This is a genomic window from Streptomyces sp. NPDC056061 (assembly GCF_042266885.1).
Lineage (GTDB): Bacteria > Actinomycetota > Actinomycetes > Streptomycetales > Streptomycetaceae > Streptomyces.
Genome location: NZ_JBHJWQ010000002.1, coordinates 372,874 through 468,514 on the forward strand (window position 1 = coordinate 372,874; position 95,641 = coordinate 468,514).

The 95,641-nt window shown below is 71.7% G+C and carries 74 protein-coding genes, 1 tRNA gene and 1 pseudogene (1 of these 76 cut by a window edge); 44 read left to right on the forward strand and 32 right to left on the reverse strand.

Annotated elements, in window-relative coordinates:
- The 4 genes from pepN (ACFC79_RS05705) to pepN (ACFC79_RS05720) form a co-directional block, all read left to right on the forward strand.
- A protein-coding gene (pepN, locus tag ACFC79_RS05705) for an aminopeptidase N (protein ID WP_376235610.1) crosses the window boundary here: on the forward strand, positions 1–1,152 show its 3' portion. The gene continues 1,464 nt to the left of window position 1, outside the view; 1,152 of the gene's 2,616 nt are visible here — the last part of the coding sequence; its start codon lies off the left edge, out of view; the stop codon is at positions 1,150–1,152.
- 558 nt (positions 1,153–1,710) lie between these two features.
- Positions 1,711–5,037, forward strand: a complete 3,327-nt coding sequence (locus ACFC79_RS05710; protein WP_376235613.1) for a S8 family serine peptidase — start codon at positions 1,711–1,713, stop codon at positions 5,035–5,037.
- A gap of 313 nt (positions 5,038–5,350) precedes the next feature.
- The gene (locus ACFC79_RS05715) at positions 5,351–6,379 is read left to right on the forward strand and encodes an aspartate-semialdehyde dehydrogenase (RefSeq protein WP_376235616.1); all 1,029 of its coding nucleotides are present in this window, start codon (positions 5,351–5,353) and stop codon (positions 6,377–6,379) included.
- Positions 6,380–6,531: 152 nt separating this feature from the next.
- Positions 6,532–9,108 carry an aminopeptidase N gene (pepN, locus tag ACFC79_RS05720; RefSeq protein ID WP_376235619.1) on the forward strand — a complete coding sequence of 859 codons (2,577 nt, stop codon included), beginning with the start codon at positions 6,532–6,534 and terminating at the stop codon, positions 9,106–9,108.
- 145 nt (positions 9,109–9,253) lie between these two features.
- On the opposite strand, the gene alc is transcribed toward pepN (ACFC79_RS05720), so the two are convergent.
- From alc to ACFC79_RS05745, 5 genes are all read right to left on the reverse strand, one after another.
- Positions 9,254–10,405: an allantoicase gene (alc, locus tag ACFC79_RS05725; RefSeq protein WP_376235622.1), complete on the reverse strand. Its 1,152-nt coding sequence runs from the start codon at positions 10,403–10,405 to the stop codon at positions 9,254–9,256.
- Positions 10,406–10,451: 46 nt separating this feature from the next.
- Positions 10,452–11,387 carry a LysR family transcriptional regulator gene (locus ACFC79_RS05730; RefSeq protein WP_376235624.1) on the reverse strand — a complete coding sequence of 312 codons (936 nt, stop codon included), beginning with the start codon at positions 11,385–11,387 and terminating at the stop codon, positions 10,452–10,454.
- A 228-nt stretch (positions 11,388–11,615) separates the two neighbouring features.
- Positions 11,616–11,846, reverse strand: a complete 231-nt coding sequence (locus ACFC79_RS05735) for a hypothetical protein (protein ID WP_376235627.1) — start codon at positions 11,844–11,846, stop codon at positions 11,616–11,618.
- Between the two features lie 92 nt (positions 11,847–11,938).
- Positions 11,939–14,122: a 4-alpha-glucanotransferase gene (gene malQ, locus ACFC79_RS05740; protein ID WP_376235629.1), complete on the reverse strand. Its 2,184-nt coding sequence runs from the start codon at positions 14,120–14,122 to the stop codon at positions 11,939–11,941.
- Entirely contained in the window at positions 14,123–14,386 is a 264-nt protein-coding gene (locus ACFC79_RS05745; RefSeq protein WP_376235632.1) for a hypothetical protein, read from the reverse strand.
- A 425-nt stretch (positions 14,387–14,811) separates the two neighbouring features.
- Between ACFC79_RS05745 and ACFC79_RS05750 the strand changes: the two genes are divergently transcribed.
- Positions 14,812–17,910 carry a beta-N-acetylglucosaminidase domain-containing protein gene (locus ACFC79_RS05750; protein WP_376235634.1) on the forward strand — a complete coding sequence of 1,033 codons (3,099 nt, stop codon included), beginning with the start codon at positions 14,812–14,814 and terminating at the stop codon, positions 17,908–17,910.
- A gap of 151 nt (positions 17,911–18,061) precedes the next feature.
- Here ACFC79_RS05750 and ACFC79_RS05755 read toward each other — a convergent pair whose 3' ends face one another.
- Positions 18,062–18,598 carry an HNH endonuclease gene (locus ACFC79_RS05755; RefSeq protein ID WP_376235637.1) on the reverse strand — a complete coding sequence of 179 codons (537 nt, stop codon included), beginning with the start codon at positions 18,596–18,598 and terminating at the stop codon, positions 18,062–18,064.
- A 325-nt stretch (positions 18,599–18,923) separates the two neighbouring features.
- On the opposite strand from ACFC79_RS05755, the gene ACFC79_RS05760 reads away from it, so the two are divergent.
- From ACFC79_RS05760 to ACFC79_RS05840, 17 genes are all read left to right on the forward strand, one after another.
- Positions 18,924–19,988: a mechanosensitive ion channel family protein gene (locus ACFC79_RS05760; protein ID WP_376235640.1), complete on the forward strand. Its 1,065-nt coding sequence runs from the start codon at positions 18,924–18,926 to the stop codon at positions 19,986–19,988.
- Positions 19,989–20,185: 197 nt separating this feature from the next.
- Positions 20,186–21,409 (forward strand): ROK family protein, encoded by a 1,224-nt coding sequence (locus ACFC79_RS05765; protein WP_376235642.1) that lies wholly within the window; start codon positions 20,186–20,188, stop codon positions 21,407–21,409.
- 65 nt (positions 21,410–21,474) lie between these two features.
- Positions 21,475–22,812, forward strand: coding sequence for an ABC transporter substrate-binding protein (locus ACFC79_RS05770; RefSeq protein ID WP_376235645.1), 1,338 nt, complete (start codon positions 21,475–21,477; stop codon positions 22,810–22,812).
- A 97-nt stretch (positions 22,813–22,909) separates the two neighbouring features.
- Positions 22,910–23,791 carry a carbohydrate ABC transporter permease gene (locus ACFC79_RS05775; RefSeq protein WP_376235835.1) on the forward strand — a complete coding sequence of 294 codons (882 nt, stop codon included), beginning with the start codon at positions 22,910–22,912 and terminating at the stop codon, positions 23,789–23,791.
- A gap of 1 nt (position 23,792) precedes the next feature.
- A complete protein-coding gene (locus tag ACFC79_RS05780) occupies positions 23,793–24,695 on the forward strand; it encodes a carbohydrate ABC transporter permease (RefSeq protein WP_376235648.1) in 903 nt (300 codons plus the stop codon).
- Between the two features lie 2 nt (positions 24,696–24,697).
- Entirely contained in the window at positions 24,698–25,963 is a 1,266-nt protein-coding gene (locus ACFC79_RS05785) for a 6-phospho-beta-glucosidase (protein ID WP_376235650.1), read from the forward strand.
- The gene (locus ACFC79_RS05790; protein WP_376235653.1) at positions 25,954–26,928 is read left to right on the forward strand and encodes an N-acetylglucosamine kinase; all 975 of its coding nucleotides are present in this window, start codon (positions 25,954–25,956) and stop codon (positions 26,926–26,928) included. Before ACFC79_RS05785 ends, ACFC79_RS05790 begins: the two co-directional genes overlap by 10 nt.
- Before the next feature lie 353 nt (positions 26,929–27,281).
- Positions 27,282–28,679 (forward strand): hypothetical protein, encoded by a 1,398-nt coding sequence (locus tag ACFC79_RS05795; RefSeq protein WP_376235655.1) that lies wholly within the window; start codon positions 27,282–27,284, stop codon positions 28,677–28,679.
- 11 nt (positions 28,680–28,690) lie between these two features.
- Entirely contained in the window at positions 28,691–29,710 is a 1,020-nt protein-coding gene (locus tag ACFC79_RS05800) for a glutamate ABC transporter substrate-binding protein (RefSeq protein WP_376235658.1), read from the forward strand.
- Between the two features lie 208 nt (positions 29,711–29,918).
- Positions 29,919–31,241, forward strand: coding sequence for a hypothetical protein (locus tag ACFC79_RS05805; RefSeq protein ID WP_376235660.1), 1,323 nt, complete (start codon positions 29,919–29,921; stop codon positions 31,239–31,241).
- Positions 31,242–31,302: 61 nt separating this feature from the next.
- A complete protein-coding gene (locus ACFC79_RS05810; protein ID WP_376235663.1) occupies positions 31,303–33,924 on the forward strand; it encodes a tetratricopeptide repeat protein in 2,622 nt (873 codons plus the stop codon).
- Complete coding sequence (locus ACFC79_RS05815; protein ID WP_376235665.1) at positions 33,921–35,231, forward strand: protein phosphatase 2C domain-containing protein; 1,311 nt, start codon at positions 33,921–33,923, stop codon at positions 35,229–35,231. Before ACFC79_RS05810 ends, ACFC79_RS05815 begins: the two co-directional genes overlap by 4 nt.
- 177 nt (positions 35,232–35,408) lie before the next feature.
- On the forward strand, positions 35,409–36,767 hold the full coding sequence (locus ACFC79_RS05820; RefSeq protein ID WP_376235668.1) for a VWA domain-containing protein: 1,359 nt from the start codon (positions 35,409–35,411) through the stop codon (positions 36,765–36,767).
- Positions 36,768–36,869: 102 nt separating this feature from the next.
- The gene (locus ACFC79_RS05825; RefSeq protein WP_376235671.1) at positions 36,870–38,090 is read left to right on the forward strand and encodes an FHA domain-containing protein; all 1,221 of its coding nucleotides are present in this window, start codon (positions 36,870–36,872) and stop codon (positions 38,088–38,090) included.
- Between the two features lie 236 nt (positions 38,091–38,326).
- Complete coding sequence (locus tag ACFC79_RS05830) at positions 38,327–38,731, forward strand: globin (RefSeq protein WP_376235673.1); 405 nt, start codon at positions 38,327–38,329, stop codon at positions 38,729–38,731.
- Positions 38,732–38,924: 193 nt separating this feature from the next.
- A complete protein-coding gene (locus ACFC79_RS05835) occupies positions 38,925–40,481 on the forward strand; it encodes an alpha/beta hydrolase (protein WP_376235676.1) in 1,557 nt (518 codons plus the stop codon).
- Positions 40,478–41,746, forward strand: a complete 1,269-nt coding sequence (locus ACFC79_RS05840) for a serine hydrolase domain-containing protein (RefSeq protein WP_376235678.1) — start codon at positions 40,478–40,480, stop codon at positions 41,744–41,746. The genes ACFC79_RS05835 and ACFC79_RS05840 overlap by 4 nt, the downstream gene beginning before the upstream one ends.
- Positions 41,747–41,968: 222 nt before the next feature.
- Here ACFC79_RS05840 and ACFC79_RS05845 read toward each other — a convergent pair whose 3' ends face one another.
- The 5 genes from ACFC79_RS05845 to ACFC79_RS05865 all read right to left on the reverse strand — a co-directional run bounded on the left by ACFC79_RS05845 (position 41,969) and on the right by ACFC79_RS05865 (position 47,449).
- Positions 41,969–42,667: a hypothetical protein gene (locus tag ACFC79_RS05845; RefSeq protein WP_376235681.1), complete on the reverse strand. Its 699-nt coding sequence runs from the start codon at positions 42,665–42,667 to the stop codon at positions 41,969–41,971.
- Positions 42,664–43,086: an acyl-CoA thioesterase gene (locus tag ACFC79_RS05850; RefSeq protein ID WP_376235684.1), complete on the reverse strand. Its 423-nt coding sequence runs from the start codon at positions 43,084–43,086 to the stop codon at positions 42,664–42,666. Before ACFC79_RS05850 ends, ACFC79_RS05845 begins: the two co-directional genes overlap by 4 nt.
- A 6-nt stretch (positions 43,087–43,092) precedes the next feature.
- A complete protein-coding gene (gene ettA, locus ACFC79_RS05855; protein WP_376235686.1) occupies positions 43,093–44,757 on the reverse strand; it encodes an energy-dependent translational throttle protein EttA in 1,665 nt (554 codons plus the stop codon).
- A 1,146-nt stretch (positions 44,758–45,903) separates the two neighbouring features.
- On the reverse strand, positions 45,904–46,596 hold the full coding sequence (locus ACFC79_RS05860; protein ID WP_376235689.1) for an HAD family hydrolase: 693 nt from the start codon (positions 46,594–46,596) through the stop codon (positions 45,904–45,906).
- Positions 46,583–47,449 (reverse strand): GntR family transcriptional regulator, encoded by an 867-nt coding sequence (locus ACFC79_RS05865; RefSeq protein ID WP_376235692.1) that lies wholly within the window; start codon positions 47,447–47,449, stop codon positions 46,583–46,585. Before ACFC79_RS05865 ends, ACFC79_RS05860 begins: the two co-directional genes overlap by 14 nt.
- Positions 47,450–47,601: 152 nt before the next feature.
- Between ACFC79_RS05865 and ACFC79_RS05870 the strand changes: the two genes are divergently transcribed.
- The 12 genes from ACFC79_RS05870 (at position 47,602) to ACFC79_RS05925 (ending at position 54,359) form a co-directional block, all read left to right on the forward strand.
- The gene (locus ACFC79_RS05870; protein ID WP_376235695.1) at positions 47,602–47,931 is read left to right on the forward strand and encodes a hypothetical protein; all 330 of its coding nucleotides are present in this window, start codon (positions 47,602–47,604) and stop codon (positions 47,929–47,931) included.
- A 2-nt stretch (positions 47,932–47,933) separates the two neighbouring features.
- Positions 47,934–49,289: an FtsK/SpoIIIE domain-containing protein gene (locus ACFC79_RS05875; protein WP_376235697.1), complete on the forward strand. Its 1,356-nt coding sequence runs from the start codon at positions 47,934–47,936 to the stop codon at positions 49,287–49,289.
- Positions 49,290–49,376: 87 nt separating this feature from the next.
- Positions 49,377–50,078 (forward strand): DUF2637 domain-containing protein, encoded by a 702-nt coding sequence (locus ACFC79_RS05880; RefSeq protein ID WP_376235699.1) that lies wholly within the window; start codon positions 49,377–49,379, stop codon positions 50,076–50,078.
- Between the two features lie 19 nt (positions 50,079–50,097).
- On the forward strand, positions 50,098–50,280 hold the full coding sequence (locus tag ACFC79_RS05885; protein WP_376235702.1) for a hypothetical protein: 183 nt from the start codon (positions 50,098–50,100) through the stop codon (positions 50,278–50,280).
- A gap of 3 nt (positions 50,281–50,283) precedes the next feature.
- Complete coding sequence (locus ACFC79_RS05890) at positions 50,284–50,472, forward strand: mobile element transfer protein (protein WP_376235704.1); 189 nt, start codon at positions 50,284–50,286, stop codon at positions 50,470–50,472.
- A gap of 12 nt (positions 50,473–50,484) precedes the next feature.
- Positions 50,485–50,826 carry a SpdD protein gene (locus ACFC79_RS05895; protein WP_376235706.1) on the forward strand — a complete coding sequence of 114 codons (342 nt, stop codon included), beginning with the start codon at positions 50,485–50,487 and terminating at the stop codon, positions 50,824–50,826.
- A 1-nt stretch (position 50,827) separates the two neighbouring features.
- Complete coding sequence (locus tag ACFC79_RS05900) at positions 50,828–51,064, forward strand: hypothetical protein (protein WP_376235708.1); 237 nt, start codon at positions 50,828–50,830, stop codon at positions 51,062–51,064.
- Between the two features lie 92 nt (positions 51,065–51,156).
- The gene (locus ACFC79_RS05905) at positions 51,157–51,336 is read left to right on the forward strand and encodes a hypothetical protein (protein ID WP_376235711.1); all 180 of its coding nucleotides are present in this window, start codon (positions 51,157–51,159) and stop codon (positions 51,334–51,336) included.
- A gap of 5 nt (positions 51,337–51,341) precedes the next feature.
- A complete protein-coding gene (locus ACFC79_RS05910) occupies positions 51,342–51,512 on the forward strand; it encodes a hypothetical protein (protein ID WP_376235714.1) in 171 nt (56 codons plus the stop codon).
- On the forward strand, positions 51,509–52,918 hold the full coding sequence (gene repSA / locus ACFC79_RS05915; protein ID WP_376235716.1) for a replication initiator protein RepSA: 1,410 nt from the start codon (positions 51,509–51,511) through the stop codon (positions 52,916–52,918). The genes ACFC79_RS05910 and repSA overlap by 4 nt, the downstream gene beginning before the upstream one ends.
- Positions 52,915–53,112: a helix-turn-helix transcriptional regulator gene (locus tag ACFC79_RS05920; RefSeq protein ID WP_376235719.1), complete on the forward strand. Its 198-nt coding sequence runs from the start codon at positions 52,915–52,917 to the stop codon at positions 53,110–53,112. The genes repSA and ACFC79_RS05920 overlap by 4 nt, the downstream gene beginning before the upstream one ends.
- Positions 53,112–54,359, forward strand: a complete 1,248-nt coding sequence (locus ACFC79_RS05925) for a tyrosine-type recombinase/integrase (protein ID WP_376235722.1) — start codon at positions 53,112–53,114, stop codon at positions 54,357–54,359. The genes ACFC79_RS05920 and ACFC79_RS05925 overlap by 1 nt, the downstream gene beginning before the upstream one ends.
- Before the next feature lie 296 nt (positions 54,360–54,655).
- On the opposite strand, the gene ACFC79_RS05930 is transcribed toward ACFC79_RS05925, so the two are convergent.
- The 4 genes and pseudogenes from ACFC79_RS05930 to ACFC79_RS05945 form a co-directional block, all read right to left on the reverse strand.
- Positions 54,656–56,110, reverse strand: a complete 1,455-nt coding sequence (locus tag ACFC79_RS05930) for an LAETG motif-containing sortase-dependent surface protein (protein WP_376235724.1) — start codon at positions 56,108–56,110, stop codon at positions 54,656–54,658.
- A gap of 831 nt (positions 56,111–56,941) precedes the next feature.
- Positions 56,942–57,322: pseudogene (locus ACFC79_RS05935) on the reverse strand (single-stranded DNA-binding protein); the annotation flags it as partial.
- Positions 57,323–57,418: 96 nt separating this feature from the next.
- A complete protein-coding gene (locus ACFC79_RS05940) occupies positions 57,419–59,470 on the reverse strand; it encodes a GTPase (protein WP_376235726.1) in 2,052 nt (683 codons plus the stop codon).
- Positions 59,467–61,152, reverse strand: a complete 1,686-nt coding sequence (locus tag ACFC79_RS05945; RefSeq protein WP_376235837.1) for a dynamin family protein — start codon at positions 61,150–61,152, stop codon at positions 59,467–59,469. The genes ACFC79_RS05940 and ACFC79_RS05945 overlap by 4 nt, the downstream gene beginning before the upstream one ends.
- 328 nt (positions 61,153–61,480) lie before the next feature.
- Between ACFC79_RS05945 and ACFC79_RS05950 the strand changes: the two genes are divergently transcribed.
- Both ACFC79_RS05950 and ACFC79_RS05955 read left to right on the forward strand, forming a co-directional pair.
- Positions 61,481–61,553 (forward strand) — tRNA-Arg (locus tag ACFC79_RS05950).
- 475 nt (positions 61,554–62,028) lie between these two features.
- Positions 62,029–62,985, forward strand: a complete 957-nt coding sequence (locus ACFC79_RS05955) for a hypothetical protein (RefSeq protein ID WP_376235728.1) — start codon at positions 62,029–62,031, stop codon at positions 62,983–62,985.
- 123 nt (positions 62,986–63,108) lie between these two features.
- Here the strand turns inward: ACFC79_RS05955 and ACFC79_RS05960 are convergent, their stop codons facing one another.
- From ACFC79_RS05960 to ACFC79_RS05985, 6 genes are all read right to left on the reverse strand, one after another.
- Positions 63,109–63,831: a type I-E CRISPR-associated protein Cas6/Cse3/CasE gene (locus ACFC79_RS05960; RefSeq protein ID WP_376235730.1), complete on the reverse strand. Its 723-nt coding sequence runs from the start codon at positions 63,829–63,831 to the stop codon at positions 63,109–63,111.
- Complete coding sequence (cas5e, locus tag ACFC79_RS05965; protein ID WP_376235732.1) at positions 63,828–64,712, reverse strand: type I-E CRISPR-associated protein Cas5/CasD; 885 nt, start codon at positions 64,710–64,712, stop codon at positions 63,828–63,830. Before cas5e ends, ACFC79_RS05960 begins: the two co-directional genes overlap by 4 nt.
- Positions 64,709–66,040 carry a type I-E CRISPR-associated protein Cas7/Cse4/CasC gene (locus ACFC79_RS05970; protein ID WP_376235734.1) on the reverse strand — a complete coding sequence of 444 codons (1,332 nt, stop codon included), beginning with the start codon at positions 66,038–66,040 and terminating at the stop codon, positions 64,709–64,711. The genes cas5e and ACFC79_RS05970 overlap by 4 nt, the downstream gene beginning before the upstream one ends.
- Complete coding sequence (gene casB / locus ACFC79_RS05975) at positions 66,037–66,597, reverse strand: type I-E CRISPR-associated protein Cse2/CasB (RefSeq protein WP_376235737.1); 561 nt, start codon at positions 66,595–66,597, stop codon at positions 66,037–66,039. The genes ACFC79_RS05970 and casB overlap by 4 nt, the downstream gene beginning before the upstream one ends.
- Positions 66,594–68,180: a type I-E CRISPR-associated protein Cse1/CasA gene (locus ACFC79_RS05980; protein ID WP_376235739.1), complete on the reverse strand. Its 1,587-nt coding sequence runs from the start codon at positions 68,178–68,180 to the stop codon at positions 66,594–66,596. Before ACFC79_RS05980 ends, casB begins: the two co-directional genes overlap by 4 nt.
- 808 nt (positions 68,181–68,988) lie before the next feature.
- Positions 68,989–69,168 carry a hypothetical protein gene (locus ACFC79_RS05985; protein WP_376235742.1) on the reverse strand — a complete coding sequence of 60 codons (180 nt, stop codon included), beginning with the start codon at positions 69,166–69,168 and terminating at the stop codon, positions 68,989–68,991.
- 159 nt (positions 69,169–69,327) lie between these two features.
- Between ACFC79_RS05985 and ACFC79_RS05990 the strand changes: the two genes are divergently transcribed.
- The 3 genes from ACFC79_RS05990 (at position 69,328) to ACFC79_RS06000 (ending at position 76,046) form a co-directional block, all read left to right on the forward strand.
- A complete protein-coding gene (locus ACFC79_RS05990; RefSeq protein WP_376235745.1) occupies positions 69,328–73,176 on the forward strand; it encodes a hypothetical protein in 3,849 nt (1,282 codons plus the stop codon).
- Between the two features lie 279 nt (positions 73,177–73,455).
- Complete coding sequence (locus ACFC79_RS05995; RefSeq protein WP_376235839.1) at positions 73,456–74,784, forward strand: phosphoribosyltransferase family protein; 1,329 nt, start codon at positions 73,456–73,458, stop codon at positions 74,782–74,784.
- A 116-nt stretch (positions 74,785–74,900) separates the two neighbouring features.
- Entirely contained in the window at positions 74,901–76,046 is a 1,146-nt protein-coding gene (locus tag ACFC79_RS06000; protein WP_376235747.1) for a CapA family protein, read from the forward strand.
- 263 nt (positions 76,047–76,309) lie between these two features.
- On the opposite strand, the gene ACFC79_RS06005 is transcribed toward ACFC79_RS06000, so the two are convergent.
- The 4 genes from ACFC79_RS06005 to ACFC79_RS06020 form a co-directional block, all read right to left on the reverse strand.
- The gene (locus ACFC79_RS06005; protein ID WP_376235750.1) at positions 76,310–77,890 is read right to left on the reverse strand and encodes an FG-GAP repeat protein; all 1,581 of its coding nucleotides are present in this window, start codon (positions 77,888–77,890) and stop codon (positions 76,310–76,312) included.
- 228 nt (positions 77,891–78,118) lie between these two features.
- A complete protein-coding gene (locus tag ACFC79_RS06010) occupies positions 78,119–78,574 on the reverse strand; it encodes a DUF1772 domain-containing protein (RefSeq protein WP_376235841.1) in 456 nt (151 codons plus the stop codon).
- Positions 78,575–78,785: 211 nt separating this feature from the next.
- A complete protein-coding gene (locus ACFC79_RS06015) occupies positions 78,786–79,658 on the reverse strand; it encodes an ABC transporter permease (protein ID WP_376235843.1) in 873 nt (290 codons plus the stop codon).
- A 146-nt stretch (positions 79,659–79,804) separates the two neighbouring features.
- A complete protein-coding gene (locus ACFC79_RS06020; RefSeq protein ID WP_376235845.1) occupies positions 79,805–82,423 on the reverse strand; it encodes an alpha/beta fold hydrolase in 2,619 nt (872 codons plus the stop codon).
- A 405-nt stretch (positions 82,424–82,828) separates the two neighbouring features.
- Between ACFC79_RS06020 and ACFC79_RS06025 the strand changes: the two genes are divergently transcribed.
- Positions 82,829–83,356, forward strand: coding sequence for a hypothetical protein (locus ACFC79_RS06025; protein WP_376235753.1), 528 nt, complete (start codon positions 82,829–82,831; stop codon positions 83,354–83,356).
- Between the two features lie 97 nt (positions 83,357–83,453).
- Here ACFC79_RS06025 and ACFC79_RS06030 read toward each other — a convergent pair whose 3' ends face one another.
- The 7 genes from ACFC79_RS06030 to iolC all read right to left on the reverse strand — a co-directional run bounded on the left by ACFC79_RS06030 (position 83,454) and on the right by iolC (position 91,710).
- Positions 83,454–84,176: a DUF981 domain-containing protein gene (locus ACFC79_RS06030; RefSeq protein ID WP_376235755.1), complete on the reverse strand. Its 723-nt coding sequence runs from the start codon at positions 84,174–84,176 to the stop codon at positions 83,454–83,456.
- 58 nt (positions 84,177–84,234) lie between these two features.
- Entirely contained in the window at positions 84,235–84,840 is a 606-nt protein-coding gene (locus ACFC79_RS06035) for a DUF4291 domain-containing protein (protein ID WP_376235757.1), read from the reverse strand.
- A 217-nt stretch (positions 84,841–85,057) separates the two neighbouring features.
- Positions 85,058–85,537: a transglycosylase SLT domain-containing protein gene (locus ACFC79_RS06040; protein ID WP_376235759.1), complete on the reverse strand. Its 480-nt coding sequence runs from the start codon at positions 85,535–85,537 to the stop codon at positions 85,058–85,060.
- 773 nt (positions 85,538–86,310) lie between these two features.
- Positions 86,311–87,810, reverse strand: a complete 1,500-nt coding sequence (locus tag ACFC79_RS06045) for a CoA-acylating methylmalonate-semialdehyde dehydrogenase (protein ID WP_376235761.1) — start codon at positions 87,808–87,810, stop codon at positions 86,311–86,313.
- A gap of 61 nt (positions 87,811–87,871) precedes the next feature.
- Positions 87,872–89,755 (reverse strand): 3D-(3,5/4)-trihydroxycyclohexane-1,2-dione acylhydrolase (decyclizing), encoded by a 1,884-nt coding sequence (iolD, locus tag ACFC79_RS06050; protein ID WP_376235764.1) that lies wholly within the window; start codon positions 89,753–89,755, stop codon positions 87,872–87,874.
- Positions 89,752–90,633, reverse strand: coding sequence for a 5-deoxy-glucuronate isomerase (iolB, locus tag ACFC79_RS06055; protein WP_376235766.1), 882 nt, complete (start codon positions 90,631–90,633; stop codon positions 89,752–89,754). The genes iolD and iolB overlap by 4 nt, the downstream gene beginning before the upstream one ends.
- A 9-nt stretch (positions 90,634–90,642) precedes the next feature.
- On the reverse strand, positions 90,643–91,710 hold the full coding sequence (gene iolC / locus ACFC79_RS06060; RefSeq protein WP_376235769.1) for a 5-dehydro-2-deoxygluconokinase: 1,068 nt from the start codon (positions 91,708–91,710) through the stop codon (positions 90,643–90,645).
- A gap of 176 nt (positions 91,711–91,886) precedes the next feature.
- Between iolC and ACFC79_RS06065 the strand changes: the two genes are divergently transcribed.
- From ACFC79_RS06065 to ACFC79_RS06080, 4 genes are all read left to right on the forward strand, one after another.
- The gene (locus ACFC79_RS06065; protein ID WP_376235771.1) at positions 91,887–92,843 is read left to right on the forward strand and encodes a sugar phosphate isomerase/epimerase family protein; all 957 of its coding nucleotides are present in this window, start codon (positions 91,887–91,889) and stop codon (positions 92,841–92,843) included.
- A 120-nt stretch (positions 92,844–92,963) separates the two neighbouring features.
- Positions 92,964–93,380 (forward strand): peptidoglycan-binding protein, encoded by a 417-nt coding sequence (locus ACFC79_RS06070; protein ID WP_376235774.1) that lies wholly within the window; start codon positions 92,964–92,966, stop codon positions 93,378–93,380.
- Between the two features lie 329 nt (positions 93,381–93,709).
- On the forward strand, positions 93,710–94,012 hold the full coding sequence (locus ACFC79_RS06075; RefSeq protein ID WP_376235777.1) for a heavy-metal-associated domain-containing protein: 303 nt from the start codon (positions 93,710–93,712) through the stop codon (positions 94,010–94,012).
- Between the two features lie 262 nt (positions 94,013–94,274).
- A partial coding sequence (locus tag ACFC79_RS06080) for a heavy metal translocating P-type ATPase (protein ID WP_376235779.1) occupies positions 94,275–95,641 on the forward strand: 1,367 nt, incomplete at its 3' end.

The window sequence follows — 95,641 nt, forward strand, 5'->3', positions numbered from 1 at the left end:
GAGGCGGCCGAGTCCCACCCGGAGCTGCGCCCGCACCGGGTCGCGGTCGGCCTGTACCGGCGGACCGCGGACGGCGAGCTGGTGCGGTACGCCCGCGCCGAGGTGGACGTGGCGGGCCCGCGCACCGTGGTCGGGGAGCTGGCCGGGGCGGAGCGCCCCGAGCTGATCCTGGTCAACGACGACGACCTCACCTACTGCAAGGTCCGCTTCGACGAGGTGTCGCTGGCCACGCTGCGGGAGCACCTCGGCGACCTGACCGATCCGCTGGCGCGGGCGCTGTGCTGGTCGGCGCTGTGGAACATGACGCGTGACGGGCTGATGCCGGCCCGGGACTTCGTCTCCCTGGTGCTCGCCTTCTCCGGCCGCGAGTCCGACATCGGCGTCCTCCAGATGCTGCACGTCTGGACCCGGACCTCGCTCACCCAGTACGCGGAGCCGCGGTGGCGCGAGGAGGGCGGCCGGGCACTGGCCGAGGGCGCGCTGCGGGAGCTGCGGGTCGCCGAGCCGGGCAGCGAGCACCAGCTCGCCTGGGCGCGGTTCTTCGCGTCGGTCGCCGACGCGGACACCGACTTCCAGCTGTTGAAGGGGCTGCTCGACGGCTCGGCCGGGATCGACGGGCTCGACGTCGACCAGGAGCTGCGGTGGGCTTTCCTGTCGCCGCTGGCTGCGCACGGAGCGGTCGACGAGGCGGTGCTCGACGCCGAACTGGCCCGCGACGACACGGCGTCCGGCGAGCGGCACCACGTGCGGTGCCTTGCCTCGCGGCCCTCGGCCGAGGTCAAGGCGCGCGGCTGGGCGGACGTCGTGGAGTCGGACGCGCTGTCCAACGCGCTGGTGGAGGCCACGATCACGGGTCTCGTGCAGCCGTCGCAGCGGGAGTTGCTGGCTCCGTACACCGAGAAGTACTTCGCCGCGATCGAGCGGGTGTGGGCCGAGCGGTCGATCCAGATCGGGGTGGTCGTGGTGCGGGGGCTCTACCCCTCGCTCCAGGACGACCCGTCGACGCTGGCGGCGACGGACGCGTGGCTGACCGCGCGCCCGGAGGCCGCGCCGGCGCTGCGCAGGCTGGTGCTGGAGTCGCGGGACGACCTGGCGCGGGCGCTGCGCGCCCAGGCGTGCGACGCGGGCACGACCGCGCCGACCGGGATCTGACGCGACCGCCCCCGCCCGCCCGCCCGGCTCCGGCCTCCGACCGGGCGGGCGGGGGCGCAGGGCCGCCCCGGTGGATGTTTCCACCGTGGCGGCCCTTTTCCGGTCGCGGAACCGCGCAGGCCGGTCGCGGGACGAGCGTGGGACGGGCGTGGCGCGCACGGCATCGCACGTACGGCATCGTGCCTATGGCACAGCGCGTACGGCATCGCATATACGGACCCGAACCGACCATCGGCATCGCATCGCATCGCACGGGCGGACCGGAACGGCCGGTCGTTCATGGCTCGATCACGCCGCATCCAGCACCGGTCGACGGAAAGGCCGTTTCGCGCGGGACCCGCCGGATGCATGCCGGTTCGCCGAGAACGTCCCTGCGGAAAACCTGTCACAGCAGCCACGTATCCACCGCTTCGTCCCTGATGACGCATCGTCCTCGGTGGCGGGATTCTGCCATGTACACATCTCGCCCCCCACAACTCTCCACAAACCCCTGTCATTTGCGAAAGGGTGAGCGGTCATCCGGTACCGAATTCCGGACTGTCTCTTTCACATGCAGGGATGCTGATGACCTCCGAGTCCTCCAGTCTCATACCCGGGGCGAGACGCGCGGCCCGCGTCGCGGCCGCCGCCGGCCTGGTGGCCGCGCTGGCCGCCACCAGCGCGGCCCCCGTCTTCGCCGTCGACAACCCCGCGCCCAGCCCGCTCAAGGCCGCCGCCGAGGGCACCTCCGCCAAGGGCGCCTCGCCCGACAAGCTCGGTGCGCACGACGCCGAGGTACTGGCGAAGGCCAAGGCCAAGGGCGAGAAGAACATCACGATGATGGTCGCCACCGCTCCCGGCGCGACCGCCCAGGTCAGCAAGCAGCTGAACGCCGTCGAGGGCTCCGTGATGGGCCGCGCGTACGACAAGCTCGGTTACGTGCGGGCGACCGTGCCGACCGCGACCGCCGACGCGACCATCAAGGCGGCCTCCAAGCTGTCCTCCGTCCACGGCATCGATCTCAAGCAGGAGATCAAGCTGGACGACCCGACGCCCGCGGGCGACCGCGCCACCGGGAACAAGGTCAAGGCCAAGTCGACGGGCACGTACCCGGCGCCGGGCAAGAAGACCCCGGCGAAGAACCCGTACAACCCGTCGTTCGAGACGGGCGCCGTCGACTTCGTCAAGCAGAACCCGAAGGCCGACGGCCGCGGCGTGACCATCGGCATCCTCGACTCGGGTGTCGACCTCGGCCACCCGGCGCTGCAGAAGACCACCACGGGCGAGCGCAAGATCGTCGACTGGGTGACCGCCACCGACCCGGTCAGCGACGGCGACGGCACCTGGCTGCGGATGACGGACGCCGTGTCCGGCCCGACGTTCACGTACCAGGGCCGCACCTACAAGGCGCCCAAGGGCGACTTCCGGATCAAGCTGTTCGCCGAGGCCGCCACCAAGGGCGGCGACATGGCGGGCGACCTGAACCGCGACGGCGACACCACCGACGTGTGGGCCGTGCTCTACGACCCGGTCACCGGCACCGTGCGCGTCGACCTGAACGACGACGCCGACTTCACCAACGACACCGCCCTGAAGCCGTACAAGGAGAAGCACCAGGTCTCCTACTTCGGCAAGGACGACCCGCGGACCGATGTCGTCGAGCGCGTCCCGTTCACCGTCGAGTCGCGCAAGAACGTCGTCTACAACGCGGCGGGCGACAAGGCCGACTTCGTCAACATCGGCGTCATCGAGAGCGAGCACGGCACCCACGTCGCGGGCATCACCGCGGCGAACGGCCTGTTCGGCGGCGCGATGAACGGCGCCGCGCCCGGTGCGAAGATCGTCTCCTCGCGTGCCTGCACCTGGGACGGCGGCTGCACCAACATCGCGCTCACCGAGGGCATGATCGACCTCGTGGTGAACCGCGGCGTCGACGTCGTCAACATGTCGATCGGCGGCCTGCCGCCGCTGAACGACGGCAACAACGCCCGCGCGGAGCTCTACAAGCGCCTCATCGACATCTACGGCGTCCAGCTGGTCATCTCGGCCGGCAACGACGGCCCGGGCGTGAACACCATCGGTGACCCCGGCCTCGCCGACCACGTCATCTCCGTCGGCGCGTCCATCTCCAAGGAGACCTGGGCCGCCAACTACGGGTCGAACGTCACCAAGAAGTACGACATGATGCCGTTCTCCTCGCGCGGTCCGCGTGAGGACGGCGGCTTCACGCCGACCCTGACGGCCCCGGGTGCCGCGATCAACACCACCCAGACCTGGCTGCCGGGCGGCCCGGTCAAGGAGGCGGGCTACAACCTGCCGGCCGGTTACTCCATGCTCCAGGGCACCTCGATGGCATCGCCGCAGGCCGCGGGCGCGACCGCGCTGCTGCTGTCGGCCGCGAAGCAGAAGAACATCGAGCTGCCGCCCGCCGATCTGCGCACCGCGCTGACCAGCACCGCCGGCCACATCAAGGACGTGCCCGCGCACGCCCAGGGCGCCGGTCTGATCAACATCGTCGACGCCTGGAAGCTGATCAAGAAGCAGGGCACCCCGGCGCACGAGTACACGGTGAAGGCCCCGGTCGACACCGCCATCGACTTCGCGCTGAAGACCCCCGGCTTCGGCACCGGCCTGTACGACCGCGAGGGCGGTCTCAAGGTCGGCCAGAAGAAGACGTACGACGTCACGATCACCCGCACCACGGGCCCGGACGACGCCGTCAAGCACAAGCTGTCGTGGAAGAACAACGACGGCACCTTCAAGCTGGTCGGATCGTCCACGGTCGCCCTGCCGCTCGACGTGCCGGTCACCGTCAAGGTGCAGGCCGAACCGGGCAGCACGGGCGTGCACAGCGCGATCCTGGAGGTGGACGACAGCAGGACCGCCGGTGTGGACCAGCAGATCCTCACCACGGTCGTCGTCTCCACCGACCTGGTGAAGCCCGCCTACGCGTTCAAGGCGTCCGGCTCGGTGCAGCGCAACAGCAGCGACTCGTACTTCCTGACCGTCCCGGAGGGCGCCAAGACCCTTGAGGTCTCCCTCGGCGCGCTGCGCTCGGGCAGCCAGACCCGCTTCATCTCGATCCACCCGTACGGGGTGCAGATGGAGGACAGCTCCACGATCTTCTGCTACCCGAACTACGAGAACCCGGCCAACACCTGCCGCCCCGACGTGCGCTCCTACAAGGACCCGCAGCCGGGCGTCTGGGAGATCGAGGTCGAGGCCCGCCGCACGTCGCCGCTGCTGGACAACCCGTACAAGCTGGACGTCTCGCTGCTCGGCGCGACCTTCGACCCGGCGGTGCAGACCATCGCCGAGGCGAAGGTCGGCACCCCCGCCTCGGTGACCTGGAAGGCCACCAACGAGGCCGGTGACCTGGCGGGCTCGCTCAAGGGCGGCTCGCTGGGCTCGGCCAAGGTCGACAAGCCGTCGGTCAAGACGGGTGACGAGCAGGAGTACACGGTCACCATCGGCGAGGGCGTCGAGAAGCTGGACGTCGCCATCGGCGGCACCTCGGACGCCAACGCGGACCTGGACCTGTACATCTTCAAGGGCACCACCCAGGTCGGCAAGTCGACGACGGCCGGGTCCGAGGAGTCGGTCAGCCTGGTGAAGCCCGCCGCCGGCACGTACACCGTCGTCATCGACGCCTACGACGTCCCGGCCGGGACCACCACGTACGACTACCGCGACGTGTACTACGCGCCGTCGCTCGGCACGATCAAGGTCGACGAGTCGAAGGCCGTGAACCTGGCCAACGGCGCCTCGGCCCAGATCACCGCCGAGGTCGCGGTCGCCGGGGCGGCCCCCGAGGGCCGGCAGTTCTTCGGCGAGGTGCACCTGGTGAACGGCCGCGGGACCGCGGCCGGCACCGGCAGCGTCGTGATCGAGAAGGTCACGCAGTAGAACGAGCGGGTCACGCGGCAACGAACCGCTCCGTGGGCGCGTGCACCGCGCGGTGACCGCACCGCCCGCCCGCACCGCCCGCGGCGTGTGATCCGTACGACAGTGGGGCGGGGGCTCGTCAGAGCTCCCGCCCCACTGCCATGCGCCCCGGACCGGGCTGCCCGGGGCACGCCCGCCGTGCGCGGTACGGGCCGCGGGCGGCCGTCCGGGCGGGCGCTGTCCGCAGAGCGGACAATGGATTGGACAAGGAAGCCGTGGACATACGCATCATGGAACGGCAACCGCGCCAGCTCGTACGCTCGAAGGAGTTCCTGTGAAGGTCGGAATCGTCGGCGCCACCGGTCAGGTCGGCACAGTCATGCGCAGGATCCTGGCCGAGCGGAAGTTCCCGGCCGACGAGCTGCGGCTGTTCGCCTCCGCACGCTCCGCGGGCTCCACCATCGAGTGGGAGGGCCGGGAGATCACCGTCGAGGACGCCTCGACGGCCGACTACACCGGACTGGACATCGTGCTGTTCTCGGCGGGTGGCGCGACCTCGAAGGCGCTTGCCGAGAAGGTCGCCGCGCAGGGCGCCGTCGTGATCGACAACTCCTCCGCCTGGCGCAGGGACCCCGAGGTCCCGCTGGTGGTCTCCGAGGTCAACCCGCACGCGATCGCGAACCGTCCCAAGGGCATCATCGCCAACCCGAACTGCACCACGATGGCCGCCATGCCCGTGCTGCGCCCGCTGCACGACGAGGCCGGGCTCCAGGCACTGACCGTCGCCACCTACCAGGCGGTGTCCGGGTCGGGGCTGGCCGGCGTCGCCGAGCTGCACGGCCAGACGTCCAAGGTCGTCGCCGAGGCCGACCGGCTCACCCACGACGGCGGGGCCGTCGACTTCCCCGAGCCCGGCGTCTACAAGCGCCCGATCGCCTTCAACGTGCTGCCGCTGGCCGGCTCGATCGTCGACGACGGCTCCTTCGAGACCGACGAGGAGCAGAAGCTCCGCAACGAGTCCCGCAAGATCCTGGAGATCCCGGAGCTGAAGGTGTCCGGCACCTGCGTCCGGGTGCCGGTCTTCTCCGGCCACTCGCTCCAGGTCAACGCGCGCTTCGCCCGCCCGATCGGCGTCGAGCGCGCCTACGAGCTGCTGAAGGACGCCCCGGGCGTCGAGATCTCCGAGATCCCCACCCCGCTCCAGGCGGCCGGCAAGGACGCCTCGTTCGTCGGCCGCATCCGGGTCGACGAGACCGTGGACAACGGCCTCGCGCTCTTCGTCTCCAACGACAACCTCCGCAAGGGCGCCGCGCTGAACGCGGTACAGATCGCGGAGCTGGTCGCGGCCGAGCTGAACGGCTGATACCTGCGCGTACGGAAGGGGCGGTCGCCGCGGACATCCACCGCGGCCACCGCCCCTTCCGCGCGCCGGCGACAGGACGGCTCCGGCCGCCTCGCTCCGGGGGCCGACGTGGAAGGATGACCGAAAACGTCGCATACCAAGGAGATGACCGCGTGCCTGGCACGAATCTGACCCGCGAAGAGGCACAGGAGCGGGCGCGCCTGCTGACCGTGGACGCGTACGAGATCGATCTCGACCTCTCGGGAGCGCAGGAGGGCGGCACCTACCGGTCCGTGACCACCGTGCGCTTCGACTCCGCCGAAGCCGGTGCGGAGACCTTCATCGACCTGGTCGCCCCGGCCGTGCACGAGGTCGAGCTGAACGGCACGGCGCTGGACGTCGCCGCCGTGTTCCGCGACTCGCGCATCGCGCTGCCGGGCCTCGTCGCCGGCTCCAACGAGCTGAAGGTCGTCGCCGACTGCGCGTACACGAACACCGGCGAGGGCCTGCACCGCTTCGTCGACCCGGTCGACCAGCAGGCGTACCTGTACACCCAGTTCGAGGTGCCGGACGCCCGGCGCGTCTTCGCCAGCTTCGAGCAGCCCGACCTGAAGGCGACGTTCCAGTTCACCGTGAAGGCCCCGGAGGGCTGGACGGTCATCTCGAACTCGCCGACGCCCGAGCCGCGCGACGACGTCTGGTCCTTCGAGCCGACCCCGCGCATCTCGACGTACATCACCGCCCTGATCATCGGCCCGTACCACGCGGTGCACAGCAGCTACGAGAAGGACGGCCGGACCGTCCCGCTCGGCATCTACTGCCGCCCGTCGCTCGCCGAGTTCCTGGACGCGGACGCCATCTTCGACGTGACCCGGCAGGGCTTCGACTGGTTCCAGGAGAAGTTCGACTACGCCTACCCGTTCGCCAAGTACGACCAGCTCTTCGTCCCGGAGTTCAACGCGGGCGCGATGGAGAACGCGGGCGCGGTCACCATCCGCGACCAGTACGTCTTCCGCTCGAAGGTGACGGACGCCGCGTATGAGACGCGGGCCGAGACCATCCTGCACGAGCTGGCCCACATGTGGTTCGGCGACCTCGTCACGATGGAGTGGTGGAACGACCTGTGGCTGAACGAGTCGTTCGCCACGTACACGTCGATCGCCTGCCAGGCGTACGCGGAGGGCTCGAAGTGGCCGCACTCCTGGACCACGTTCGCCAACTCCATGAAGACCTGGGCCTACCGCCAGGACCAGCTGCCCTCCACGCACCCGATCATGGCGGACATCCGTGACCTGGACGACGTGCTGGTCAACTTCGACGGCATCACCTACGCCAAGGGCGCCTCGGTCCTGAAGCAGCTGGTGGCGTACGTCGGCATGGACGAGTTCTTCAAGGGCGTCCAGGCGTACTTCAAGGCGCACGCGTTCGGCAACACCCGGCTGTCCGACCTGCTGGGAGCGCTGGAGGAGACCTCCGGCCGCGACCTGAGGACCTGGTCGAAGGCGTGGCTGGAGACTGCGGGCATCAACATCCTGCGTCCGGAGATCACCACGGACGAGAACGGGAACGTCACCTCGTTCGCGGTCCTCCAGGAGGCGCCCGCCCTGCCCGCGGGTGCGAAGGGCGAGCCGACGCTGCGTCCGCACCGGATCGCGATCGGCTGCTACGACCTCGACGGCTCCGGCAAGCTGGTCCGCACGAACCGGATCGAGCTGGACGTCGACGGCGAACGCACCGAGGTCCCGTTCCCGGCCGGCACCGCCCGCCCGGCCGTGATCCTGCTCAACGACGACGACCTCTCGTACGCGAAGGTCCGGCTCGACGAGGAGTCGCTGCGCGTCGTCACCGAGCACCTCGGCGACTTCACCGAGTCGCTCCCCCGCGCCCTGTGCTGGGCCTCCGCGTGGGACATGACCCGCGACGGCGAACTGGCGACCCGCGACTACCTCTCGCTGGTGCTCTCCGGCATCGGCAAGGAGTCGGACATCGGCGTCGTCCAGTCGCTGCACCGCCAGGTGAAGCTCGCCCTGGACCAGTACGCGGCGCCGGAGTGGCGCGAGGCCGGGCTGACCCAGTGGACCGAGGCGACGCTCGCGCACCTGCGCGCGGCGGAGCCGGGCAGCGACCACCAGCTGGCCTGGGCCCGCGCCTTCGCGGCGACGGCCCGCACCCCGCAGCAGCTGGACCTGCTGGAGTCGCTGCTCGCCGGCAAGGAGACCATCGAGGGCCTCGCCGTCGACACGGAGCTGCGCTGGGCGTTCGTCGAACGGCTCGCCGCGACCGGCGTGTTCGAGGAGGACGAGATCGCCGGCGAGTACGCGCGCGACCGCACGGCGGCGGGCGAGCGCCACGCGGCGACCGCCCGCGCGGCCCGCCCCACCGAGGCGGCGAAGGCGGAGGCGTGGGCCTCGGTCGTCGAGTCCGACAAGCTGCCGAACGCCGTCCAGGAGGCGGTCATCGTCGGCTTCGTCCAGACCGACCAGCGCGAGCTGCTGGCCCCGTACACGGAGAAGTTCTTCGCGGCGGTGAAGGGCGTCTGGGAGTCGCGCAGCCACGAGATGGCGCAGCAGATCGCGGTCGGCCTCTACCCGGCCGTCCACGTCTCGCCGGAGACCCTGGACGCCACGGACGCCTGGCTGGCCTCGGCGAAGCCGAACGCCGCCCTGCGCCGTCTGGTCTCCGAATCCCGTTCGGGCGTGGAGCGCGCCCTGAAGGCCCAGGCCGCCGACGCGGCGGCGGCCACGGCCTGACGGCTGCCAAATGACGGGGGCGCCCCCGGACCGTTCGCACGGTCCGGGGGCGCCGCTGTTTCGCGGGACCGCGGAAAACTCGGCCGTACCCGGGAGTCGGGGCCGCGGGGCGTCCGGAGCCCGCCCCTCATTGCTCACCGGGTCGTTACACCCCCGCCTCCTGGTGGCGGCGGGCCAGGTCGGCCGCGCCGCTCTCGGTGAGGCTGCCGTGCAGGCGCATGCGGGCGACGCCGCCGTCCGGGAAGGCGTCGAGGCGGACGTGGGTGACGACCGCCGGGACGCGGAGCGGGAAGCGGTGGGGGGTGTCGGGCTGGAGGCGGGTGCGGGGGATGATCTCGAACCATTCGCCCGTCTCGCCGTCGCGGCCGTGGAGGGCGATCCAGCCGGCGGCGTTGCCCTTGAGGTAGGCGGTGTCGATCTCGACCGCGCGGACCGCGCCCTGGGCGGGGAGGCGGAAGCGCACCCAGTCGTTGGTGTCGCGGACCCGGCGGCGGCGGTTCTCCCACCCGTCGTCCATCTTGCGGGAGGTGCCGGGCAGGATGATCTGGGTCGGCGAGGAGTAGAAGCGGTCCGAGGCGTCCTCGCAGCTGCCGCCGTTCAGGACCGAGAGCAGGTCGAAGGTGCCGAGGGTGGCGAGCCAGGTCGGGTCGGGCAGGACCTCGCCGTGGACGCGGAGACGGGCGATGCCGCCGTCGGGGTGCTGGCAGAGGCGGACGTGGGTGAAGCGGCGGCCGCAGATGATCTCGAAGCCGTTGGCGGCGTGGCCGCGCACGGGGGTCGGCGGGACGATCTCCTCCCACTTCACGTCGTCGGTGAGGAGGTCGGCGGGGCCGGGCGAGCCCTCGGCGGTCGCGGCCTGGATCGAGACGCGCTGCGGGTAGTTGCCGCGGAAGTGGGCCGTGTCGACGACGACGCCGCGGATGATGCCGGGGGCGCCGAGGCGGATCAGGGCCCAGTCGTGTTCCTCGGGGGCCGGAAACGGGTGGGCGGCGTCCGCGCCGCGTCGGCGGCGGGTCTCCCAGCCGTCCATGACCTTGCCCTTGTGGCCGAAGCGCTCGGGGTCGAAGACCGCGCGCTCCCGGACGAGGAGGTTCTCCCGCTGGGCGAAGAACTCGTCGTTGGCGGCCATCACGCCCGCGCCGAGGCGGCGGTCGGCGAGGTCGACGAGGTCGGTGAAGGGGAGGTCGGTGGTGCGGTAGTCGGCGTAGGGGTCGCCGCCGCCGTACGGGGCCGCGTCGTTGGCGTGGGGATCGTCGTGGTGGCTCTCGTTCCGGTGCTCGTTCTGGTCGAAGGTCATGGGGCCACTGTCACGACCGGGCACCCATCAGGTCCAGTGAAAGTTTTTACAGTCTCTGTTCAGCGGAAGTGAAGGAATCGGCGGCCGCGCCCAGTGCGCCGAGGACCCGGGCCACCGCGGGTGCACGTTCGGCCCCCCGCCGCACCGCCGCCACCACGTGGCGGCGCGGCCGGTCCGCCTCCAGCACGCGCAGCACCACGCCGTCCCGGCCGCCGCGCCGCTCCGCCGACGCCATGCGCGGGATCAGCGCGACACCCAGCCCCGCCTCGACCATGGCCAGGATCGCCGTCCAGCCACAGGCGCTGTGCGCCTGCTCGGGCACGAATCCGGCGGCCTCGCACGCCGCCCTGGTGATCTGCGACCAGGGACCGGAACCGCCGAAGATCCAGGGGTCGTCGGAGAGTTCCGCCAAGCGGAGCGCGGGGGCGGCGGCGAGGCGGTGGCCGACGGGCAGCGCCACGTCCAGCGGGTCCGCGAGCAGCGGTCGCACGGTGAACCGGGGATCGTGGGCGGTCGGGGCGTGCGCGGTGAGGGACAGCGCGAGGTCCGCGTCGCCCGCGGCCAGCAACTCGTAGGCCCGGGCGGCCTCCGCCTCCCGTACCCGCACGTCCGGCCCGGGACGGTCCTCGGCGCGCAGGCGCCGGATCGCCGGGACGACGAGTGCGGGCACCGCCGTCGAGAACGCCGCGACCCGCACCTCACCCGCCTCGCCGCGCAGGTAGTCGGTCAGCTCCGCGTCGGCGCGCTCCAGCTGGGCGAAGACGGCTTCGGCGTGGCGCAGTACGAGATGGGCGGCGGCGGTGAGGCGGACGCGTCGGCCCCGGGCCTCCAGGAGCGGCACGCCGAGTTGCCGGGACAGGTTGGACAGTTGCTGCGAGACCGCCGACGGGGTCATGCGCAGGGCCTCCGCCGTCGCGGTGACCGTGCCCCGGTCGCGCAGCGTGCGCAGGATGCGGAGCTTCTTGACGTCCCACTCGGTCATGGCGGCAACTTAGCGGCAAGTCATCCGGGGTCCCGCGACGGCCGCCCGGGCCGGGCACGTGTGTGTGCCGCCCGGGTCCGGACATGCGCGTGCGCCGCCCGGCACGGGGTACCGGCGGCGCACTCGGCGGGCCTGCGGTCGGGACCGTCCACCGGGTCTGATCCGCCCGGTTCCCGGGCCGATCAGACCCTGATTCCCGGGTGGATCAGGCCGTGCTTCCCGACTCGGTCAAACCTGCTTCTTGGACTTGTCGAAGATCATGACCAGGCCCATGATGACCACGAACAGGGCGATGGGGGCCACGACGTACAGGCCGATGGTCTCCATCACGCTCAGGCCCGGACCGGGGTCGTCACCGTCGTCGCGGGTGAGCGCGAGCGCGGGGGACGTCATGAGCAGCATCATCAGCGTCGTTCCGGCCGTGACGGCGCCGGCGCGCATAGCGTTCTTCTTGTCCACGGTGCAAACGTAGCGAACGCCCACGACGTGCGCGCGCCCGGGGTGCCGTACGGGGCCGGGGCGGGGCGGCGGGACGGGATCCGGGCCGGTGCTCAGCGGCGTTCGAAGACCTCCATCAGCCGGTGCAGGCGGGGCGCGGCGGCCAGCTCCTCCAGGGTGACCGGGTTGCCCTCGGCGTCGGCCGTCGGCAGGCGCCAGTTGGGGTACTGGTCCCAGGTGCCCGGGACGTTCTGCGGGCGGCGGTCGCCCAGCGCGTCGGGCAGCCAGACGCCGACCATGCGGGCCGGGGTGCGCAGCAGGAAGCGGTGCACGGCCCGCACGGCGCCCTCCTCGTCGCCCTCGCCCTCCGGGAGCAGGCCGAGCCGGGCGAGGAGCCCGAGCCATTCCGCGGTGTCGTGGGCGTCGGCGGCCAGTTCCTCCGCGAGGGGGCGGGCGAGCAGCCCGAGCCGGTCGCGCAGGAGCACGTGGTCGCCGTCCAGCCGGGCGGCCGTGGGCGGCAGGTCGTGCGTGGTGGCCGTGGCCAGGCAGCTCTCGCGCCACTGTTCGGCGGCCAGCGGCCGGCCGGTGCCGTCCCAGTCCCGCTCGAACCAGAGCACGGAGGTGCCGAGCACGCCCCGGCGGGCCAGTGTTTCGCGCACCCGTGGTTCGACGGTGCCGAGGTCCTCCCCCACGACCACGGCACCGGCCCGGTGCGCCTCCAGGACGAGGACGGCGAGCATCGCCTCGGCGTCGTGGCCGACGTAGGTGCCCTCGGTGGGCGGGCGCCCCCCGGGCACCCACCACAGCCGGAACAGGCCCATGACGTGGTCGATGCGCAGGGCGCCCGCGTGCGCGAACAGCGCGCGCAGCAGCCCGCGGTACGGGGCGTAGCCGGACGCGGCGAGGGCGTCGGGGCGCCACGGGGGCAAGCCCCAGTCCTGACCGCGGGCGTTGAAGGCGTCGGGGGGCGCGCCGACGGACATGCCTCGGGCGAGGGCGTCCTGCTGGGCCCAGGCGTCGGAACCGCCGGGGTGCACACCCACCGCGAGGTCGTGGACGATGCCGACGGCCATCGAGGCGTCCAGGGCGGCACGCTGGGCTGCGGCGAGCTGCTCGTCGGTCAGCCAGGCGAGCCGGCAGTGGAAGTCGACCCGGTCGCGCAGGGTGTGGCGGGCGCGGGCGGCTTCCTCGGAGCGGGGGTCGCGCAGGGCGGGGGGCCAGGTGTGCCAGTCGGGGCCGTGCTCCTCGGCGAGGGCGCACCACAGGGCGTGGTCCTCCAGCGCCTGCCCCTGTGCGGCGAGGAAGTCGCAGTAGGCGGCACGGCGGCCGGGGGTGAGGGGGACGTCCCGGATGAGTTCGAGGGCCTGGCGCTTGAGCTCCCAGACGGCGTCCCGGTCGATCGGGGCGCCCTTGTTCAGCACGGTGTCGCCGAGTGCGGCGGCGCTCTGGCGCAGGTCGTCGAGGGCTGACCGGTCCGGGACGTGGCCGTACTCGGGGACGGACTCGACGCGCAGGTGGACGGGGTCGGGGAAGCGTCGCGACGAGGGCCGGTACGGGGACGGGTCGGTGGGGTCGCCGGGCACCGCGGCGTGGAGCGGGTTGATCTGGACGAATCCGGCGCCGAGGGTGCGCCCGGACCAGGCGGCGAGGTCGGCGAGGTCCCCGAGGTCGCCCATCCCCCAGGAACGGGCGGAGAGCAGGGAGTAGAGCTGCACGAGGAAGCCGTGGCAGCGCGCGGCCGGCCGGGGCGCCCGGGGCGGGGCGACGACGAGGATGGCGGACGCGCTCCGGCCGCCCGGGGCGCGCACGGCCAGCCGGTGCACGCCGAGCGGCGGTTCGGTCCACCAGGGCGGGGTGGGCGGCGTCCCCGGACCGGCCTCCCCGTCCGCGCCGGATTCCGCGCCCGCGCCCGGCTCCGGGGTCGCGCGCGTTCCCGCGTCCGCGTGTCCCGGCGCGGCCGGGTGCGGGCGGTCCGCCGGGACCCGCAGGGCCGGGAACGGGGGTGCTCCGGCGTCCTCCAGGGCCACGTCCAGGGTGGCGCCCGGGGGCAGGGCCGCCAGCGCCGGGGGCAGCGGCTCCCCGGCCCACACCACCACGGTCGGCGGGAGCAGTCCGGACCGGGCGGCGGACTCGGCGGTGGCGAGCGACTCCCGTACCGCCTCGGGCCCGGCGGCGTCCACGCCGAGCGCGGCGAGCACGGCGACGACCGTGTCGTCCGGGACGGGCACCGTGACGCCGGGGGACGGGGAGTGGGAGGTGGCGACGCCGTGCAGTGCGGCGAGCCGGGACAGGCCCATTCAGACTCCTGGGGACTCCATGCCCCACGTGCCGCCGGTGGTGGCCGGCTCGCTGGTCAGCGGGGCATTGACGGCGAGCGGGGGTTCGCTGGTCAACGGGGTGGCCTCGGCGAGCGGCGGCTCGCTGGTCAGGGGTATCGCGTCGGCGAGCGGAGTCTCGCTGGTCAACGGACCGGGGCCGGGCGCGGGGACGCGCGGCAGCGGGCCGGGACCGGATGCCTGTGAGGCGGGAGCGGGGAGCAGCGGATGCGCGACGGTGGACATGGTGGCCTCCTGGCCGTGGCGGAACAGGACACAGCGGGCCTACCCGGCGGTCTCGCTCGCAGACGTAGGCGTTTTCGGCCTCGCCCACGATCGCCGGCGGCGTCGCGGCGTCCGGGGCCTCCGCCTTGGATCCGTAAGGCCCCGGACGCCGCTCCTTCTCCCACTGCCCGTCGTGGACGAGGTCGTCATCACAACGAGTTCAACGTGCCCCGGGTCACAATCCGTTCCGCCGGGGCCGGTTCTCCGCAAGTCGTCCGTCGATTTCGGCCATTCGGCGCCATCCCTGGCGTCGCCGGCCCTCTGCCGACCACCACTCACCACACCCGCCATATCGGGCATTTACGGCACACCACCCCGGCACATTGACACCCTCGCGCGCGGATGGTGGGCTCGGAGACCATCGGCGGGAGCGAAGGAGACGGGCGATGCGGCTCGGACGCAGGAAGCGGGCAACGGCCGTCGCGGTCGCCGTGCTGGGCGGGCTGCTCTCCGCGGGCGCCCCGGCCGTCGCCGCGCCCTCCGCGCCCGGCTCCCCCGCCCTCACCACGCCCGACCGCACCGGCGACGGCGCGCCGCCCGCCGTATGGCCGCGCCCCCAGTCCATCGAGGCATCCGGGACGGACGTCCCGCTCTCCGCCGAAGTCACCCTCGTCGCCGACGCGCAGGCCGATCCGTACGCCGTCGGCGCGCTGCGGGACCTCCTGCGGGGGGCGGGGGTGCGCACGGTCCACGAGGGGCTGCCGGGCCGCGGCCCGGTCGTCCGCCTCGGCGGCGCCGGTGCCGCGGACGCCCTGCGCGCGCTGCGCGTTCCCGCCCGCGGCGACCTGCCCTCCGGCGGCTACCGGATCGCGGTCGGCCGGGTCGCGGGGCGGGACACCGTCGCCGTGGACGGAGTCGGCGACGACGGCCTGTTCCACGGCGTCCAGACGCTGCGTCAGCTGATCCGGGACGGCGCCGTCGCCGGGGTCGCCGTGCGGGACTGGCCGGGCACCGCCGTGCGCGGGATGACGGAGGGCTTCTACGGGCAGCCGTGGACCCGTGCCGAACGGCTCGCGCAGATCGGCTTCATGGGGCGCACGAAGCAGAACCGCTATCTGTACGCGGCGGGCGACGACCCGTACCGGCAGTCCCGTTGGCGCGATCCGTACCCGGCCGAGCGGCGGGCCGAGTTCCGGGCGCTCGCCGAGCGGGCCCGGGCCGAGCATGTGACGCTCGGCTGGGCCGTCGCCCCCGGACAGACCATGTGCATGGCGTCGGACGACGACGTGAGGGCGCTGACGCGGAAGCTCGACGCGATGTGGGCGCTGGGCGTGCGGGCGTTCCAGCTCCAGTTCCAGGACATCAGCTACAGCGAATGGCACTGCGACGCCGACGCCGACACCTTCGGCCGCGGTCCGGAGGCTGCGGCGCGCGCGCAGGCGCGGGTGGCGAGCGCGGTGGCCCGGCACCTCGCGGCGAGGCATCCGGACGCGGAGCCGCTGTCGGTGATGCCGACGGAGTTCTACCAGGACGGGACGACCGCGTACCGCACGGCGCTCGCGAAGGAGCTCGACGACCGGGTGCAGGTCGCCTGGACCGGGGTCGGGGTGGTGCCGAGGACCATCACCGGCGGCGAACTGGCGGGGGCGCGGGCCGCGTTCCGGCATCCGCTGGTCACCATGGACAACTACCCGGTCAACGACTACGCGCAGGACCGGATCTTCCTGGGCCCGTACACCGGACGGGATCCGGCGGTGGCGGCCGGGTCCGCGGCGCTGCTCGCGAACGCGATGGAGCAGCCGTCCGCGTCCCGCATCCCGCTGTTCACCGCCGCGGACTTCGCCTGGAACCCGAAGGGATACCGGCCGCAGGAGTCCTGGCACGCGGCGATCGACGACCTCGCGGGCGGCGACGCCCGCTCCGGCGACGCGCTGCGCGCACTGGCCGGGAACAGTGCGGCGTCCGTGCTGGGCGGTGACGAGTCGGCGTATCTGCGGCCGCTGCTGGACGCGTTCTGGCGGTCCCGCAGCGCGCAGGACGCGGCGGCGCGGGACGCGGCGGCCCGCGCGCTGCGGGAGGCGTTCACCGTGATGCGGCAGGCACCGCAGCGGCTGGGGAACGTCGCCGAGGGGCGGCTCGACGACGAAGTGCGGCCGTGGGCCGAACAGTTGTCCCGGTACGGCCGGGCGGGCGAGCTGGCCGTCGACCTGTTGCAGGCGCAGGCGCGCGGCGACGGCGCCGCCGCGTGGCGGGCGTCGCTGGCGCTGGAGCCGGTGCGGCGGGCGACGGGGGCGAGCGGTGCGACGGTCGGCAAGGGGGTGCTGGACCCGTTCCTGGACCGGGTGCGCCGGGAGGCGGACGCCTGGACGGGCGCGGACCGCGAGGCGGGCACGGTGACCGAGACGCCCGGCAGCCACACGGTCCGGCTGGACCGGGCCCGTCCGGTGGAGGCCGTGACGGCGATGACCGAACCCGGGAACGGTCCGGGGGCCGGTGCGAGGCTGGAGGCGCACGTGCCCGGCGTGGGCTGGCGCGTGCTGGGCCCGGTCTCGGCGAGCGGCTGGACCCAGATCCCGGCCAAGGGACTGCGGGCCGACGCGATCCGGATCAGCAGGCCGACCGGGAGCCCGGTCGTTCCCCCGCTCATCACGGGCGCGAGGCCGCCGGTCGTCGCGGAGGAGGAGAACCGGACGGGCGGGCCGGAAAGCCCTGCGCCCGCGCCCGGTGACGCCGGTTCCGGTGACACCTCGTCCGGGGGCGCCGGTTCCGGGAACACCGCCGCCGGGGACGTGTCGGCTCCGCGGGTGCGGGCGCTCGTGCCGTGGTTCGGCGACGAACCCGCCGCCCGGCTGGACCTCGCGCGCGGCGAGACGGACGCCGAGATCGGCGGCGGCCCGCAGCGGGTCCGGGCCCGGCTGGCCGCCCGGCGCCCCGCCGAGGTGCGCGGCACGCTCACCGCGCACGCCCCCAAGGGCATCGAGGTGAGCATCCCGAAGCGGACCCGGGTGCCGCGCGGCACCGGCACGGACGTCCCCGTCGAGATCACCGTCCCGGCGGGCACCCCGGCCGGCGAGTACGAGGTGCCGCTCAGCTTCGGCGACGAACGCGGCACGCTCACCGTCCGGGCGTTCCCCCGCACCGCGGGCCCGGACCTGCTGCGTGGCGCCACGGCGTCCTCGTCCGCCGACGAGACGCCGGACTTCCCGGCCTCGGCGGCCTCCGACGGCGACCCGGGGACCCGCTGGTCGTCACCGGCCGAGGACGGCGCCTGGTGGCAGGCGGAACTGCCGGCCGCGGCCCGGATCGGCCGGGTGGTGCTGCACTGGCAGGACGCCTACGCCTCCCGCTATCGCGTCCAGGTCTCCCCGGACGGCCGGACCTGGCGCACGGCGGCGACGGTGCGGGACGGGCGGGGCGGCCGCGAGTCGGTCCGGATGGACGCGAAGGACGCCCGCTTCCTCCGGGTCCAGGGCGATGCCCGCGCCACCGAGTTCGGCTACTCCCTCTGGTCGGTTGAGGCGTACGCCGTCGCCGCGCCGGAGTGAGCCCCGGTCGCGCGCGTCCCCGGGACGGCCGCCCCGCGCGCCGTGTACGGGCACCGTGGCTCCCGGGTGCTCCGGCCCCGGACGGCAACCGCACGGTCCACTCCGCACGGCGGGCCCCGGACGGCCCCGGGGACGACGAAGGCCCGGATCCTCAGGCTGATACGCCGTCGATCCGGGCCATCGCGTCGTCCGCGCCGAACGGTTGCAAGTACGGCAACCAGCGCGGATCACGATGCCCGGTCCCGATGATGCGCCACGCGAGGCCCGTGGGCGGGGCGGGCTGCTGGTGCAGCCGCCAGCCGAGCTCCGGCAGGTGCCGGTCGGCCTTGACGTGGTTGCAGCGACGGCAGGCCGCCACGACGTTGTCCCAGGAGTGCTGACCGCCGCGGCTGCGCGGGATGACGTGGTCGACGCTCGTGGCCGCGGCCCCGCAGTACATGCAGCGGCCCCCGTCCCGGGCGAAGAGGGCCCGGCGGGTGAGGGGGACGGGCCCGCGGTAGGGGACCCGTACGAAGCGTTTGAGACGGACGACGCTGGGGGCCGGGACGACCCGGGTGGCACTGTGCATGAAGGCGCCGGATTCCTCGAGGCAGGTTGCCTTGTTTTCGAGCACGAGGACGAGAGCGCGGCGGAGCGGTACGACGCCGAGCGGCTCGTACGACGCGTTGAGAACCAGGACATGCGGCACGGTGGACGCCTCCTTGTACGCCGGCGGCGCGTGGCTCGCGCCGGGACGATCCGATCCAAGTTTCTCCTCACGCCCGGTCGATGCGCCACCACGTGCGGGTAACGGGCTGGGAGGATTTTTCGCGCCGCGGCCCCGTGATTCCCGTGGCGACGGGCCACGGCAGGCCCCGCGGGGCCGTTTCGGCAGGCCCGCGTCCGGTGTGTGATCGGCCACACGCGCCCTTCGCGCCCCCGGGACGCCTCTGCCTCCTCGGTCGCGACAGCCATCCGCGACCGCTGCCCCGTTAGTGTGGTGGGTCCGTCGCAGCCCAGCCGGAGGTCCCGTCGTGCCCCTGTCCGCCTTGTTGACCGCAACCCCGTCGCCCGGGTCCGGCAGCTCGCTCGACGAGGCCGCCGAGCAGGCCGGCAACGCCGCGAGCTGGGTGGAGGAGAACTGGTCCACCTGGCTGAGCACCGGCCTGCGGATCATGCTCATCGCGGCCGTCGCGATCATGCTGCGCATCGCGGTCCGGCGTGCCCTGACCAAGCTCATAGAACGGATGAACCGCAGCGCCCAGGCGGTCGAGGGCACCGCGCTGGGCGGGCTGCTGGTCAACGCGGAACGCCGCCGTCAGCGGTCCGAGGCGATCGGTTCCGTGCTGCGGTCGGTGGCGTCCTTCCTGATCCTCGGCACGGCCGTCCTGATGATCCTCGGCGCGTTCCAGATCAACCTGGCCCCGCTGCTGGCCTCCGCCGGGGTGGCCGGTGTGGCGATCGGTTTCGGTGCGCGCAACCTGGTCACGGATTTCCTCTCCGGCGTCTTCATGATCCTTGAGGACCAGTACGGCGTCGGCGACAGCATCGACGCGGGTATCGCCTCCGGCGAGGTCATCGAGGTCGGCCTGCGGGTCACCAAGCTGCGCGGCGCCGAGGGCGAGATCTGGTACGTCCGCAACGGCGAGGTGAAGCGGATCGGCAACCTCAGCCAGGGCTGGTCGACGGCCGGCGTCGACGTGACGCTGCATCTCACGGAGGACCTGGACCGGGTCCGTTCGGTGATCACCGATGCCGCCGCGGCGATGGCCAAGGAGGACCCGTGGAACGAGCGTCTGTGGGGTCCGGTCGAGGTCCTGGGCCTGGACACGGTGCAGTTGGACTCGATGACGGTCCGGGTGGCCGCGAAGACGATGCCCGGCAAGGCGGTGGGCGTGGAGCGCGAGCTGCGCTGGCGGATCAAGCAGGCCCTGGACGAGGCGGGCATCCGGATGGCCGGCGTACCGGCCCAGGCGGAGGAGGAGCCCTCGGCGGACCCGTCGGCCGCCGTGGCCGCCCCGTCGGCGTTCGCGTCGGCCACCTCGCCGCAGACCCTGGCCACGAACCCGATCATCCCGCCGCCGAACAGGGGGAAGTAGCCGCCCGGGGAAGCGGCCGGGCCGGGGCCCTCTGCTCCGCGACAGGCCCGTCGGCGCGTTACGTGGTGTCCGGCAGACGGACGCCACGTAACGCTTTGGTTGCCGCAGCGATGCCGCCCATTGACGCCCCGGCGCGCGCGCCATACGGTCCTCTCACAGAATAGGAAACTTTCCTAACAGAGGGCGGGTGGATGCTCATGGCCGGAACCACACCGGGTACCCCCCGCGTTCTGCGGGCCATGAACGACAGGGCCGCCCTCGATCTGCTACTGGAGCACGGCCCCCTCTCGCGGACCAGGATCGGGAAACTGACCGGGCTCTCCAAGCCCACCGCGTCCCAGTTGCTGGCGCGGCTGGAGGCGGCCGGGCTTGTCGTCGCCACCGGGACCGTGGCCGGACGGCCGGGGCCCAACGCCCAGCTGTACGCGGTGAACGCGCGGGCCGCGCACGTCGCGGGGCTGGATGTGAACGCCCGCCGGATCCTCGCCGCCGTCGCCGACGTGACCGGTGCGACGGTCGGGGAGTTCGAGCTGCGCACCCCGGGGCGGCGCGCCGACTCGGTGGTGCGGCAGGTGGCGGACGCCCTGGACGGGGCGGTCAAGGACGCCGGGCTCACCCGTTCCGACGTGCACCGGGTCGTCATCGGCACCCCCGGCGCCTTCGATCCCGGCACCGGCAGGCTGCGATACGCCTCGCACCTGCCCGGCTGGCACTCCCCCACCCTGCTGGAGGAACTCGCCGCGTTCCTGCCGATGCCGGTCGAGTACGAGAACGACGTGAACCTGGTCGCGGTGGCCGAACAACGGCTCGGCGCGGCACGCGGGCACGACGACTTCGTCCTGCTGTGGAACGAGGAGGGGCTCGGTGCCGCCCTGGTGATCAACGGGCGCCTGCACCGTGGCTTCACCGGTGGCGCCGGCGAGGTCGGTTTCCTGCCGGTGCCGGGCGCGCCGCTGGTCCGGCAGGTCACCAAGGCGAATTCGGGCGGGTTCCAGGAATTGGCGGGCTCCCAGGTGCTGGCCCGGCTGGCCCGGGGGCTCGGCATCGAGGACGCGGCGGTCCGCGGTGCCGGTACCCACCACGAGGTCGCGGCCCGGCTGCTCGCCGGGGCCGCCGAGGCCGCCGAGGCGGGTGACGACGGCCCGTACCCCCGGCTCCTCGACGAGTACGCCACCGGGCTCGCGACCGGTCTCGCCTCCATGATCGCCGTGCTGGACCCGGAGGTCGTGGTGCTGTCCGGCGAGGTGATCGCGGCCGGCGGCGAGCCGCTGCGCTGCCGGGTGGAGTCCGAGCTGATCGAACTGGCCGCCTCGCGGCCCCGGCTGATCGCCGGTGACGTCACCCACCGTCCCGTCCTGCGCGGTGCGCTGGAAAGTGCGCTCGCCACCACCCGTGACGAAGTCTTCGACACGTCGCGCTGACCCGTTTTCCGTTTCTTCCGTACGTCATCCCCTCTCCGACCCATCGTCCACCGGGAGTCACCGCCATGTCCGGAAACCGCCGGAAGACGGCCGCCGCGCTCGCCGCGACCGCCGCGCTCACGCTTCTCGCCTCCGCCTGTACCGGTCAGAGCAATTCCGGTGCCACGGACGACGCCTCCAAGGACACCACCATCACCTTCTGGCACGGGTGGAGCGCCCCCGGCGAGGTCGCGGCGATCAAGGCGACGGTCGACGCCTTCGAGAAGAAGCACTCCAACATCCACGTCGAGGTCGTCGGCAACATGACCGACGACAAGATCAACCAGGCGCTGCGGGCGGGCGGTTCGAACGCCCCGGACGTCGTCTCGTCGTTCACCACGAACAACGTCGGGAAATTCTGCTCGTCGAAGGCGTTCGTCGATCTGAACCCCTTCCTGAAGCGGGACGGCATAGACCCGGACAAGACGTTCCCGAAGGCGATGAACGAGTACACGCAGTTCGACGGCGTGCGCTGCACCGTCCCGCTGCTCGGTGACGCGTACGGCCTCTACTACAACAAGGACGCGTTCAAGGACGCCGGTGTCGCCAAGCCCCCGGAGACCTGGTCGGAGCTGGCCGAGGTCGCCAAGAAGCTGACGAAGGCCAAGGGCGACTCGTACGAGCGGCTCGGCTTCATGCCGAACTACCACGGCTACGAGTCGACGACCGAGCACTACCTCGGCGGCTGGGACCCGAAGTACTTCGACGCGGACGGCAAGGCGAACATCGCCGAGGACCCGGCGTTCGCCGCCATGCTCACCGTGCAGAAGAAGCTGGTCGACGACCTGGGCGGGTACGAGAAGCTGGAGAAGTACCGCACGTCGTTCGGTGACGAGTGGGGCGCCAAGCACCCCTTCCACACCGGCCAGGTGGCCATGCAGCTGGACGGCGAGTGGCGGCTGGGGATGGCCGAGGAGACCAAGCCGGGGTTCGAGATCGGGGTGGCCCCGATGCCCGTCGCCGACGACCAGCGCGACAGCTACGGCAAGGGCTACCTGACCGGCACCGTCGCCGGTGTCGCCGCCACGTCGAAGAAGCAGAACGCGGCCTGGGAGCTGGTCAAGTTCATGACCACCGACACCGACGCGGTGGTGGACTTCGCCAACGCCATCCACAACGTGCCCTCCACGCTGGAGGCGCTGAAGTCCCCGAGGCTGAAGTACGACCCGCGGTTCAAGACCTTCCTGGACATCGCCGCGAACCCGAAGAGCACCACCACCCCGCCCTCGGTGAACGGCGGCGCGTACCTGGTGTCCCTGCAGAACCTCGGGTTCGACATCGAGAAGGGCAAGCAGACGGACATCAAGGCGGGGCTGGAGAAGACCGCCGCCGAGATCGACGCCGCGATCGCGCAGGCGAAGTAGCACCGCGATGAGCACGTCCACGAGTACGTCGGCGCGTACGGGCACGTACACGCCGCGTTCGAAGCGCCGCAGGTCGGCGCTTCGGACCGCGGCGTTCATGTCGCCGTGGCTGATCGGGTTCTGCGTCTTCTTCGCCTACCCGCTGATCTCCACGGTCTACTTCTCCTTCACCTCCTACGACGGTTTCGCCGCCCCCGAGTTCAGCGGGCTCAAGAACTGGTCGTTCGTCTTCTCCGACTACCCGCTGTTCTGGCCCGCGCTGCGCAACACGCTCTGGCTGGTCGTGGTGATGGTGGCCTGCCGGGTGGTGTTCGGTCTCGGCGTCGGCCTGCTGATCACCAAGATCAAGACGGGGGCCGGGGTCTTCCGCACCCTGTTCTACCTGCCGTACCTGGCGCCGCCGGTCGCGGCGACGCTCGGCTTCGTCTTCCTGCTCAACCCGGGGACCGGGCCGGTCAATTCGCTCCTCGGCGAGCTGGGGCTGCCCACACCCGGCTGGTTCACGGACGCCGCCTGGTCCAAGCCGGCGCTGACCGCACTCGCGGTGTGGGGCGTGGGCGACCTGATGGTGATCTTCATGGCCGCGCTGCTCGACGTGCCGAAGGAGCAGTACGAGGCGGCCGAACTGGACGGGGCGGGCCCGTTCCAGCAGTTCCGTTTCGTCACCCTGCCGAACATCTCGCCGATCGTGATGTTCGCCGTGGTCACCGGGATCATCCAGACGATGCAGTACTACACCCAGCCGCTCGTGGCGGGGAAGATCGCCTCGGGCGTGATCGGCGGCTCCGGGCAGCAGTTCCAACCCGGCTATCCCGACGACTCGACACTGACGCTGCCGCAGCTCGTCTACAACCTCGGCTTCCAGCGCTTCGACTACGGCTCCGCCTGCGTGGTCGCGCTCGTTCTGTTCGTCCTCGCCATGGCGTTCACCGCACTGCTGATGCGGCGCCGCAGCGGGCTGATCCAGGCAGGTGAGTGACGTGGCGCAGGCTCTCGACACCCGTCCGGCGGCGGCCCCCGGGGCCGCCCCGGCCGCGTCGGCCGGACGGACCGCGCGCCGCAAGGCGCTGCTCCACTGGATCGCCGTGCACGCGCTCGGCGTGGCGGCGGCGCTCTTCTTCGTGCTGCCGTTCGTCTTCCTCGTGCTCACCTCGCTGATGAGCGACCAGCAGGCGCTGACCCGCGACCTGTGGCCGCACCCCTTCGAGTGGAGCAACTACAAGAAGGTGTTCGACACCCCGGGCTTCCTCACCTGGTGGCGCAACACCCTGATGTACGCGGGACTCGGCACGGTCCTGACCGTCGTGTCGTCCCTGCCCGTGGCGTACGCGCTCGCCAAGTTCCGCTTCCGCGGCCGGCACCTGTCGCTGATGCTCGTCATCTCGATGATGATGCTGCCGCCGCAGGTCGTCGTCATCCCGATGTACCTGTTCTGGGCGAAGCAGCTGGACCTGTCCGGCACGCTCTGGCCGCTGATCGTCCCGATGGCGTTCGGCGACGCGTTCTCCATCTTCCTGCTGCGGCAGTTCCTGCTGACCATCCCGAACGAGTACCTCGACGCGGCGAAGGTCGACGGCTGCGGCGAACTGCGCACCCTGCTCAGGGTCGTCCTGCCGATGGCCAAGCCGGGCATCGCCGCCGTCGCGCTCTTCCAGTTCTTCTACGCCTGGAACGACTACTTCGGACCGCAGATCTACGCCTCCGAGAACCCCGCCGCCTGGACCCTGAGCTACGGCCTGGAGTCCTTCAAGGGCGCGCACCACACCGACTGGAATCTGACCATGGCCGCGACCGTACTGGTCATGGCCCCCGTGATCCTCGTCTTCTTCTTCGCCCAGAAGGCGTTTGTCGAGGGCGTCACACTGACCGGAGTAAAGGGCTGACCATGAAGCTCGCAGTAGTGGGTGGCGGGTCCACCTACACCCCCGAACTCATCGACGGATTCGCCAGGCTGCGCGACACGCTGCCCATCGAGGAGCTGGTGCTCGTCGACCCGGCGACCGACCGTCTCGAACTCGTCGGCGGACTGGCCCGGCGAATCTTCGCCAAGCAGGGCCACCCGGGACGGATCGTCACCACCTCGGACCTCGACGCGGGCGTCGCCGACGCCGACGCGGTCCTGCTCCAGCTGCGCGTGGGCGGCCAGGCCGCCCGCAACCAGGACGAGACCTGGCCGCTGGAGTGCGGCTGCATCGGCCAGGAGACCACCGGGGCCGGCGGCCTCGCCAAGGCGCTGCGCACCGTCCCGGTCGTCCTGGACATCGCCGAACGGGTCCGGCGCACCAACCCGAACGCCTGGATCATCGACTTCACCAACCCGGTCGGCATCGTCACCCGGGCGCTGCTCCAGGCCGGTCACAAGGCCGTCGGCCTGTGCAACGTGGCGATCGGCTTCCAGCGGAAGTTCGCCCGGCTGCTCGACGTCACGCCCGACCAGGTGCACCTCGACCACGTCGGGCTCAACCACCTGACCTGGGAGCTCGGCGTCCGCCTCGGCGGCCCGGACGGCGAGAACGTCCTGCCGCGGCTGCTCGCCGAGCACGGCGACGCGATCGCGGACGACCTGCGCATGCCGCGGGCGATCGTCGACCGGCTCGGCGTCGTCCCCTCGTACTACCTGCGGTACTTCTACACGCACGACGAGGTCGTGCGGGAGCTGGGCACCAAGCCGTCCCGGGCGGCCGAGGTGGCCGCGATGGAGAAGGAACTCCTCGCCATGTACGGCGATCCGGCGCTGGACGAGAAGCCCGCGCTGCTCGCCAAGCGCGGCGGCGCCTTCTACTCCGAGGCCGCGGTGGACCTGGCGTCCTCGCTGCTCGGCTCGGGCGGCTCCGCGGTGCAGGTGGTGAACACGTACAACCGCGGGACGCTGCCGTTCCTGCCGGACGACGCCGTGATCGAGGTGCAGGCCCGGGTCGACGGGACGGGCGCGGCCCCGCTCGCCGTGCCGGAGCTGGACCCGCTGTACGCGGGGCTGATCTCCCACGTGACGGCGTACGAGGACCTGGCCCTGGAGGCGGCGCTGCGCGGCGGTCGCGATCGGGTGTTCAAGGCGCTCCTCGCGCACCCCCTGATCGGCCAGTTCGAGTACGCCGAGGCGCTCACCGACAAGCTGATCGCGCACAACCGGGAGCACCTGGCGTGGGCGTGAACGCTTCGGTCCTCGCGATCGATGCGGGGAACAGCAAGACCGACGTGGCCCTGATCGGTACTGACGGGACGATTCTCTCGACCGCTCGCGGCGGCGGATTCCAGCCGCCGGTGGTGGGGGTCGAGGAGGCGGTCGACGCGCTCGGCGCCGCCGTCGACCGGGCGCTGGAGTCGGCGGGCGTGCCCGCCGGTACCGTCGCGCACGTGTCGGCCTGCCTCGCCAACGCCGACCTCCCGGTGGAGGAGGAGCAGCTGGCCGCGGCGCTGCGCGCCCGCGGCTGGGGCGGCACGGTCGAGGTCCGCAACGACACCTTCGCGATCCTGCGCGCGGGGGTCGACGAGCCCCGGGGCGTGGCGGTCGTCTGCGGCGCGGGGATCAACTGCGTCGGCATGGTGCCGGACGGGCGGACCGCCCGCTTCCCCGCGATAGGCCGGATATCCGGGGACTGGGGCGGCGGTTCGGGGCTGGCCGAGGAGGCGATGTGGTTCGCCGCGCGGGCCGAGGACGGCCGCGGCGAGCCGACCGAACTGGCCCGTACGCTGCCCGGCCACTTCGGGCTCGACTCCATGTACGCACTGATCGAGGCGCTGCACCTGGGCCGGATCGGGTTCGAGCGCCGGCACGAGCTGAGCCCGGTGCTGTTCGCGACCGCGGCGGGCGGTGACCCGGTGGCGGGCTCGCTGGTGAACCGGCTGGCCCAGGAGGTCGTCGCGATGGCGTCGGTCGCCCTGACCCGGCTCGACCTGCTGACCGAGGAGGCCCCGGTGGTGCTGGGCGGCAGTGTGCTGGCGGCCCGTCACCCGCAGCTGGACGAACGGATCTCCGAGCTTCTCGCGGCACGGGCACCGCGGGCGGTCGTCCGGGTCGTGACGGAGCCTCCGGTCCTGGGGGCCGCGCTGCTCGGTCTCGATCGCACGGAGGCGGCGGCCGAGGTGCACGAGAGGCTGCGCGCCCAGTACCGCTGACCCGTCGTCCCACATTCGGGAGCCCTCCGGGAGGGCGCCCGCCGATTCGCCCCCAGGAGGCGTCCCCCGGTGCCGCGCACCGCGGGACGCCTCCTGCGTACGGGAACCGCTCAGCCGTCCCGGACGTGTTCATGGGTGGGGAGATCGAGCCGTTTCGGGGTTCGGTCCGCCGATCGGCTTGATCGGCGGCGCGTGCCTTGATCGAATGCGCATGGGTCCGGCAGGCGGACCCGTGCGGGATCCGGGCGTTCACGGTGCGTGTGCCGGCTCCCGCGGCCATACTTCTGGCCGGGTACCAGTCCCCCGGCCGGCCGGGGGGCCGGGCCATCGTCGGCGACCGAGGGGGAGGTCACGTGACACACCCGCCGAATGTACGGACCGCGAAGCAGCAGCCGCGGCCCGTGCCGTCCGCATCCGTGCCCGTGCCCGCTCCGCCGGAACCCGGCGTCTGGGCCGTCACGACGGGCCGGCTCCGGGCCGCGGCGACGACCGAGCCCGGCAGGCTGCGCATCATCGGGGCCGCGCTGGCCCTGCTCGTCGTCGCGTTCGGAACGGTGACGGCGCTCGAAGTCCAGGGCAGGGCGGACGCCGCGAACGACGTGGTGGCACGCAGCCAGCCGCTGAGCAGGGTCGCGGCCGACCTCTACCACTCCCTGGCCAGCGCCGACACCGCGGTGGCCGGCGGCTTCCTGGCCGGGGCCGAGGAGCCGCGCGAGAACCGCGACGAGTACGAGAAGGACATCACCCGGGCGTCCGAACTCCTGGTGAGGGCCGCGGCCGACGCCGACGCGTCGACGAGCTCCGGGCAGGAAATCACCACGCTCAGCGAGGAGCTTCCCCGGTACACGGGGCTGATCGAACGGGCCCGTGCCAACAACCGCCAGGGATATCCGCTGGGCGCCGCCTACCTCCGGTACGCGAACCAGAAGATGACCGACATCCTGCTGCCGGCCGCCGAACGGCTGTACAAGGCGGAGACGGCTCGGCTCGGCCGGGACAACGACGACGCCCGGGCCTGGCCGTTCCTCTCGATCGGCCTGGGGGTCGTGGCGGTGGCCGCGCTCGTCTGGGCGCAGCGGCGCAATTACCGCAGGACGAACCGGGTCTTCAACCACGGGCTGCTCGTCGCGACCGCCGCGTCCACCGTGCTCCTGCTGTGGCTGTCCGCCGGGCACACGGTGGCCCGGTCCGAGCTGCGGGACGCCGACGTGCACGGGCAGCGGTCCCTCGATGTACTCAACAACGCGCGGATCAGCTCCCTGAAGGCGCGCGCCAATGAGAACCTCGGCCTGGTCGCCCGGGGTTCGGTGCTCACCCCGGGCAAGACGGACCGGAAGGACAAGTACGAGGCCGACTTCGCCACGGACATGAGGTTGCTCGGCGACCAGTTGGCACAGGCCCGGACGTTCGCCGAGGACAGCAAGGGGAAGGACCCGGTGAAGACCGCGATCACCGCGGTCGCCACATGGCAGGACCGCCACAAGGACGCCCGCAAGGCCGAGGAGGACGGCGACTACCGCGGCGCCCTGGAACTGATCACCAGCGCGAAGCGGTCGACCGCCGAGTCGTTCACCCTGGTGGACGCGGGGCTCAAGCAGGCGCGCGTCCATGAGCAGGAGCAGTTCGGGACGGCCGCGCGGAGCGGACGGGGCATGCTGTCCCCGCTGCCGGTCGGAGCGGCCCTGCTCGCGCTGCTGGGGGCGGGCGCGGCGATCGTCGGTATCAACCGCAGGCTCTCGGAGTACCGGTGAGAGGGGGAGCGATGACCAGGAAGCGCACGGTGGGGGCCGCCGTCGGCAGGCTGCGCGGCTGGGGCGGTGTGACGTGCATGGCCGTGGCCTGCGCGGTGACGGCCTCGCTCACGCTGCTGCCGCTCTCCCACGCCGGTGCCGATGCCCCGGGCCGCGCCCCGGGGACGGCGTACGCGACGCAGACCCGGACCGACGACTGCGCGCGCTCGGATCCGTGGGCGAGCGAACCGCCGTCCAACGCGAACGGCGCCAAGATCGAGGAGATCCAAAACCGCGGCAAGCTGATCGTGGGCGTCGACCAGAACAGCCTCTACTGGGGATACCGCAATCCGGAGAAGAACAGGCCGGAGGCGGACGCGTCGGCGAACAACGAGATCGAGGGCTTCGACATCGACCTGGCGCGGGCCATCGCCGAGAACATCCTGCACAACCCGAACGCGGTGATCCTCCGGGTCATCTCGACCGCGGACCGGGAGACGATGCTGGAGAACGGCGACATCGACCTCGTGGTCCGCACGATGACGATCAATTGCAAGAAAAAGGTCTCCTTCTCCACCCCCTACTTCCAGGCCGGACAGCAGGTCCTCGCGCCGAGGAGTTCGCCGATCACCGGGTACGACGATTCGCTGTCCGGCAAGCGGGTGTGCACCGCCGAGGGCTCCAGCGCCTACGAGGCACTGAAGGAGAAGCCGCACGGCGCGACCTTCGAGGTGAAGAACGAGCTCCCCGTCCCCAACCAGCTGGACTGCCTGGTGCGGCTGCAACTCGGCGAGGTCGACGCCGTGGTCACGGACGACGCGCTCGCGGCCGCGCAGGTCGCCCAGGACCCGGCGGTCGAGTTCAAGGGCGGAACGTTCACCGAGGAGTACTACGGCGTGGCGGCCAAGAAGGGCGCGACCGATCTGGTGGCCCGCGTCAACCAGGTGCTGGTCGACTACAGCAGCGGTGGCACGAACAGCGCCTGGATGACGTCGTACCGGAAGTGGCTGGAGAAGACCCTGCCGGGAAAGAAGCCGCCCGCGAAGACCTAGGCCGGGACCGACCGGACCGTCCGGTGTCGTGACCGGCGATGCCGGGAGCCTGGGGAGGTGCCGGGCGGCGCGACGGGGCACACGTTACGGAGAAGGGCACTGGTGCCGGGACGGCCCGGGGCGCGTGAGATGGTGCGGCCCGGATCGACGAGGCAATGGCACTGATCCTTCCGGGCCCGTCCCGGCAGGAGGAGCGGAGAGATGATCGATGGGCGTCGCGGGCCCCTTCCCCTACGCGGAAAGGCCCCCCGGCCCGGTCCTGGACCGGGACGAGGCGGACCGTGCGCTGGCCCGGCTGGGCGCGGAGCACGAGGCGATCGAGACCTCGCTCCTCGCCCTGCAGGACCATGCGGGCCGTCGGCTCCTGGAGGGCGCCGATCTGACCGGCGTCACCGAGGAACGCTGGGCGGCCACCGAGCAGTCGATCACGCTGCTGTGGGGATACTTCGAGGCGTACACGGGGACGCTGTCCCGGGCCCGCGCGGTGCGGGCCCGCCGTCGCCATCCCAACCGGGACGACCTGGTGGCCCTCACCGACCTGCTGCGCGGGCAGAGTGTCACCGTGGCGCACGCGGCCGGACGGCCCACCCCGTCGATCACCGGCCCGGCCAAGCTCTCCGAGCGGTTCACGCTGGAGGAGCTGGTCGCCCGGATGAACGACCTGTACGCCCGTTCGCTGGACATGGTCGTCGCCTCCGACTCCGTGTGGTCCGCGCTGCCCGCCCGGATCGACCTGCTCGCCGCCGAGCTGCACCGCACCCGCTCGCTGGCCCACTCGGCGGGGGTCCGGCCCGGTGAACATCCGGCGGGGGACGAACTGGAGGCGATCACCGAGGAGCTGGCGACGCTGCGGGTGCAGGTGGTCTCCGACCCGCTGGCCTTCTGGCTCTCGGGGCCGGGGAGTTCGGCTCCGGGTGGCGGGCGCCCCGACACCACGCGCTACGACCGGGCGGCTCGCGCCCTGGAGGACGTGCGACGGGAGATCGAGGCGGTGCTCGCCGTCCGGCAGGACGCCGAGCAGCGGCTGGGCCGGCTGCGCGACGTCCTGTCCCGTGCGGACCGGACCCTGACCGAGGCCAGGACGGCGCGCGGCGAGGTGCTGGCGAAGATCGCCGCGACCGAGGTGCCCGCGGTGAGCGGCCCGGCGACCGCACTCCAGGAGCAACTGGCCCTGGCGTCGGAGTACCGCAGGCATGCCCGGTGGCACCGCCTGTCACCGCTCCTGGAGGCGCTGGAGCGGGAGGCCGAGGAGGAATTGCTGCGCGCCCGGGAGTCACTGACCGCGGTCACCGCCCCGCTGGCCGTGCGGGCGGAGCTGCGCGGCAGGCTGGACGCGTACCGGGCGAAGGTCGCCCGGCACGGCCTGGCCGAGGACCCGCTGCTGATCGAGCGGTACGACGTGGCGCGTCGGATGCTGTGGAGCGCGCCGTGCGATCTGCGGGTCGCCGCCCAGGCGGTACGGCGCTACCAGGAGACGGCGGCGGAACTGCTGGCCCAGCCCCGGACCTCCGGACCGGAGGACGGCCGGTGAACGCAGGCATGGGCACAACGCAAGGGCCGCCGCGGCGGCGCGGTGGACAGGGGGACGGACCATGAGTACGCAGTGTCAGCGCCCCGGGTGCGAGGGCGCCTACGAGGACGTGGGCGGCGGTGAGCTGTACTGCGACACCTGCGGTCTGGCCCCGGTCGTCTCGCCGACGGGCATGGTGAGCTCGCCGCCGACCGGGATCGCGGGCGGCGCCGCGAGCAGTCGCGGCGGCCGGGGAAGCGACAGCGGTTCGCACTCGTCCCGGGCGTCGTCGCGGGCCTCGTCCCGTTCGTCGACCTCCCGGCGGTCCGTCTCGGGTCGGCTGTCGCGGTCGCTGTCCGGGACTTCCACCTCCCCGTCGGTGTCGGTGCGTTCCCAGGGTTCGTCCTCGAACGCGTCCGGCCGGGGCAGGCTGGGCGTGGGCCTGGTGGAGGTGCCGGATGTGCCGCGGCCCGATCCGCGGACGGCGGTGATGGAGAACCCGGAGGTCCCGGAGCGCAAGCGGTTCTGTTCGCGTTCCGACTGCGGGGCACCGGTGGGCCGGTCCCGCGGCGAACGGGTGGGCCGCACGGAGGGGTTCTGCACCAAGTGCGGCCACCCGTACTCCTTCGTGCCCAAGCTCGTCGCGGGCGATGTCGTGCACGGGCAGTACGAGGTCGTGGGCTGCCTGGCGCACGGCGGGCTGGGATGGGTCTATCTCGCGGTCGACCGTGCGGTGTCGGACCGCTGGGTGGTCCTCAAGGGCCTGCTCGACACGGGTGACCAGGACGCCATGGAAGCCGCCATCTCGGAGCGCCGCTTCCTCGCCGAGATCGAGCACGCCAACATCGTCCGGATCTACAACTTCGTCGAGCACCTCGACCAGCGCACCGGTTCGCTCGACGGCTACATAGTGATGGAATACGTCGGCGGCAAGGCGCTCAAGGAGATCGCGAACGAACGGCGCACCCCGGCCGGGCGGCGCGACCCGCTGCCGGTCGAGCAGGCGTGCGCGTACGGCATCGAGGCGCTGGAGGCGCTCGGGCATCTGCACAGCCGCAACCTGCTGTACTGCGACTTCAAGGTCGACAACGCCATCCAGACCGAGGACCAGCTCAAGCTGATCGACATGGGTGCGGTGCGCCGGATGGACGACAACGAGTCGGCCATCTACGGCACCGTCGGGTACCAGGCGCCGGAGGTCGCCGAGGTCGGCCCGTCGGTCGCCTCCGACCTGTACACGGTCGCGCGGACGCTCGCGGTGCTCACCTTCGACTTCCAGGGCTACACCAACGTCTACGTGGACTCGCTGCCCGACCCGGACAACATCGAGGTGTTCCGGACGTACGAGTCGTTCTACCGGCTGCTGGTACGGGCCACCGACCCGGATCCGGCACGGCGGTTCGCCTCGGCGGCGGAGATGGCGGAGCAGTTGACCGGGGTGCTGCGCGAGGTGGTGGCCCTGCAGTCGGGGCGGCCTCGACCGGCGCTTTCGACGCTCTTCGGCACGGAGGTGCGGGTCACGGACACGCGGTTGTTCGCCGAGCCGACGGGCGATGTGTCACGGCTGGGGGCCCGGGCCACCGGCCCGGAGGCGTCCGGCCATACCGGTGGCCCCACCCCCGTGGCGGGGCGGGCGGGCCCGGGAGCGGCGGGGAACGGCACGGCGTCGGCGCAGGCACCGGCCGGTGCCGCGATCCCGGGGCCCCGTGTCCCGGCCGTCGCGCCGGGTGCCGCCGTGCCGGTGCCGCACGCCCCGCACGCCCCCCGGCTGGCCGGTTTCGACGCACGGGCCTCCTCGCTGGCGCTGCCGACGCCCCGGGTCGACGTGAACGATCCCAACGCCGGCTTCCTCGCCGGGTTGATGGCGACCGCCCCCGCCGAACTGCTCGCGGCGCTGGGCGCCGTGCCGGCGGCGTCCCTGGAGACCCGGCTGCGCGAACTGCGCGCCCTCCTGGAGACGGGCGAGCACGGGACGGCGGAGCAGACCCTGGCCGGACTGGAAAGTCTGCACGCGGACGACTGGCGGGTCGTCTGGTACCGCGGGATCACCTCGCTGGTGACCGGTGACCACGAGAACGCGGCGCTGTCCTTCGACGCGGTGTACGACGCGTTCCCCGGCGAGCCGGCGCCCAAGCTGGCCCTGGGCATCTGCGCGGAGATCCTGGGCCAGTTGGACAACGCCGCCGAGTACTACCGTCTGGTCTGGGCGACCGATCCCGGCTTCGTCAGCGCGGCGTTCGGTCTGGCCCGGGTGCAGTTGGCCGTCGGGGACCGCCGCGGCGCGGTGGCGACGCTGGAGTCGGTGCCGGAGTCGTCGATCCACTACACGGCGGCCAGGGTCGCCGCCGTGCGGGCGCGGCTGCGCGAGCGGGCGCCGGACGAGCCGTTGATGGCCGATCTGGCGGCCGCCGCGGAACAGGTCTCGGCGCTGACCGGGTTCGGCCTGGACCCGGTGCGCCGCGAGGAGTTGTCGACCGAGGTGCTGGGCACGGCGCTCGACTGGGTGCTCTCCGGCGGCCCCGCCGCCGGGGCGCCCGGAGCGACCGGGCCGGGGACACTGCTCGGCAGTGAGGTGAACGAGCGCGGCCTGCGTTTCGGCCTGGAGCGTTCGTACCGGATGCTCGCCCGGCTCGCGGAGCCCGGCGACGAGAGGATCGAACTGGTGGAGCGGGCCAACCGCTTCCGCCCCCGAACGTGGGTGTGAGGATGTCGCAGAACCCCCAGGAGACGCCCCTGTCGAAGTGCCCCGGCTGCGAGGAGCCGCTGGAACCGGGGGACTTGTTCTGCGGTGCGTGCGGGTACGACCTGTCGGCCGTGCCCGCCCCGCCGCAGGACGGTCCGACGATCGCGTCGCCGGACGGCGGTGCGCCGTCCACCGCGCGTGCCGCGGCGGAGGCCCGGCCCGACGGGGACGTCGGCCCGGACGATTTCGAGCTCGCCGCTCCCCGGGCCGAGGCCGCCGCCGTGCGGCCGGCCGGGGCGTCCGCGCCCGACGCGGCGTTCGGGCCTCCCGCCGGGAAGCCCGCGCCCGATCCGCGCAGCTCCGCCGCCGGTCCGCTCGCCACGCCGCCGGCCGGCACCAAGCTGTGTGTGGCGTGCCGCGTCGGCCGGGTCGACACCGACGGCTACTGCGAGAACTGCGGCCACGCCCAGCCTCGCGAGCGCGACCACATGGAGCAGGAGCTCGGTTCGGTGGCCGCCGTCAGCGACCGGGGGCTGCGCCACCACCGCAACGAGGACTCGTTCGCGGTGTCGACCACCGCCCTGCCCGACGGTTCGCCGGCCGTCGTCGCGATCGTGTGCGACGGCGTCTCGTCGGCGAGCCGCCCGGACGAGGCGTCGGCGGCCGCCGCGTCGGCCGCCAACGAAGCGCTCCTGGAGTCGCTGCCGCGCGGCACCCACCCGCAACAGGCGATGCACGAGGCGATCCTGGTGGCCGCGGAGTCGGTCAACTCGCTGGCGCGGGAGCCCGGACGGTCGGGTGAGCAGGAACCGCACCGGCACCAGAACGCCCCGGCGTGCACCCTGGTCGGCGCGGTCATGGCCAACGGTCTGCTGGTGGTCGGCTGGGTCGGCGACAGCCGCGCTTACTGGGTGCCGGACGACCGCACCGCACCGTCCGCCCGGCTCACCGAGGACGATTCCTGGGCCGCGCAGATGGTGGCCGCGGGGCTGATGAACGAGGCCGAGGCCTACGCGGACGACCGGGCCCATGCCATCACCGGGTGGCTCGGCGCCGACGCGTACGAACTGGAGCCGCACACCGCCTCGTTCAAACCGGACCGCCCCGGTGTCGTGGTGGTGTGCACGGACGGCCTGTGGAACTACGCGGAGTCGGCCGCCGAGATGGCCGCGGCGGTGCCGTCCGACGCGGGGGCGCGACCGCTGCACGGTGCGCAGGTGCTGGTGGGACACGCACTCGACGGTGGGGGCCACGACAACGTAACAGTGGCCCTGTTGCCGTTCGCCCTGCCGTCGCAGGGGGCAGGATCGGGCTGCGGCACCACATGAGTCCCGTTCCGTAACAGTTGGTTCCGGTTCTGCCGACGTCCTGCCGTTCCGCCCGTCCCGCTCCACAACTTCGACCGTTTTCGGCGCCGACCGGTCGGCGTCGGCCGAACCTTGCCCGTACTTCTTCCCTCACAGCTGTCCTCATCCGACACCTGGAGTCCACGAGGAGCCGATCACATGGCCAACTTCTCCAAGTCGCACGTGCCGCAGTTCTCCGTCGAGGTGTACCAGAACGTGTTTCTGCCGGTGGGCGGTCGCGAGGTCAACGCGATCGTCACGGTCACCTCGACCGGAGGCGGCACCACCGGCGGCGTCCCGCTGTCCGACGGGGCCGCGGCGCCCGTGCACGTGCCGGGGCGGGCGCCGCGGGCCGCTGTGGTGATCATGGTCGACTGCTCCGGCTCGATGGACTATCCGCCGACCAAGATGCGCAACGCCCGAGACGCGACGGAGGCGGCCATCGACACCCTGCGCGACGGCACCTCGTTCGCCGTGGTCGCCGGCACGCACGTCGCCAAGGAGGTCTACCCGGGCAACGGCAGGCTCGCGGTGGCCGACGCGCAGACCAGGGCCCAGGCCAAGGGGGCGCTGCGTTCGCTCGGTGCCGGTGGCGGTACGGCGATCGGCACCTGGCTCCGGCTCGCCGACCGGCTGCTCGGCGCGGCCGACGTGGAAATCCGGCACGGCATCCTGCTGACCGACGGGCGCAACGAGCACGAGGCGCCGGAGGACCTGCGGGCCGCGCTCGAATCCTGTGCGGGCCGTTTCACCTGTGACGCCCGCGGTGTCGGCACCGACTGGGAGGTGAAGGAGGTCAAGGCCATCGCGTCCGCCCTGCTCGGCACCGCCGACATCGTCGCGGACCCGGCGGGGCTGGCCGCCGACTTCACGCAGATGATGGAGAACGCGATGGGCAAGGAGGTCGCGGACGTCGCACTGCGGCTCTGGACGCCCGTCGGGGTCGAGATCGCGTTCGTGAAGCAGGTCGCACCGACGGTCGTCGACCTGACCGACCGCCGTACCGAGGCGGGGCCGCGGGCCGGGGACTATCCCACGGGTTCGTGGGGCGACGAGTCCCGCGACTACCACGTGTGCGTGCGGGTGCCGGAGGCCGGAATCGGCCAGGAGATGCTGGCGTCCCGGGTCTCGCTGATCCTGCCGGACCCGGCCGACGGGACACCGCAGACGCTCTCCCATGGACTGGTGCGGGCGGTGTGGACGGAGGACATGGCCGCGTCCACCTCGATCAATCCGCAGGTCGCGCACTACACGGGCCAGGCGGAACTCGCACAGGTCATCCAGCAGGGGCTCGATGCCCGCAAGTCGGGCGACTTCGACGGTGCGACCGCGAAACTGGGCCGCGCGGTGCAGCTGGCGTCGGCTTCCGGGAACGAGGACACCGCGAAACTGCTTTCGAAGGTGGTGGACGTGGTCGATGCGGCGACCGGTACTGTGCGACTGAAGGCGAAGGTCGCGGAGGCCGACTCGATGACGCTCGAAACACGCTCCACCAAAACCGTTCGCGTCAAGAAGTGACCGTACGACCACACCGAAGGGCCGCCCGGTGATCCGCCCGGCGGCGACGAGCAGAGGAATGACGGCCCCAGGGGCCGGACGAGGAGAGGGGGAAGCGCCGACATGCCGACCTGCCCGAACGGACACCAGTCGGGTTCCGACGACTGGTGCGAGGTCTGCGGCCACCGCATGACCGGCGCGAACGCGCCCGCCGGCGCCGCTCCCCCACCGCCTCCCCCGCCCGTCCCCGGCTTTCCGCAGGGACCGGGCGCGGGCGCGGACTCGACCCAGCAGGCCGAGCTCTGCCCGCAGTGCCGCACGCCCCGTGAGGCGATGGCGCCGTTCTGCGAGGAGTGCCGCTGGAACTTCCTGACGAACACCGCGACGTCGTACACGCCGCTGGCCCCTTCTCCCCACGTGCCCGCCGGTCCTCCGCCGGGCCTGAACCTGCCGCCGGGTTTCCAGGCGCAGCAGCCGTCGGGGCCGCAGCAGCACGACCCGTTCGATTACCAGGGCTCGCGGCCCTCGCAGGTGAACCGCCCGGCCGAGCCGCTGTCCCCCGACCGGGAGGGCCGCCCCGGGCCCGCCGCACCGGCGCCCGCACCGGCGCCCGCGCCGGGGCCGCAGGCGTCGCAGCCACCGCACCCGTTCCAGCAGCAGGGGCCGACGCCCTCGCCCTCGTTCCAGCAGCAGTCCTCCTCGCCGTTCCAGCAGCAGTCGGCGCCGCCCGGCTTCGACCGGCCCGGCCCGTCCGTGCCGCAGCCGCCTGCGCCGCAGCCGCCCGTGTCCCCGGCACCGCCCGCGCCCCAACCGCCGCAGGCCGGTGACGACGACTGGATGCTGTCGCCCCCGTCGCCGCCCCAGGGCCCCCAGCCGTCGCCGCAGCCGCTCCAGCAGCAGCCCTCGCCGTTGCCCGGGGCGAACCAGAACCTGACGCCCGCGAGCTGGACCGCCGTCGTCGCCCCGGACCGTGAGTACTTCCTGTCGATGATGCAGCGCAGCGGCCCGGAGGCCACCGGGCTCAACCTGCCCGCGTACTCCCCGGAGCAGCAGGTCGCGCTGACCGGCAACCAGGTCACCGTCGGACGCCGTCGGCACAGCACCGGGGAGTCGCCCGACATCGATCTGTCCGTGCCGCCCGAGGACCCGGGCGTCTCGCACCAGCACGCGGTGCTGGTGCAACAGCCCGACGGCAGTTGGGCCGTCGTCGACCAGAACTCCACCAACGGCACCACGCTCAACGGCGCCGAGGACCCGATCCAGCCCTACGTCCCCGTCCCGTTGAAGGACGGCGACCGGGTGCACGTCGGTGCGTGGACGACGATCACGATCCGCCGGGACTGACCCCGGACCGCGGAGAGCGAAACGGCCCACCGGACCCGTCCGGTGGGCCGTCGGCGTCGGCCGACCGGTACGGCGGGGGGCGCGCCCCCGGGCCGGCGCGTCGAGTCCCGCGGACACGTGCGGACGGACGGGCGCCCCGACACGCTCCGGCAGGCACCGCGGTGAGGCTGGTCAGCGGTTCGGCGGCGGGTCCTAGGTCCCGGGTACTCGGCCGGTGCGTCTGCGACGATGGACGGGTGACTGAGATTCCGCGCGACACGCTGCAGGAGCAGACCTTCTACGAGCAGGTCGGCGGCGAGGAGACCTTCCGACGCCTGGTGCACCGTTTCTACCAGGGGGTCGCCGAGGACCCGCTGCTCAGGCCCATGTATCCCGAGGAGGATCTGGGCCCGGCCGAGGAGCGGTTCAGGCTGTTCCTGATCCAGTACTGGGGCGGCCCCCGCACCTACGGCGAGCTGCGCGGGCACCCGCGGCTGCGGATGCGGCACGTCCCGTTCCAGGTGGACCGGGCGGCGCACGACGCGTGGCTGGGTCACATGCGCGTAGCGCTGGACGAGCTCGGTCTGGCACCGGACCACGAGCGGCAGCTGTGGGACTACCTCACGTACGCGGCGGCCTCGATGGTGAACACCGAGGGCTGAGCCGCCGCCCTCCGGACCGGTCCGGCGCTCACGGACGCCCCGCCCGCCCCGCTTCCCGGGGCGGGTTTTCCATGTACCGGTCAGGTCATGGGTGGTGCTGCCCCCAGGGTTCGTCGACCGGGTGGCCCGATGTTCCCGCGCCGCACGGGCCCCTAGTGTCGTGCGGGTATCGCCACCCGATCCGAGGAGCACGATGCGCGTCCGTCCGGTCACCGCAGGTCTCGTCCTCGCCTGCTTACTCGCGAGCGGCACGCCCGCGTCCGCGGCCACCGCCCCCTCCCCCTCCGCCGCCGAGTCCGCTCGCCGTCAGCTCGTCTGGGGCCCCTGCTCGCCGCAGCAGACGGAGCTGCGCGAGGCGGGGGCCCGCTGCACGAAGGTGACGGTGCCCCTCGATTACGCCGATCCCGGCGGCCCGACGATCGAGATCGCCGTCTCCCGGATCGCCGCCACCGCGGCGCCCGGTCGGCGCCGGGGCATCCTGCTGTCCAATCCGGGCGGCCCCGGCGGTACCGGTCTGGACAACACGCTGCACCTGCGGTCGGCGTTGAAGGACGCGGCGGACCGCTACGACCTCATCGGCTTCGACCCGCGTTTCCTGGGCGAGTCGACGCCCGTCGTCTGCGCCCCCGCGGCACCGGCTCCCGCGCCCGGTCCCACCACGACCCGCCGCGAGGACTTCGACCGATCGGTGCGCGACGCCCGCGACACCGCGCGCCGCTGCCGCGAGCACGGGGACAACGCCCGACTCCTGCCGCATGCCACGTCGCCGAACGTCGCCCGTGACATGGACGCGATCCGCGCGGCACTGGGCGAGCCCACGCTCTCGTACTACGGCGTCTCCTACGGCGCCGATCTGGGCGCCGTCTACACCCAGCTGTTCCCCCATCGCGCCGACCGGATCGTCCTCGACTCGTCCACGGATCCTGCGGCGACCCAGTACGAGTTGTTCCGGCGGGCGGGCCGGCCCCTCGAAGAGTCCCTGGACGCCTGGGCCGGATGGGCGGCACGGCACGACGGGACCTACCGGCTCGGCAGCACGCCCGCCCGCGTCCATTCGCGGGTTCAGGAGTTGCTCGACGGTGCCGAGCGTCGTCCGGTCGTCGTCTCCGGCCTCCGCCTCGACGCGTCCCTGCTGCGGCTGGTGCTGAGGCAGCTCATCCAGCACGAGGAGTACGACCCGGCGCTCGCCTCCACCGTGCGCGACCTGGTCGACGCCGCCGCGGGCCGGCCGGTCGAGCCCGGTCCGGAACTCGCCGCCATGCTGGAGCTGCTCGCCTCCCCCGAACTGGCGGACAGCATGCTGGGCGGGGCGGTCTTCATGTGCGGCGACAGCGGCTGGCCCGCCGGGGGCTGGCCGAAGGATCCGGAGACGTACTGGCGGAACATGGAGCGCAGCCGTGCGACCCAGCCCGTGTTCGGTCCGCTCGTCAACGGCATGACGGCGCCGTGCGCGTTCTGGACGAGCACGTCCCGCGAGCCCGCCACGGTGATCGGCAACGACCTGCCCGTGCTGATGCTCCAGGCCCGGCGCGACAACAACGTCCCGTACGAGGGGGCGCTGGCCCTGCACCACCGCCTGACCGGTTCACGGCTGGTGACGGCGGACATCCGGGCGCACGGGGTGTTCGGGCGCGGGCCCGACGGCCTCACCCCCGTCCCCTGCGCCGACCGGGCCGTCGTCGACTACTTCCGGGACGGCACGCTCCCCGCCGCCGACCTGACCTGCCGGCGTACCGGGGAGGCCCGATGATCAGCCGACGCACCGGGCTGGCGACCGCGGCCGCGGCCCTGATCACGGGGGTGTCCGCCCCGGCGGCGACGGCCTCCGCACCCCGGCGTGCGACGCCGCCGCCTTCCCACGGACCACACCGCGGCCCGGCGCCGCGCCAGGACACCGGACCGGGCGGCGACACCGCCTCGCACGATCGGCTCCAGCGCGATGTGGACGCGGTCCTGGCCTGCGGGGCCACCGGTGTGCTGGCCGAGGTGCAGACCGCCGACGACCGGACGACGGCCAGGGCGGGCCGTGCCGACCTGACCGACCCGCAGGGCCCGGTCCCCTGGGACGCGTACTACCGGATCGGCAGCGACACCAAGACCATCACGGCCGTGCTCGCCCTCCAGCTGGTCGGCGAGGGGCGGCTCGCGCTCACCGACACCGTGGAGCGGTGGCTGCCCGGCGCCGTGCGGGGCAACGGGAACGACGGCCGCAGGATCACGGTCGCCAACCTGCTGCGGCAGACCAGTGGACTGAACGACTACCTCGCCGTCTCCCCCGACGCGGCCGACGTCTTCACCCCGGACGGGTACCTCCGCGCACGCTTCCGGAACACGGCCCCCGAGGACCAGCTGAAGTCCGCCCTGACCCGTCCGCCACTGTGGCTGCCCGACGCCGGACACCCCGAACGGGAGCGGCGCTGGGGCTACTCCAACACCAACTACGTGGCAGCCGGACTGATCATCGAGCAGGTGACCGGTCACCCCTGGGCGCAGGAGGTCCACGACCGGATCATCGAACCGCTGGGTCTGCGGCACACGCTCACCCCGGGCACCTCGCCCTACGTCCCGGCGCCCACGGCCACCGCGTACACCTGGTTCCCGGACACCGGCCGGCCGACCGACACGACGCTGGCCTCCGGCGGTGGGGCGGACGGTTCGGTCATCAGCACCACCCACGACCACGGCGTCTTCCTGCGCGCACTGATGAGCGGCCGACTGCTGCGCCCGGCCCAGCTCGCCGCGATGAAGGAGACCGTGGCGGCCGAGGACTGGATCGGCGCACCGGGCGTCCGCTACGGCCTGGGCATCGCCTGGCGGCCGGTGGCCGGGAGCCGCGACGGGATCTGGTTCCACGGCGGCACCCATCTGGGGATCGTCTCCGAGAGCGGGGTGACGCCCGACGGCACCCGGGCCGCGACCAGCGCGACCTTCGGTCTGCGCATGGGCGACCCGGCACAGGACGCGCAGGACGCTGCCACGTTGCGGCTGGTCGACCGGGCCCTGACCGGCCGGTGATCCGCGCGACGGGTGCCGGGCACGCCGATCCGAAACGTGTGGCACGGCCGCCGATGCCGGCCGGCCGCGCGGAAGACGCACCGCCCCGCACCTGCCGACACGGCAGAGGCACGGGCAGAGGCATGGGCAGAGGCATGGCAGAGGCGCCGAACCGTATCCGCCGACATGGCAGAAGCACCGCCCGTACCCGCCGACACGGGCGAAGCGCCGCCCCTGGACCGCTCAGCCCGTACCGACCGAAACGGCGAGCGTGCCGAGCCCGTTGTTCCCCTGTCCGCGCAGGGCGATCGAGCCGAAGGGGGTGCGCAGCCGCAGCCAGGTCCCGGCCGCGAGCAGGGCGACCGGGAAGTCCGGTGCCGGGCGCAGGAACCCCAGGGACTGGGCGGCGTGGACGGCCCGCAGCGGAAGGCCGGTGGAGCCGATGGTGCGGGACCAGATCTCGCGGCCGACCGTGTCCCGCTCGGCCCGCGTACGGCGGTCCTCGGGCAGCGCCTCGTCGCGGGAGCGGAACTCCGCGACCGCGGCGGTGACGGCCTCGCACAGGGAGACCGGGCCGGGCAGCCCGGCCAGCTCCCGCCAACCGGCGCGGGGCGGGAGGACTCCTGTCCAGGGCGGCCCGGTGACGGCGGCGGGCAGCACGCCCGATCCGGCCGCCGTTTCCTCGTCCCCGGTGCCGAGGGATTCGAGGAGTTCGCCCGCGGACACCGTGGTGTCGAAGTCGTGCCGTCCGGCCAGCCGCGCCGTCCGGACCGCCAGGACCTCGAACGACGGCAGCCTGCCGAACACGGCGAGCGCACTGCCGCCCGCCTGCATCCGCACCGCGGCGGCCCGGTCGTAGTGGAGCAGCCGCGCGAGGAAGGCCGCGAGGTCCGCGGTCTCCCTCGCGTCGGCGAACTCCAGCCGCAGCACGGGTACCGTCATGCCGCGGCAGGCTCCTCGACCTGGTACTGCTGGAGGAACAGCTTCTCCTCGGCGGTGATCCGCCGGGGCCGCTGCTCCGCCAGGTCGTACGGCACGACGACGGTCGTGGCCCGCACATACACCTGATCCGGGTCCTTGATCTCGTACGCGATCGTCAGCGACGCGGCTCCGATCTTCGTGACCCACGACTCGACGGTCACCGGCGCGTGCCGGTGGACCAGCGGGCGCACGTAGTCGATCTCGTGCCGGGCCACCACGGAACCGCCCGAGAAGGACGGCGAGCCGTCACCCGGCGCCAGCCGGAACATGAAGTCGATGCGCGCTTCCTCCAGGTAGCGGAGGAAGACGACGTTGTTGACGTGCCCGAAGGCGTCCATGTCCGACCAGCGCAGCGGGCAGTGGTAGATGTGGCGTGCCACGACGGATCAGCCTCGCGTCAGCTTCTTGTACGTGGCACGGTGCGGGCGGGCCGCGTCAGCACCGAGGCGGTCGATCTTGTTCTTCTCGTACGACTCGAAGTTGCCCTCGAACCAGTACCACTTGGAGTCGCCCTCGTACGCCAGGATGTGCGTGGCGACGCGGTCCAGGAACCAGCGGTCGTGGGAGATGACCACCGCGGCACCCGGGAACTCCAGCAGGGCGTTCTCCAGGGAGGACAGGGTCTCGACGTCGAGGTCGTTGGTGGGCTCGTCGAGGAGCAGCAGGTTGCCGCCCTCCTTGAGCGTCAGCGCCAGGTTGAGGCGGTTGCGCTCACCACCGGACAGGACGCCGGCCGGCTTCTGCTGGTCCGGGCCCTTGAAGCCGAACGCGGAGACGTACGCCCGCGACGGCATCTCGACCTGGCCGACATTGATGTAGTCCAGCTCGTCCGAGACGACGGCCCAGAGGGTCTTCTTCGGGTCGATGTTGGCCCGGCCCTGGTCGACGTAGGAGACCTTGACCGTGTCACCGATCTTGATGGAGCCGGAGTCCGGCGTCTCCAGGCCCTGGATCATCTTGAACAGCGTGGTCTTGCCCGCGCCGTTCGGACCGATGACACCGACGATGCCGTTGCGCGGCAGCGTGAACGACAGGTCGTCGATGAGGACCTTGTCGCCGAATGACTTCGAGAGGTTCTCGACCTCGACGACGACGGAACCGAGTCGCGGGCCCGGCGGGATCTGGATCTCCTCGAAGTCCAGCTTCCGCATCTTCTCGGCCTCGGCCGCCATCTCCTCGTAACGGGCGAGACGTGCCTTGGACTTGGTCTGCCGGCCCTTGGCGTTGGAGCGGACCCACTCCAGCTCTTCCTTGAGCCGCTTGGCCCGCTTCTCGTCCTTGCGGCCCTCGACCTTGAGGCGGGCGGCCTTCTTGTCGAGGTACGTGGAGTAGTTGCCCTCGTACGGCAGGGCGCGGCCGCGGTCGAGCTCCAGGATCCAGTCGGCGACGTTGTTGAGGAAGTAGCGGTCGTGGGTGACCGCGACGACGGCGCCGGCGTACTTGGAGAGGTGCTGCTCCAGCCAGTTCACCGACTCGGCGTCGAGGTGGTTGGTGGGCTCGTCGAGGAGCAGCAGGTCGGGGGCCTCGATGAGCAGCTTGCAGAGCGCGACACGGCGCTTCTCGCCACCGGAGAGGTTGACGACCGGCCAGTCGCCGGGCGGGCAGCCCAGCGCGTCCATGGCCTGCTCCAGCTGGGCGTCCAGGTCCCAGGCATTGGCGTGGTCCAGGTCCTCCTGGAGCTTGCCCATCTCCTCCATCAGCGCGTCGGAGTAGTCGGTCGCCATGAGCTCGGCGACCTCGTTGAAGCGCTTGAGCTTGCCCATGATCTCGGCGGCGCCGTCCTGGACGTTCTCCAGGACCGTCTTCGACTCGTCGAGCTTCGGCTCCTGCATGAGGATGCCGACGCTGTAACCGGGCGAGAGGAACGCGTCACCGTTGGACGGCTGCTCCAGGCCCGCCATGATCTTCAGCACCGTGGACTTACCGGCGCCGTTGGGACCCACGACACCGATCTTCGCGCCCGGCAGGAAATTCAGGTTGACGTCATCGAGGATCACCTTGTCGCCGTGCGCTTTGCGCGTCTTGCGCATGGTGTAGATGTACTCAGCCAAGAGAAACCGTCCGGCTATCGATGTGTGGGCAGATACACACCATCTTGCCTGACATCCATCCCCATACGAAAACGGGTATGCCGGGAGGCCACGACCAGGGACTGAGCCGGGCCAGGGCTTCCCCGGAATGGTCGACGTCCGTCGTCATTGGTCACCGTTGGCCACCCTCGGACGGCCCACAGACGGCCCGGAACCTGAACCGAATGCCTGGTCACAACGGCGAAGGCCGCAGTTCCTGAGTGGGTCAGGTGGCGTCGCGGGTGGTGCGGAGAGAGTTTGAGGTCTGGTGATCTGTGGGGCGGGAGCATGGAAGGGGGCCATTACACTTGTACCAATGGAGAGGGCTACTGCCCTCACCGTGCGAAGCAAGGCACTCGGCCCCCTTGCTTGCTCCCGGAGGGGCCCCGCTGATCAGCAGACCTTAAAGTCTCGGAGCGCCGCCCGCCCCGGCCCACCACTTCCTTCTTCGCCCTCCACTCCCTTCGCCTTGCCCTGTCGCCTTGCGGGTTCTGGGGCAGGCTTCTCGGTGGTGCAGCTTGGGTCTGTGGTGCGTGTGGGCCGCTGTGTTCCCCGCTGGGTGGGGGTGTGGTGGCTGATGGGGGTGCGGTGGTCGGGGGCTGGTGGTTCGCGGGGGGGCTGGTGGTTGTCCTCGGTCCGGCGGTGTGGAGGGCGGGGCAGAGCGTGTAGCAGGTCACCCCGTGGCAACTTACTGGTGGCGCGGGGCCGGGGGCCGGGCGGAGCGGGCCGCAGGCAGGAGCGGCGCCCGAGTCCCCGAGCCCGGCGCCGGCCCGCGTGGCGGGCCGGTGGGGTGTGATTCGCTGCGGCGGCAGAATGCCGATGGCCCAACCGCGCCGGATGCCCGGAAGGGCAAGAACCACCACGCCCCGCAGACCACGGCCACCCACCGCGGGCACGTCCCCTGCTGGCCGCCCCGTCCCCTGGAACGCAAGGGGTTGTCCTGCTCGCCCTGCCGCTTCCGTGTGGTCCTGGGGGTGGCTCTTCCGAAGGGGTGTATGCCTCTTGCCCGACAGGTTCCGGAAGTAGCGGTCCCTCCACAGGAGCACCCGGCATGGTCCCCTCCCCACCCGCAGGGTGGGGGCTTGATGAGGTAGAGAAACCTGTAACAGGTCCTCCACTGATCCCCGGCTATGCCGCGGTAAGGGCATCGGCAATGTCATGCATGTCATCGGTGATGGCGTCTGCTCGCGCCTCGGCGAACAGCTCAGCCTTGTGGGGCTTGTTGGCGTAGCCGATCACTGTTGCCCCGGCTGCATGAGCGGCCTGGATGTCAGTGAGCGAGTCACCGATCAGAGTGCAGTCCGCAGTGTCCGTGTGCATCCGTTCGGCTGCCGTGATGAGCGGGAACGGGTTGGGCTTCATCAGATGAGGTTGTCCGACCGGTCGGCCGACAATCCCTACGACGTAACCCTCCAAACCGTTTGCCTTCAAAAAGTGTTCAACGCACTCGGCAGAGTTGTTGCTGACCACCGCCACTACCCTTTCCGAGGAGTGCGCGGCCTGGAGGGCTTCGACTGCTCCCGGTGTCGGCGGGCCAGCCACCGCGACGGCTTCCACCTCCGCTGCCGTCAGCACACGCTCCACCTCCTGGCCCAGCTCGCCGTCAGCTTCGTGAGCAATGCGCAGAACCTCAATCGGGTCGTCGGTCTCAGCGGCCTTCGCGCCCGCAGCCACGTCCTTGGCTGCGACCAGCACGGTGAGTTGCTTGGCAACTTCGGGAGCGGGGAGCCCTGCGAACACATCGCATACAGGACCGTCGAAGTCGAAGAAGACCACGCGTGCGTTGGCCAGGGCCTCCGGGAGGCGGTCATCGTGCGTCAAGGTTGAAGTCCCTTCCGATGGTCTCCCAGACACTGTCGAACCACATGCGGGCCTGCTGGACCTGCTGGGCCCCACCGGAGGATTCGCCGTCGTTGACCGAGTAGTGAAAGAGCGTCGTGTCCTTGCCTACAAGGTCGTAGATCTCGATCGTCTCGCCCTGGGCGACAACCTTGTTGGGGCGGATCGGGTAGTACCCGAAAAATGTGTCCTCGTCGTTGATCACGTACAGCTTGAAGAATTGCGTGCCGCTGTGGACACGGACGTTGATCCGCGTCTCTGATACCAACCCCAGGTGTTCCAGCTCGTTGATCGCATCCCGGATGCTCCGGGTGTAGCCGATCATGATGTCGTGCATCCGATCCCGGAGCCGTTTGTCGTCTGCCCCATCCGCCATACGCACAGGTGCGGCCTGTGGCACAGACATGTCCGGGACGAGTATCCGCATAGTGATGCTTGATGGGGTCAGCCTGCCGACGCGGATCTTGTCCAGCGGTTCTTGAAGCGCACCGTGCAGCGTCTCGCTGGAGAACCCCGCGAAGTCGATCGTGACGTGATCCTGCGCGAAAGCCTGTTCTACATACGGTCGCAGCCCCGCCGGCCGTTCCGTTCGGTTGCGGACATAGACACCGCTGCCCTTGCGTGAGACCACGAGCCCTTCGTCTTCAAGGTCCCGGAGCGCGCGCTGGATCGTCGCCCGAGCAAACCCGTAGAGCTCCGTCAGCTCCTTGTGAGACGGAAGCTTCTCGCCGGGCGCTAGTCGCCTGGTCCGGATCGCTGCTCCGAGGCTGCTGGCTACCTGCTCGTACGGGGCTCGGTCATCGTCTGGGTCGAGGGGCTCGGGGACAAAGGTCATGAAGTCGATGGTAGGCGACTCACTTCAAGCGGGACAGTCATGGCAGTCATGTTGTTGACATGGCTAGCCATGTCTTCTAACTTCGAGATGTGACCAACCGAGATAGCCAAGTTGGTCATCTAGCCCCTGCCTGTCATCTCGAAGGAGAGACCATGCCGTCGTTCAAGGTGGACACGTCGACCGCTGTGGTGTTCGTTGCCACGGCCCCCGTGCCGAAGCTCGTGAGCAAGCAGACCGGTGAGATCGCGGTGGACCGGGAGACCGGTGCCCAGCTCGCGACGGTGGGTCTGCTGATCTCAGACGAGGGTGAGGGGAACCTGTACCAGGTGACCGTTCCGAGCACGGGTGTGCCGGAGGGGCTGGCGCCGGGGACGCCGGTGTCGGTGGTCGGGCTGAAGGCCCGGGACTGGGAGAACACGTTCAACGGGCAGACCCGGCACGGCATCAGCTTCCGCGCGGTCGCCATCCTGGCCGGTGCCTGACCATGTCTGACATCACCACGGTGATCGAGCTGGCCGGGGCCTTATCGGCTGCGGGTGGGCTCGGCTACGCGAAGGGGCACGCTCCTCGTGTGTTCTGGTCGCTGGCCGGTCTGCCGGTCGCCCGGGTGCGGTTCGCGGCCACGTATCACTCGACGATGGACGTGTGCGGGCTGACGGTTCAGCCGTCCCGACTGCGGGCGTTCATGGTCCGCAACGTGGCCCGCCGCCAGGACGTCCAGCCGGTCCCGCCGAAGGTCCGCAAGGTCCGCGGCTCCTTCACTGGGATGCGTGCCACCCTCCGGCTCCCCGCCGGGCTGGAACCCGCCGACGTCGCCGCGGCCTCGGAACGGCTCCGGCACGCCTGGGGCGTCCACTCGGTGCACGTTGTGGAGACCAAGCCCGGGTTCGTCGAACTGCGCATGACCGGCTATGACGTGCTGCGGCGGGTGAAGATGCCGCGCCGCCTGCCCCGTGGCGCCTCAGGGCCGATGGTGGTGCCGGTGGCGTTGCGGGAGGACGGAACCGCGTTCGTCCGCGACTACACCAAGATCCCGCACTCCCTGACCCTGGGTGCGAACCAGTCGGGCAAGTCGATGTACCAGCGCAACCTGATCACCGAGCTGGCAAAACTGCCGGTGGGGCTGGTGGGGATCGACTGCAAGCGCGGTGTCGAACAGCGCGGGTACGCGCCCCGGCTCTCCGCCCTCGCCGTCACCCCGGACGAAGCGTCGTCGCTGCTGGAAGCGCTCGTGGGGGAGATGGAATCCCGCTTCGACGTCCTGAGCACTCATGGGGTTTCCGACTTGTGGGCGCTGCCGGTGAAGGTGCGGCCGGTGCCGCTGGTGGTCCTGGTCGACGAGGTGGCGGAACTGTTCCTCACCGCGGCGAAGAAGGACGAGGAACGCCGGGACCGGATGGTGATGCACATGATCCGGCTCGCGCAGATGGCCCGTGCGGTCGGCATCTATCTGGAGGTCTGCGGGCAGCGCTTCGGCTCCGAACTCGGCAAGGGCGCCACCATGCTCCGTGCTCAGCTCACCGGCCGTGTCGTGCACCGGGTCAACGACAAGCAGACCGCCGACATGGGATTGGGCGACATCGCCCCCGAAGCGGTCTTCGCTGTCACCACGATCCCGCCGGACCGTCCCGGCGTGGCCGTGGCCGGTGACTCCTCCGGCGGCTGGTCCCGCATCCGCACACCGGAGATGAGCGCGGCCGACGCGGTGGCCATCTGCCACGAGCACGCGCACCTGACCCCCGACATCCCGGCCCTGGCCCCGTTCCGCCCGGCCGTCCCCGCCACCACGGCCCCGGCCGGTCCGTCGCCGCTGCTCAAGCCGGGCCCGGTCACCGAGTAGCGCACTCCCCTGCTGTTCCGGTCGGCGTGACCGTCTCGCGCCAGGTCCCTACCCCGCCCATGCCTGAATCCCGAAGGAATCATCATCATGGTTGCCAAGAGGGCCCCCACCATCCGCCTCGACGCCGTGCTCGTCCAGGCCGTCATCGCCGGGGCCCTGTCCTTCTCCCACCTGCATGATCTGGCCCTTGCGGCCGGACAGGACGGCTGGAAGGCGTGGGCCTACCCGGTCAGCGTGGATCTGCTGCTCGTCGCCTCCTGGCGCCGGATGCGGACCCACGCCGGTAACCGACCCGCCTGGGTCTGGTTCGTGATCGCCCTGGCCGCATCGCTGGGCGCGAACATCGCCACCGCCGGACTCCTCGACCTCGATCATGTACCGGCCTGGCTCCGCATCCTCGTCGCCGGATGGCCCGCCCTCGCCTTCCTCGGCGGAACCCTCCTCGCCCACACCCCCGCCCCCGCCGACGCACCGGCCGAACCCGAACCGGCCCTGGAACCCGAACTGCCGGCCGTTTCCGAGCCTGAACCGGTCCCGGACGTCAGCGTGGAACGAGCGCCCGAGCCGGAACCGGCCCCACAACTCCCGCCCACACCCGAGCCCGAGCCCCGTCCGGCGGCGGTCCTGGCTCCGGCCATGGCTGTTCCCCCGGCCCTGCTCGACCACGCCCGGAAGATCGCGGAAACCCACCGCGTCACGACTGGCAACCCGATCGACTCGGCCGCCCTGCGTGCCCGACTCGGCGTCCCGGCTCCGCTCGCCGACGCCATCACCGCCCAACTCGCCTGATCAGAAAGGGACAGCAGCCATGACCTTACGTTCTCGCCCCACCCGCGAGGACTACCTCGCCGCGGCTCAGGAGGAAAGGAACGCCGGAAACCCGGGCCTCGCCTCCCTGCTGGCCGAGGAAGCCGAGTACTGCGCCAACTCCCCCGCCGAGAACGCCCGCGTCGCCTCGGACTTCCCCGGCGGTCTCCGGCGGGAGGGCTGAACCGTGCCGCGCCCGAACCGCTTCACCAACGTGATCCGTATCGGCCCCGTCCAGGTCGGCACCCACCACGACGGCTGTGGCCGCACCCGGCACACCGCCGCGTGCACCGCCCCCGGCTGCGGCTTCTCCGCCGACTACCGCGACCGGTCCGCCGCCGAACTCACCGCCCGCACCCACCGCTGCAACCCCTGAAAGGAGACTCCTGTGCTCAACCCGAAGATTCCGCCCCCGGACACCGCCCCCTCCCCGGACATGTCCCTGGTCCAGCCGCTCACCGGCATCGTGCACCCGGCCTGCGACTGCCACCACACCCCGGCCACCACCCCGCCCCCGGCTCCCGCCTCGGCCCCGGTTCCGGTCGGCCGGTCCACGGTGCAGCTCACGCCCGGCACGCTGATCGCCGCCGTCGCGGGCGGGACCACCGCGGTCCTCGTCGTCGGCGCCGTCCTGGTCTCAATGCTCCTCGCGACCGCCATCACCGCCGCATCCGTCGCCGTCTGCGCGGTCGTCCTGCGCACGCTCCTCAACAACCAGAAAGGCCACTGACATGGGTCTGTTCAGCCGCAAGAACGACGACACCCCGAGTAATCCCGCCATGACCGAGCTCGGCCGGGAGTTCGCCATCGCCCGCCGCCACGGCGACCGCAAGACCATGCGCCGCATCGGCCGCGAGTACTCCGACACCGCACGCACCGACAACGACGCCGCCTCGTTCCAGCGCGGACAGGACGCCTACGACGCCATCCCGCCCATCAAGACCCCGCGCCGCAACCGGCGCCGCTGACAGCCCCCGGGGCGGCCTCAACCGCCAAGTTTCCGCCGCCCCGGGCGCCCACCCCACTCCAGATCCAACGGACCCGAAAGGGAAACACCATCATGCCCCAGAACACCCTGCCCCGGCCGATCTGCGCCCACTGCGACGGCTTCCCCAGCGTCGCCATCACCACCGGCCAGACCACCCCGGACGGCCACCGTCACACGCTCAACGCCGACTGCCCCGCCTGCCACGGCACCGGCCACATCCCCGCCCGCACCATCGCCCGCGTCGGGGTGTGATCGCCATGGCCCTCCTCGACTGGAGCGACAAGAAGCACTTCGACCCCACCGGCGACAAGCCGTGCGTGCTGTGCGACAAGCCCACCCCGCTCCGTTCCGACCGAGGCAAGCCCGTCCACAAGGTCTGCGCCGAAGAGTGGATCGACAACCACCCGCCCCAGGAGAACAACCAGTGACCGACGCCGCCACCGCGGCGGGCCTGGACCCGACCACCCTCGGAGACATCCTCCGGGTGGCCGGGTCCACCGGCTACGACCGCTGGGAAGAACAGATCCGCCGCACCGGAGGATGCGCACAGCCCATCCACCTCACCGGCGCCACCAAGACCATCGACCGCGCCACCGGCACCCTCCTGCACCACTACACCACCGACACCGAACCCGGCGGACGACTCCGCGTCGCCTGCGGCAACCGCCGCGCCTCCCGCTGCCCCGCCTGCGCCTGGACCTACGCCGGAGACACCTACCACCTCATCCGCGCCGGACTCACCGGCGACCCCGCCAAAGGCACCCCCGAGACGATCCGCGACCACCCCCGCGTCTTCGCCACCCTCACCGCCCCCTCCTTCGGGCCCGTCCACAACCGCCCCGACAACCGGCCCTGCCGCTGCGGCACCCACCACCCCGACAACGCCCCCGAACTCGGCACCGCCCTCGCCCCGGCCACCTACGACTACGCGGGCGCCGTGCTCTGGAACAACCACGCCTCCGACCTCTGGCGCTACTTCACGATCTACCTCCGCCGCGAAATCGCCGCCCGCGCCGGACTCACCCAGAAAGCCGCCCGCGAACAATCCCGCATCTCCTTCGGCAAAGTCGCCGAGTACCAAAAACGCGGAGCGGTCCACTTCCACGCCGTGATCCGCTTCGACGGACCCGACGGCCCGGACTCCCCGCCCCCGGCCTGGGCCACCCACACCCTCCTCGAAGACGCCATCCGCGCCGCCGCCGACCGCGTCGAACTCGCCGTCCCCGCGAACGAGGAAGCGGGATTCCCCACTGGGTGGGTTCTCCGCTGGGGCACCCAGCTCGACGTTCAACCGATCGGCGCCTTCGGCAATGGAGAAGACCTCACCGAACAAGCCGTCGCCTCCTACGTCGCCAAGTACGCCACCAAAGCCGCCGAGACCACCGGCACCGTCGACCACCGCATCGGCAACAAAGAAGCCCTCGTCCTCCTCGGCGTCCCCGACCACCCCCGCCGCCTCATCGAAGCGTGCCTCGACCTCCACCACGCATACCCGGACCGCAAGCTCCGCGACTGGGCCCACATGCTCGGCTTCCGCGGCCACTTCTCCACCAAATCCCGCGCCTACTCCACCACCCTCGGCGCACTCCGCCAGGTCCGCGCCGACTACCGCGCCGCCCAGCAACGCGCCGCCCTCGGCCTCCCCGACCCCGACGACCACCCCGAAGCAACCACCCTCACCCTCGCCCACTGGGCCTACGCCGGACACGGCCACACCCCCGGCGAATCCTGGCTCGCCGCCAACATCCACCGCGACATCCAGCACAACCGCGAACACGCCCGCGAACACCGCGCCGAACTCAAAGCACTCGACGAAGCGGAGGTACGGGCATGAGGCGCCCCCTTCCCGAGCGCTACCTCACACCGGTCGACCTGGCCGACCTCCTCGGCATCCCGGTCGAAACCGTCTACCAGTGGCGCCGCAAGGACACCGGTCCCCGCGGCTTCCGGGTCGGCCGGCACCTCCGCTTCGACCCCGAGGACGTACGCACCTGGGTCGCCTCCCTCATGGACAAGGAAGCTGCCTGATGGCCGGACACGTCCAAGACCGCTGGTACAAGACCGAACCCGGCCCCGATGGGAAGCCTCGCCGGGTCAAGACCGACCGTTACGGCACCGGTCTCCGATACCGCGCCCGTTACATCGGCCCCGACGGCTCCGAGCAGTCGCAGAGCTTTCCTGACCGCGAGAAACGCCGGGCCGAGAAGTGGCTCGACCGGATCAAGGCCGACATGGACTCGGGACAGTTCTTCGACCCGAAGGCCGGACAAATCACCTTCCGGGAGTACGCCGAGAAGTGGCTCAGTGGCCTGACGACCGACGCGGTCAGCCAGGAAGCGGTGAAGCGACGGATCCGATTGCACGCGGTCCCGTATCTGGGTGCCCGTCCGATGGGGTCGTTCAAGCCGGAACACGTGCGGACCTGGTTGAGCAAGCTCACGGTCTCGATTCCCAACGCGACGTACCGGCGGGCTATCTACGACTCGGTGTCGGCCCTGTTCAACGCGGCAGTAGATGACCGAGTGATCCCGTCGAATCCGTGCCACGCTCAGTCCGTCAAGGCTCCAGAGGCGGAACCGCGGCTGGTTCAGCCCTGGCCCGAAGGCCGTGTGTTCGCCGTGCGGGCCGGGCTACCTGACCGCTACGCGGCGACGGTGGACGCTGGTGGCGGCTGCGGCCTGCGTCAAGGTGAGATCTTCGGGCTGGACCAGGAGAACGTCGGCTTCGCCTCCGGGTGGTTGTACGTGCGACAGCAGATCAAGCGCGTGGGTGGCAAGCTCGTGTTCGCGCCGCCCAAGCGGGGCAAGCTTCGCGACGTGCCGCTGAGCCCGGTGACGGCGGCTGCTCTGCGCGCCCACATGGCTCGGTTCCCGCCGGTCGAGGTCAAGTTGCCTTGGAAGACGCCGGACGGGCCACTGGTGGCTCGCCAGCTCGTCTTCACCAGTGCCATAGGCAATGCCATCTGGCGCAGCTACTTCGACGACCACGTATGGAAACCGGCCCTGGCGTCCGCTGGCGTCATCCCGCCCAGAGAACGGGGCGAGCGGTACGCGGCAGCACCGGACGACGGTATGCACGCGCTCAGGCACTTCTATGCCTCGGTGCTCCTGGACGGAGGTGAGAGCATCAAGGCTCTGAGTGTGTACCTCGGCCACTCGGACCCCGGATTCACGCTGCGGATCTACACGCACCTGATGCCGAGCAGTGAACAGCGGACGCGTGCGGCTGTGTCAGCCGTCTTCGGACGCGCATCCGGCGTCCCTGAGAATGCCTGACGGCCCACAGACGGCCCACGGCCCCGCAACGGCCTCTGGTCAGCGACTCCTTCGCTGGTCAGGGGCCTTTTCGCGTCTCGTGGTCGCCAGAAACACACCATCTTGCCTGACGTCCGACCCCGGACGGAAACCAGCCCGCGCCTCCCTGCGGTCCGGGCGCGCCACGGGCCCCGGTACGACGACGGCCCCGGTACGCGGATGCGTACCGGGGCCGTCGTCGTACCGGGCATGAGCCTCACTCGGGGCCGCTCAGTCAGCGGTCGCGGGACCCCTTCGGTTCCCGCGACCGCTCCCGGCTACTGCGCGGAGGGCTGCTCCTTGCGCCTGCGGAGGAGGAAGACCGCGCCGCCGCCGACGACGACGAGGGCGATCGCGACACCGGCGATCACCGGGGTCGCGCTGGAGCCACCGGTCTCGGCGAGGTCGCCCGTGGAGTCGGTGGTACCGGCCGAGCCGCCGGACGTGGCCGGGGCGGGCTGCTCACCCTCGGTCTGGGTGTCGTGGCCGCCGCCGGTCTTGCTGCCGCCGGTCTTGCAGTCCAGGACGCCCTTGAACGTCTTGGAGAAGCCCTCGGGGCCGGTGACCGTGATGTCGTACGCCTGGTCCTCGCCGACCGGGACGGTCACCGTCTCGGACTTGCCCGCCTCGACGGTGTGCTTCTTGCCGGCCAGCTCGAAGGTGAACGCCTCGTCACCCTTGTTCGTCGCGGTGACGTCCACGCCGCCCTTGGTGCAGTTCTTCTCGGCCGAGACGGCCGGGATCGCGCCCTTCTTGGCCCAGGTCGCCGTCGCGTTCGCGGAGACCGTGGACTCGCTGGAACCGGCGAGGATCATGGTCTGGCTCTTGGTCACACCGGCGAAGGCCCGGCCGACCGGCACCGACGTGGTGGCCTGGACGGTCAGCGAGGCGGAGCCGTCGGCGGCGCCCGCCGGGACGTCGAAGTAGATCTGCGCCCCGTTGGCCGCGCCGGTGACCGGCCGGCCGTCCTTGTCGGTGATCTTGACGCCACTGGCGGCGTCGGCCGGCGGGGTCACGGAGGCCTGGCCCGCGTTGGTGTGCACGGTGATCGGACCGAGCCGCTCGCCGGACTTGCCGGAGACCGCGGCCGGGTCCAGGGCGAGGGATGCCTTGGGCTCGTCCTGGTTCACGGCGCTCTTCTCGAGCCAGTCCGCGAGCTCCTCGGCCGCCTTGTCGGTCGCCTCGACGTCGACGTCGTCCGAGTAGCGCCAGATGGCGACCTGGGTGCCCGCCGCCGCCGTCTTCTCGGTCAGCGGACCGGTACCGGCCTCCTTGGCGAGTGCCGCGAGGTCGTCGACCTGCGGGTAGGAGTGCTCAAGGATCCAGCGGATCTTGCCGGCGTTCTTGTTGCCGCCGAGCGAGGTCTGCCCCCAGGGCGTCTCCAGGTACTTCGCCCGGTCCTGCGTGGGGTTGTGGATGTCGATGCAGTACGTCTTGAGCTTGCCACCGCCGTCGACGGTCATCTCGAAGACACCGGCGGGCAGTTGCTGGTTCTTGCCGTTCGTGTGGAGCACGGCGCGGTCGTAGGTCTTCAGTCCGTCCAGGACTGCGGCCGCGCCACCCGGATGGTGCGTCGCGTCGTCGGCGACCGCGCTGCCGGCGCCGACGAGGGTGCCTGCCATGACCAGACCGGACGCCACCACCGAAGCGGCCAGCCGGGCTATGCCCCGCCGCCGTGGAGAATCAGATGTCTCCGTGGAAGACGGAACCGTCACTGAAGCAGCAGAAAACACAGAATTCCCTCCGGGCGGGACCCTCCGCGCCTGATGCGCGTGTGGGGATTGCCCCGCCAGTTGACTCAAGTGCCCCGTGAGTACGGGGGAATCCTAAGGACGAAGCGATGAACAGTCCCCCGTCATAACGTCGTACAACCATTCCGACTCGGAATCGTTATCCCCGGTTCTCGATACGCACCCCCGAATGCCTCCGCGTCGCAGAACCGTTGGGTGGCGTTCAGCAGACGGCCACGGGCCTCCGGCGCGGTGTCAGCCGCCTCGTCGACCGTCTCATCGGCCGTCTCATCACCCCCGCTCGCTCCCAGTCGCCGCGGCCGTACGACTGGTGATCTGCTCCCTGCCACCCCGTCCCCGCACCCCGGTCCACCGCACCCGGGTCCCCTCTGGCCCACCCCGATCCGCCTCGCCCCGGGCCCGGCCCGTCGCCACCGGCCCGGTCCGTCAGCCCCGATCCGGTCCACCGGCACCGGCCCCGCTTCACCCCGCCTCGGTCTCGTACCACCGGCCCCACCGCCGTCGGGCAGCCCGTCACGTCACCAACACCAGCTCCCGCCCGTCCTGCTGACGCGTTGTCGATCGTTTGCCCCGTCGCCGACCGGCCCGCTCGCCGTTCTCCTCCCGCCCGTTCCGTCCCTCCGGCCCCTCCGGCCCCTCCGGCCCCACTGTTCCTTCCAGCCCCGCCAGTGCTGCCGGTGCTGCCGGTGCTGCCGGTCCCGGCGACCTCACCGGTCCGGCCGCTCCGCTCGACCAGTCCGGTTCACCAGGGCGCTCCGCTCCGCCGCCCGGGGCGTCCGCGGCGTCCGCGCCGACCGGTTCCGTACCTCCCGCACGCGCATCGAGTCCCGTCCCGCTCCTCATCACCCGCCGGAACGCGGCCGTCCCCCGGGTCAGATCGTGTCCGACCGCGACTGCCTCGATGTCCACGAAGGTCCGGCGGCGACCGTCCCGTTCTTCCTCCCGCACCTTCAACCTGCCGTGCACGACGAGTGGTTCCCCCACGGATACGGAGCCGGAGAGATTCGATGCAAGGGCCCGCCAGGCCCACACGGTGTAGAAGCTGGTGTGCCCGTCGGCCCAACTCCGCTTCTCCCGGTTCCAACGCCGCGGCGTCACCGCGAACCGGAAGCGCGACATCCCGCCGCCGGCGGTCTCCCGGTATTCCACGCCCGTCGCCGCGTTGCCCACCAAGGTCACCAAGGTGTCGTTCATGGCTCCGCCTCCCCTTCGTCACGGATGCGTGACCGCACCCGCGCGGTCACGCATCCAGACTGGAGGAGAGGCGGAAATCCTGCCGACGCCTGTGGATTACCGAACGGTTGTGGAGAACTCCGTCACCGCCACGTACCGCTCACGCACTTCGCGGTACCGCACGAGTTCCGCCGCCACCGGGTCGAGCACCCGCGCCCGCCCACAGGCTGCCGCCGCCTCGCGCAACTGCCGCTCGGTCTCCTGCCCGTACCGTCGCGCGGGCCCCCGTGCCGCGGCCGCACACGCCCACTCCACCAGCGGCCCTCCGACGAGACCCGTCAGCAGCACCAGGGCGGGCACGATGTACCCGGGTTCGAGCACACCGACGATCTGGCCGACCAGCCAGAGGCTCCCGAGGATCTGCAACACGGTCATCGACGCCTGGGCCAGCACGGCGGCGGGCCACCACCCGGGCCGCGGGGGCCGAGCACCACCGCCACCGCCCTGTCGCACGCCGCGGACCGCGTCCGCCCCCGGCCGACGCCCGTCGGCCGCACCGCGCCCACGGCCCGAACCGCCAGACGCCCCGGAACCGCCCGCACCGCTCACGCCACCCGCGCCACCCGCGCCACCCGCGCCACCCGAACCACCCGAACCACCCGAACCACCCGAACCACCCGAACCACCCGTATCGAACGAAATACCCGAACCTGGCGTTCCGATGGTGCTCTCCACCAGCTCGTCCAGCGCCTCCGGCAGTCCTTCCGCACCGGTCACCGCCGCCTCGCGGACCGCCTGTGCCCAGGGGGCGGGCAGTGCGCGGGCGGCCTCGTCAGCCACGGTCCGCACCGCCTGCTCGACGCATTGCCGGGCCGTGAGCAGCTCCTCGGCGGGTGCGGGCCCCGCGGGTCGCTCCTGATGTCCCGGCCGCCGGATGGATTCGTACCGGCGCCACAGCCGCAGCCACGGCGTACCGCACGCCCGTCCCGCGTTCCCGCGCCATTCGCGTTCGGCCGCCCGTCCCGCGGCAGCAGCCCCGACGGCTTCCGCGAGCCGGTCGGCGAACTCCTCCCGGGCCTGCTCGCCGAGACCGGGCCGCCCTTCCGTGATGTACACCGGACGGAGCCGGGCCGCGACGGCGTCCACATCCGCGGAGAGGCGGCTCGCCGCGGCCGCGCGCCCCCGGACGAAGCGGCCGAGCGTCTCGCGCAGTTCGCCCACGCCCTCACCGGTGAGCGCGGACAGCGACATGACGGCGGCCCCGGGCTCACCGTGCTCGCCGAGTGCCATGCCGTCCTCGTCGAGCAGCCTGCGAAGGTCGTCGAGAACCTGATCGGCGGCGTCGCCGGGCAGCCGGTCGATCTGGTTGAGGACGACGAAGGTGACTTCGGCGTGCCCGGCGAGTGGCCTGAGGTAGCGCTCGTGCAGGGCCGCGTCGGCGTACTTCTCCGGATCGACGACCCAGATCACCGCGTCGACGAGGGCGAGCACCCGGTCGACCTGCTCGCGGTGCCCGGTGGCGGCGGAGTCGTGGTCGGGCAGGTCGACGAGGACGAGCCCGCGCAGCGCGTCGTCGCCGCCCGCACCGCCCTGGTGCGGGCGACGTCTGAGCCGGCCGGGAATCGCGAGGCGGTCGAGCAGTCCGGCCGCTCCGTCCGTCCAGGAACAGGCGAGCGGGGCGGCAGTGGTCGGTCTGCGCAGCCCGGTGTCGGAGATCGGTGCGCCCGCGAGCGCGTTGAAGAGGGTCGATTTGCCGCTGCCGGTCGCTCCGGCGACGGCGATCACCGTGTGCCGGGAGGAGAGCCTGCGACGGGCCGCCGCTTCGTCCAGTACCCGACCCGCCTCGGCGAGGGTGTCCTTGTCGAGGCGGGCCCGGGACAGCCCGACGAGTTCGCGCAGTGCGTCGAGCCGGGTCCGGAGCGACCCGTCGGACAGCGCGTACGCCTCGCCCCGGTGCGGCCGTGTGCCGTCGTCCGGCCCGGCCCCGGGCTCGGGGGGTGCCGCCCGGTCTGCGGCACGGCGGGCGATGAGCCCGTCGTTCCAGCCACCGTCCGCCTCCGGTACACCCGCGTCCGCGTCCGCGCCGTCCGCCCGGTCCATCCGGTCCGGGTCCCCGGTGGCCACCGGCCCACCGCTGCGGCTCGCACCCTCGTCAATGACGGCAGTCATCGCTGCCACCTCTCCTTCTGCTTCTGCAGTACGGACAGCGCGGCAATGAGTTCGGCCTGCGGCTCCGGGGCGACGTCGAGGGCGTCGAGCGGGGCGAGACGGCGGTCGCGCTCGCCGTCGAACACCCGGTCTACGCATTCGGTCAGCAGCGCGCCGCCCCTGTCGCGCAGCCGCAGCGCGCCCTGGGCACCGATCCGCTCGGCGAGCTGTTCCCCGGCGGCGCGCGTGCGTCGGCCGCCGAGCAGCGCCGAGGCCAGGAGCGCCGCCACCGTCCCGGGGTCGGGTGCGGCTCCGCGTTCGAGCCGGCGCACCTCCTCCTCCGCCAGTTCCTCCAGCGTGCGCCGCCACCGTCGTACGGCGACGGCGACCCGCCCGCCGATGTCCTCGGCCGGCCCCCATCCGCCGGTCTCCCGGCCGATGTCCTCGAAACCGAACGCCCCGGCCGCCGGTTCACGCCGCCAGTCCGCACGAATCTGCTCGTCGGCGGCGGCCACCGCACACCCCAGGAGCGCGGCAAGGCTCTCCACCAGGGCCTCCAGGAGCTCGTCGGACGTGCTGAACTGGGGATATCCGCGCCACAGGGTCCGGGCGTCCCCGGCGAGCACGCCGCCCTTGAGCAACCGCCGCCCGACCCGGTCGCTCTCCACGCGGTAGGCGTCCTCCACGACCGCGGTCAGCCGCACCACCGCCGCGTACTGGGCGGCGACCGCCCCGGCCAGGGCGGGCAGCCGTGCGTCGAGCGAGTCGATGACCCCGGCCGCCGTGCGCCCGACCGCCTGCTGCCGGGCCGCCGGGTCCTGGGCCCGATGGCTGAGCCAGGCACGCAGCGGGGCGACCGCGGTGGTGGGCAGCAGCCCACTGCCGCCGCCTGCCGATTCGGGCAGTTCGGGGATGGTGAAGCGCGGGACCTCGCCGAGGCCCGCCCTGGTGAGCAGTGCCCCGTACTGCCGCGCGACCTCGGCGATCACCTGGTGCGGCACCCGGTCGAGAACGGTGACGAACGAGGCGTCGTACTCCTTTGCCGTGCGCAGCAGGTGCCACGGCACCGCGTCCGCGTAACGGGACGCCGTCGTCACCATCACCCATACGTCCGCGGCGCAGATCAGCTCGGCGGCCAGCACCCTGTTCCGCACCACGAGGGAGTCGATGTCGGGCGCGTCGAGCAGCGCGAGCCCGCGCGGCAGCCCGGTGGCGGTCTCGACGCGCAGCGCGACCTGGGCCTCGTCCTCGCCGCCGTCGAACCCCCCGAGGTCGTCGAGGTTGTCGAGATCGTCGATGCCGTCGCGACCGTCGAGGCCCCGTGACTCCTGCGGCGGCAGCCAGACCCTGGTGAGCTGCGGCAGCACGCGGGCGCCCGCGAACCAGTGATGATCATCCGGATGGCAGACGAGCACCGGCGTGCGCGTGGTGGGCCGCAGCACCCCGGCCTCGCTGACCGGCCTCCCCACCAGCGAGTTGACGAGCGTCGACTTCCCGGCCCCGGTGGACCCGCCGATGACCGCGAGCAGCGGCGCTTCGGGGTCCTTGAGCCGGGGAAGCAGATAGTCGTCGAGTTGGGCGAGCAGCTCGCTCCGCGTCCGGCGGGCGCGGGCGGCCCCCGGCAGCGGAAGCGGAAGACGCACGGCGGCGACACGGTCGCGCAGGGCGGAAAGTGCGTCGATGAGCTGAGGCCGTACGTCCAAGGTCACCACATGCGAAGAATGCCCAATTTTGGAGCCTTTTTGAAGCGTATAGCCATCCCTGCGCGCCGGTTCTTGCCGCAGAATTCAGGTCAGGACAGAGGGGACGAGTGGGGCGCAGGCATAACGACTGCACAACACCCGGCGCGAGAGGCGCGAAAAGCGATGCACGAATCTTGTCCACCTGCGATTATCGGTTCGCTTCACCGAACCTCCACATCGTGCCACGCAGGTGAAGCAACCGGAACAAGGTGATCGGAGCCCTATCCTTGTCCCGGCAGGTCACCGACCAGCCCGGCCCGGGGTTCCAGGCCACCGAGGCCACCACCCGGCCCCCGTAGCTCAGTGGATAGAGCAGGCGCCTTCTAAGCGCTTGGCCGCAGGTTCGAGTCCTGCCGGGGGCGCACCGGACAAGACCCTCCCTCGGGAGGGTCTTTTTGCTGGCCGGGGCGATTTTCAGCCATTGACGGCGTAGGAGGGGACGAGGCGGGCGGGGGAAGGAAGAGGACTCCACCGGGCACGCCGCGGCGTCCGGTTCATCCGTGATGCGCCGGAATCCGCACCGGGCCACCGGCAGTCCCACGACACCGCCCGGGCCGAGGCAGCCCGTCCTCGACGAGGGCACCGTCGAGGACGGGCTCGCCGAGCCGCCGGGAGCCCGTCGGCGGCGGGAGCACGGCTCGGCCCCGCAGCGGGAGGGCGGTGGCCGGGGTCGTCCCGTACGAGGTGTCGCCGCCCGGAACGGAGGGGTAGGGAACGACCGCCTGTATCGAACAGGCGACACGGACCGTGTCTTCGTCCTCGGACCGTCCGCCGTACGGCGGACGGCAGGGCAGCGGACGGCAGGGCGGCGACACGGCCTACAGGGAGGGGACTTCTGTGAACTTCTGGGTGCGCGCGAGACGCGTCGGCGTGATCCTGGCGACGGGGCTCGCTCTCGCGGGTTCAGGGGCAGCCGCGTCATCGGCGCAGGAACGGGCCGCGTGGGCGGAGCCGGGGACGGGGACGGAACCGGTGGCGGTCTCCTCGTACACGTACACGAGCGAACAGGGCGACTGGGTCGGCGGCGGGGGTTCGGGCAGGTACGACGGCGTGTCGGCGAACGGCGTCGCCGGAGATCCCGGCACCGGGAGGATCTCGCTCTCCTCGAACTCCTGGGACATGGAGTTCGTCGCGCCTCAGGGGGAATCGCTGCGCCCGGGCGTGTACCGGGACGCGGAGCGCGACCCCTTCCGCGGCCGTGCGCCGGGCATGGACGTCAGCGGATTCCACCGCGGGTGCAACGAGGTGTTCGGGCAATTCGCCATCGATCAGATCGAGTTCGACGCATCGGGCCGGCTCTCCCTGCTGGACCTGACCTTCACCCAGCGGTGCGAGAGCGCTGATGCGCCCGCGCTCACCGGGGAGATCAGGTACCAGGCGTTCCCGCTCTCCTATGCCTACGACAGCGAGGACGGCGACTACATCGGAGGTGGAACCAGCAACAGTTACACCGGGTCCACCAGCCTCTTCCGGCTCACCGGCTCCACGGACGGCATCGTCGGCTACACGGGGTCGGGCAAGCGCGACAGCTGGAGCGTCCGGTTCGCGGCCCCGGAGGGCGAGCGGCTCCGAGTGGGACGCACCTACCGGACGGGCGACATCACCGACCGCAGCACCGCGTTCCTGGATGTCTCGCACGAAAGCCGCGGCTGCGGCAACCAGACGGGGGAACTCACCATTACCCGGATGGCCACCGACGACCAGGACCGGATCACGGCCCTCGCGGCCACCTTCCTCCAGCGTTGCGGGGGAACGACGGCGGCTCTCCGCGGGACCATCCACTACTACGCCTGACGGACCGCCCGGGCAGTCCCGGCAGGGGCTGCCCGGGGCCGGGACCGGTTCACGCGTGTTCCGCGCAGGCTCTCACGTCTTCTTCCGGCGGAGAAACTGGGGCACAACAGGGTGCCCCCGCCCTCAGCGCACCAACACCAGCCCGCATCCGTAGGCCCGCCCGTGCCCGATTCCACTCGCCAGGACCCCGACGAACGCCGCGGAATCCGTCACCGTCAGTTTGCCCCTGATCTCGGCGCGGGCGAGACGGAGTCCCTTGTGAGGAGCGGGGCTGGAGATGCGGGGAAGCATGCGGACCGACAGGTCGTCGATGGGAGCATCGGCACCCACGCGGGTCACTCCGTCGGAGGCGACAGGGGGCTCGCCGAGGGGTTGGAGGCGGCGGGCGAACCAGGACTTCACGTGATCGGGCCGGGTGTGTGCGATCCGAGTCCCGCGAGTCTTCTCCGGTGAGCCCGGTGTCGGCGGACGGCTTCGGACGGGGTTGACGACGGTACGGAAATCGACCGTCTCTCCCACGCCGAAGGTACGGTCGAGGGTCAGCGTCTCCGGTTCCTCGGCCAGTGCGGCCCTCGGGATCCTGCTCCAGTCACCGGGGACGCGGGACTGGACCACCAGGGAGAGCCGCGCCTCCCGGAGGTCGAGCGTCCAGGTCGACAGAATGCCCATCTGAGCGCGAGCGTCACGGCTGCCGTCGTCGACCCAGCCCCGAAACCCGCTCATGACCGTTCGGTGCATGTCCTGCGCGTCGATCAGTGACTTGGCCACGTACGGGTGCCGGGCGTCCAGGGCAAGGAGGGTGTGTGTGGCGACGAACCTCGCGGAGGTGCTTCGGGGCGCTTTCACGGGATGATGTTCCAATCGCCGGCGTGCGGATCGATGGTGACGCGGATCCGGGACTCCCAGCGCACCGCGTGCTTCGGACCCATGGCGTGGAAACCCACCGGTTGGTCCATGACCGGGCCGGTTCCGGGCAGCGGGAGACGGCTTTCGACCCAGGCCCAGGGACGGTCGTTCCGCGTCTGTGGAGGCACCTCGAAGAGCGCGGGCAGCAGTGCCACGGCCGAGAAGACCTCCGCGAGAGTGCCGGGCAGAACCCCGAGGGCGAGTTGCCCGGACGGCGGGCAGGATTTCCTGCCCAACCAGAGCAGGCGCTTCGGGTGTTCCAGGGCATGGCCTATGCGCTCCAGCAGTTCCTTGTCGGGGTGCTGGAGCCCTACGAGGAAAGTGGCATCGGCCAGATACCAGCGTTCGGTGATCAAGGCATTTCTGCGCACCTCGCCGGAGACGAGCATGCCCGAGAGCGGATCGGCGGCGATCTTCTTCGGCGCTCCGTACCAGTCGTCCAGTTCATGGTGGCCGAAGGTGTCCCCGGTGCTCGTCTCCAGCATCTGACCGGCCGCGGCAGCACGCCGGTGGTCGGTGGCGATGTCACGCGGTCTCAACGGATACCGGCCGGCACCAACGGTGTGGTAGTCGCGCACCGGCTTGCCGGGATGGTCGGCCCGGACGCCGAAGAGCAGGGGGGTCAGTTCGGCAAGCGGGTCGTTCGTGTCATTACGGGGGACACCCGGCGGAGGTTCCCGCGGGAGGCCGAGCGCTGCCGCGCACAGCCCGATCACCCCCGACTTGGTGGGTCTGGTGTGCGTGTCGCGCCGCCCGAACCTGCCGACCACGCCCCAGGACTGCAACGGCGCAGCCAACCGCACCAGCAGCACGTGGTTCACGACGTCAGCTCCTCGATCTCCGTCACGGCCTCCACACCCGCATGGCCTGACTCCCTGAGCACGGCGTCGATCTGCGGGTCGTAGGTCAGGACCCGCGCGGCCCGGAGGTCGGAACGACGGTCGCTGACGAAAGCATGGTGGGCCAGGAGCCTGCGTACCGCCGCCGGACCGGCCGGACCTTCGCCCCCTGCGGCGACCGGGTTCTCGTCGATGGGAAGCTGAAAGGCGGCGGCGTAGTTGTAGGGACGCGCGCCCTCGAAGGCGAGGACCAGCGCGGGCAACGAGCCGGTGGAGGCCGTGGAGTTCTTCTTGGCCTCGGGGAACGCCTCCACGAAGGCGTTGACGAACTCCTTCTCCGCGGCGACAGCGGCCTCGGCCGCCTCATCCTCCGTCATACCCGCGGCACGGAGGTTGGTGATCAGCTGGACGCGGTCGAGGGCTGCGTGACGGTAGAAGGTGCCGGAGATCAGCGACTGGTAGCCGGTCATGCCGGCCCCGGCGTCGTCGGCGGCGTCGAGGAAATCCAGCGCGTTCCGCTTCCGGTGCAGCTTGGCGTCGTCCGCCGCCGCGTAGAAGTCGTCGACCTGCTCGGCCTCATGGACGGTGAACGCATGGCCGCTCTGCACCGCCCCGTCGACATTGGGCGAGTCGGCGATCTCCGCGAGGAACCGCCCGTAGAGAGCGATGTCGATGGCATCCCGGGGCGCGATGGCGAGCAGCACGGCATCACGGTGGTGCTTTGCCAGCGCGGGCAGCGACGCCTCGACGGGCTCAACCGCCTCATCCGGATCGGGCTCCGTCTTCCGACTGCTCTTCCGAGCCGCCTTCTTGCTGTTCTCCCGCTGAGCCAGCAGATACGCGTCCCGCCAGACCCGCAGGTCGTCCGCGTGCGTCTGGACGTGTTCGGCGATCCTGGCACCGGTGTCGGCCGGGGCGAAGAGGAGCACCTTGGTCAGATTGGCGACGGTCTTCTTGGCCGGGTCGCCGAACTTGAGGCCGGTCGCCTCGATGACCGCGCGCGCCGTGGTGACGGCCTCCTGCTTGTCCCAGCCGTGATCGGTCTCCAGGGCCTTGGCGGTGATGAGCGCCCACTCACGGGTGCGGAGTCCGGTGCTCCGGCCGGCCAGCGCGCCGATGCCGACGTTGGCCCGATGGCGGGCGTGCACGCGTTCTGCCCGGCGGCGCGCCTGGCTACTGATCATGTGACGTTCGACGCCGCCGTAGACAAGACTCTTCGGCGATCCGTTCTCGTCCCGAACAGGCAGTACGGCGACCAGGGTCTCCAGCAGGTGAAGGGAGAGGAACTGGCTACGGGGTGCCTCGGTCACGTACTCGCGTCCTTCCACATCGTCTGATTGTTCGTTCCGTTCCGACTCCGCGGGGGCGGGGTGTGGAAGTCCACCGACCATCCGTAGGCGATGCGCGCCTTGCGGTCGTGCCATCGCGTGAGGTCGTCGGTGAGCCGACTCCACGAGGGCGGAGCCTGCTCGCAGGACCGCAGTCGGGTGATCGCGTGCTGGAGATGGCGCCAGGGAACGCGACGGCTCGCGACCAGGCTCGCCAGCAGCCGTTGCGCCCCGGGGTTGTCCGGACCGCGCCCCGTGCCGTCTCCGATCCTGCGCGCCGCGGCTCCTAGGCTTCCCACCCCGTACGAAGGCACCGGCCTGCCCTGGTGGTAGACGCCGAAGAGGAAGGCGACCTTCTCGAAGACCTCACGGTGCTCCGGTGGCCCGAACCATCCGGCGCGGATGTGGGTGTCGGTCGGCCGGGTACGGCGCAGTTGGGCGAGTTCGCCGTACCCCCGGTTGTGTACGAGGCTCACCAGCCAGGCCGTGAGCTGCTCGGCGCCCGGTCGGTCCGAGAGGGACTCGGTCCGCTCCGTCATGTGTGCATCTCCCCTCGGAGTTCGGCAGGGGCCTTCTTGTCGGCCATGTCCCAGCGGAAACGCTGCTCGGCGCGGGCACGGGCGCGGTGGCCCTTTTCGTTCTGCGGGAGGGGGTCGAGCCGCTGTTTGAGGAAGTCCGCCGCCATGAGCCGGAGTTCACCTGCATAGTCCAGCAGACCGAGCGGCACCGGTTCGCCTCGGGCGGTTTGGTCGAGCAGTTGGTAGAAGGGTTCCTCCGCCGCGGGCCAGAACTCCCGGCGGGCGTCGAAGCGGGCCATCTGGGCACCGCGGTCGGCGGGTTTGGGGTTCGGATAGACGATCTTCCATGCCGCGTAGGCCGACCGCTCCAACGCGCGGGCCACGTACTCGGCGATGTCCGAACCGCGCCGGGACGCCTCGCACAGAGCCTCACCCTGGCTCGGGGCGTACGGGAAGTACCCGTCCGTCCAGGAGATCGCGAGGGTCTTGTTGGCGATGAGCCCGACGGCCCACATCGTGCAGGGCGGACCGTCGCCGTCTCGCGGGAACGACAGGTCCCGCAGCCGCCCGAACAGGCCCTTGTCCGCCTCCCTCGCCGCGCTGTAGAGCGCGTGGGCGTCGCGCCACAGGGCCCGGGTGGGCGACGGCCAGAGCGGTTTGCCGTGCCCGTTCAGCTTCTTCGCGAAGACGGCGTCCTCCAGGTCGCGTTCCGGGTCGAGGCTGAGGAGCTCCCCCGCACCGATCAGCACCCGGTCGACCATGACGGGCTCGTCCTCCGCCGTCGACACAGGACGCAGGAGAACGGAGCGACCGAGGCTGCTGTGCAGGTCCGCCGGCCCGGACGTGACGCGCCCCGGCGGCTTCGTCTTGAATCCCCGGCGCGGAAAGTCCGCGGTCGTCCACGACCGGTTGAACTTGCCCACCTCGCCGCCGGCGGGGGGATAGAGGTTCAGCCGCAGCGTGTCACCGACGGTGCGGCCCTGGACCACGACTCGGATGCGGCCCTGGAGGCGTCCTGCGGCGAGGTTGGTGAGGCTCGGTCCCAGTGTCGCCTTGCCGGAAACCCTGGCGCGGCCGGACAGTCCGTAGACGTGCTGGGTCAGCAGCGCCCTGAACGCTTCGGCGGCCGGGAGCGGTTCGGAGTGTTCGAGATGGTGGTGGTCGAAGAACTGGCTGTAGTCCCCCACACGCTCCAGAACCAACTGCGCGGGCCCGGTGCCATATTCGTCCAGGTAGGGCGCCAAGTCACTGTTCTGCCCGAGAGGTCGGTCGAGATCGAACAAGTTCCATCCGTCATCGGGCTCACCGGCCAGCCACTCCGCGACACCGTCCAGGCCGCGCCCCTCGCCCACCCAGGTACACCATTCCGCAGCGGATGACGGAAAGGCCTCGGCGGCGAAGCAGATCGCCAGCAGATATTCCACGAGCGCAACGCCCTCCCCCGGCGTCGCACAGGAGAGTGCACTCAACTGCTCGGCACGGCAGAAGACTTCGAGCAGAGAAAGTTCGACGGCCTCACCCTCGTCGGTGATGGCGGGCGCACAGGGCTGATGACGCGGGTCCCAGACGGGACGCCGCTCGACTGAAGGACGCGCTACGGACAAGACTGGCTACCGCTCCGGTCGGTCGTGACATACAGCGACCGGGGTAACGCTAGCAGTAATGGAATTGTCGCATCGGGCACTCCCGAAGAGCTGCCCGAGAACGCAACGCGCGGGTGGAACTGGAGACATCCCCGCTCACGCGGGGAGGGAAACTGCACCGATGCCAAAAGCGCATGACGGGCCATCCCTTCGAAAGGGATCACTGATGACGCCTCACGAACTGTACAAGGTCGCGCATATGCGGCGAAATCAACGTTCGTGTGGGAGTGGAAGGTAGCCTGTCAGCACGTCGGAGCGTGGTGGCCACCGCCGTTTCCAGCGGCAGCCACCACGCGTTTCCCTGGCTTCGATCCGCCTGTACTCGCTGGTGACGACGAGGCGGACAAGCCGTCCGGCTGGGCGGTCTCGGCGATCTCAGATCGTCGGGACCGCCCACGTTGCCAGGTGATCACCCATACAGCTGATCACCGGCGACGCCGTCGCACCGAGCAGTAGGCAGGTCAGGTCTCGCCACCGGTTCCCGTAAACGGCGTCTCGCCGACAAGCGCGGCACCCCGGTTCTTCCTCGTCGTCCGGGCTGCGTCTCCGCATCGTCATGCCTCTCCTCTCGTCGTACATCGTGGGCATCCATCGGGGCCCTACGCCGCGAGCCTCCCCAGGCGCGGCCGCCGGGCGACGCCGACTCGCCACTGGTCACACCACTTCAGCCCAGACGGAGCAGTAGACCGAGAGGACGATGCTCCAAAAGCACATGAGTACCCTCCCTCTACCTACTTCACGTCCTCCGCGAAAGCGCCCGTGGGCGCCGTCAACGGGGCGGCCTTCGCTTCATCAGGATGGCCAACGTGGCGCGAGCGTCCCGGCGATGGCCCGGAGTGCGGGCCGCCACCGATGTGATGGCGACGACCGCGAGCAGGACCGTGTACATCACGCCGCCGACGGCGACCAGGGTGGCGGCATCCTTGGCGATAGCTGACAGGAAGTGCACGGTAAAGATCCTTCCGGCTGGCGCCCGGGGCTTCCTCCGCCGGGCTGCACAGTCAGCTTGGCGGAGAGGCCACCGCGGTCCTAGCCATCGCACGGGCACTTAATAGCCCCAGGTCAGGGCGCCAGGTTGATCGTTTAGGACGCAAAAGGCGGAGGAGAAATGGCGATCGTGAAGAGGGCGCGCAAGGCATTCGGCGCCAAGCTGGACGACCTCCGGAAGAAGGCCGGTGCCAGCTTCGTCCGCTGCGGGCAGGAGGCCGACGTGGACGCGGCGTCTGCCAGATTGTGGTGCCGCGGTGAGAAGGCCCCCGGCCATGGCAGCACCCAAGGTGTGGTGCGGCTCGTCGAATATCTTCGGCGCGAGGCCGGGGAGGACGCCGGTTTCGACGACGAGTGGCGCCGGGTGCTCGACGACGCACAGTTGGAGGCGGAGGACCATCGCGGCACGTCCAAGGGCCGCGGCGAGGACCGGAAGCGTCTCGCTCGCTTCGGGGCAGACACGTTTACGGGAAGGCCATTTCACAGTCGTGACAGCGAATGGCAGGCCATGACGTCCTTCGTCGAAGCATCCGGGGACCTCCCCTCGTACCTCTGGTGGCAGGCGCCGCCGGAGGCGGGAAAGTCGGCCCTGCTGGCGCAGTTCGTGCTGAACCCGCCGGAAGGGGTGAATGTGGTGGGCTACTTCCTGTCCGGAGCCAGGGGATGGAACCGGTACGAGCATTTTGCGTACGAGATGGCGGGGCAGTTGACCGATCTTCTGGGAAGGAAGAAACCTGCCGGGCCACAGGCCGTTCCACGGGCGAAGCTCCAGAAACTGTTTCAGGACGCAGCGAGGCGTTCGTCCAAGGACGGGCGCCGACTGGTGATCGTGGTCGACAGTCTCGACGAGGACGCCGCGTGGCGCGGCGGGCTGCCGAAAAGCGGAAGGCCCGATGTGAGCATCGCGGCGCTGCTCCCCCACGAGGCACCCAGCATGCCCAAACGGGCCACGGCCCGGGACGCGAAGCGTGGCATCCGCGTCATCGTGTCGAGTCGCCCCACTGCGGAGCTGCCGACCGATGTTCCGGCCGAACACCCCTTGCGGAGGCCGGAGTCCGTGCGGTCGCTCGCTCCGGTCCGTGCGGCCCGGCCGATGAAGCGGAGCGTACGCGATGAACTGGAACCGCTCGGTGCGTCGGAGCCGGGGCGGGCTGTCATGGGGCTGCTGGCGGCCGCCGAGGCCGGTCTGCGCGTCGAGGACCTGGCGGAGTTGACCGGTGTCGAGCAGGTCGAACTGGCTCGGCTGCTGGCGGGTGTGCGGGGGCTGTGTCTCGTACCGGAGGGCTTCGATTCGCCGAGCTATGTCCTCGGTGACGAGAAGCTGTTGCGCAGCGCCCGGGAGGAGGTCGGACGGGAAGGGCTCGGACGTGCCGTCGACACGCTGCACGCCTGGGCCGACTCCTGGCAGGCGCGTGGCTGGCCCGTCGACACTCCTCGCTATCTGCTGTCGCACTATCCGCGGCTGCCACACGGGACAGACGGGGTCGAACGCTTCGTGCTCGATCCTCACCGCCAGTCGACGCTTGTCGAACTGGGCCGCCTCGACGAGGCACGGGCGCAGCTCGAACTCGTCACGGCCGAGCGGACGGACGATCTCGGCGTGACCGCCCGGGTGGCCGTCTCCCGGGCCCTGCTCACGACACAGGCGCGTCTCGTACCGCGACGGTTCCCCGAATTGTTCGCCCTTGCGGGTGATGTGTCGCGTGCACGAGCGCTGGCGCTGTCGGCACCGGAGTCGGCGGCCAAGGCGGTGCGGCTGACCGATGTCGCCGTGGTGCTCGCCAAAACGGGAGGATCGGGTCCGGAAGCCGAGAGCATCGCCCGGGAGGCGGTCGAGTGGACGGAACGCGCCACGGAGGAGGCGCTGTCCGTCGTCGAACCGGACGAGGTCTTGGACCAGTTGAAGGGCGCCGGACTGGCTCTCTGCGGCTGTGGGCTGACGGCCCCCGGACGCAAGATACTGCGTGCCGTTCTCTCCTGCGGGAACGCGGGATGGACTTCCCGGCTCAAGGCGGCGGTGGCACTCGGCGGCGAAAGCACGGACAGGTTCATCACCGTGGCGGAACACGCGGAAGGACTGCATCTGGGAATACCGGAACAGCAGGCCGAGGCCCTGGAGATCTGGGGCGAACTGATCAAAGCGTCGGGAAAGGACGAGCCCGCCTTCCGGGACCTGGTCCTGGGCTTCCGTCACGCGCCGATGTGCGTTCCCCGCTTGGCAAAAAAAGCCTCTCTCCGGGGCAACGTCGCCTTCCGGCAACGTGTGGAAGACTTCTGCGCCGACTTGGACCCCAAGTCGAATCTGGTCCATGTCGACCTGCTGGCGCTGGCTGCCACGGTGCTGGGCTCGGGACGCCGGGAGAGTGCCCGCAACTTGTTGCAGCAGGCGCAGGAGGCGTTACTCGAAGCGCTCGCCGCGCCCGAAGCGTTGTCACCCGCCGACCGCGCCCATCTGGAGCTCGAACTCTCCACCACTCTGGCCCGCGTGGTAAAAGCCCTCATCGATGTGGAAATGCCGAAGAACGCGGTGGAGTTTCTGGGGGCGGTGCCGGCCGAATGGCACCACGATGTGCTCGGCGACGACGTCCGGGAGCCCGCCATCGCGGTGCTGACCGAGAACTCGTTGGGCCTGGGAACGACAGCAGGGGCAACAGCGCGGGAGCTGAGGCCGGTCGAGGTAGCGGAGAGCAGGGACGACACGGGGCGGGAGGCGGATCGGAACGCTGAACTCCAGCAGGTCGAAGAGGCGTTGAAGGCGAACCCTTTGCACGGCCGTCGGCTGCTTGCTGCGGCCTTCGCCCGATGGGAGGGCCATGTCGCGACGGCGGATGCCCGGGGGTGGACGGACTTGCTGGCCGGAGCACTCGCCGCAGCGGGGCATATCGACGACGCGGTGCGTCTGTCGGTGCGCTCTCCTGAACCGGCCGATCGAGCAGGTGCGCTCGCCGCCCTGTCGGTGGCCTGCGCGTCCGGTGGGCATGTCGCCGAGGCCGGACGGTGCGCCCGGGAGGCGGCCGAGGCGGCGGCATCCCTGTGTGAAGCCCCGTCGCCCTCGAACGGCCGCGAGACGTTCCTGGCCGATCTCGTCGCTCAGGCCTTCGCCCACGCGGGCGACGCGGACTCGGCGGAGGTGTGGACGCGCGGGAGTGCGTCCGGGGGCAGGAAGCACGTCCAGGTGGAACAAACGCGGACCGCCGTGGCCGTGGGACTTGCGGCACACGATCCGGAGGCCGCCGCCCGGATCGTCGGGGAACACCTCGTGAATGCGGGCCGCCGGACCTCTCTGCCACCGCAGCTTCGGGCGAAGGCCCTTCCCGCCGTGGCGGAACTATTGCTCGCCCTGCCCAACCCCCGACGGCACGGCGCCGAGATGTGCGCGGCGCTCCGGACCGGCTGTGCACGCGTGGAGGAGGACATCAGGCGGTGGGACCCGTACGCGGTGCTGGTCCACGCCCTGCTCGACGAGGGTGCCTGCTGCTCCGAGGTGCCTGGGCTGCGGGGCAAGCTGGCGGGCTGGGAGAGATACATGGTCAGGACGGCACTGCCCGGAGGAGTGCTGCCCGTCGCGGAATGGGCGGTCCTGCACGCCTTCCGGGGCAGTGTCTCCGAGGCCCGGAAGACGGCCGAGCGGGCGGCCGACCCGGACGGCCGTGCCGCTGCCCTCGTCTCGGTGGCGGCGTACCTCGCGGGCGTCCGGCCGATCGTCCCGGCCACGGACGATTGGGCACCGCGGAGGCGCTCGGCGCTGCGCTTCGGCGCACTCGCCGATGCCCTCGGTACGGGCTCCTCCCGGGACGTGGACGAGGCCCGCCGCCTCGTGCGAGAGGTACTGGCAGGCGAGCACTGGCATCATGCGTTGCCCCTGCTCCCCCGTCTGGCGCCGGAGGTGCTGCCGCAACTCGCCGAGACCGCGCTCGTGCACCTCCGTGCCCGGCCCGGCACCGGCGGGACCGGCCGGGCGGAGTGCTGAGCGGTCCGTGAGAGCGGTCCTCGGGCCGCCCGTCCCACCCGGGCAGGGCAGGACGCGGCGGGGGCGGACTCCGGGGGCTGCGCTGCGCTGGTGTCGGGGCGACGATGGGGTTGTCGGCCGGAGAGGACTACGTCGGACCGGCGCGGGAAGGTCCCGCACCGCGACGGGAGACGGTCGGGGCTGACGACGGGGCCGTGGCTCGGCGTGGAGCGTGGGGCGCTCGGACGGAGCACGTCAGGCGGTACGGGCGCGGGGGTTCCTCCGGGAGGAGGCGTGATGGTGTTCTTCATGGACCGTCGTGATGCCGGTCGTCGGCTGGCCGCCCGGGTGCGGCATCTGCGGGGCCTGCCGGTTCTGGTGCTGGGGCTGCCCCGTGGCGGGGTGCCGGTGGCGGCGGAGGTCGCCGAGGTGCTGGACGCGCCGCTGGACGTGTGCCTGGTGCGGAAGCTCGGGGTGCCGTACCAGCCGGAGCTGGCCATGGGCGCGATCGGCGAGGGCGGCGTACGGGTGATCAACGATGAGGTGGTGCGGGCGGCGGGGGTCTCACCGGACGAGTTCGCGCGGGTCGAGGCCCGTGAACGCGCGGTGCTGGAGGAGCGGGCGCAGCGGTATCGGGGGAACGGGCAGTCGGCGGAAGCGGCGGGCCGGACGGTGCTCGTGGTGGACGACGGCGTGGCCACCGGTTCCACGGCACGGGCGGCCTGCCGCATCGTCCGGGCCCGCGGTGCGGCACGCGTCGTGCTGGCGGTTCCGGTGGCGCCGGAGGGCTGGACGGAGCGGCTGAGCGGGGAGGCGGACGAGTTGATCTGCCCGGAGACGCCGAGGGACTTCTTCGCGATCGGGCAGTTCTACGCCGACTTCTCCCAGGTCGACGACCGCGAGGTGATCGCCTGTCTCGAACGGTCGGCCGCCGGGCATGCCCGTACCGGCGCCGCGGACGGCGGACCGCCGGTCCACGAGCGGGAGGTGGTCGTGGAGGCCGGGGCCGTGCGCCTGGACGGGCGACTGACCGTTCCGGACGGCGCCGCCGGGATCGTGCTCTTCGCGCACGGCAGCGGCAGCAGCCGGAACAGCCCGCGCAACCAGTTCGTCGCCGCCGGGCTGAACCGTGCCGGACTCGGCACGCTGCTGTTCGACCTGCTCACCGAGGCCGAGGAGGGAGACCGGGCCAATGTGTTCGACACCGCCCTGTTGTCCCGGCGGCTGGCGGACGCCACCGAATGGCTGCGCACCAGGCCCGAGGCCGAGGGCCCGGCGCTGGGGTACTTCGGGGCCAGTACGGGTGCCGCCGCCGCGCTCGGTGCCGCCGCGGAGCAGGGCGGGCGGGTCTCCGCCGTCGTCTCGCGCGGTGGCAGGCCCGACCTCGCCTGGGCGTCGCTGCCCTCGGTCACGGCTCCCACCCTGCTGATCGTCGGCGGTTGCGACCGTACGGTCCTGGAACTCAACCAGCAGGCCCAGGAACGGCTCCGCTGCGAGAGCAGGATCGCCGTCGTCCCCGGCGCCACTCACCTGTTCGCGGAACCCGGCGCCCTGGAGGAGGTCACCGCCCTGGCCCGCGACTGGTTCGTCGACCACATGGCCCCGACCGCCCATGCGGCTCCGGTCTGATCCCTCCTGGACGTCGCACGGGGCGAGTGGCGCGGCAGGAAGCGCGGAGGGAAGCCGGACGAAAACCGGAGGCGCGAGGGTAAAGGGTCGGGGGGCGTGCGAAGGGGGCCGGGAACATGCCCGTGGGCCTGGTGACGCTGTTCCTCTGCGGTGACGTGATGCTGGGCCGCGGCGTCGACCAGATCCTGCCGCACCCCGGTGACCCGGCACTGCGCGAGCCCTGGGTGCGGAACGCCCGCGACTACGTCGCGCTTACCGAGGCGGCCGCCGGACCGATTCCCCGGCCGGTCGGTTACGCCTGGCCCTGGGGCGAGGCGCTCGGCCTCCTGGACGGGGTCGCCCCCGACGCCCGGATCATCAACCTGGAGACGTGTGTCACCCGGGGTGGGGCGTTCGCCCCCGGCAAGGGGATCCACTACCGCATGAGCCCGGACAACCTGCCGTGTCTCGCGGCCGTCCGTCCCGACGTCTGTGTCCTGGCCAACAACCACGTCCTGGACTTCGGAGACCGGGGACTCACGGACACGCTCGCCACGCTGTCCGGCGCCGGGCTGCGGACGGCCGGTGCGGGACGGGACGCGGAGGAGGCAGGGCGACCCGCGACCGTCCCGGTGCGCGGGGGCGGCCGGGTGCTGGTCCTGTCCTGCGGGCTGGCCTCCAGCGGCGTCCCGCACGGCTGGGCCGCCACCGCTGACCGGGCGGGCGTGGAGTTCGCGGACGAGCCGTCCGCGGCGGTGGCGGAACGGCTCGTCGAGCGTGTGCGTCGGGCGCGGCGCCCCGGCGACGTCGTGGTGGTGTCCCTGCACTGGGGGCCGAACTGGGGGTTCGGCGTATCGCGCGACGAGGTCGGTTTCGCGCACGCGCTCGTGGACGGTGGGGTGGATGTGGTGCATGGCCACTCCTCGCACCATCCGCGACCGATCGAGACCCACCGGGGGCGGACGATCCTCTACGGGTGCGGCGACTTCGTGGACGACTACGAGGGAATCGGCGGCTACGAGCGCTACCGCGACGACCTGCGGTTGCTGTACCTCGTCACGGTGGAGGCGGACACCGGCAGGTCGGTGGACGTGCGCATGATTCCGCTCCAGGCGCGGCGCATGCGGCTGGAGCGGGCGTCGGACGAGGACGCCGAGTGGTTGCGCACGGTCCTGGAGCGCGCCGGTCGCCGTTTCGGCTCGCGGGTGGAGCGCGCCCGGGACGGGGCACTCGTCCTGCGACCACCGGCGGACGGTGGCGGTGGGCGGGGACCGGAGCAGTAGGAAGGGGGCCGGGGCCCGGAGCAGTAGGAAGGGGGCGGGGCCCGCCCCCTTCCCTCGCCGTACGGCTCACACCCCGCCGCGCCCCGCGTCCCCTCGGCCTACGGCGCGCGACCGGCCGCGCGCCCGCCGCGTCGCCTCCCACAGGGCCCGTGGCGGGCGGATCGCCGCGTCATCCGCCCCGCCCCGCACCTCGCGCACCGCGTCATCCGCCCCGCACCTCGCGCGCCGCGCCCGATCGCACCGCCGCGGCGCCCTGCGGCGGGTCAGCGGGAGAAGGACGAGCCGAGCTTCGCATCGGTGGGTGTGGTGCCCAGGGTTCCGTGGCCGAACGTGAAGGAACCCTCGGCGGTCGGGCCGGACGCCGTGGTGGGGAAGACCCAGAGGGAGCCCGCGTCGGCGTTCTCGCCCGGGGCTCCGACGAGCAGTTCGGTCCGTCCGTCGCGGTCGGTGTCGACCAGCGCGACGGCGGCGCCGAACCGGTCGTCGGCCTCGGCGACACCGGGGACGTTCGCCGTGTCCTGGTTGAAGCCCACGGTGCCCTTTCCGGTGGGTCCGGAGGCGGTGCCGGGCAGGACCAGGACCGATCCGGCGTTCTTCGTGGTGCCCAGGTCCTCGCCGGGGACGCCTACGGCGATGTCGCCGTAGCCGTCACCGTTCACGTCTCCGATCGACACCGAGAAGCCGAAGCCGTCGGAGTGTTCGGCGACGCCCGGGACGCCCGCGCTGTCCTGGTTGAAGACCTGGGCCCGGTCGCCGCGTGGACCGGTCGCACTGCCCGGCACGTAGGTGATCATGCCGCCTTCGGCGAGCGGGAGATCGACGTCGCTGTCCTGGCCGTCGACCGGCCGGCCCACGACGAGGTCGTCGTACGCGTCGCCGTCCACCCGGCCCGCCGTGATGGTCTCGCCGCCCTGGAGACGGTTGCCGTCCTTCCCCTCGACGACGGTGTACTCCTCGGCGAGACCGCTCGCGCCGCCCTTGCGGATCAGGATGCGCCGGGAGTCGTATTCGTCGCCGTCGTGGACCACGGCGGCGAGGTCGTCGCGGCCGTCGCCGTCGAAGTCGCCCGCGGTGAGGTCCAGGTACCGCAGGTCGTCCATGTCCCGGATCACCCTGACCGGGGCCGCGGCGCCGCCGTCGCGCCGGAACGGGCCGGACAGGATGTGCAGATCGCCCCCGTCGAGGGTGACGACGTCCGTGGCACCGTCGCCGTCGAAGTCCCCGACCGCGGTGCGCGTGCCGATCTTCGCGTTCTGCTCGTCGCCGACCAGCAGGGTCGCGCCACCGGACAGTCCGTGCGCGCCGCCCCAGAGCACGGTGAGCGATCCCGCCGATTCGACGGTGCCGTTCCGGTCGTTCCCGGCGCCGACCACGAGGTCGCTGTACCCATCCTGGTCCAGGTCGGCGGAGACCACCGATCCGCCGAAGGCATCACCCGCCTCGGCGGTGTCCGGGACTCCGGGCGAGTTCTGGGTGAGGACCTGCTTGACGGCGGTCTTCGGGCCGTTCGCCGAGCCGTACATCACCCCCACGTACCCGGCCCCGGCCCGGCCGTCGACGGTGGCACCCGGCGCGGTGAACGCCACGTCCTGATAGCCGTCGCCGTTGAAGTCGTCGCGTACGGGGGGCCGGGCGGACGCGGCCCCACCCGTGCTCGCGGAGGCGGCTGCGGGGGCGGGCGTCGTCGCCCCGGCGGAGGTGGGCAGGACGATCACCGCGGTCGCCGCGGTGGTGGCCAGCGCGAGGGTGGTTCCGAGGACGCGGGCGGCTCCGAGAGCACGGGCGGTTCCGGGGACGCGGGTGGTTCCGAGAGCGCGGGTGGTTCCGAGGACGCGGGATGCCACGAGGACTTCTCCGTTCGGTCGGGGTGTGGGGTGCGAACGCCCGTGCCGGAACGGGGAGTTGCCGGACCGGTACGAGTTCCGCGTGGACTGGGACCCGCTCGCGCACCCGATCGGTTGCGCCCCGGACAGGACCGTCACAGCACCTCCACGCGGGCACGACACCCAGGGGCGGCGAGCGCCGGGGCCGCACGACGAGGACGGGCGCGGGCGGCTCCGGGTTCCGGCGTCCTACCGGGCGGCGACGACGAGAAGCGCGAAGGCGGCCAGGGACAGCACGGTCCGGATGCGGTGGAGGGTGTTCCAGCGGGCCTCGAACGCCGTGCGGGCCGCTCGGTCGTCGCCGCCCTCGGACGTCGCGAGCGCCTTGTTCAGCGGGATGTTGCCGGTGATCGTGACGAGGTGGCTGCCGAGGGCGCAGCCCAGCGCCGTCACCGCCCACGAACGGCCGGCGACGGCGTTCCCGCCCCTTGTCACGACCACGGCGGCCGGGAGGACGATCACGCCGACGAAGAGGACCAGGAAGAGCGGGCCGGGCACCCTCTCGTTGAAGCGGCGCATCGCGTCCGTGAACCGCTCGTCCGGGAGCGCGGCGATGCCCGGCATGATCGCGATCAGGAACGTCAGCAGAAATCCCGCGTAGAGGCCGGTCGTGAGAAGGGCAAGTGCCAGGAGCAGGGAGGACATGGCGCCCATCATGGCTTCGCGGGCCGCGCCGGACCGCCGCTTCTCGCACATCCGCCCGAGTCCGGACGCGCCGGAGTGCGCGGGAACGGGGGCGGGCCCGGCCCCCGCGCCCTCCGGGACGTACCTGCCGGAGGGCACCGTCGGAGCACACCCGCTCAAGGCACGGCCGTCGGGGCACACGCACACGGCACCCCCTCGGAGCGCACCCCGCTCAGGACACGATGTCCTTCCGGCCGAATCCCCGGAAGGCGAACGCGAACAGGATCAGGGCGTAGGTCACCGAGATCGCCGATCCCTTCACCATGCCGCCCCACTCCAGCTGCGGCTGGAGGGCGTCCACCCAGGCGAACTGCCAGTGTGCGGGAAGGAATTCGCGCCAGGAGCCGAGGGCGGTGACGGCATCCAGGACATTGCCGACGATGGTCAGCCCGACCGCCCCGCCGACCGCGCCCAGCGGGGCGTCGGTCCTCGTCGAAAGCCAGAACGCCAGCCCGGCGGTGACCAGTTGGGACACGAAGACGAACGCGACGACGAGCGCCAGCCGGAGGACGGCCGTCGAGCCGTCGAGGGCTCCTCCGGTGGGGAGTTTCAACGGCCCCCAGCCGTAGGCGACGGCTCCCGAGGCCAGTGCGACGAGCGGCAGCAGCACCATCGCGGCGAGGCTGAAGCCGAGCGCCACGACGAGCTTGCTCCACAGCAGCCTCGTCCGGGGCACGGGGGCCGCCAGCAGATACCTCAGCGAGGACCAGCTCGCCTCGGAGGCCACCGTGTCCCCGCAGAACAGCGCCACCGGGATCACCAGCAGGAATCCGGCCGAGACGAACAGGCAGGTCGCGGCGAAGTTCGCGGCGGACGCGGTCGCGGTGTCCATGAGCGTGATCCGGCTCGCGCCGCCGCTCCGCGAGGACGGGGTGCCGCCGATCGCGAACGCGGCGATCAGGACGAACGGCAGTGCGGCCAGCACCCCGCCCATGAGCAGGGTGCGGCGCCTGCGCAGTTGACGCACCGCCTCGACGCGCAACGGCAGGGTGCGCCGGGCCCGGTAGCCGGATGCCTCGGCCGTGCCGACGCCCCCGGCGGCGATCGCGGTACCGGTCGTCGGGCCCGCGCCCGATCGTGTTCCTGCCACCGGTTCCGTTCCCGCCCCTGGTTCCGCCCCCGCTTCCGTCCCCGGTTGCGCCCCCGTTTCCCTTCCTGCGGTACGTGTTTCCGCGGCATCGCCTGCGGCACTCATGCGGGGCCTCCGGAGATCAGGGTGAGGAACGCGTCCTCCAGGCGGCGGTGCGGCCCGACACCGGTCACCGGTACGTCGAGCCGGACCAGTTCGGCGATCAGCTCGGGTGTGGTGGCCCCGTCGAGGCGTACCAGCAGTCCGTGGCCGTCCCCGGTGCGGGTGGCCGAGCCGATGCCCGGCAGCGCGGCGATCTTCTCCACGAGGGGGTCGGCCGGTTCGTGCGCGGTGCCGACGAACAGCATGTCGCCGGATCCGGTGATCTCGGCGACCGGGCCCGCCCGGACGAGCCGGCCGCGGTCCATGACCACGAGGTGGGTGCAGGACTGTTCGACCTCGGAGAGGAGGTGGCTGGAGACGATGACGGTCCGGCCGCCGGCCGCGTACCGGATCATCACGTCCCGCATCTCACGGATCTGCGGCGGGTCGAGCCCGTTGGTCGGTTCGTCGAGGATGAGCAGGTCCGGCATCCCGAGCATGGCCTGGGCGATGGCGAGCCGTTGCCGCATGCCCTGGGAGTACGTGCGCACGGCGCGGGCGAGTGCGTCACCGAGTCCGGCGATCTCCAGCGCCTCGTCGATGCGGGCGTCCTCGGCGGGTCGGCCGGTGGCCCGCCAGTACAGCTCCAGGTTGGCGCGCCCGGACAGGTGCGGCAGGAATCCGGCGCCCTCGACGAACGCGCCGACGCGGGACAGTACGGGCGCCCCGGGCCGGACGGCGTGTCCGAAGACACGGATCTCGCCGTCGTCGGGCGCGATGAGGCCCATCAGCATGCGCAGGGTGGTGGTCTTGCCCGCGCCGTTGGGCCCGAGCAGCCCGAGCACCTGCCCCTTCTCGACCCGGAAGGTGAGGTCCCGCACGGCATACCGGTCGGCGGAACCGGCGTATTTCTTCGACAGGGCGGTGATCTGGAGGGGCACCTCGGCGAGTGCGGCGTCGGGTGCGGGGGCCGTGGTGCGGCGGCGGGCGGTGAGCAGGATCAGTGCGGCGATCACCGCGGCGGCGGCCGGAAGGCCCCAGGTCCACCACGGCAGACCTGCCGCCGCGGTCCTCAGACCGGGGGCGGTGGGGACGGTGAGGGGTCCGGTGGTGGTCACGGTGTAGGTCGCCGGCTCGGCCGGTGAGGCGTATCCGAGGTCGGTGGCGGAGAGGACCAGACGGAGCCGGTGCCCGGCGTCGAAGCGGTGGTCGACGGCGGGGAGAGTGAGGGACACCGCCCGGCCCTGGCGGTCCGGGGTGATCCGGAAGGGCGCGACGAGTTGTGCGGGCAGCACCTGCTGCGTGCCGTCCGGCGATACGTCGTACACCTTGCCGAACAGCACGGCGTCGCCCCGGTCGGCCTTCACCTCCACCCGCACGGTCGGCGAGCCGGTGACGCGCAGCGGTTCGTCCAGCGGTGCCGAGTCGAAGCCTGCGTACTGTCCGGGCACGTCCATCGAGAGGCCGACACCGAGCGACGAGAGCCGGGAGAGCCCGCCGCCGACGCCCGGCACGGCGGAGACGCCCGGCGGGTTGGCTCCGGCGGGATTGCGGAACGTCTGCGTCCGCAGTGCGAGGCCGACCGTCCTCCCTCCGGCGCCCAGTCCCGGGTACGTGGCGCTGCTCGCCCCGCGGGTACGGGCGGCCCCGTCGGTGGAGTCGACGCCTCCGGTCCGGGTGACGCGGAATCCGGGCCCGGTACCGGTGGACTCGTCGCCCTTGAGGTATCTGTCGAACCAGCCGGTGATCCGTTGCCGCACCCGGCCGGTCTCCGGGTCGCCGCCGTCGTGCCCGCCTGCGATCCAGTCGACGGCGACCGGTGCCCCATTGCCGCTGATGGCCCTGGCCATGGCGTCGGCCTGGCCGAGCGGGAAGAGGGAGTCGGACTGGCCCTGCACGATGAGCGCGGGCACCCGGATGCGATCGGCGACGGCGCTCGGGGATCGCTCGGTCAGTAGCGCACGTGCCGCCTCGTCCGGCCTTCCGGTGACGGCGACCCGCTCGTACATCGCGCAGATCCGTTTCTCGAACTTCTGGCAACCGCCGCCGGAGGTGACGAAGATCCCGGCCCAGAGCTTCTTGAAGACTCCGTCGGGGAAGAGCGCGTCGGCAAGGTTCCAGTAGGTGATCTGCGGCGCGACGGCGTCCACGCGCTTGTCGTACCCGGCGGCGAGGAGCGAGACCGCTCCGCCGTAGGAGGCCCCGGTGATACCGACCCGGGGATCGCCCTCGGCATCGAGCCGTACCTCGGGCCGGCCGGCGAGCCAGTCGATCAGCCGGGACACGTCCGCGACCTCGCGGTCGGGGGCGTTGAGCGAAATCCGTCCGCCCGACTTCCCGAACCCTCGGGCGGACCAGGTAAGCACGGCGTACCCGGCGGCGGCCAACTCCTCGGCCTGCGCCCGCACCTCGTCCTTGCTGTTGCCGAAGCCGTGCCCGATCAGCACGGCCGGACGGCGTTCCGTGCCGCCGGTGGTGAAGTAGGAGGTGTCGATCGGCACCCCGTCGAACCGCATCATCCGGTCCTGGCGGTGCACGGCGGGGCCGTCGGCCCCGGCTGCGGCCGTCCAGGTGCCCGCCCCGGCGAGTACGGCGAGGGCCGCGATGCCTGCGGCCCATCGTCCGCGTCCGCGGGGCATCAGCCGCCGCCACCGGGGCGTACGCGGGTCGGTGATCCTGCTGGTTGCCGCCATGGCTCCCGAGCCTAACGACCCCGGGAGCAGGAGGGGGGTGGATCGGCGAGCGGCGTCATGCGGCTCCGCCTCCGGGCGGAGCCCCCACTCCGCTCGGCCAGGAACATGGAGGCACCCCGGGCGCAGTTCCTTGCCCCTCCTCGCCCCTCCTCGCCCCGCGGCCGATCGCGGCCGATCCTGCCCGAGGCCGTCAGCGGTCGGACGTCCCGGACGGACCGTCACCGGAGCGGGTGGCCGAGCCCCCTCGGGGCGTACGGCTCCGGCCCGCCGTACTCCGTACGCGGTATGCCGGACTGTCCGGGCAGACGCCTTTCGCTGACAGGAACGCCGCGGGCTGGCACCCTGCCGCTCATGAAGCACGCAGAAGCACTACTCATCGGCGGGCGCGCGGGCGTGGGGAAGTCGACCGTGGCCTGGGAGGTCTCGGCACGATTGCGGGCCGCCGGGACGGCGCACGCGGTCCTGGAGGGCGACCTGATGGGCCAGGTCCATCCGGCACCGGACGACGATCCGCACCGGGCCGCGATCACCGAGCGCAACCTGACGGCGGTCTGGGCGAACTTCGCGGAACTCGGGTACCGGCGGCTGATCTACACCAACACGGTGAGCGTGCTGCCCGAGTCGGCGGCGATGTTCGAACACGCGATGGGCGCGGATGTCCGGATCATCCGTGTCCTGCTCACCGCCTCCGACACCACCACGTACGGGCGGCTGGTGGGCCGCGAGATCGGTTCGGAGCTGGACCGCGAGCTGGCCAACAGCGTCCGCAGGGCCCGTCTCCTGGACGAGCGTTCGCCCGCGGACACGGTCCGGGTGGCCACGGACGGAAGGAAGATCACGGACATCGCGGGCGAGGTGCTGACCGCGACGGGGTGGTGAAGTCGACGAGGTGGTGAACTCGACGGAACCGTGAAGCCGGTGGTCCCGGTGGGTCCGGGCGGTGACGGACCCACCGGGCCACCGGCTCCGCGGCGGCTCACATGGTGTTGACGATGAGTCCGATGTGGGTGAAGTAGTTCAGCCCGCCGAAGATCAGGAAGGCGATTCCGGCCAGCCCCCAGACGACACCGATCACCGGGCTCATCCAGCTCCTGGGGCGCCGCAGCGCGAACGGGAAGAGGAGCGCGCCGATGCCGACGAGGACGTACAGCCCGGACATGAAGCTCGCCTCCAGGATCGGCCACTTCGCGAACTCCCCCGAGATGGGTTCTTCGGGCGGGGCGGCGAAGAGGGTGTACTTCCAGCCCGCGGCGGCGATCCCGAAGCAGGCGAGCCCCATACCGAAGACGAACAGGGAGAGCGGTGAGGCGACGCGCGCCGTGAAGGCGACGCGGTCGTCGCCGAGAAGTTCGGCGCCGCGTTTCCACAGGTAGAACGAAGCGGCGAGCAGGAAGACGCCGAAGGCCAGGGCGGGTTCGCCGAAGATGATGTTGTCGAACGGGAAGCCCTGCCCGGCGAGCGGCCAGGTCAGCGTCATGTGGAGGCCGGTGGTGACGAGGGTGAAGCCGAGGGCGCCGAACGCCAGCGCCCAGCCGTCGGACGTGGTGATGCGTCCGGGGGCGAGGAGCTGACGTCCCAGTGCCACCACGAGCAGCAGTCCGGCGCCGGCGGCAACCGACATGATCGTGTTGTACGTCGGCATCCTGGTCCAGTCGATCTTCAGGCCGGATGCGGCGAGGGGCATGACATGCTGGATCATGCGCGGAGCGTAATGCCCGATATGACCTTTATCGGGGATTTCCCCTCCGGTTCCCGGGTCAGACCACCGCGGCCTTCGGGAGCGGCACCCCGCCGAGCGGATACGGCGTCTCCCGCGGCAGGAGTCCGGCCGCTTCGTCGAGCCGCCCGGCCGCCACATGCGCGTGGATCCGCCGGGCGAGCGGGGTGACGTCGCGGATCGAGACGGTCCACTCGTCCGCGTAGCGCTCCGACGCCTCGCCGGAGAGGCCGAGTTGCAGGGACCGGTACGGCAGCCGTTCCAGGCGGAGGTCCCGCTCGGGGTCCCACTGCACGCGCGCCGGGCTCCGGCGCAGCTGCTGCTGCCAGGTGGCGCGGTCGGGGTGAACCCCCCGTACGTAGTGGGAGAGTTCGGAGCGGGCAAGGGCCCAGTCGAAGCCCTCGCGGGTGATCTCGACGGCCAGGACGGTCTCCTGCCCCTCCTTCGCCGCCCAGCCGCAGCGGTACATCATCCACAGGAAGCTCGGCTTGATCCAGGTCATGCGGTCGCGTTTCCACACGTCCGGGAAACGTCCGTCGCGCACGGCGGGCAGGCCGATGAACGGGGCATACGCCTGGTAGACGGTGATCGTGCTGTCCGTGTGCTGGGCGCGGATCTCGTACTGCGGCCCGGTCGGAGCGGTCATGGCCCCATCACAGCACCGGGCGGCTCCGGGGGCGAACGAGTTACGGCCCCGCCCGCGCCGCCGCGAGCCGCGGTCGCAGGCGGTGGAACCGGAGGGGACAGGCCCGGGGAAACCGGGGAGAGGGGAACCGTGACGGTTCCCCTCTCCCCGGTTTCCCCGGGCTCCGCCCTCGGACCGGAACAGCCCTCGGTGCGGTCGCTCAATCCGTACGCCCCACTCAGTAGGCGGAGTTGACGTTGTCGATCGAACCGTAGCGCTGAGCGGCGTAGTTGGCCGCGGCGGCGATGTTGGCGACGGGGTCGTAGACGTTCTTGGCGGTACCGCCGACGTGGTAGGCGTTGAACGTCGGGTCGATGACCTGGAGCAGACCCTTGGACGGGATGCCCTTGGCGGCGTTGGAGTCCCAGTTGTTGATGGCGTTGGGGTTGCCGCCGGACTCACGCATCAGGTTGCGGTGGATTCCCTCGTACGTGCCCGGGATGCCCTTCGCACGCATGACCTCCAGCGCCTGCTTGATCCAGGTGTCCACGCTGCCGCTGCTCGCCCGGGTGGGCGCGGCGGGCGTGGCGGCCGAGGCGGCCGGGGCTCCGGCGACGGTACCGGCGACGATCGCGGCACCGGCGGCGAGCATGCCCAGCGAGACCTTCTTGGCGCCGGTCATACGGGCGAACTTCTGGGACATCGCGGTGATCTGCATTCGGTAATTCCTCTTCCGTCGGGGGGTGATGCCAAGAATTGTTATTCGACGAGGAAATCCGGGTCAATAGCCCCCTTTCACTAAACGGGATCGTACATGGCATCGGAAATGACTCCGGAACGCAACGAACAGGCGGTCGGCCACACCCGGAACGCCTACTATCCGCGACCATAGTGACCGCCATCACGTGGCCCACCACACACCTCAAACCCGTCAAATCGGCACAAGAGTGGCGGCCATCACGTGGTCTGCGCCACAAAAACGGAAGCCTAATTACTTAACGTGATAGCCGAAAGGCGCAGCGCATCAGCCTTTCGGCGGCGAACGGAAGGGCGCCCTCATTCTTTCCCTCCCGAGCGCCCGGACCCTTGCCGGGGCGGGGCCGTAACCCACCTGTTCCGGGGTGTCGGCACCGGAATCGGAACGGCGATCGAGGCCCCCGGGCAGACCGTGCTTTCGGCTTCGGAGGCAGTGGCGTCCACGGCCTCGGAGACAGAGGTATCGGAGAAAGAGTTAATTGAGCGGGCACGGCCGGATCGTGTTCCGGGGCCCGGTGGTGGCGGTCATGGGGGCGCTTCAGCGGGGTTGCGCCGCCCCTGCGGCGCGCGGCCGGGACCGGCCCGCGCGGAGAGGAACGGGCCCGGCGGTATCCGGGAGCCCCGGACCGCCGGGAGCCCGGGACACGGCGACGGCCCGCCCGGACGCGGGGGATGCGTCCGGGCGGGCCGTCGAGGGAGGCGGGCCGGCGGGGAGGGCGGCGGGCGGGAGGTGGATCAGTGGTTGCGGGGGAAGCCCAGGTCCACGCCGGCCGGGGCGTCGGCCGGGTCCGGCCAGCGGGTGGTGACGACCTTGCCGCGGGTGTAGAAGTGCACCCCGTCGTTGCCGTAGATGTGGTGGTCGCCGAAGAGCGAGTCCTTCCAGCCACCGAAGGAGTGGTAGCCGACCGGCACCGGGATCGGCACGTTGACGCCGACCATGCCGGCCTGGATCTCCAGCTGGAAGCGGCGGGCGGCGCCGCCGTCCCGGGTGAAGATCGCGGTGCCGTTGCCGAACGGCGACGCGTTCATGAGGGCGACGCCCTCCTCGTACGTGTCGACGCGCAGCACGCACAGCACCGGGCCGAAGATCTCGTCCTGGTACGCGTCCGAGCCGGTGGACACGTTGTCGAGGAGGGAGAGCCCGATCCAGTGGCCGTTCTCGAAGCCCTCGACGGTGTACCCGGTGCCGTCGAGGATCACGTCCGCGCCCTGGGCTGCCGCGCCGGTGACGTAGGAGGCGACCTTGTCGCGGTGCGCGGCGGTGATCAGCGGGCCCATCTCGGACGCCGGGTCGTTGCCGGGGCCGATCTTGATCTTCTCGGCGCGCTCCTTGATCTTGGCGACCAGCTCGTCGCCGACGGAGCCGACCGCGACGACCGCGGAGATCGCCATGCAGCGCTCCCCGGCGGAGCCGTACGCGGCGGAGACTGCGGCGTCGGCAGCGGCGTCGAGGTCCGCGTCCGGCAGTACCAGCATGTGGTTCTTCGCCCCGCCGAGCGCCTGGACGCGCTTGCCGTTGGCGGAGGCGGTGGTGTGGATGTAGCGGGCGATCGGGGTGGAGCCCACGAAGGAGACCGCGGCCACGTCCGGGTGGTTCAGCAGACCGTCGACGGCGACCTTGTCCCCGTGCAGGACGTTCAGGACACCGTCCGGCAGACCGGCCTCGGCGGCCAGCTCGGCCAGCAGGTTCGCGGTCGAGGGGTCCTTCTCGCTGGGCTTGAGCACGAAGGTGTTCCCGCAGGCGACAGCGAGCGGGAACATCCACATCGGCACCATGGCCGGGAAGTTGAACGGCGTGATGCCCGCGACGACGCCGAGCGACTGGCGGATGGCGGAGACGTCGACCCGGTTGGAGACCTGGGTGGACAGTTCGCCCTTGAGCTGGGTGGTGATGCCGCAGGCGAGCTCGACGATCTCCAGACCGCGGGCCACCTCGCCCAGCGCGTCGGAGTGCACCTTGCCGTGCTCGGCGGTGATCAGTGCGGCGAGCTCGTCGCGGTGGGCGTCGAGCAGCGCGCGGTAGCGGAAGAGGATCGCGGTGCGGGTGGACAGCGAAGACGTGCCCCAGGTGGCGTAGGCGTCCTTGGCGGCGGCGACCGCGGCGTCGACCTCCTCGGGGGAGGCGAGCGCGACCCGGGTGGTGACCTCGCCGGTGGCCGGGTCGGTGACCGGGCCGTAGTTGCCCGACGCGCCCTCGACGGTCTTGCCACCGATCCAGTGGTTGACGGTCTTCATGACAGGAACTCCTTCAGTGGCGTCTTGAGTGGCGTCTCGAACGACGTCTTCCGCGACGTCTTCACAGGTGGCGACGTCGGTCGGCGGCATGGCGGTCGTACGTTTCACGGGCTTTCACGGCCGATGGCCGACTTGCCGTTTCGGCTACGGGCACATCCCACCACGCCTGTGCCGGAGGCGGGCCCGACACTGTGTCTGGCGTTTCGGTCTCGACGTAGACACAAGTGGGACGGGTCGCCGCGCGCGCCTCGGCGAGGGCTTCGCGCAGGTCACGCACGGTCTTGGCGCGCAGCACCCGCATGCCCAGCGAGCCGGCGTTGGCCGCGAGGTCGACGGGGAGCGGCGGGCCGGTGAAGGTGCCGTCGGCGGCGCGGTGGCGGTAGGCGGTGCCGAAGCCCTCGCCGCCGACCGTCTCGGAGAGACCGCCGATGGAGGCGTAGCCGTGGTTCTGGAGGACGACCAGCTTCACCGGGAGTTCCTGCTGCACCGCGGTGACGATCTCGGTGGGATTCATCAGGTACGTGCCGTCGCCGACCAGTGCCCAGACAGGCCGGTCGGGGGCGGCCAGCAGGACCCCGATCGCGGCCGGGATCTCGTACCCCATGCAGGAGTAGCCGTACTCGACGTGGTACTGGCGCGGGGAACGGGCCCGCCACAGCTTGTGCAGGTCGCCGGGGAGCGAACCCGCCGCGTTGATGAGGATGTCCTCCTCGGTGACGAGGGAGTCCAGGAGGCCCAGCACCTGGGCCTGGGTGGGACGGGCATGCGGGTCTTCGGCGGTGAACGCGGCGGTGACACGCCGCTCCCATGCCTCCTTGGCCTCGGTGTACTCGGTCTCGTAGGCCGGGTCGACTCGGTGGTGGCGGGCGGCGAGCGCGGCGGTGAGGGCTTGCAGGGCGCTGCGGGCGTCGGCGACGAGCGGCAGCGCGCCGAGCTTGTGGGCGTCGAAGCCGGTGATGTTGATGTTGAGGAAGCGGACCGCCGGGTTCTGGAACAGGGTGGCGGAGGCGGTGGTGAAGTCGGAGTACCGGGTGCCGATGCCGATGACGAGGTCGGCGGTGCGGGCCAGGGCGTCGGCGGTCGCGGTGCCGGTGTGACCGATCCCGCCGACGTCGGCGGGGTGGTCGTGGCGCAGGGAGCCCTTGCCCGCCTGAGTTGCGGCGACGGGGATGCGGGTGGCGGCGGCGAACGTGGCGAGGGTCTCCTGCGCCCCGCTGTGCCGCACCCCGCCGCCCGCCACGATCAGCGGCCTCCGGGCGCTGCGCAGGGCCCGTACCGCGCGGTCGAGCTCGTCCGGGTCGGGGGCGGGACGGCTTACGTGCCAGACGCGCTCGGCGAAGAACTCCTCCGGCCAGTCGTACGCCTCCACCTGCACGTCCTGCGGCAGCGCGAGGGTGACCGCACCGGCCTGGGCCGGGTCGGTCAGGGTCCGCACGGCCTGGAGCGCCGCCGGGATCAGGGCCTCGGGGCGGGTGATCCGGTCGAAGTACCGGGAGACCGGGCGCAGGCAGTCGTTGACCGAGACGTCGCCCGCGTACGGGACTTCGAGCTGCTGGAGGACGGGGTCGGCGGGCCGGGTGGCGAAGGTGTCGCCGGGCAGCAGGAGGACGGGGAGATGGTTGACGGTGGCGAGGGCGGCCCCGGTGACGAGGTTGGTGGCGCCGGGGCCGATGGAGGTGGTCACGGCGTGTGTGGCGAGTCGGTCGCACTGGCGGGCGTACCCGACGGCGGCGTGCACCATGGCCTGCTCGTTGCGGCCCTGGAGGTAGGGCATGGACCGGCCGGACTCGACGAGTGCCTGGCCGATCCCGGCGACATTGCCGTGGCCGAAGATGCCCCAGACCGCGGGGATCAGCCGCTGTCGCCGGCCGTCGCGCTCGGTGTACTGGCGGGCCAGGAACGCCACCAGGGCCTGGGCGGTGGTGAGTCGGGCGGTGCTGCTCATGGGCGGGCCTCCTGCGTCCGGTACAGCGGGAGTCTGGGGTCCGTCGCTTGTGCGGGCCAGGTGTCGCGGATCCAGGTGTGGTCGGGGTGGTCGGTGATCAGCCACTCCCGCTCCCCCGGGCCCGCCATGACGTTGAGGTAGTACAGGGTGCGGTCTGGAGCGGCGATGGACGGGCCGTGCCAGCCGTCGGGGATCAGGACCGCGTCGCCGCTGCGGACCTCGGCCAGCACGTCCGTCCCGCCGGGCCGGGACGGCGACACCCGGTGGTAGCCGAGGCCGTCGTGCTCCACCTCGAAGTAGTAGATCTCCTCCAGCACGGACTCGGTGCCGGGGCGGTGCTCGTCGTGCTTGTGCGGTGGGTACGACGACCAGTTGCCGCCGGGGGTGAGCACTTCGACGGCGATCAGCCGGTCGCACACGAACGTGTCGGCGGCGGCGAAGTTGTTGACCTGGCGGGAGCAGTTCCCGGCGCCGCGCAGCTCTACGGGTACCTCCGGCGCGGGGCCGTAGCGAGCGGGGAGTCGTCGCTCGCACTTCGCTCCTGCCAGGGCGAAGCGGCCTCCTGCGCCGGAGGCGATCTGTGCGTGGGCGTCGCGCGGTACGTAGGCGAAGTCGGATACCCCACTGAACACGCTTTCCCGGCCCAGCAGTTCAAAGATCTCACCTGAGGTGTGCACCGTACAGCCACCGGTCAACGGCAGCACGATCCACTCGCTCCCCCCGGTGACGAGTGTGTGAATTCCGCCCGGCTCCAGTTCGAGCACGCGCAGGCTCGACCGGTCCCAGCCCGCCCGTTCCGGCGAGATGTCCAGGGTGTAGGGGCCGTCGGCCGCGCTCCCGGCGGGGAGGTGGCATCGCTTCTCGTCGTACGTCGTCATGTCCACTCCCTACCCGGAACCCGCGGCGCGCCCGCGCTCCCCGACGACGGACCCGGCGGCCAGGGCGGCCTCCACCTCGGACGGGAACGGCATGGCGGACGAGCACGCGAGCCGGGAGGCGACGATGGCCCCGGCGGCGTTGGCGTACCGCATCACGCGTGCGATGTCCCAGCCGGCGAGCAGTCCGTGGCAGAGCGCCCCGCCGAAGGCGTCCCCGGCGCCCAGCCCGTTGACGACCTCGACGGGCAGCGCCGGCACGTCGGCCACCGAACCGTCCCGGTGGACGGCGAGCACGCCCTCGGGCCCCTGCTTGACGACGGCGAGTTCGACACCGGCGGCGATCAGGGCGCGGGCGGCCTCGTGCGGTTCGCGTTCGCCGGTCGCGATCTCGCACTCGTCGAGGTTGCCGACGGCGACGGTGGCATGGGCGAGCGCCTCGCGGTAGCGGGCGGCGGGGGCGGAACGGGGACAGGGCTCGGGCTCGGTAGCCGTACGGGTCCCCGGGGCGGAACGGGCGGCGGCGGGGTTCTCCTCCCCGGCGTCCCAGAACATCGGGCGCCAGTCGAGGTCGAAGACGGTGATGCCGCGCCGGTCCCGGGCACGCAGCGCGGCGAGGGTCGAGGCACGGCTCGGTTCGGCGCACAGCCCGGTGCCCGTCATCCAGAAGACCCGGGCGGACCGGATCGCGTCCAGGTCCAGTTCCGGGGCGCGGATCTCCAGATCGGGCGCCTTGGGCCGCCGGTAGAAGTAGAGCGGGAAGTGGTCGGGCGGGAAGATCTCGCAGAAGGTGACCGGGGTCGGATACGCATCGACCGGCGTCACCCACCGGTCGTCCACCCCGAACCGCCGCAGCTGGAGACGGAGATAGTCCCCGAAGGGGTCCCGGCCGGTGCGTGTCACCAGAGCCGTCCGCCGGCCGAGCCGGGCGGCCGCCACGGCGACGTTGGCGGGCGAGCCGCCGAGGAACTTCCCGAACGTCTCGACGCGGGTGAGTGGCACACCGGTCTGCAGGGGGTAGAGATCCACCCCGATCCGGCCCATGGTGATCACGTCGTACGGCTCAGGGGGCTGAGACATGCACATCCCTTCCGACCGGCGACCGCGAAGGTTGTTCCCGGGGCCGTCCCGCGACACCCGGCCGGGATCACGGGACAGCCTCAGGTCTATCCGCCCCCTGAGACCCTGTCAATGCTTTGTCCGGACATAAGGACGAATGGTTGACAGGGCCCTCCGGGGCCGGAAGCCTGAGCCGCATGACCTCCTCCTCCGCGCCGACTCCGTCCCGTATCCGCATCGGTTCGGCACCCGACTCGTGGGGGGTGTGGTTCCCCGACGACCCGCGGCAAGTGCCCTGGCGGCGCTTCCTGGACGAGGTGTCCGAGGCGGGTTACGAGTGGATCGAGCTGGGCCCGTACGGCTATCTCCCGACCGATCCGGCCCGGCTCGCCGACGAGACCGCCCGCCGCGGACTGGCGGTGTCGGCCGGCACGGTCTTCACCGGATTGCACCACGGGCCGGGCGTGTGGGACCGGACCTGGGAGCATGTCGCCGCCGTCGCGGCACTCACCCGGGCGATGGGCGCCGCGCATCTGGTGGTCATCCCGGCGTTCTGGCGCGACGACCGGACGGGCGAGGTCCTGGAGGACCGCGAGCTGACCGCGGAGCAGTGGCGCGATCTCACCACCCAGACGGAACGACTGGGCCGGGAGGTGCGGGATCGGTTCGGGCTGCGCATCGTCGTTCATCCGCACGCCGACACCCATATCGACGGGGAGGCGAACGTCGGCCGCTTCCTCGACGCCACCGATCCCGACCTCGTGTCGCTCTGCCTCGACACCGGCCACTACGCGTACTGCGGCGGCGACAGCGTCGAGTTGATCGAGACCTACGGCGAGCGGATCGGCTATCTGCACCTCAAGCAGGTCGACCCGGAAGTCCTGGCCCGGGTGGTAGCCGACGAGGTGCCGTTCGGGCCCGCCGTGGCCCGCGGCGTGATGTGCGAACCGCCGGGCGGGGTGCCCGCGCTGGAGCCCGTGCTGGCCGCCGCCCGCAGGCTGGACGTCGACCTCTTCGCCATCGTCGAGCAGGACATGTACCCCTGCCCGCCCGACAAGCCGCTCCCCATCGCCCGCCGCACCCGGGACTTCCTGCGCTCCTGCGGCGGCGACCCGCGCCGGACCTCCGACGGGCCGACCCGCTCCGCGATGTGACGCGACGTGACGTGACGTAGCGGCGGTGCGCGGTGTTGTCCTCGGAGAGAGGGCGGTGGCGCCCGGCCCCGGCCCCGCGCCCATCCGCCGCACCCCACCGCACGAGGAGCACAACTCGTCATGATCCGGAAGATGCTGTCGTCCCCCGGGACGGCCGGAATCACCGCCCTGGCCGCGGTCGCACTCGCCGTCTCCCTCGCCGTCGCCCCGGCCGCCTCGGCCGACGACGCGCACAACCCACCGCCGCCGCCCGGATCCAGCCCGGTCTGCGCCTTCTACGACGGCGACGAACCGACCATGTACGGCGACCGGGGCGAGCGGGTCTCCGAGGTGCAGTGCATCCTCGCCAACCGGCACTACCTGCCGTGGTCCGCGGTCGACGGACGGTTCGGCCCGCAGACCTTCCTCGCCGTGCAGCGTTTCCAGGCGGACCACCCGCCGCTGGCGGCGACCGGAATCGTCACCGAGGCCACCTGGTCGACGCTCTGGCACGCGGGCCCGAGCCGCACGACCCCGCTGCCCCACCCGCCCAGGTGACCGGCACTTCCTGTCCGTCCGGGTGACCGTCGCACACACCGTCCGAGGCCCCGTACGGCGCAGGTTCCCAGGATTCCGGCGCCGTACGGGGCCTCGCGACCGAGTCCGGGACGGGCCCACCTCTCCTCCCCCGCATGCCGCGCCGCCCCCCACACACCGCGGAAACGCACCCCACAGCACTCGCATTCATACCCCCTAGGGGTATAGTTTGATGAGCGCCGGGTTCCACTGGACCTGCCGGTACCCGTCGCCCCGCCGCCTCGCGCCCACCCGGCGCGAGGTCGCGCCGGAAACGAAGTGCCGAAGTACACGCCGTAGAGGAGAACACCATGACCACCGAGACCCAGCTCCCCCAGGCCAACGGCTCCTGCTGCTCGCCCAGCGGTTCCTGCCACGACGACGCCGCCGCCGACACGGGCGCGGTGACCACCGTCTACCAGGTGTCCGGCATGACCTGCGGGCACTGCGAGGGCGCCGTCTCCGAGGAGATCTCCGGCATCGAGGGCGTCACCTCGGTGAAGGCCGTGGCCTCCACCGGCCAGGTGACCGTCACCTCCGACGCCCCGCTGCCCGAGGAGGCCGTGCGCGCCGCGGTCGACGAGGCCGGGTACGAGCTCGTGGGCCGGGCCTGAACGAGCGACGGCCCGGACCGGAGGCGCCCGGACACGTGGCGCCCCGGGCGACCCGCGGCACGGACGCCGCCGAGCACGCCCGCCCATCGAGAACACCAGAGGCATCGAGAACGCCAGGGGCATCAGGAGCGCCTGGGACACCTGAGATACCCGGGATATCGAAAACAGCCGATACACCCGCATCGCCCCTTTTGACGCCGGGCCGGACCGACCAGCAGATACTGGTGGGGTACGGCCCGGTAGGCGTTTCAGGAGTTCGGACATGCGCAGCACGACAGAGACGGGGGCCCCGGCGGCAGAGGATTCCCGGGCCGAACTCACGATCGGCGGGATGACCTGTGCCTCCTGCGCGGCACGCGTCGAGAAGAAACTCAACCGCATGGACGGGGTCACCGCCACCGTCAATTACGCGACCGAGAAGGCCCGGGTCTCCTTCGGGCCGGGGGCCGAGCTCTCGGACCTGATCGCCACGGTCGTCAGGGCCGGTTACACGGCACAGCCCGCCCCCTCCGCCGAACCGCCGACGCCCCCGCCCCCGGCGTCGGCCGCCGCATCCACCATCCCGTCGGCCGGCACCGCGCCCGCGACTCCGTCCGCCGACGCCGACGCCGCCGAGCGGGGTGCCGCCGACGCGCTCGCCTCCCTGCGGCAGCGGCTGATCGTGTCGGCCGTGCTCGCCGCCCCGGTCGTCCTGCTCGCCATGGTTCCGGCGCTCCAGTTCGACTACTGGCAGTGGCTCTCCCTCACGCTTGCCGCCCCGGTCGTCGTCTGGGGCGGGCTGCCCATCCACCGCGCCACCTGGACCAACCTCCGGCACGGCGCGGCCACCATGGACACGCTGGTCTCCATGGGCACCCTTGCCGCCTTCGGCTGGTCCTTGTGGGCGCTGTTCCTCGGGGACGCGGGCATGGCCGGGATGCGGCACGGATTCGACTTCACCGTCTCGCGGGAGGGGGCCGGTTCCACCATCTACCTGGAGGTCGCCGCGGGCGTCGTCGCCTTCATCCTGCTGGGCCGCTACCTGGAGGCCCGCGCCAAGCGGAAGGCCGGTTCCGCCCTGCGGGCGCTGATGCACCTCGGCGCGAAGGACGTGGCCGTGCTGCGGGACGGCGGGGAGATACGCGTCCCCGTCGGCCTGCTCGCCGTGGCCGACCGCTTCGTCGTCCGGCCCGGCGAGAAGATCGCCACCGACGGGACGGTCGTGGAGGGCGCGTCCGCCGTGGATGCGTCGATGCTGACCGGCGAGTCCGTTCCGGTCGATGTGGGCGTCGGCGACCGGGTCACCGGCGCCACGGTGAACGTCTCCGGCCGGCTGGTCGTCGAGGCGACCCGGATCGGCGCCGACACCCAGCTCGCCCGGATGGCGAAGCTCGTCGAGGACGCACAGAACGGCAAGGCGGCGGCCCAGCGCCTCGCCGACCGGATCTCCGCCGTCTTCGTCCCGGCGGTGGTGGTGCTCGCGCTGATCACCCTGGCCGGGTGGCTGCTGCTCACGGACGACGTGACGGCGGCGTTCACCGCCGCCGTGGCCGTCCTGATCATCGCCTGCCCCTGCGCCCTCGGCCTCGCCACCCCGACCGCCCTCATGGTCGGCACCGGACGCGGCGCCCAGCTCGGCATCCTCATCAA

Excerpts from the sequence above, each read along its gene's own strand:
- ACFC79_RS05710 (WP_376235613.1), top strand. The coding sequence starts at position 1,711 with ATGCTGATGACCTCCGAGTCCTCCAGTCTCATACCCGGGGCGAGACGC.
- alc (WP_376235622.1), bottom strand. The coding sequence starts at position 10,405 with ATGACCTTCGACCAGAACGAGCACCGGAACGAGAGCCACCACGACGAT.
- ACFC79_RS05730 (WP_376235624.1), bottom strand. The coding sequence starts at position 11,387 with ATGACCGAGTGGGACGTCAAGAAGCTCCGCATCCTGCGCACGCTGCGC.
- malQ (WP_376235629.1), bottom strand. The coding sequence starts at position 14,122 with ATGGGCCTGTCCCGGCTCGCCGCACTGCACGGCGTCGCCACCTCCCAC.
- ACFC79_RS05745 (WP_376235632.1), bottom strand. The coding sequence starts at position 14,386 with ATGTCCACCGTCGCGCATCCGCTGCTCCCCGCTCCCGCCTCACAGGCA.
- ACFC79_RS05750 (WP_376235634.1), top strand. The coding sequence starts at position 14,812 with ATGCGGCTCGGACGCAGGAAGCGGGCAACGGCCGTCGCGGTCGCCGTG.
- ACFC79_RS05765 (WP_376235642.1), top strand. The coding sequence starts at position 20,186 with ATGGCCGGAACCACACCGGGTACCCCCCGCGTTCTGCGGGCCATGAAC.
- ACFC79_RS05770 (WP_376235645.1), top strand. The coding sequence starts at position 21,475 with ATGTCCGGAAACCGCCGGAAGACGGCCGCCGCGCTCGCCGCGACCGCC.
- ACFC79_RS05775 (WP_376235835.1), top strand. The coding sequence starts at position 22,910 with ATGTCGCCGTGGCTGATCGGGTTCTGCGTCTTCTTCGCCTACCCGCTG.
- ACFC79_RS05785 (WP_376235650.1), top strand. The coding sequence starts at position 24,698 with ATGAAGCTCGCAGTAGTGGGTGGCGGGTCCACCTACACCCCCGAACTC.
- ACFC79_RS05800 (WP_376235658.1), top strand. The coding sequence starts at position 28,691 with ATGACCAGGAAGCGCACGGTGGGGGCCGCCGTCGGCAGGCTGCGCGGC.
- ACFC79_RS05805 (WP_376235660.1), top strand. The coding sequence starts at position 29,919 with ATGGGCGTCGCGGGCCCCTTCCCCTACGCGGAAAGGCCCCCCGGCCCG.
- ACFC79_RS05810 (WP_376235663.1), top strand. The coding sequence starts at position 31,303 with ATGAGTACGCAGTGTCAGCGCCCCGGGTGCGAGGGCGCCTACGAGGAC.
- ACFC79_RS05820 (WP_376235668.1), top strand. The coding sequence starts at position 35,409 with ATGGCCAACTTCTCCAAGTCGCACGTGCCGCAGTTCTCCGTCGAGGTG.
- ACFC79_RS05825 (WP_376235671.1), top strand. The coding sequence starts at position 36,870 with ATGCCGACCTGCCCGAACGGACACCAGTCGGGTTCCGACGACTGGTGC.
- ACFC79_RS05835 (WP_376235676.1), top strand. The coding sequence starts at position 38,925 with ATGCGCGTCCGTCCGGTCACCGCAGGTCTCGTCCTCGCCTGCTTACTC.
- ACFC79_RS05840 (WP_376235678.1), top strand. The coding sequence starts at position 40,478 with ATGATCAGCCGACGCACCGGGCTGGCGACCGCGGCCGCGGCCCTGATC.
- ACFC79_RS05845 (WP_376235681.1), bottom strand. The coding sequence starts at position 42,667 with ATGACGGTACCCGTGCTGCGGCTGGAGTTCGCCGACGCGAGGGAGACC.
- ACFC79_RS05865 (WP_376235692.1), bottom strand. The coding sequence starts at position 47,449 with ATGACCTTTGTCCCCGAGCCCCTCGACCCAGACGATGACCGAGCCCCG.
- ACFC79_RS05870 (WP_376235695.1), top strand. The coding sequence starts at position 47,602 with ATGCCGTCGTTCAAGGTGGACACGTCGACCGCTGTGGTGTTCGTTGCC.
- ACFC79_RS05875 (WP_376235697.1), top strand. The coding sequence starts at position 47,934 with ATGTCTGACATCACCACGGTGATCGAGCTGGCCGGGGCCTTATCGGCT.
- ACFC79_RS05880 (WP_376235699.1), top strand. The coding sequence starts at position 49,377 with ATGGTTGCCAAGAGGGCCCCCACCATCCGCCTCGACGCCGTGCTCGTC.
- ACFC79_RS05885 (WP_376235702.1), top strand. The coding sequence starts at position 50,098 with ATGACCTTACGTTCTCGCCCCACCCGCGAGGACTACCTCGCCGCGGCT.
- ACFC79_RS05900 (WP_376235708.1), top strand. The coding sequence starts at position 50,828 with ATGGGTCTGTTCAGCCGCAAGAACGACGACACCCCGAGTAATCCCGCC.
- ACFC79_RS05905 (WP_376235711.1), top strand. The coding sequence starts at position 51,157 with ATGCCCCAGAACACCCTGCCCCGGCCGATCTGCGCCCACTGCGACGGC.
- ACFC79_RS05910 (WP_376235714.1), top strand. The coding sequence starts at position 51,342 with ATGGCCCTCCTCGACTGGAGCGACAAGAAGCACTTCGACCCCACCGGC.
- ACFC79_RS05920 (WP_376235719.1), top strand. The coding sequence starts at position 52,915 with ATGAGGCGCCCCCTTCCCGAGCGCTACCTCACACCGGTCGACCTGGCC.
- ACFC79_RS05925 (WP_376235722.1), top strand. The coding sequence starts at position 53,112 with ATGGCCGGACACGTCCAAGACCGCTGGTACAAGACCGAACCCGGCCCC.
- ACFC79_RS05940 (WP_376235726.1), bottom strand. The coding sequence starts at position 59,470 with ATGACTGCCGTCATTGACGAGGGTGCGAGCCGCAGCGGTGGGCCGGTG.
- casB (WP_376235737.1), bottom strand. The coding sequence starts at position 66,597 with ATGACGGAGCGGACCGAGTCCCTCTCGGACCGACCGGGCGCCGAGCAG.
- ACFC79_RS05990 (WP_376235745.1), top strand. The coding sequence starts at position 69,328 with ATGGCGATCGTGAAGAGGGCGCGCAAGGCATTCGGCGCCAAGCTGGAC.
- ACFC79_RS06000 (WP_376235747.1), top strand. The coding sequence starts at position 74,901 with ATGCCCGTGGGCCTGGTGACGCTGTTCCTCTGCGGTGACGTGATGCTG.
- ACFC79_RS06010 (WP_376235841.1), bottom strand. The coding sequence starts at position 78,574 with ATGTCCTCCCTGCTCCTGGCACTTGCCCTTCTCACGACCGGCCTCTAC.
- ACFC79_RS06020 (WP_376235845.1), bottom strand. The coding sequence starts at position 82,423 with ATGCCCCGCGGACGCGGACGATGGGCCGCAGGCATCGCGGCCCTCGCC.
- ACFC79_RS06025 (WP_376235753.1), top strand. The coding sequence starts at position 82,829 with ATGAAGCACGCAGAAGCACTACTCATCGGCGGGCGCGCGGGCGTGGGG.
- ACFC79_RS06030 (WP_376235755.1), bottom strand. The coding sequence starts at position 84,176 with ATGATCCAGCATGTCATGCCCCTCGCCGCATCCGGCCTGAAGATCGAC.
- ACFC79_RS06035 (WP_376235757.1), bottom strand. The coding sequence starts at position 84,840 with ATGACCGCTCCGACCGGGCCGCAGTACGAGATCCGCGCCCAGCACACG.
- ACFC79_RS06040 (WP_376235759.1), bottom strand. The coding sequence starts at position 85,537 with ATGCAGATCACCGCGATGTCCCAGAAGTTCGCCCGTATGACCGGCGCC.
- ACFC79_RS06045 (WP_376235761.1), bottom strand. The coding sequence starts at position 87,810 with ATGAAGACCGTCAACCACTGGATCGGTGGCAAGACCGTCGAGGGCGCG.
- iolD (WP_376235764.1), bottom strand. The coding sequence starts at position 89,755 with ATGAGCAGCACCGCCCGACTCACCACCGCCCAGGCCCTGGTGGCGTTC.
- iolB (WP_376235766.1), bottom strand. The coding sequence starts at position 90,633 with ATGACGACGTACGACGAGAAGCGATGCCACCTCCCCGCCGGGAGCGCG.
- iolC (WP_376235769.1), bottom strand. The coding sequence starts at position 91,710 with ATGTCTCAGCCCCCTGAGCCGTACGACGTGATCACCATGGGCCGGATC.
- ACFC79_RS06065 (WP_376235771.1), top strand. The coding sequence starts at position 91,887 with ATGACCTCCTCCTCCGCGCCGACTCCGTCCCGTATCCGCATCGGTTCG.
- ACFC79_RS06070 (WP_376235774.1), top strand. The coding sequence starts at position 92,964 with ATGATCCGGAAGATGCTGTCGTCCCCCGGGACGGCCGGAATCACCGCC.
- ACFC79_RS06075 (WP_376235777.1), top strand. The coding sequence starts at position 93,710 with ATGACCACCGAGACCCAGCTCCCCCAGGCCAACGGCTCCTGCTGCTCG.